General features: G+C 60.9%; 103 protein-coding genes, 2 tRNA genes and 2 riboswitches (2 of these 107 only partly in view). Of the genes, 47 read left to right on the forward strand and 58 right to left on the reverse strand.

What is annotated here, in order from left to right:
* Positions 1-617: the 5' portion of an undecaprenyl-diphosphate phosphatase gene (locus VWZ87_RS14130; RefSeq protein ID WP_416534394.1), read on the reverse strand. It extends 190 nt beyond the left edge of the window; the window shows 617 of its 807 coding nt (coding positions 1-617); it begins with the start codon at positions 615-617; its stop codon lies off the left edge, out of view.
* A gap of 238 nt (positions 618-855) precedes the next feature.
* On the opposite strand from VWZ87_RS14130, the gene VWZ87_RS14135 reads away from it, so the two are divergent.
* The 6 genes from VWZ87_RS14135 (at position 856) to VWZ87_RS14160 (ending at position 11,770) form a co-directional block, all read left to right on the forward strand.
* Complete coding sequence (locus VWZ87_RS14135; protein WP_340547033.1) at positions 856-2,301, forward strand: NAD(P)-dependent oxidoreductase; 1,446 nt, start codon at positions 856-858, stop codon at positions 2,299-2,301.
* 61 nt (positions 2,302-2,362) lie between these two features.
* Positions 2,363-6,895 carry a glutamate synthase large subunit gene (gene gltB, locus VWZ87_RS14140; RefSeq protein WP_416534395.1) on the forward strand — a complete coding sequence of 1,511 codons (4,533 nt, stop codon included), beginning with the start codon at positions 2,363-2,365 and terminating at the stop codon, positions 6,893-6,895.
* A 154-nt stretch (positions 6,896-7,049) separates the two neighbouring features.
* Positions 7,050-7,820 carry a monofunctional biosynthetic peptidoglycan transglycosylase gene (gene mtgA, locus VWZ87_RS14145; protein WP_340547031.1) on the forward strand — a complete coding sequence of 257 codons (771 nt, stop codon included), beginning with the start codon at positions 7,050-7,052 and terminating at the stop codon, positions 7,818-7,820.
* Between the two features lie 66 nt (positions 7,821-7,886).
* Positions 7,887-8,552: a glutathione S-transferase family protein gene (locus tag VWZ87_RS14150; RefSeq protein ID WP_340547030.1), complete on the forward strand. Its 666-nt coding sequence runs from the start codon at positions 7,887-7,889 to the stop codon at positions 8,550-8,552.
* Positions 8,553-8,632: 80 nt separating this feature from the next.
* Positions 8,633-9,685 (forward strand): tRNA epoxyqueuosine(34) reductase QueG, encoded by a 1,053-nt coding sequence (gene queG / locus VWZ87_RS14155; protein ID WP_416534396.1) that lies wholly within the window; start codon positions 8,633-8,635, stop codon positions 9,683-9,685.
* Positions 9,686-9,763: 78 nt separating this feature from the next.
* Positions 9,764-11,770 (forward strand): hydantoinase/oxoprolinase N-terminal domain-containing protein, encoded by a 2,007-nt coding sequence (locus VWZ87_RS14160; RefSeq protein ID WP_416534397.1) that lies wholly within the window; start codon positions 9,764-9,766, stop codon positions 11,768-11,770.
* 87 nt (positions 11,771-11,857) lie between these two features.
* Here VWZ87_RS14160 and msrA read toward each other — a convergent pair whose 3' ends face one another.
* From msrA to VWZ87_RS14195, 7 genes are all read right to left on the reverse strand, one after another.
* A complete protein-coding gene (gene msrA, locus VWZ87_RS14165; protein ID WP_416534398.1) occupies positions 11,858-12,379 on the reverse strand; it encodes a peptide-methionine (S)-S-oxide reductase MsrA in 522 nt (173 codons plus the stop codon).
* On the reverse strand, positions 12,376-12,825 hold the full coding sequence (gene msrB / locus VWZ87_RS14170; protein ID WP_340547249.1) for a peptide-methionine (R)-S-oxide reductase MsrB: 450 nt from the start codon (positions 12,823-12,825) through the stop codon (positions 12,376-12,378). Before msrB ends, msrA begins: the two co-directional genes overlap by 4 nt.
* A 116-nt stretch (positions 12,826-12,941) precedes the next feature.
* Positions 12,942-13,820, reverse strand: coding sequence for a DMT family transporter (locus VWZ87_RS14175; protein ID WP_416534399.1), 879 nt, complete (start codon positions 13,818-13,820; stop codon positions 12,942-12,944).
* Positions 13,821-14,018: 198 nt separating this feature from the next.
* The gene (locus VWZ87_RS14180) at positions 14,019-14,306 is read right to left on the reverse strand and encodes an HU family DNA-binding protein (RefSeq protein ID WP_014876311.1); all 288 of its coding nucleotides are present in this window, start codon (positions 14,304-14,306) and stop codon (positions 14,019-14,021) included.
* 141 nt (positions 14,307-14,447) lie between these two features.
* Positions 14,448-15,929, reverse strand: a complete 1,482-nt coding sequence (locus VWZ87_RS14185) for an AMP nucleosidase (protein ID WP_340547024.1) — start codon at positions 15,927-15,929, stop codon at positions 14,448-14,450.
* A 96-nt stretch (positions 15,930-16,025) separates the two neighbouring features.
* On the reverse strand, positions 16,026-17,846 hold the full coding sequence (gene ade / locus VWZ87_RS14190) for an adenine deaminase (protein ID WP_416534400.1): 1,821 nt from the start codon (positions 17,844-17,846) through the stop codon (positions 16,026-16,028).
* A gap of 108 nt (positions 17,847-17,954) precedes the next feature.
* A complete protein-coding gene (locus VWZ87_RS14195; protein ID WP_416534401.1) occupies positions 17,955-18,899 on the reverse strand; it encodes a GlxA family transcriptional regulator in 945 nt (314 codons plus the stop codon).
* A gap of 89 nt (positions 18,900-18,988) precedes the next feature.
* On the opposite strand from VWZ87_RS14195, the gene VWZ87_RS14200 reads away from it, so the two are divergent.
* The 3 genes from VWZ87_RS14200 (at position 18,989) to VWZ87_RS14210 (ending at position 23,276) form a co-directional block, all read left to right on the forward strand.
* Positions 18,989-20,152: an acyl-CoA dehydrogenase family protein gene (locus VWZ87_RS14200; RefSeq protein WP_416534402.1), complete on the forward strand. Its 1,164-nt coding sequence runs from the start codon at positions 18,989-18,991 to the stop codon at positions 20,150-20,152.
* Positions 20,153-20,437: 285 nt separating this feature from the next.
* Positions 20,438-22,498: an acetate--CoA ligase family protein gene (locus VWZ87_RS14205; protein ID WP_416534403.1), complete on the forward strand. Its 2,061-nt coding sequence runs from the start codon at positions 20,438-20,440 to the stop codon at positions 22,496-22,498.
* Positions 22,491-23,276, forward strand: coding sequence for a carnitinyl-CoA dehydratase (locus tag VWZ87_RS14210; protein WP_416534404.1), 786 nt, complete (start codon positions 22,491-22,493; stop codon positions 23,274-23,276). Before VWZ87_RS14205 ends, VWZ87_RS14210 begins: the two co-directional genes overlap by 8 nt.
* Before the next feature lie 187 nt (positions 23,277-23,463).
* On the opposite strand, the gene VWZ87_RS14215 is transcribed toward VWZ87_RS14210, so the two are convergent.
* A complete protein-coding gene (locus VWZ87_RS14215) occupies positions 23,464-24,099 on the reverse strand; it encodes a class I SAM-dependent DNA methyltransferase (protein WP_416534405.1) in 636 nt (211 codons plus the stop codon).
* Between the two features lie 73 nt (positions 24,100-24,172).
* Here VWZ87_RS14215 and VWZ87_RS14220 point away from each other — a divergent pair, with 73 nt between their 5' ends.
* A complete protein-coding gene (locus tag VWZ87_RS14220; RefSeq protein WP_416534406.1) occupies positions 24,173-25,060 on the forward strand; it encodes an SDR family oxidoreductase in 888 nt (295 codons plus the stop codon).
* On the opposite strand, the gene dxs is transcribed toward VWZ87_RS14220, so the two are convergent.
* From dxs to VWZ87_RS14250, 6 genes are all read right to left on the reverse strand, one after another.
* Positions 25,057-26,985: a 1-deoxy-D-xylulose-5-phosphate synthase gene (dxs, locus tag VWZ87_RS14225; protein WP_340547016.1), complete on the reverse strand. Its 1,929-nt coding sequence runs from the start codon at positions 26,983-26,985 to the stop codon at positions 25,057-25,059. The two genes, VWZ87_RS14220 and dxs, sit on opposite strands and share 4 nt — an antisense overlap.
* Before the next feature lie 59 nt (positions 26,986-27,044).
* Complete coding sequence (locus VWZ87_RS14230) at positions 27,045-27,929, reverse strand: polyprenyl synthetase family protein (protein WP_340547015.1); 885 nt, start codon at positions 27,927-27,929, stop codon at positions 27,045-27,047.
* A gap of 3 nt (positions 27,930-27,932) precedes the next feature.
* Positions 27,933-28,190 (reverse strand): exodeoxyribonuclease VII small subunit, encoded by a 258-nt coding sequence (locus VWZ87_RS14235; RefSeq protein ID WP_061050169.1) that lies wholly within the window; start codon positions 28,188-28,190, stop codon positions 27,933-27,935.
* Entirely contained in the window at positions 28,187-29,113 is a 927-nt protein-coding gene (locus VWZ87_RS14240; RefSeq protein WP_416534407.1) for a histone deacetylase family protein, read from the reverse strand. The genes VWZ87_RS14235 and VWZ87_RS14240 overlap by 4 nt, the downstream gene beginning before the upstream one ends.
* 79 nt (positions 29,114-29,192) lie before the next feature.
* Positions 29,193-29,894, reverse strand: coding sequence for a response regulator (locus tag VWZ87_RS14245; protein WP_260102750.1), 702 nt, complete (start codon positions 29,892-29,894; stop codon positions 29,193-29,195).
* The gene (locus VWZ87_RS14250; protein WP_260102749.1) at positions 29,891-30,403 is read right to left on the reverse strand and encodes a MarR family winged helix-turn-helix transcriptional regulator; all 513 of its coding nucleotides are present in this window, start codon (positions 30,401-30,403) and stop codon (positions 29,891-29,893) included. Before VWZ87_RS14250 ends, VWZ87_RS14245 begins: the two co-directional genes overlap by 4 nt.
* Positions 30,404-30,562: 159 nt before the next feature.
* Here VWZ87_RS14250 and VWZ87_RS14255 point away from each other — a divergent pair, with 159 nt between their 5' ends.
* Positions 30,563-31,429, forward strand: coding sequence for a branched-chain amino acid aminotransferase (locus VWZ87_RS14255; RefSeq protein ID WP_260102748.1), 867 nt, complete (start codon positions 30,563-30,565; stop codon positions 31,427-31,429).
* A gap of 107 nt (positions 31,430-31,536) precedes the next feature.
* On the opposite strand, the gene VWZ87_RS14260 is transcribed toward VWZ87_RS14255, so the two are convergent.
* Positions 31,537-31,965 (reverse strand): organic hydroperoxide resistance protein, encoded by a 429-nt coding sequence (locus VWZ87_RS14260; protein WP_340547013.1) that lies wholly within the window; start codon positions 31,963-31,965, stop codon positions 31,537-31,539.
* A 119-nt stretch (positions 31,966-32,084) separates the two neighbouring features.
* On the opposite strand from VWZ87_RS14260, the gene VWZ87_RS14265 reads away from it, so the two are divergent.
* Entirely contained in the window at positions 32,085-32,531 is a 447-nt protein-coding gene (locus VWZ87_RS14265) for a MarR family winged helix-turn-helix transcriptional regulator (RefSeq protein ID WP_416534408.1), read from the forward strand.
* Positions 32,532-32,540: 9 nt separating this feature from the next.
* Here the strand turns inward: VWZ87_RS14265 and VWZ87_RS14270 are convergent, their stop codons facing one another.
* The gene (locus VWZ87_RS14270) at positions 32,541-33,476 is read right to left on the reverse strand and encodes a DMT family transporter (protein ID WP_340547011.1); all 936 of its coding nucleotides are present in this window, start codon (positions 33,474-33,476) and stop codon (positions 32,541-32,543) included.
* A 116-nt stretch (positions 33,477-33,592) separates the two neighbouring features.
* Between VWZ87_RS14270 and VWZ87_RS14275 the strand changes: the two genes are divergently transcribed.
* Positions 33,593-35,095, forward strand: a complete 1,503-nt coding sequence (locus tag VWZ87_RS14275) for a malonate--CoA ligase (protein WP_416534409.1) — start codon at positions 33,593-33,595, stop codon at positions 35,093-35,095.
* Between the two features lie 54 nt (positions 35,096-35,149).
* Here VWZ87_RS14275 and aroC read toward each other — a convergent pair whose 3' ends face one another.
* A complete protein-coding gene (aroC, locus tag VWZ87_RS14280) occupies positions 35,150-36,256 on the reverse strand; it encodes a chorismate synthase (protein WP_416534410.1) in 1,107 nt (368 codons plus the stop codon).
* Between the two features lie 280 nt (positions 36,257-36,536).
* Positions 36,537-36,629: riboswitch (TPP riboswitch) on the forward strand.
* A gap of 43 nt (positions 36,630-36,672) precedes the next feature.
* Between aroC and thiB the strand changes: the two genes are divergently transcribed.
* The 3 genes from thiB to VWZ87_RS14295 are packed head-to-tail and all read left to right on the forward strand — an operon-like array spanning position 36,673 to position 39,861.
* Complete coding sequence (gene thiB / locus VWZ87_RS14285) at positions 36,673-37,650, forward strand: thiamine ABC transporter substrate binding subunit (RefSeq protein ID WP_416534411.1); 978 nt, start codon at positions 36,673-36,675, stop codon at positions 37,648-37,650.
* Entirely contained in the window at positions 37,626-39,182 is a 1,557-nt protein-coding gene (locus tag VWZ87_RS14290; protein ID WP_416534412.1) for a thiamine/thiamine pyrophosphate ABC transporter permease ThiP, read from the forward strand. Before thiB ends, VWZ87_RS14290 begins: the two co-directional genes overlap by 25 nt.
* Positions 39,169-39,861, forward strand: coding sequence for an ATP-binding cassette domain-containing protein (locus VWZ87_RS14295; protein ID WP_416534413.1), 693 nt, complete (start codon positions 39,169-39,171; stop codon positions 39,859-39,861). Before VWZ87_RS14290 ends, VWZ87_RS14295 begins: the two co-directional genes overlap by 14 nt.
* A gap of 50 nt (positions 39,862-39,911) precedes the next feature.
* Here the strand turns inward: VWZ87_RS14295 and VWZ87_RS14300 are convergent, their stop codons facing one another.
* The gene (locus VWZ87_RS14300) at positions 39,912-40,349 is read right to left on the reverse strand and encodes a 6,7-dimethyl-8-ribityllumazine synthase (protein ID WP_416534414.1); all 438 of its coding nucleotides are present in this window, start codon (positions 40,347-40,349) and stop codon (positions 39,912-39,914) included.
* Between the two features lie 79 nt (positions 40,350-40,428).
* Positions 40,429-40,636: riboswitch (FMN riboswitch) on the reverse strand.
* A 170-nt stretch (positions 40,637-40,806) separates the two neighbouring features.
* Here VWZ87_RS14300 and VWZ87_RS14305 point away from each other — a divergent pair.
* The 4 genes from VWZ87_RS14305 to VWZ87_RS14320 all read left to right on the forward strand — a co-directional run bounded on the left by VWZ87_RS14305 (position 40,807) and on the right by VWZ87_RS14320 (position 44,351).
* Complete coding sequence (locus tag VWZ87_RS14305) at positions 40,807-41,409, forward strand: glutathione S-transferase (RefSeq protein ID WP_416534415.1); 603 nt, start codon at positions 40,807-40,809, stop codon at positions 41,407-41,409.
* A 225-nt stretch (positions 41,410-41,634) separates the two neighbouring features.
* Positions 41,635-42,195, forward strand: coding sequence for a ubiquinol-cytochrome c reductase iron-sulfur subunit (gene petA / locus VWZ87_RS14310; RefSeq protein WP_340547003.1), 561 nt, complete (start codon positions 41,635-41,637; stop codon positions 42,193-42,195).
* Positions 42,196-42,206: 11 nt separating this feature from the next.
* Positions 42,207-43,541 (forward strand): cytochrome b, encoded by a 1,335-nt coding sequence (gene petB / locus VWZ87_RS14315; RefSeq protein ID WP_340547002.1) that lies wholly within the window; start codon positions 42,207-42,209, stop codon positions 43,539-43,541.
* An 18-nt stretch (positions 43,542-43,559) separates the two neighbouring features.
* Positions 43,560-44,351, forward strand: a complete 792-nt coding sequence (locus tag VWZ87_RS14320; protein WP_340547001.1) for a cytochrome c1 — start codon at positions 43,560-43,562, stop codon at positions 44,349-44,351.
* Positions 44,352-44,498: 147 nt separating this feature from the next.
* Here VWZ87_RS14320 and VWZ87_RS14325 read toward each other — a convergent pair whose 3' ends face one another.
* The 3 genes from VWZ87_RS14325 to dapF all read right to left on the reverse strand — a co-directional run bounded on the left by VWZ87_RS14325 (position 44,499) and on the right by dapF (position 47,234).
* Positions 44,499-45,020, reverse strand: a complete 522-nt coding sequence (locus VWZ87_RS14325) for a chloramphenicol phosphotransferase CPT family protein (protein WP_416534416.1) — start codon at positions 45,018-45,020, stop codon at positions 44,499-44,501.
* A 109-nt stretch (positions 45,021-45,129) separates the two neighbouring features.
* Complete coding sequence (mtaB, locus tag VWZ87_RS14330; RefSeq protein ID WP_416534417.1) at positions 45,130-46,392, reverse strand: tRNA (N(6)-L-threonylcarbamoyladenosine(37)-C(2))-methylthiotransferase MtaB; 1,263 nt, start codon at positions 46,390-46,392, stop codon at positions 45,130-45,132.
* Positions 46,389-47,234, reverse strand: a complete 846-nt coding sequence (gene dapF / locus VWZ87_RS14335) for a diaminopimelate epimerase (RefSeq protein ID WP_416534418.1) — start codon at positions 47,232-47,234, stop codon at positions 46,389-46,391. The genes mtaB and dapF overlap by 4 nt, the downstream gene beginning before the upstream one ends.
* A gap of 211 nt (positions 47,235-47,445) precedes the next feature.
* On the opposite strand from dapF, the gene VWZ87_RS14340 reads away from it, so the two are divergent.
* Positions 47,446-47,521, forward strand: a tRNA-Lys gene (locus VWZ87_RS14340).
* A gap of 289 nt (positions 47,522-47,810) precedes the next feature.
* Here the strand turns inward: VWZ87_RS14340 and VWZ87_RS14345 are convergent.
* From VWZ87_RS14345 to gstA, 4 genes are all read right to left on the reverse strand, one after another.
* Positions 47,811-49,841, reverse strand: coding sequence for a M10 family metallopeptidase (locus VWZ87_RS14345; protein WP_416534419.1), 2,031 nt, complete (start codon positions 49,839-49,841; stop codon positions 47,811-47,813).
* A 346-nt stretch (positions 49,842-50,187) separates the two neighbouring features.
* Positions 50,188-50,409 (reverse strand): tautomerase family protein, encoded by a 222-nt coding sequence (locus VWZ87_RS14350; protein ID WP_416534420.1) that lies wholly within the window; start codon positions 50,407-50,409, stop codon positions 50,188-50,190.
* 3 nt (positions 50,410-50,412) lie between these two features.
* Positions 50,413-50,793, reverse strand: a complete 381-nt coding sequence (locus VWZ87_RS14355) for a nuclear transport factor 2 family protein (protein WP_416534421.1) — start codon at positions 50,791-50,793, stop codon at positions 50,413-50,415.
* Positions 50,790-51,401: a glutathione transferase GstA gene (gene gstA, locus VWZ87_RS14360; RefSeq protein WP_416534422.1), complete on the reverse strand. Its 612-nt coding sequence runs from the start codon at positions 51,399-51,401 to the stop codon at positions 50,790-50,792. The genes VWZ87_RS14355 and gstA overlap by 4 nt, the downstream gene beginning before the upstream one ends.
* A 108-nt stretch (positions 51,402-51,509) precedes the next feature.
* On the opposite strand from gstA, the gene VWZ87_RS14365 reads away from it, so the two are divergent.
* Together VWZ87_RS14365 and VWZ87_RS14370 are read left to right on the forward strand one after the other, a co-directional pair.
* Positions 51,510-52,427, forward strand: coding sequence for a LysR family transcriptional regulator (locus VWZ87_RS14365; protein WP_416534423.1), 918 nt, complete (start codon positions 51,510-51,512; stop codon positions 52,425-52,427).
* 72 nt (positions 52,428-52,499) lie between these two features.
* Positions 52,500-53,102, forward strand: a complete 603-nt coding sequence (locus tag VWZ87_RS14370; protein WP_416534424.1) for an exopolysaccharide biosynthesis protein — start codon at positions 52,500-52,502, stop codon at positions 53,100-53,102.
* Between the two features lie 169 nt (positions 53,103-53,271).
* Here the strand turns inward: VWZ87_RS14370 and VWZ87_RS14375 are convergent, their stop codons facing one another.
* Genes VWZ87_RS14375 through VWZ87_RS14400 form a run of 6 tightly spaced genes read right to left on the reverse strand, consistent with a single transcriptional unit; the run spans position 53,272 to position 59,812 of the window.
* Positions 53,272-54,006 (reverse strand): ATP-binding cassette domain-containing protein, encoded by a 735-nt coding sequence (locus VWZ87_RS14375; protein ID WP_340546992.1) that lies wholly within the window; start codon positions 54,004-54,006, stop codon positions 53,272-53,274.
* Entirely contained in the window at positions 54,003-55,220 is a 1,218-nt protein-coding gene (locus tag VWZ87_RS14380) for an alanine racemase (protein WP_416534425.1), read from the reverse strand. Before VWZ87_RS14380 ends, VWZ87_RS14375 begins: the two co-directional genes overlap by 4 nt.
* Before the next feature lie 13 nt (positions 55,221-55,233).
* Positions 55,234-56,208: an ABC transporter permease gene (locus tag VWZ87_RS14385; protein ID WP_416539393.1), complete on the reverse strand. Its 975-nt coding sequence runs from the start codon at positions 56,206-56,208 to the stop codon at positions 55,234-55,236.
* Between the two features lie 42 nt (positions 56,209-56,250).
* Complete coding sequence (locus VWZ87_RS14390; protein ID WP_416534427.1) at positions 56,251-57,312, reverse strand: substrate-binding domain-containing protein; 1,062 nt, start codon at positions 57,310-57,312, stop codon at positions 56,251-56,253.
* A gap of 29 nt (positions 57,313-57,341) precedes the next feature.
* Positions 57,342-58,595 carry a M20 family metallopeptidase gene (locus VWZ87_RS14395; protein WP_416534428.1) on the reverse strand — a complete coding sequence of 418 codons (1,254 nt, stop codon included), beginning with the start codon at positions 58,593-58,595 and terminating at the stop codon, positions 57,342-57,344.
* The gene (locus tag VWZ87_RS14400; RefSeq protein WP_416534429.1) at positions 58,592-59,812 is read right to left on the reverse strand and encodes an ROK family transcriptional regulator; all 1,221 of its coding nucleotides are present in this window, start codon (positions 59,810-59,812) and stop codon (positions 58,592-58,594) included. The genes VWZ87_RS14395 and VWZ87_RS14400 overlap by 4 nt, the downstream gene beginning before the upstream one ends.
* Positions 59,813-60,093: 281 nt before the next feature.
* Between VWZ87_RS14400 and VWZ87_RS14405 the strand changes: the two genes are divergently transcribed.
* The 5 genes from VWZ87_RS14405 (at position 60,094) to VWZ87_RS14425 (ending at position 64,844) form a co-directional block, all read left to right on the forward strand.
* Positions 60,094-60,783, forward strand: coding sequence for a fumarylacetoacetate hydrolase family protein (locus tag VWZ87_RS14405; RefSeq protein WP_416534430.1), 690 nt, complete (start codon positions 60,094-60,096; stop codon positions 60,781-60,783).
* Positions 60,784-61,111: 328 nt separating this feature from the next.
* A complete protein-coding gene (locus VWZ87_RS14410) occupies positions 61,112-62,155 on the forward strand; it encodes a TRAP transporter substrate-binding protein (protein WP_340546985.1) in 1,044 nt (347 codons plus the stop codon).
* Positions 62,156-62,227: 72 nt separating this feature from the next.
* Positions 62,228-62,812: a TRAP transporter small permease gene (locus tag VWZ87_RS14415; protein WP_340546984.1), complete on the forward strand. Its 585-nt coding sequence runs from the start codon at positions 62,228-62,230 to the stop codon at positions 62,810-62,812.
* A complete protein-coding gene (locus VWZ87_RS14420; protein ID WP_416534431.1) occupies positions 62,809-64,314 on the forward strand; it encodes a TRAP transporter large permease in 1,506 nt (501 codons plus the stop codon). Before VWZ87_RS14415 ends, VWZ87_RS14420 begins: the two co-directional genes overlap by 4 nt.
* Positions 64,315-64,403: 89 nt before the next feature.
* Positions 64,404-64,844, forward strand: a complete 441-nt coding sequence (locus VWZ87_RS14425; protein WP_416534432.1) for an acyl-CoA thioesterase — start codon at positions 64,404-64,406, stop codon at positions 64,842-64,844.
* Between the two features lie 30 nt (positions 64,845-64,874).
* Here the strand turns inward: VWZ87_RS14425 and VWZ87_RS14430 are convergent, their stop codons facing one another.
* Both VWZ87_RS14430 and VWZ87_RS14435 read right to left on the reverse strand, forming a co-directional pair.
* On the reverse strand, positions 64,875-66,101 hold the full coding sequence (locus tag VWZ87_RS14430; RefSeq protein WP_416534433.1) for a winged helix-turn-helix domain-containing protein: 1,227 nt from the start codon (positions 66,099-66,101) through the stop codon (positions 64,875-64,877).
* Positions 66,101-67,126 (reverse strand): LacI family DNA-binding transcriptional regulator, encoded by a 1,026-nt coding sequence (locus tag VWZ87_RS14435; protein WP_340546980.1) that lies wholly within the window; start codon positions 67,124-67,126, stop codon positions 66,101-66,103. Before VWZ87_RS14435 ends, VWZ87_RS14430 begins: the two co-directional genes overlap by 1 nt.
* 146 nt (positions 67,127-67,272) lie before the next feature.
* On the opposite strand from VWZ87_RS14435, the gene VWZ87_RS14440 reads away from it, so the two are divergent.
* A tRNA-Arg gene (locus VWZ87_RS14440) sits at positions 67,273-67,349 on the forward strand.
* A gap of 232 nt (positions 67,350-67,581) precedes the next feature.
* Positions 67,582-68,133 carry an SGNH/GDSL hydrolase family protein gene (locus tag VWZ87_RS14445; RefSeq protein ID WP_416534434.1) on the forward strand — a complete coding sequence of 184 codons (552 nt, stop codon included), beginning with the start codon at positions 67,582-67,584 and terminating at the stop codon, positions 68,131-68,133.
* 104 nt (positions 68,134-68,237) lie between these two features.
* Here the strand turns inward: VWZ87_RS14445 and VWZ87_RS14450 are convergent, their stop codons facing one another.
* The 10 genes from VWZ87_RS14450 to VWZ87_RS14495 all read right to left on the reverse strand — a co-directional run bounded on the left by VWZ87_RS14450 (position 68,238) and on the right by VWZ87_RS14495 (position 79,573).
* Positions 68,238-68,777 carry a toxin-activating lysine-acyltransferase gene (locus tag VWZ87_RS14450; RefSeq protein WP_416534435.1) on the reverse strand — a complete coding sequence of 180 codons (540 nt, stop codon included), beginning with the start codon at positions 68,775-68,777 and terminating at the stop codon, positions 68,238-68,240.
* A 40-nt stretch (positions 68,778-68,817) separates the two neighbouring features.
* Positions 68,818-73,902 carry a hypothetical protein gene (locus VWZ87_RS14455; RefSeq protein WP_416534436.1) on the reverse strand — a complete coding sequence of 1,695 codons (5,085 nt, stop codon included), beginning with the start codon at positions 73,900-73,902 and terminating at the stop codon, positions 68,818-68,820.
* 509 nt (positions 73,903-74,411) lie between these two features.
* The gene (gene ureG / locus VWZ87_RS14460) at positions 74,412-75,026 is read right to left on the reverse strand and encodes an urease accessory protein UreG (RefSeq protein ID WP_416534437.1); all 615 of its coding nucleotides are present in this window, start codon (positions 75,024-75,026) and stop codon (positions 74,412-74,414) included.
* Positions 75,023-75,682, reverse strand: a complete 660-nt coding sequence (locus VWZ87_RS14465; protein ID WP_416534438.1) for an urease accessory protein UreF — start codon at positions 75,680-75,682, stop codon at positions 75,023-75,025. The genes ureG and VWZ87_RS14465 overlap by 4 nt, the downstream gene beginning before the upstream one ends.
* Positions 75,672-76,142: an urease accessory protein UreE gene (locus VWZ87_RS14470; protein ID WP_416534439.1), complete on the reverse strand. Its 471-nt coding sequence runs from the start codon at positions 76,140-76,142 to the stop codon at positions 75,672-75,674. The genes VWZ87_RS14465 and VWZ87_RS14470 overlap by 11 nt, the downstream gene beginning before the upstream one ends.
* Before the next feature lie 12 nt (positions 76,143-76,154).
* A complete protein-coding gene (gene ureC / locus VWZ87_RS14475) occupies positions 76,155-77,894 on the reverse strand; it encodes an urease subunit alpha (RefSeq protein WP_416534440.1) in 1,740 nt (579 codons plus the stop codon).
* Complete coding sequence (locus VWZ87_RS14480) at positions 77,894-78,199, reverse strand: urease subunit beta (RefSeq protein ID WP_260089776.1); 306 nt, start codon at positions 78,197-78,199, stop codon at positions 77,894-77,896. The genes ureC and VWZ87_RS14480 overlap by 1 nt, the downstream gene beginning before the upstream one ends.
* On the reverse strand, positions 78,196-78,363 hold the full coding sequence (locus VWZ87_RS14485; protein WP_416534441.1) for a peptidase M23: 168 nt from the start codon (positions 78,361-78,363) through the stop codon (positions 78,196-78,198). The genes VWZ87_RS14480 and VWZ87_RS14485 overlap by 4 nt, the downstream gene beginning before the upstream one ends.
* A 24-nt stretch (positions 78,364-78,387) precedes the next feature.
* The gene (locus VWZ87_RS14490; RefSeq protein ID WP_260089774.1) at positions 78,388-78,690 is read right to left on the reverse strand and encodes an urease subunit gamma; all 303 of its coding nucleotides are present in this window, start codon (positions 78,688-78,690) and stop codon (positions 78,388-78,390) included.
* A 1-nt stretch (position 78,691) separates the two neighbouring features.
* Complete coding sequence (locus VWZ87_RS14495) at positions 78,692-79,573, reverse strand: urease accessory protein UreD (RefSeq protein WP_340546971.1); 882 nt, start codon at positions 79,571-79,573, stop codon at positions 78,692-78,694.
* Positions 79,574-79,961: 388 nt separating this feature from the next.
* Between VWZ87_RS14495 and urtA the strand changes: the two genes are divergently transcribed.
* The 8 genes from urtA to VWZ87_RS14535 all read left to right on the forward strand — a co-directional run bounded on the left by urtA (position 79,962) and on the right by VWZ87_RS14535 (position 91,757).
* Positions 79,962-81,257: an urea ABC transporter substrate-binding protein gene (urtA, locus tag VWZ87_RS14500; RefSeq protein WP_340546970.1), complete on the forward strand. Its 1,296-nt coding sequence runs from the start codon at positions 79,962-79,964 to the stop codon at positions 81,255-81,257.
* A gap of 80 nt (positions 81,258-81,337) precedes the next feature.
* Positions 81,338-83,338, forward strand: a complete 2,001-nt coding sequence (gene urtB / locus VWZ87_RS14505; RefSeq protein WP_416534442.1) for an urea ABC transporter permease subunit UrtB — start codon at positions 81,338-81,340, stop codon at positions 83,336-83,338.
* 3 nt (positions 83,339-83,341) lie between these two features.
* Positions 83,342-84,544: an urea ABC transporter permease subunit UrtC gene (gene urtC / locus VWZ87_RS14510; RefSeq protein WP_416534443.1), complete on the forward strand. Its 1,203-nt coding sequence runs from the start codon at positions 83,342-83,344 to the stop codon at positions 84,542-84,544.
* Entirely contained in the window at positions 84,541-85,281 is a 741-nt protein-coding gene (gene urtD / locus VWZ87_RS14515) for an urea ABC transporter ATP-binding protein UrtD (protein WP_340546967.1), read from the forward strand. Before urtC ends, urtD begins: the two co-directional genes overlap by 4 nt.
* A gap of 3 nt (positions 85,282-85,284) precedes the next feature.
* On the forward strand, positions 85,285-85,980 hold the full coding sequence (urtE, locus tag VWZ87_RS14520; RefSeq protein ID WP_416534444.1) for an urea ABC transporter ATP-binding subunit UrtE: 696 nt from the start codon (positions 85,285-85,287) through the stop codon (positions 85,978-85,980).
* A 563-nt stretch (positions 85,981-86,543) separates the two neighbouring features.
* Positions 86,544-88,358: a BCCT family transporter gene (locus VWZ87_RS14525; protein WP_340546965.1), complete on the forward strand. Its 1,815-nt coding sequence runs from the start codon at positions 86,544-86,546 to the stop codon at positions 88,356-88,358.
* A gap of 178 nt (positions 88,359-88,536) precedes the next feature.
* Complete coding sequence (locus tag VWZ87_RS14530; RefSeq protein WP_416534445.1) at positions 88,537-90,726, forward strand: dehydrogenase E1 component subunit alpha/beta; 2,190 nt, start codon at positions 88,537-88,539, stop codon at positions 90,724-90,726.
* A complete protein-coding gene (locus VWZ87_RS14535; protein WP_416534446.1) occupies positions 90,723-91,757 on the forward strand; it encodes an ACP S-malonyltransferase in 1,035 nt (344 codons plus the stop codon). The genes VWZ87_RS14530 and VWZ87_RS14535 overlap by 4 nt, the downstream gene beginning before the upstream one ends.
* On the opposite strand, the gene VWZ87_RS14540 is transcribed toward VWZ87_RS14535, so the two are convergent.
* The 3 genes from VWZ87_RS14540 to VWZ87_RS14550 form a co-directional block, all read right to left on the reverse strand.
* Positions 91,754-93,331 (reverse strand): DUF427 domain-containing protein, encoded by a 1,578-nt coding sequence (locus tag VWZ87_RS14540; protein WP_416534447.1) that lies wholly within the window; start codon positions 93,329-93,331, stop codon positions 91,754-91,756. The two genes, VWZ87_RS14535 and VWZ87_RS14540, sit on opposite strands and share 4 nt — an antisense overlap.
* Before the next feature lie 175 nt (positions 93,332-93,506).
* Entirely contained in the window at positions 93,507-94,208 is a 702-nt protein-coding gene (locus tag VWZ87_RS14545) for a winged helix-turn-helix domain-containing protein (RefSeq protein ID WP_416534448.1), read from the reverse strand.
* Positions 94,180-94,485, reverse strand: coding sequence for a hypothetical protein (locus VWZ87_RS14550; protein WP_416534449.1), 306 nt, complete (start codon positions 94,483-94,485; stop codon positions 94,180-94,182). Before VWZ87_RS14550 ends, VWZ87_RS14545 begins: the two co-directional genes overlap by 29 nt.
* 167 nt (positions 94,486-94,652) lie before the next feature.
* Between VWZ87_RS14550 and VWZ87_RS14555 the strand changes: the two genes are divergently transcribed.
* The 4 genes from VWZ87_RS14555 (at position 94,653) to VWZ87_RS14570 (ending at position 98,648) form a co-directional block, all read left to right on the forward strand.
* Entirely contained in the window at positions 94,653-95,150 is a 498-nt protein-coding gene (locus tag VWZ87_RS14555; RefSeq protein ID WP_416534450.1) for a hypothetical protein, read from the forward strand.
* A gap of 110 nt (positions 95,151-95,260) precedes the next feature.
* Positions 95,261-95,878 carry a ribonuclease HII gene (locus tag VWZ87_RS14560; protein WP_340546958.1) on the forward strand — a complete coding sequence of 206 codons (618 nt, stop codon included), beginning with the start codon at positions 95,261-95,263 and terminating at the stop codon, positions 95,876-95,878.
* Between the two features lie 110 nt (positions 95,879-95,988).
* Entirely contained in the window at positions 95,989-97,092 is a 1,104-nt protein-coding gene (locus tag VWZ87_RS14565; protein WP_340546957.1) for a site-specific DNA-methyltransferase, read from the forward strand.
* 179 nt (positions 97,093-97,271) lie between these two features.
* Positions 97,272-98,648 (forward strand): adenylate/guanylate cyclase domain-containing protein, encoded by a 1,377-nt coding sequence (locus VWZ87_RS14570; RefSeq protein ID WP_416534451.1) that lies wholly within the window; start codon positions 97,272-97,274, stop codon positions 98,646-98,648.
* Positions 98,649-98,655: 7 nt separating this feature from the next.
* On the opposite strand, the gene VWZ87_RS14575 is transcribed toward VWZ87_RS14570, so the two are convergent.
* Both VWZ87_RS14575 and mutY read right to left on the reverse strand, forming a co-directional pair.
* Entirely contained in the window at positions 98,656-99,819 is a 1,164-nt protein-coding gene (locus tag VWZ87_RS14575; protein WP_416534452.1) for an alkane 1-monooxygenase, read from the reverse strand.
* A gap of 73 nt (positions 99,820-99,892) precedes the next feature.
* A complete protein-coding gene (mutY, locus tag VWZ87_RS14580) occupies positions 99,893-100,957 on the reverse strand; it encodes an A/G-specific adenine glycosylase (RefSeq protein ID WP_416534453.1) in 1,065 nt (354 codons plus the stop codon).
* A gap of 84 nt (positions 100,958-101,041) precedes the next feature.
* Between mutY and VWZ87_RS14585 the strand changes: the two genes are divergently transcribed.
* The gene (locus tag VWZ87_RS14585) at positions 101,042-101,569 is read left to right on the forward strand and encodes a DUF721 domain-containing protein (protein WP_416534454.1); all 528 of its coding nucleotides are present in this window, start codon (positions 101,042-101,044) and stop codon (positions 101,567-101,569) included.
* Positions 101,566-102,237: a DsbA family protein gene (locus tag VWZ87_RS14590; RefSeq protein WP_340546952.1), complete on the forward strand. Its 672-nt coding sequence runs from the start codon at positions 101,566-101,568 to the stop codon at positions 102,235-102,237. The genes VWZ87_RS14585 and VWZ87_RS14590 overlap by 4 nt, the downstream gene beginning before the upstream one ends.
* Positions 102,238-102,351: 114 nt before the next feature.
* Here VWZ87_RS14590 and lpxK read toward each other — a convergent pair whose 3' ends face one another.
* The 5 genes from lpxK to VWZ87_RS14615 form a co-directional block, all read right to left on the reverse strand.
* Entirely contained in the window at positions 102,352-103,356 is a 1,005-nt protein-coding gene (lpxK, locus tag VWZ87_RS14595; protein ID WP_416534455.1) for a tetraacyldisaccharide 4'-kinase, read from the reverse strand.
* Positions 103,343-104,539: a 3-deoxy-D-manno-octulosonic acid transferase gene (locus VWZ87_RS14600; RefSeq protein ID WP_416534456.1), complete on the reverse strand. Its 1,197-nt coding sequence runs from the start codon at positions 104,537-104,539 to the stop codon at positions 103,343-103,345. The genes lpxK and VWZ87_RS14600 overlap by 14 nt, the downstream gene beginning before the upstream one ends.
* 29 nt (positions 104,540-104,568) lie before the next feature.
* Positions 104,569-105,372, reverse strand: a complete 804-nt coding sequence (locus tag VWZ87_RS14605; RefSeq protein WP_340546949.1) for an inositol monophosphatase family protein — start codon at positions 105,370-105,372, stop codon at positions 104,569-104,571.
* Entirely contained in the window at positions 105,359-106,705 is a 1,347-nt protein-coding gene (locus tag VWZ87_RS14610) for a TldD/PmbA family protein (protein ID WP_416534457.1), read from the reverse strand. Before VWZ87_RS14610 ends, VWZ87_RS14605 begins: the two co-directional genes overlap by 14 nt.
* 123 nt (positions 106,706-106,828) lie before the next feature.
* Positions 106,829-108,352: a DUF2125 domain-containing protein gene (locus tag VWZ87_RS14615; protein WP_416534458.1), complete on the reverse strand. Its 1,524-nt coding sequence runs from the start codon at positions 108,350-108,352 to the stop codon at positions 106,829-106,831.
* 132 nt (positions 108,353-108,484) lie between these two features.
* Between VWZ87_RS14615 and VWZ87_RS14620 the strand changes: the two genes are divergently transcribed.
* Together VWZ87_RS14620 and VWZ87_RS14625 are read left to right on the forward strand one after the other, a co-directional pair.
* Entirely contained in the window at positions 108,485-109,234 is a 750-nt protein-coding gene (locus tag VWZ87_RS14620; protein ID WP_416534459.1) for an SDR family oxidoreductase, read from the forward strand.
* A complete protein-coding gene (locus VWZ87_RS14625; protein ID WP_416534460.1) occupies positions 109,231-109,848 on the forward strand; it encodes an enoyl-CoA hydratase/isomerase family protein in 618 nt (205 codons plus the stop codon). Before VWZ87_RS14620 ends, VWZ87_RS14625 begins: the two co-directional genes overlap by 4 nt.
* Before the next feature lie 11 nt (positions 109,849-109,859).
* On the opposite strand, the gene VWZ87_RS14630 is transcribed toward VWZ87_RS14625, so the two are convergent.
* On the reverse strand, positions 109,860-110,168 hold the full coding sequence (locus VWZ87_RS14630; protein WP_416534461.1) for an HNH endonuclease: 309 nt from the start codon (positions 110,166-110,168) through the stop codon (positions 109,860-109,862).
* Positions 110,169-110,258: 90 nt separating this feature from the next.
* On the opposite strand from VWZ87_RS14630, the gene VWZ87_RS14635 reads away from it, so the two are divergent.
* Entirely contained in the window at positions 110,259-111,482 is a 1,224-nt protein-coding gene (locus VWZ87_RS14635; protein WP_416534462.1) for a TIGR03862 family flavoprotein, read from the forward strand.
* Here VWZ87_RS14635 and VWZ87_RS14640 read toward each other — a convergent pair.
* The 3 genes from VWZ87_RS14640 to lptE all read right to left on the reverse strand — a co-directional run.
* Positions 111,455-112,045, reverse strand: a complete 591-nt coding sequence (locus tag VWZ87_RS14640; RefSeq protein WP_416534463.1) for a glutathione S-transferase family protein — start codon at positions 112,043-112,045, stop codon at positions 111,455-111,457. The two genes, VWZ87_RS14635 and VWZ87_RS14640, sit on opposite strands and share 28 nt — an antisense overlap.
* 119 nt (positions 112,046-112,164) lie before the next feature.
* A complete protein-coding gene (holA, locus tag VWZ87_RS14645) occupies positions 112,165-113,193 on the reverse strand; it encodes a DNA polymerase III subunit delta (protein WP_340546941.1) in 1,029 nt (342 codons plus the stop codon).
* A protein-coding gene (lptE, locus tag VWZ87_RS14650) for an LPS assembly lipoprotein LptE (protein ID WP_340546940.1) crosses the window boundary here: on the reverse strand, positions 113,190-113,439 show its final stretch. 293 nt of this gene lie beyond the right edge of the window; the window shows 250 of its 543 coding nt (coding positions 294-543); the start codon falls outside the window, past its right edge — the gene reads right to left on this strand; its stop codon occupies positions 113,190-113,192. The genes holA and lptE overlap by 4 nt, the downstream gene beginning before the upstream one ends.

A 113,439-nucleotide genomic window follows, 5' to 3' on the forward strand; every position in this document is an offset into this window, starting at 1 on the left:
GCACCCAGCAAAACACCAGAGGCCACGATTGTTGGGATCGACATCAGCATCGACAGCCGTGCTGCATCGATCCGGGCGTAGCCCAGCTGGCGGGCGCCCGTAATAGTGATGCCCGAGCGCGAAGTGCCGGGGATTAGCGCCAGCATTTGCCACAGCCCCATGATCAGCGCATCTCGCGGCCCCCAGTCCGCGCTTTCCTTGTCGGTTGGGCCAAACCGATCTGCCACATAGAGTACCAAGCCAAAACCAAGCATCGTCCAGCCGATGACTTTCATCGACCTGAGTGCGTCACTCCATCCGCTGAAATGCAGAAAGGCGCCAAACAGGATTGTAGGGATGGTCGCGATGATCAGCCCCATCGCCAGCCGTGCCCCGGGTGTATCGAGGCGTCCTGTGAAGGCGCGCGGCAGACCGATCAGCCCCACCCGCACCTCTTTCCAGAAGAACAGGACCACGGCGACCAGTGTTCCGACGTGAACGGCGACGTCGATAACCTGCCCCTGATCGTCGAGCCCGGTCAGTCCCGGCAAAAGGATCAGGTGCCCGGATGAAGAGACGGGCAGGAATTCCGTGATGCCCTGAATCAGGGCGATAAGGATCAGCTGAAAAAGCGGCATGATATAGGTCCGATTGGGGTTCCGCAGGGATGGCAAAGAACGGTCTGGGTGTAAATCCGTTGATTTCATTGGCGGGATTGCGTTAATGGTCCGTATCGGACCTAAAATGTCTGTACATTTCTGCTGGAGAAGGTATCAGGACATAACTGCTGACATATTAGGTCAGCAAAGTTGACTTTTAATTCGCTCCGCTCCGATGGATCATTTATCGCAGCCAGCCCAACATGGAGTCCGCCCCGTGGCCAAGCAACCGATGCTCAAATTCGTGCAGATCGACCGCGACATGCCCAGCAAACGGGCCGCAGAAGATCGCCGGGAAGATTTCGACGAAATCTACGCAGAATTCGCGGCCGCCAAGGCCGAGGAACAGGCCAGCCGTTGCAGTCAATGCGGTGTACCTTATTGCCAGTCGCATTGCCCCCTGCACAACAACATTCCCGATTGGCTCCGCCTGACTGCCACGGGCCGCTTGCACGAGGCCTATGAGATCAGCCAGGCGACCAATACCTTCCCCGAAATCTGTGGTCGTATCTGTCCGCAGGATCGCCTCTGCGAAGGCAATTGCGTCATTGAGCAGTCCGGCCACGGTACTGTCACCATCGGTGCCGTCGAGAAATACATTACCGATACCGCCTGGGACAAAGGTTGGGTGCAGCCCATCGCCCCGGCGCAGGAACGTGGCGAATCCGTGGGGATCATCGGGGCGGGTCCGGGCGGCCTCGCCGCAGCCGACATGCTGCGTCGCGCAGGCGTGAAGGTCACCATCTACGACCGCTATGATCGTGCCGGTGGCCTGCTGACCTATGGTATCCCGGGTTTCAAGCTGGAAAAGGACGTCGTGATGCGCCGCAACCAACTGCTTGCGGATGGCGGTGTTGAATTCGTGATGAATTGCAACGTGGGTCAGGACATCTCCTTTGACGATATCCGCGCCAAACATGATGCGGTGATTATCGCCACCGGCGTTTACAAATCCCGTGATCTGGAAATGCCGGGGTCAGGTTCTGGTGGCATCGTAAAGGCGATCGACTTCCTGACCGTGTCCAACAAAGCGTCGAATTTCGGCGACAGCATCGAGGAATTCGACAACGGCACCCTGAACGCCAAAGGTAAGCGTGTCGTTGTCATCGGCGGGGGTGATACGGCTATGGACTGCGTGCGGACCTCGATTCGTCAGGGTGCGACGTCGGTCAAATGTCTCTACCGCCGTGACCGTGCCAATATGCCCGGTTCGCAGCGCGAAACCCAGAACGCCGAGGAAGAAGGCGTGGTCTTTGAATGGCTGTCCGCGCCCAAGGGTTTCACCGATGAGGGCGGCAAGGTCGCTGGCGTGATGGTACAGAAGATGCGTCTCGGCCAGCCTGACGCCTCGGGCCGCCAGGCTCCCGAGGTCATCGAGGGCGCCGATTACATCGAGCCTGCCGAGCTGGTGATCAAGGCGCTTGGCTTTGAGCCGGAAGATCTGCCGACGCTCTGGGATCAGCCGGAACTGCCGGTCACCCGCTGGGGCACCGTAAAGGCTGCATTCCAGACCGGCGCGACCGATCTAGATGGCGTCTATGCCGTTGGTGACATCGTGCGCGGCGCGTCTCTAGTGGTCTGGGCCATCAAGGACGGGCGCGATTGCGCTGAGGCGATCCTCGACCGTTTCAACACCGCCGCCAGCAGCCTGGCCGCCGAGTAAACAGATTTCTACCGGGCAGGTGCCGCCCTTAGGGGGCCGCCCACCGGAACGGGAGCATGACATGACAAAATATGATGCAGAATGGGTTCGCGCCGAAGAGGCAAAGCGTCAATGGATGGCCGAGAACGGTCTTTATGCCGAGGAGGAAGAGCATTCCTCCTGCGGTGTTGGCCTTGTTGTCTCGGTCAACGGCAAGCGCAGCCGCAAGGTGGTTGAGGCCGGCATCAACGCGCTGAAAGCGATCTGGCACCGAGGTGCAGTTGATGCGGACGGCATGACCGGCGATGGCGCCGGTATCCACGTTCAGATCCCGGCACCGTTCTTCTATGATCAGGTGCGCCGCACCGGCCACGAGCCGCGCGAAGATCAACTGATGGCGGTAGGCCAGGTCTTCCTGCCACGCACGGACTTTGGCGCTCAGGAACGCTGCCGGACCATCGTGGAAAGCGAAGTTCTGCGGATGGGCTACTACATCTACGGCTGGCGCCATGTGCCGGTGGATGTCACCTGCCTCGGCGAGAAGGCCAACGCCACCCGCCCTGAGATTGAGCAGATCCTGATCTCCAACTCAAAGGGTGTGGACGAGGAAACATTCGAGCGCGAGCTCTATGTTATTCGCCGCCGCATCGAAAAAGCCGCTGCCGCTGCGCAGGTCGGCCAGCTCTATATCGCGTCGCTGTCCTGCCGCTCGATCATCTACAAGGGCATGATGCTGGCCGAGCAGGTTGCCGTGTTCTACCCCGACCTGATGGACGAACGGTTTGAAAGCGCCTTTGCAATCTATCATCAGCGCTATTCCACCAACACGTTCCCGCAGTGGTGGCTGGCCCAGCCCTTCCGCATGCTCGCCCATAACGGCGAGATCAACACGCTGAAAGGCAACATGAACTGGATGAAGAGCCACGAGATCCGTATGGCCTCTTCGACCTTTGGTGACTATGCCGAGGATATCAAACCCATCGTCGCCAGCGGGTCCTCCGACTCCGCGGCACTGGACTCGGTGTTTGAAGTTCTGGTCCGCGCCGGTCGTTCGGCGCCGATGGCAAAGACCATGCTGGTTCCCGAAAGCTGGTCCAAGCAGGCGGTGGAGCTGCCGCAGGCCTGGCGCGATATGTATTCCTATTGCAACTCCGTGATGGAGCCTTGGGATGGCCCGGCCGCGCTGGCGATGACCGATGGCCGCTGGGTTTGTGCCGGTCTGGACCGCAACGGCCTGCGCCCGATGCGCTACGTGGTCACCGGCGATGGTCTGGTGATCGCAGGCTCCGAGGCGGGCATGGTTCCGATTGACGAGGCCACCGTGGTTGAAAAGGGTGCGCTTGGTCCGGGTCAGATGCTGGCTGTTGATATGAAGAAGGGCAAGCTATTCCACGACACCGCGATCAAGAACAAACTGGCCTCCGCGCTGCCGTTTGGCGATTGGGTGAAGAAGATCAACGATCTGGACAGCACCCTGGCCACCGTTACCGAAAAGCCGTTGTTCAGCGGGGACGCACTGCGCCGCCGCCAGATTGCCGCTGGCTATACCATTGAGGAACTGGAACAGATTCTTGCGCCGATGGCCGAGGACGGCAAGGAAACTCTGGCCTCAATGGGGGATGATACGCCGTCGGCAGTGCTGTCGAAAATGTACCGCCCGCTGAGCCATTTCTTCCGCCAGAACTTCTCTCAGGTGACCAACCCGCCGATCGACAGCCTGCGCGAATACCGTGTGATGTCGTTGAAGACCCGGTTTGGTAACCTCAAGAACGTGCTTGATGAAGACAGCTCCCAGACCGAGATCATCGTGCTGGAAAGCCCCTTTATCGGCAATTCCCAATGGGACGAGCTGGTCAAGAACCTGAACGCGCCGCTGGCTGAAATCGACTGTAGCTTTGCCCCCGGCCAGGGGTCTCTCAATGCGGCGCTGGCCCGTGTCCGCGCCGAAGCGGAGGAGGCTGTCAGCTCCGGAGCCGGTCACATTGTCCTGACCGATCAGCATTCGGGCGAGGGCCGCGTGGCGATGCCGATGATCCTGGCGACCTCCGCCGTGCATTCGCATCTGACCCGCAAGGGCCTGCGGACCTTCTGTTCGCTGAATGTGCGCTCTGCCGAATGTATCGACCCGCATTACTTTGCGGTGCTGATCGGCTGTGGTGCCACCGTTGTAAACGCCTATCTGGCCGAGGATTCGCTGGCTGACCGTATTGAGCGTGGCCTGCTGGATGGCAGTCTGACCGAGAATGTCGCCCGTTACCGTGAAGCCATCGACCAGGGTCTTTTGAAGATCATGGCGAAAATGGGCATCTCGGTGATCTCCTCCTATCGTGGTGGTCTCAACTTCGAGGCGGTGGGCCTCAGCCGTGCGATGTGTGCGGAATATTTCCCCGGCATGGTTTCCCGGATTTCTGGCATCGGTGTCACCGGCATTCAGACCAAGCTGGAAGAAATCCACGCCAAGGCATGGTCGGGCGGTCAGGATGTCCTGCCCATCGGTGGCTTCTACAAGGCGCGCAAATCCGGCGAAATCCACGCCTGGGAAGCCACCTCGATGCATATGATGCAGATGGCCTGCAACCGGGCCTCGTTTGAGCTGTGGAAGCAATATTCGGCAAAGATGCAGTCGAACCCGCCGATTCACCTGCGCGATCTGCTGGACATCAAGCCTCTGGGCAAGACGGTGCCGATTGAAGAGGTCGAGAGCATCACCTCGATCCGCAAGCGCTTTGTCACGCCGGGGATGAGCTTGGGCGCGCTGTCGCCTGAGGCGCATAAGACTCTGAACGTCGCAATGAACCGCATCGGTGCCAAGTCCGACTCCGGCGAGGGCGGCGAAGATCCCGCACATTTCGTGCCGGAGCCGAACGGCGACAACCCGTCGGCAAAGATCAAGCAGGTGGCGTCGGGCCGCTTTGGTGTGACCGCTGAATATCTGAACCAGTGCGAAGAGCTGGAAATCAAGGTGGCCCAGGGCGCCAAGCCCGGCGAGGGCGGCCAGCTGCCGGGGATGAAGGTCACCGACCTGATTGCCCGCCTGCGCCACTCGACCAAAGGTGTGACCCTGATTTCGCCGCCGCCGCACCACGATATCTACTCGATCGAGGATCTGGCGCAGCTGATCTACGACCTGAAGCAGATCAACCCGCGCTGCAAGGTGACGGTGAAACTGGTGGCGTCCTCGGGCGTTGGCACCATCGCGGCCGGCGTGGCCAAGGCAAAGGCAGACATCATCCTGATCTCCGGCCATAACGGTGGCACCGGGGCCTCGCCTGCGACCTCGATCAAATATGCTGGTCTCCCGTGGGAGATGGGCCTGACCGAGGCGCATCAGGTGCTGAGCATGAACAACCTGCGTGACCGGGTGACGCTGCGCACCGATGGCGGTCTGCGCACCGGCCGCGACATCGTCATGGCGGCCATGCTGGGCGCCGAGGAATATGGTATCGGCACCGCTGCGCTGATCGCCATGGGCTGCATCATGGTGCGCCAGTGCCAGTCCAACACCTGCCCGGTGGGCGTGTGTACTCAGGATGAGGCCCTGCGCGGCAAGTTCACCGGCAATGCCGACAAGGTGGTAAACCTCATCACCTTCTATGCGCAGGAAGTACGGGAAATTCTGGCTTCCATTGGCGCGCGGTCGCTGGAGGATGTCATTGGCCGGGCCGATCTTCTGGCGCAGGTGTCGCGTGGCTCTGCCCATCTGGACGACCTCGACCTGAACCCGCTTCTGATCACGGTCGATGGCTCTGCCAATATCGTCTACAACCGCGATAAGGAGCGCAACCCGGTGCCGGATACGCTGGATGCGGAGATCGTACGCGATGCCGCCCGCTTCCTGCAGGACGGTGAGAAGATGCAGCTGTCCTATGCGGTGCAGAACACCCACCGGACCGTGGGCACTCGCACCTCCAGCCATATCGTCCGCAACTTCGGTATGCGCAACACGCTGCAGTCAGACCACCTGACGGTGAAGCTGCAAGGCTCCGCCGGGCAGTCGCTAGGTGCCTTTGCGGCCCCCGGTCTGAAGCTTGAGGTCTCCGGGGATGCCAATGACTATGTGGGCAAGGGTCTCTCCGGCGGAACCATCGTGGTGCGCCCGCCGATGGCATCGCCGCTGAACGCCAGCGAAAACACCATCGTCGGCAATACCGTTCTCTATGGTGCGACGGCTGGCTATCTCTTCGCAGCCGGGCGTGCCGGCGAGCGGTTCGCGGTTCGTAACTCAGGGGCGAGCGTGGTTGTCGAGGGCTGCGGTGCCTGTGGCTGTGAATACATGACCGGCGGGATCGCGGTGATCCTGGGCAAGATCGGCGCCAACTTCGGCGCGGGTATGACCGGTGGTATGGCCTACATCTACGATCCCGAAGGCAAGGCAGAAACCCTGATGAACATGGAGTCACTGGTGACCTGTCCGGTGACCGTGGCCCATTGGGAAGATCAGCTGAAAGGTCTGATCGAGCGCCATCTGGAGGAAACCGGCAGCCGCAAGGCCGCTGAGATCCTGCAGCATTGGGAAAATGAGAAGGGCAATTTCCTGCAAATCTGCCCGAAGGAAATGCTGAACAAACTGCCCCAGCCTTTGGCGATCGAGGCAGCAGCCGTTCCGGCGGAATAGGCCCCGCCACTTCCTCTGCATGTGCCTTGGATGGGCTCCGGTCGCTGCTGCGGTCGGGGCCTTTTCACCTCCGGGCGCCTGCTCTGGGCAATCTCTTGCGGGCCAAGGGATTTCGCGGTTGGAGCAGGCCCGTTCTGTGCCGTATAGAGACCCTATGGCGAAGGCAGGAAAATCAACCGGGGCATCCAAGGCTCCCCCCAAGGGCAAAGCCCGCAGCAAGGCAGCAGCCAAGGGTAAACCCCGCGCAAAGCTGTCACCGCGTCGTCTCCTGCGTCGCTGGCTGGGACGGGCTGCGCTGGTCTTTGTTGCGCTGACCCTGCTGCCGATCCTGCTGTTTTCCGTGATCAACCCGCCGATCACCCATACCATCTGGTCTGAATATCGCCGTCTTGGTGATATTGACCGCGAATGGGTTCCCATCGAACATATCGCTCCGGCCTTGGGGCGTTCGGTTGTCGCCGCCGAAGATGCCCGGTTCTGCCAGCATTGGGGCCTTGATGCGGAGGCCATCCGCGCGGCAATCGCCGAAGGCGGCCAGCGTGGAGGGTCGACCATCTCTCAGCAGGTAGTGAAGAATGTCTTTCTGTGGCAGGGGCGCAGCTGGTTCCGCAAGGCGCTGGAAACACTGATGACGCCGATGGTTGAGGCGGTCTGGAGCAAACGGCGCATTCTGGAAGTCTACCTGAATGTCGCTGAAATGGGCGAAGGTGTGTTTGGCGCCGAGGCGGCCGCGCGGCATTATTTCGGTGTCGGTCCGGATGAGCTGAGCCGCAGGCAGGCTGCCCTTCTGGCCACCGTTTTGCCCAACCCCAAAGAGCGGTCGGCAGCAAAACCCACCGCGTTCATGCGCAAGCGGGCGGCGCAGATCATGGATGGGGCGGCCACCATTCGCGCAGATGGCAGGGCGGCCTGTTTCGAGGATTGAAACTTCTGGCGCTTTTGGGCATTGCTGTCTGATCCCAGCCACCCGCAACAGGAGATCCGCTGTCCCATGGCCCGCCTCTATCATGTGCCCCTCTCCCCCTTCTGCCGCAAAGTGCGCCTGTCCCTGGCCGAAAAGCGGATCGAGGTCGAGCTGGTCGAGGAACGCTACTGGGAGCAGGAGGCCGATTTCCTGCGCCGCAATCCGGCGGCGAAGGTTCCGGTGATCCGCCTGGATGGCAAGCTGATGGCCGAAAGTGCCGCGATCTGCGAATACCTTGAGGAAACCCGCCCGGAACCCTCGTTGATGCCCAGCGATCCCGATGGTCGCTACGAGGTGCGCCGCCTGGTCAGCTGGTTCGATGATAAATTTCACCATGAGGTCACCTCAAAGCTGCTCTATGAGCGGGTGAACAAGAAGGTGACCGGGCAGGGCTACCCCGACAGTGGCAACGTCAAGGCGGGTGCGCGTGCGATCAAATATCACCTCGACTATCTGGCCTGGCTGCTGGACCATCGCCGCTGGCTGGCTGGCGATCAAATGACCCTGGCAGATTTCGCCGCCGCCGCGCATCTGTCGTCGTTGGACTATATCTCCGATGTTGATTGGAACCGGTCCGCCGTGGTGAAGGACTGGTACGCAAAGATCAAGTCACGCCCGGCGTTCCGGTCGATCCTTGCCGATCAGATCCCCGGTTTCAGCCCACCGGCCCATTACGCCGATCTGGATTTCTGATAGACACGGGCAGAAGGGGGCTGTCTGCCCCCTCTTGAGTCCCTTGGACTCAATTCACCCCCGAGGATATTTCTAGCCAGATGATAGCGACACACGGCATCAAGGACAGGTTGGTGAAACAGGCCCTTGCCGAGGGGTTTGTGGCCTGTCGGATCTGTCGTCCCTGGGATGTGCCGCAGGTGCCCGCTCGGCTTCAGGCGTTTCTTGAAGCGGGATATCACGGTCAGATGGGCTGGATGGAGGAACGCAGCCACTGGCGCGGCGATCCAGCCCAGCTCTGGCCTGAGGCGCGCTCTGTGATCATGCTTGCTGAAAGCTACACGCCAGAGGTGGATCCGATGGCCGTTGTGGGGCAGGCAGAGCGCGGCGCGATTTCCGTCTATGCGCGCAACAAGGATTATCATGATCTTGTGAAGAAGCGCTTGAAACGGCTGGCACGCTGGCTGATCGCGGAAGCCGCGCGGGCGGATGAGCCTGCCGAGGTCAAGGTATTTGTCGACACCGCGCCGGTTCCGGAGAAGCCGCTGGGCCAGGCGGCGGGCCTTGGGTGGCAGGGCAAACACACCAATCTGGTCAGCCGGGACTGGGGCAACTGGGCCTTCATAGGCTCTGTTTTCACAACATTGGACCTGCCTGCCGACGCGGCAGAGCGCGACCATTGCGGATCGTGCCGGTCCTGTCTGGCGGCCTGCCCGACAGATGCGTTCCCCGCCCCGTATCAGCTGGATGCGCGGCGTTGCATTTCTTACCTCACCATCGAGCACAAGGGCCCGGTCGATGAGGAGCTGCGCGCCAAGCTGGGCAACCGGATCTACGGCTGTGATGATTGCCTGGCGGCCTGCCCCTGGAACAAATTTGCAGTCGCCGCCAGCGATATGCGCTATGCGGCGCGACCCGAGTTCGAGGCTCCGCAGCTGGCGGAGCTGGCTCGGCTGGACGATGCCGGGTTCCGGGCGTTGTTTTCCGGTTCCCCCATCAAGCGGATCGGGCGAGATCGCTTTGTGCGCAATGTGCTTTATGCCGTCGGTAACTCCGGCCTGCCGGCCCTGCGGCCCGTGGCCGAGGCTCTGGTCGCGGATCCTGACCCGACTGTGGCGGATGCGGCCCGCTGGGCGGTTCAGCGACTGAGGTGACGCAAACAGGATGGATCGTCGCGGCAGCTTCGCTAAACCGATGACCAGGATCAAGATTAAGGCGAACGGAGGACGGGCATGGCGCTTTTGCTTGGGGTGGACACGGGCGGAACCTATACCGACGCGGTATTGATCCGGGATGATCGCGATGTGCTGGCAAAGGCCAAGGCGCTGACGACGCGGCAGGATCTGGCCATCGGAGTTGGGGAAGCCGTCGCTGCCGTACTTGCGCAGGCGCAGGTAGTGCCGTCAGAGATCGCGCTTGCAGCTTTGTCCACGACGCTTGCGACCAATGCGCTGGTCGAAGGGCAGGGGGGGCGCGTTGCGCTGATCTATATCGGGTTCGGCGAGGCGGATCTGGATCGTCACGGCCTGCGCGAGGCGCTGAAGGGCGACCCGGCGCTGGTGCTGGAGGGGGGGCACAGCCATTCCGGTAGCGAGGCGGCGCCCTTGGACCGGGAGGCACTGCGAGCGTTTCTCCAGCGCGAGGCCGTATCGGTCAGCGGTTTTGCCATTGCTGGCCAGTTTGCGACGCGCAATCCAGCGCACGAGCTGGAAGTTGCCCGGATCATCGCAGAAGAAACCGGCGTTCCGGTGACCTGTTCGCACCAGCTGTCGGCGCGGCTCAACGGGCCGAAGCGGGCGTTGACGGCTGTGCTGAACGCGCGGCTCATCGGAATGATCGACCGGTTGATCGGGCGCGCCGAATCCCGCCTGAGCGAGCTCGGCGTGACTGCTCAGATGATGGTTGTGAGGGGTGATGGCGCCTTGATGTCGTCACAGCAGGCCCGCGCCCGTCCAATTGAAACCATCTTGAGCGGACCGGCTGCATCGCTGGTCGGTGCCCGCTGGCTGACCGGCGTCGAGACTGCGCTTGTCAGTGATATCGGCGGCACCACCACCGATGTCGCATTGATCGAGAACGGCAAGCCCAAGATTGATCCGGCCGGCGCCGAGGTTGGCGGCTATCGCACCATGGTTGAGGCCGTGGCCATGCGCACCAGCGGCCTGGGCGGTGACAGTCAGGTGCATCCGATCGCTGCCGGTATGAGTGGCGGTGTGACCCTTGGCCCGCGTCGCGTGCTGCCGATTTCCCTGATCGCCAATATGTCCCCTGAGGTGGTTCATGCAACGCTCGACAGTCAGCTGCGCGCAGTGACTGTCGGCGAATATGACGGGCAGTTTGTTCGCGCGATTCCGGGACAGACACCAGTGGGGTTGAGCGACCGGGAGGCCCGGGTTCTGGACCGGATCGGGACGCAGACACATCCGCTGGGCGCCGTGCTGCACACCCGGATCGAGCAGGGCGCGCTGATGCGGCTGGTGGATCGCGGCCTGGTGCAGATCGCCGGGGTCACCCCGTCCGATGCCAGCCATGTCCTTGGACGGCTTAGCAGCTGGGATGGCGATGCAGCGCAGAAGGCGCTGACGCTTTTTGCCCGCCGCCGCGTGGGGTCGGGGGACCGGCTGGCACCGGATGCTGTGACATTGGCACGGATGATCGTAGATCAGATGACGGAACAGACGTCGCTCACCCTGTTAGAGACTGCTATTGCCGAAGATGCTCCGGCCTTTGGAACCTCGCCGGATCAGCTTGCCCGCCATGTTCTGATGCAGCGCGGGCTATCCCGACATCAGGGGCTGGTCGCTCTCAGCGCTGGCCTCAATGTCGATGTCGTCGGGCTTGGAGCCTCGGCGCCCAGCTACTATCCGGCGGTCGGGACCCGGCTTCATTGCCGTATGATCCTACCGGAACACGCAGGCGTGGCAAATGCCATTGGCGCGGTGGTGGGCCGTATCACCATGCGGCGCAGCGGCACGGTTACCGCACCTGAGGAAGGCCGGTTTCGCGTCCATCTGGAGAATGGCCCGGAGGATTTCACCGGTTCGCAGGAGGCTCTTGAGCGGTTGGAAGCCGAGCTGCGGGCCGAAGCCCGTGCCGCCGCAGAGGCCGCAGGCGCGCAGGATATTTCCATCCAGGTGGACAGGGATATCCGCATCGCCGAAGTCGAGGCGCGGGAGGTTTTTGTCGAGGCCTTTCTGACGGTGGAGGCGAGCGGTCGTCCGCGCATTGCCCACGGCTGACCGGCAGAACATGCGCAAGGCAGCAAAAGGCCCCGCCGATTGGCGGGGCCTTTTATCTAGAATGCCGGATATCGCATGGTCAGCCGATTACTCGGCGGCGGTCTCGTTCCTGCGGGGCAGAACCCAATCCGGGCGCGCAAAGTGGCAGGTGTAGCCGTTTGGCTGCCGTTCCAGGTAATCCTGATGCTCCGGTTCGGCCTCCCAGAAATCGCCAACGGGTTCGACCTCGGTCATCACCTTGCCGGGCCAGAGACCTGACGCATCGACATCCGCAATGGTGTCTTCGGCAATTTCTTTCTGGCGGTCGTCAACATAGTAGATCGCAGAGCGGTAGCTCATGCCCAGATCATTGCCCTGCTGATTGACCGTGGTTGGATCATGGATCTGAAAGAAGAACTCCAGCAGCGTGCGATAGCTGGTCTGGCTCGGGTCAAAAATCACCTCGATCGCCTCGGCATGGGTGCCGTGGTTCTTATAGGTCGCATTGGGCACATCGCCGCCGGAATATCCAACCCGGGTGCTGATGATACCGGGGCGCTTGCGGATCAGGTCCTGCATGCCCCAGAAACACCCACCGGCCAGGACGGCGCGTTCTGTTGTGCTGCTCATCTAATATCCTCCACTTGATCGATATAGTCGCCGTAGCCTTCTGCCTGCATATCGTCCAGATGGACGAACCGAAGGGAGGCCGAATTGATGCAATAGCGCAGACCGCCGCGATCTGCCGGGCCGTCCGGGAACACATGGCCCAGATGGCTGTCTCCATGGGTCGAGCGGACTTCGGTGCGGATCATCCCCAGGCTCCGGTCTTCCAGCTCCTGAACATGGGCGGTTTCGATGGGTTTGGTAAAGCTGGGCCAGCCGCAGCCGGACTCATATTTGTCTGACGAGGCAAACAATGGCTCACCGGAGACGATATCCACATAGATACCCGGCTCCTTGTTGCCCAGCAGCTTGCCGGTGCCGGGGCGTTCGGTGCCGGATTGCTGGGTGACGTAATATTCTTCTTCCGAGAGGGCCGCAATGGCGTCCGGGTCTTTGGAATAACTGCGCATCATGTCCTCCGATCTTGGCTGTTCAGCTGTAAATGGTGTCCTTCGGGGCAAAAGCAAAGCTGTATTTCATCCGCTCGCGTTTGTGTGTGACGAAAGAGGCAGGGCACATGTCATCCTCAGGGGCGCTGCTGCGCCGATTGCCGCGCCAGCTGGACCGCCAGAATGCCAAAGGTGACGATACCGACGCCGATCAGGTCCAGCAGCCCCAACTTTTCGCCCAGCAGCAGACTGGCAACAGCCACACCGAAGACTGGGTTGAGAAAATGGAAGGTGGCGGCCCGCACGGCACCGATCCTGTTCAGCAGCAGAACCCAGATGAAGGTCGCCGTCAGCCCCGGCACCAGGGTGGTGTAGAGAAAGGCCAGCGCCAGCGGCCAGCTGGGGTTCAGCCGGAAGGTTTCCACCATCGGTGCAACTGCGAACAGCACGGCAGAGCCGACCAGCATCTGCAACCCCACCACCATCATGAAGTTGCCACCCGAGGTTGCCCCCCGCAGCGCCAGGGTGGCCAGCGTCAGGGCCAGAACACCGATCCCGCAGAGCGTGACGCCAAAGAGGTCGACACCCGCGCTGATGCGGGTTCCCATGATCAGGGCAACCCCCACCACCCCGGCCAGCAGCCCGGCAACACCCAGCCGGGGCAGCCGCTCACCATAGGCCAGCCAGAGCGCGATGGCGACCAGCATCGGCATGGTCGATGCGATGATTGCGGCCAGCGAGGCTTCGATGGTTTCCATGGCGACGAAGTTGAGGCCCAGATAGAGCGCGTTCTGGCAGATGCCAAAGACGATGGTGGCGCGCAGCTGGCCGCGTGTCAGACGCCAGCTCTGGCCCATGTAGCGGGCAACAGCGACACCGATCAGGCCGGAAATAAGAAAGCGGAAGGCAAGCGAGTATAGCGGCGAAGCATCGGCGACGATGATCCGCGCCGAAGTAAAGGCAGACGACCACATGAAGGCAAAGGCCAGCCCCATCGCCAAAGCGCGCAGATCCATCGACATATCCCCCTGCCGGTCCGGTGCCGCAGCCCGTTCGGGTGTGGTCGCGATATGTTTAGCAAGGCAAGCATTCGCTGGGAACCGAATTCGGCTGGCCGGTCGGGGATCTTGATTTTTCGGGAGCTGCGCTGTTCAGGCACAAAAAAAGGGCCGCCCGAAAGGCGACCCGAAACACGGTCAACCGTGCCTTGACCCTTAGCCGTTCACGCTGTCTTTCAGCGCTTTGGCGATGGTCATCTTGACCACTTTATCGGCCTCTTTGGTGAACTTCTCACCGGTGGCCGGGTTGCGCACTTCGCGCTCGGGGCGCTCGCGGCAGTAGATCTTGCCAACGCCGGGCAGAGTCACGGCACCACCGCCGGAAACTTCGCGGGTGATCAGCGCGCAAACGGCGTCAAGCGCAGCGCCTGCCGCTTTTTTGTCGCTGTCCATCTCTTCAGCCAGTGCGGCAACAAGCTGGGTCTTGGTCATCGGTTTGGACATTCTTAGGTCTCCTTGTCACTGCCCGAGTTATGGGGCCTCATCGCGTAACTCTAGCGTTATGTTGTGGCTGAACACAACGAGTAGTGTTGTCAAAAACCCCATAAAATAGGGGTTTTTGAAGAATTAGCGGGAAAATCACCCTCAGAGAAAGGCTGTTTCGTCAAAGGAACGCAGTTTTCGGCTGTGCAAACGTTCCAATGGCATGCCACGCAACTGCTCCATCGCCTTTATCCCGATCTGCAAATGGCGGGCAACCTGGGTGTGATAAAACTCAGATGCCATCCCCGGTAGCTTCAGTTCGCCATGCAGCGGCTTGTCCGACACACAGAGCAGCGTTCCATAGGGCACCCGGAAACGATAGCCATTGGCGGCGATGGTGGCGCTTTCCATATCCAGCGCGATGGCACGGGATTGCGACAGTCTCTGCACGGGGCCGGATTGATCGCGCAGTTCCCAATTGCGGTTGTCGATGGTGGCAACGGTGCCGGTCCGCATGATCCGCTTCAGGTCGTAGCCTTCAAGCTCCGTCACCTCGGCCACCGCATCCTCAAGCGCGACCTGGATTTCCGCCAATGCCGGAATCGGGGTCCAGATCGGCAGATCGTCGTCCAGAACGTGATCCTCGCGCAGATAGCCGTGCCCCAGCACAAAATCGCCCAGCGTCTGAGTGTTGCGCAGCCCGGCACAGTGACCGACCATCAGCCAGGCGTGCGGGCGCAATACCGCGATATGGTCGGTGGCGGTCTTGGCGTTCGACGGGCCGACGCCGATATTGACCAGCGTGATGCCCGAGCCGTCCTGCCGTTTCAGATGATAGGTCGGCATCTGCGGCAGCTTCGCAATCGGCGGGATCTCCGCGTCCGCGCTGGTGATTTCATGATCGCCGGTGCTGACAAAGCTGCTGTAGCCAGAGGCCGGATCCGCCAGCTGCGCACGGGCGTAGGCTTCGAATTCGGCGACATAGAACTGGTAGTTGGTGAACAGCACGTGATTTTGAAAATGCTGCGGGTCGGTCGCCGTGTAATGCGACAGCCGGGCCAGCGAATAATCAATCCGCTGCGCGGTAAAGAGCGACAGCGGACCAATATTGTCCGGCGACTGATAGGTGCCGTTTACAATGTCGTCATTGGTGGTGGCCAGGTCCGGTACGTCAAAGACATCGCGCAGCGTGAAACCGGCAGCGCCTTCCTGTGGGACCGTCAGGCTGGGATCGGCCGCCACGGCAAAATGCACCGGGATTGGCGTATCTGAGACAGCGATGGTCACCGGCTGTCCGTGGTTGCGGATCAGCAGGCCGATTTGCTGGGTCAGGTAATGCCGGAACAGATCCGGGCGGGTCACCGTGGTTGCATAGGTGCCGGGGGCCGACACATGCCCATAGCTCAGCCGGCTGTCGACCTGTGCAAAAGACGACGTGGTAAAGCGGATCTCAGGGTAGAATGCGCGAATACGCGGGGTGGTCCCGGTGCTGCCGACGGAGGGACCATCGGTCAGGATGCGCGAAAACTCGGCGCATAGAAACTGCGTCGCCTCACGGTACAGCTGCTCCAACCGGGCAACGGCCGCCGCGGCATCTGTAAACTCTTCTGCTGCCGGAAGCTGCGGGATCTTAACTGTTGTCATGATTATGCTCGATCACTGAAAAACGGGGGCACTCTGCCATCGGATGACGGGGTGGCTCTGGAATGGACACGGGGGCCGGCCGACACGCGCCGGGGGTCAGGACGGCCCGGCGCTTGCGATGACCGGTATCTTCTCGAAGCTGCGCACATCCACCAGCCCCAGATCGGAAATTCGCAGTTCGGGGATCACCACCAGCGCCAGCAGGGAATGCTGCATATAGGCGTTGTTGAGCTTGCAGCCGCAGGTCTCCATCGCCTCGACCATCTTCTGCGCCTTGGCGGCAACCTCCGTCGCGGGGCTGTCGGACATCAGCCCGGCGATGGGCAGCTCAACCAGAGCCAGCTCCTGTCCTTCGCGGAAGATGGTGATGCCGCCGCCCACCTCGGCCAGACGATTGGCCGCCAGCGCCATCTGCGCGCGGTCGGTGCCGACCACGATCATATGGTGGCTGTCATGCGCCACGGTGGAGGCCATCGCCATCTTGCCGCTGTAGCCAAAGCCGGAGACAAAGGCGTTGGTGACGCCACCCGTCGCCCGGTGGCGTTCCACCAATGCAATCTGGCAGATGTCGCCCGCCTCGGCCAATGTGGCCTCAACCAGCCCGTCCTGCACCGGCAGCTCTGCCTGTAGCGCTTTGGTCGGGGCCTGGTTCTCAACCACACCGATGACATTGGCGGTGATCACATTTGCGCCCTCAGGCGCGGCGATCTCAAAATCCTGAGCACCCAGCTGATGGCCCAGATGCACCGTGCCACGCGCGGTTTCGGGCCAGTCCAGATGCGGGCAATCCACGGTGATCTCGCCATCCTTGGCTACGATCTCGCCACGGGCAATCACCAGCTCGATCGGCAGGGTCTTCAGATCGGAGGTCAGGATCACATCCGCGCGCCGACCCGGGGTGATAGAGCCGATGTCACGCTCCAGCCCGAAATGCGTCGCGGTGTTGATCGTGGCCATCTGCAAGGCAATCAAAGGGTCACAGCCGCAGTCAATCGCGTGGCGCACCACCCGGTTCATATGGCCGTCATTGACCAGCGTGCCGGAGTGGCAATCGTCGGTGCAGAGAATGAAATTGCGCGGATCCAGCCCCTTTTCGGTGATCGCGGTGATCTGCGCCTCAACGTCATACCAGGCCGAGCCGAGCCGCACCATCGCGCGCATCCCCTGTCGCATCCTGGCAATCGCGTCCGCCTCGCAGGTGCCTTCGTGATCATCCGCCGGACCGCCAGCCACATAGGCTGCGAAATCCGGCCCCAGATCAGGCGAGGCATAATGCCCGCCAACGGTCTTGCCCGCGCGCTGGGTTGCGGCGATCTCTGCCAGCATCTTGGGATCGCCCGCTGCCACACCGGGAAAATTCATCATCTCGCCCAGCCCGATGATGCCCGGCCAGCTCATCGCCTCGGCCACATCCTCGGGTGAAATCTCATATCCGGTGGTTTCCAGCCCAGGCGCCGAGGGCGCGCAGCTCGGCATCTGGGTAAAGATATTGACCGGCTGCATCAGCGCCTCGTCATGCATCAGGCGCACGCCCTCCAGACCCAGCACATTGGCGATCTCATGCGGGTCGGTGAACATCGAGGTGGTGCCATGTGGGATCACGGCCCGGGCGAATTCTGCGGGGGTCAGCATCCCGCTTTCGATATGCATATGCGCATCACAGAGGCCGGGGATCATATAGCGGCCGTTGGCCTCGATCACCTCGGTGTCGGGGCCGGTGCGATAGCTGGCATCGGGGCCGACATAGGCGATGCGCCCGGCCACGATGGCGATGTCATGATCGGGCAGTTGTTCGCGGGTGTGAACATTGACCCAGACCCCCTGGCGGATCACCGTGTCCGCAGGGCGGCGACCTGCCGCAACTTCAATCAATTGGGGGGCTACATCGGGCCAGCTTGGGAATGCGATATCTGTCATGGCCCAATTGTTCTGATAACCCGCGCAAGCGCAAGACCCCTTGCGCGCTAGCGCAAACAATAGCTGCTTTTTGCAAATCAAGAAAACCACCAGCCTGCGTTGCGGCTGCTATCTCCGGGTGCGGCGCAGGTCTCTTGGCGTTGTGGCAAAGACGCTGCGAAAGGCGCGGGTCAACGCGCTGGGGTTCTCATAGCCGCAGCGCAGGGCGATCTCCGAGATGCTGAAATCCGTCTCTAACACAAGCCGTCTTGCCTGTTTTAATCGCACATGCCGATATAGCGTCTGCGGCGTTGTGCCCAATTCGCCCTGCGTGCGACGTGCCAGATCCCGCAGGCTCCGCCCAACCCGTCGCGCGACTTCGCCCAGCGGGAGCGGGGTTTCCAGATTGGCCTCCATCACCGCAATTGCACGCCCGACAGAGGCGCTGCGCACGGGTCTGGATGTCCCGGTCTCCCCTGGCTCGCCGCTCAGGAATAGGGCGGCAACATCCAGTCGCAGGGCCTGCCCGTGCTGTCGCGCGATCATGTCGAGGATCCCGTCAAAGGCCGCCATCGCGCCTGAGCATGTCAGCCGGTCCCGGTCCCACAGAAACCGGTGCATCTCGGCCTGAACGGTCGGAAACGCCTCGGCAAAGGCGTTGATCTCCGCGCTGTGGATGGTGGCGCGGTAGCCATCCAGAAGCCCGGCCTCAGCCAGCAGCCAGGCACCGGTATCGAATCCCGCCAATACGCCATAGCGCCGCTGCGCCGCCCGCAACCCGCGCGATGTAGCTTCGGTTGCATGGCGCAGATAGCGGTAGCTCGGCATGGCGATCAGCATATCGCCCTCAGCTTTGCTCAGCGGCGCCTGCGCGCTGACCTCCATCGCCGCCGATGACATCGCGGTATTGCCATCAAGCGTCACGAACCGCCAGGAGTACAGCGGTCGGCCTGCAAACGTATTGGCGGCCCGCAGCGGCTCCACCGTATTGGCAAGGCAATGGCCAGAGAACTGATCGAACAGCAATAGGTCGATCTGCTGCGTTGCAGCGTGTGGTTTCTTCCAGTTTGGCACGAAAATGTCCGATGCTGCACGATACTGACCGTATCCAGCCCTAGGCTCAGGTCAACGTCAACAGGGATCCCATCACGGGGGAGCAAGACATGCAATTTGGTCTGTCTGAAGAGCAGGCGATGATCGTGGAAACCACGCGCGCCTTTGTCACCAGGGAGCTCTATCCTCACGAGCTGGAGGTCGAACGCAGTGGCCATCTGCCGATGGAACGGGTCCGCGACATCCAGGCCAAGGCGATAGAGGCCGGGCTATACGCCGCCAACATGCCCGAAGAGGTGGGGGGTGCTGGCCTCGATACACTGACCTGGCTGCTCTATGAAAAGGAGCTGGGCCGCGCCAATTACGCCCTGCACTGGACCTGCGTCGCACGCCCCTCGAATATCCTTCTGGCAGGCACGCCGGAGCAGAAAGAGAGATACCTCTACCCCTGCATTCGCGGTGAAAAATGGGACTGTCTTGCGATGACCGAACCGGGGGCTGGCTCTGACCTGCGCGGTATGACCGCGACAGCGCGCCCGGACGGCGATGACTTCGTTCTGAACGGGACCAAGCATTTCATCAGCCACGCGGATATCGCGGATTTTGCCATCGTTTTCATGGCCACGGGAGAAGACGACACAGCGCGCGGCCCGAAAAAGCGGATCACCGCCTTTTTCGTCGACAAGGGCACGCCGGGGTTCACTGTCCGTGACGGCTATCGCAACGTAAGCCACCGCGGCTATACCAATGCGGTGCTGGAGTTTGACGACTGTCGCCTGCCAAAAACCGCAGTGCTGGGCGAGGTCGACAAGGGTTTTGATCTTGCCAACACCTGGCTTGGCGCCACCCGTCTTCAGGTGGCTGCGACCTGTCTGGGCCGGGCCGAGCGCGCCTTTGATCACGCGGTGTCCTACGCCGCAGAGCGTCGCCAGTTCGGCCAGCAGATTGGCAAGTTTCAGGGCATTTCCTTCAAACTTGCGGATATGGCAACAGAGCTGAAGGCCGCCAACCTGCTGACCTGGGAAGCCGCTTGGAAATTCGACCAGGGCAGCGTGACCGAGGCCGACATGTCGATGGCTAAGCTGAAAGCAACAGAAATGCTGGCGGTGGTCGCGGATGAGGCGATCCAGATCCATGGCGGTATGGGGCTGATGGATGAACTGCCGCTGGAGCGCATCTGGCGGGATGCTCGGGTGGAGCGCATCTGGGAAGGCACCAGCGAAATCCAGCGTCACATTATCAGCCGGGAGCTGTTGCGTCCGCATGGTGGTTGAAAGCATGGCGGCGAACGGTCTCAGGCTCTACCCGGACGCGTCGGGCGGGCGGGTCAGATTTCGCCTTCGGCGAGGATATTTAAGGCCAGAAGATGCAGAAAGGATCAAGCCCCCGGAAGGGCGCTGCCGCAACCGGGGGCCATCTCCTGGCGCGGTCATCGGCGTCCCCGCCTGTACCGCCTGTCGAGGCTCGTCGAGTCTGGTTAATGAAACCCTACCCATCTTCTGGCTCCAAATATCCTCGCCGAAGGCATCGGGGCCTCTGTTCAGGCGGGAGCCGTGGCAATGATACATGACTTCAGCACTTTGTTTCGGCCCTCTTCCATCGCGGTGATCGGTGGCGGTGCCTGGTGCCGTCAGGTGATCGAACAATTGCAGAAGATCGGGTTTTCCGGTCAGATCTGGCCGGTGCATCCGAAGGCTGCGGAGGTCTGCGGCTTGACGGCGTTTGCATCGGTGGATGATCTGCCCGCCGCGCCCGATGCCAGCTTTATCGGCGTCAACAGACACGCCACCGTCGAAGCGGTGGCGGCGCTCTCTCGCCGGGGGGCTGGGGGGGCGGTCTGTTTTGCCTCCGGTTTTCGCGAGGCCCAGAGGGAGGCCGGTGATGGGGCCGACCTGCAGAACCATCTTTTGCAAGCGGCGGGAGAGATGCCCATCCTCGGCCCTAACTGCTATGGGTTCATCAACTATCTGGATCAGGTATTGCTATGGCCGGATCAGCACGGTGGCGTGCCGGTGGAGCGCGGCGTGGCAATCCTCACCCAGAGCTCCAATATCGCGATCAATCTGACCATGCAGGCGCGTGGGCTGCCGATTGCTTATGTGGTTACCGTTGGCAATCAGGCGCAATGCGATATCGCACAGATCGCGCGCGGCCTGCTGGAGGATCCGCGCGTAACCGCCATTGGCCTGCATATCGAAGGTGTCCGCGACTTGCGTGCCTTTGAATTGCTGGCGCATCAGACGGCCGCCTGTGGAAAACCGATCGTGGCGCTGAAGGTCGGACGCTCGGATCAGGCGCAGGCGGCGACGCTGTCCCATACGGCGTCGCTTGCCGGTCAGGAGGCCGGTGCCGATGCGCTGTTGCGGCGCTGTGGTGTGGCACGGGTGGATGATTTGCCGGTATTTCTGGAAACGCTGAAGGTTCTGCATGTGCTTGGCCCGCGTGCCGGATGCCGGGTTGCGACGATCAGCTGCTCCGGGGGGGAAGCGAGCCTTGCTGCCGATCTCGGGCAGGCGCAGTCTGTGGTCTTTCCGCCGTTGTCCGACGGCCAGCATCAGGCGCTGCGCGCAGCCCTAGGCCCGATGGTCGCGCTGGCCAATCCTCTGGACTACCATACCTATATCTGGCGCGATGTGCCTGCGATGACACGTGCGTTCAGCGCCATGGTGCATCCTGATCTGGATATGGTGATGCTCATCGTGGATTTCCCACGAGCAGACCGGTGTTCGGCCGAAGACTGGGCCTGCACGGTTGAGGCCGCAATAGCAACGCGGGCGCAAACCGGTGCGCCAATGGCCATGGTCGCCAGTTTGCCGGAACTGATGCCCGAAGAGACCGCGCAGCGGCTTCTGGCGGCGGGCGTGGTGCCACTCTGCGGCCTGCGAGAGGCCATGGGCGCGGCGGCGGCGGCCAGTCGTATCGCGGTGCCATCTGATTTGCCCCTGGCCCTTCCAGGTCCGGACTCAGGGGATGGCGACGCCAGTTTGATCCCCGAAGGCCTCGCGAAACAGCGTCTTGCGGCGGCCGGTCTGCGGGTTCCCCGAAGCCACAGGCTAAGCCGTGATGCGCTGGCAGAGAGCCTGCATGACATCGTGTCTGGGGTGGGGTTTCCGCTGGTGCTGAAGGGAGAAGGTTTCGCGCATAAGAGCGAGGCCGGGGCAGTGCGGTTGAACCTCCACTCGCCTGAGGCGGTCATGGAGGCGGCGCAGGAGATTGGCGCGGAACAATTGCTGCTGGAGGAGATGATCACCGGGACCGTGGCCGAGCTGCTGGTGGGCGTCATCAGGGATCCCGCCCATGGGTTCGTGCTGACGCTGGGTGCCGGTGGGGTGCTGAGCGAAGTGTTGCAGGACAGCCTGTCGCTGTTGCTGCCGGTGCATGAGGACATGCTGGAAGAGGCGCTGGATCAGCTGCGCATTGCCCCGCTGCTTAACGGGTATCGCGGCGGCCCTGCGGCGGATCGTGCCGCAATTCTGCGCGCGATCCGCGCGGTTGAAGGCTATGTGCTTGCCCATCTGGACAGGCTGGAAGAACTTGAAATCAATCCGCTGATCTGTACGACCAGCGATGCCATAGCAGCGGATGCACTGCTGCGAGAGAGGGAAACCACCGATGACTGACACCCCCATTCGGACCCGCCGCGATGGCGCCATTCTTGAGATCACGCTGGACCGTCCAAAGGCCAACGCCATTGATCTGAAAACCAGCGTGGCCATGGGCGAGGTGTTTCGGGATTTTCGCGATGACCCCGACCTGCGCGTGGCAATTGTGACCGGGGGAGGCGAGAAATTCTTCTGCCCCGGCTGGGATCTGAAGGCCGCCGCCGACGGAGATGCGGTGGATGGCGACTATGGTGTCGGCGGCTTTGGAGGCCTGCAGGAGCTGCGCGATATGAACAAGCCGGTGATTGCGGCGGTCAATGGCATCGCCTGTGGCGGTGGTCTGGAATTGGCGCTGTCGGCGGATATGATTCTGGCCGCAGATCACGCGACATTTGCCCTGCCAGAGATCCGGTCGGGCACGGTGGCCGATGCCGCATCAATCAAATTGCCTAAGCGCATTCCCTATCACATTGCCATGGAACTCCTGCTGACCGGACGCTGGTTTGACGCCGAGGAGGCGCACCGCTGGGGGCTGGTGAACGAAATCCTGACTTCAGATCAGCTGATGGATCGGGCCTGGGAGCTGGCGCGGCTGCTCGCCTCCGGCCCGCCATTGGTCTATGCCGCGATCAAGGAGATTGTCCGCGACGCCGAGGATGCGAAGTTTCAGGATGCGATGAACCGGATCACCAAACGCCAGCTGCGCAGCGTTGATATTCTCTATGACAGCGAGGACCAGATGGAGGGCGCGCGCGCCTTTTCTGAGAAACGCGATCCGGTGTGGAAGGGCAGATAAGGCGCCGATGCGGCAGATGACCCCGCTGTTGTCCTGCGATTAACCTTAGCGCAGCCTAGACCCGGTGGGCGCTATTAAGTGTGGCCCCCGGCCCACAGCGAACGTCAGCATAGCTGTGTCGCATCGGAGCCTGCATAGCCTCAGCGCTGCGCTTTGAGAGAGATGCGCTGCACAATGCAGGCTGCTCCTAGACCTTGGTAAACACCGCAATCAGCGCCTTGTCCGTGCTGTGGGCGCCGGTGGCTTTGGGACCGTAAATGGCCACCTCCGGCAGGGTCAGCCCACGGATCCAGCCGCCCTTCTCAAGACGTTCGAGAGCCGCAGCAAAGCCGCAGCGGGCGGAAAATCGGGCATTGATGGCAAGCGCAAACACCGACCTCGGTCGAGCAAGGCGCAGGATACCCGGCAGAACCTCTGGTCCGACATGGCCGTGGGTGAAGGTTCCAGAGGAGACGACACCGGCATATGTGCCGCGTGGCACCGGGACGCCGGTGGTCAGATCCGCTTCGATGATATCGCGGTAGACATCCTTGCGCAGTGCCTGTGCCAGCATTTCAGGGCTGATATCGGTCGCATCTATCGGAGCAATGCCCTGCCGCTCCAGCGCGACGCCGCAGAGCCCGGTTCCTGCGCCGACATCCAGAACAGGGCCGCGCCCGTCGGCCGCAGCGAACAGGCGGGCCACCTGATCCGGCAGGATGTAATCCGATCCTGCGGCAAAGCTGCTGTCGTAGCTCTCGGCCCAATCGGCATAGAGCTGCCGGGAGTGCTGCGGCGTCTCCAGCCCGTAGGCGGCGGCCAGCGTGATCTGTTTTTGCGCCATGGCCACAGGAAATGCGGTTTTGACGCTTGAATCAAGTCTTGCACCCGCACAGGCTCGCGCGCATCTATGGCACATGACAAAAACGCTTCTCTGTCTTGGCCTTGGCTATTCCGCCCGCGCATTGGTCCCGCAGCTGCTTCGGGCCGGTTGGCGGGTCATAGGCACCACCCGATCCGCCGAGGATGCGGAACCTCTTGCAGGCGTTGAACTGATCACCTGGCCCGGTGCCCCCCTCTCGCTGGATGGGGTGACGCATATCCTGTCGTCCATCGGGCCGACCACTGACGGCGATCCTGTGCTGAACGAACTGGCCGGTGCTCTGGCAGAGGCGGCGCAGGGCGATACCCTGGAATGGGTGGGGTATCTCTCCACCACTGCTGTCTATGGCGACCATGATGGCGCCTGGGTGGATGAGGACACAGCCGTCACCCCTTCCAGCCAGCGTGGCCGCTGGCGTGCCGCGGCTGAGACAGGCTGGCAGGCCATCCCCGATCTGCCGCTTCATATCTTTCGCCTCGCTGGGATCTACGGCCCCGGACGCGGCCCCTTTGCCAAGCTGATGGCCGGAAAGGCACGCCGTATCGTGAAACCCGGTCAGGTGTTCTCGCGCATCCATGTGGACGATATCGCACAGGTTATCGCCGCTTCCATCGCACAGCCTGATCCCGGTGCGATCTACAACCTCTGTGATGATGATCCGGCCCCGCCACAGGATGTGCTGGGCTTTGCCGCCGAGTTGCTGGGCCTGCCGATCCCTGCCGAAGTCCCCTTCGATGAGGCCGGTATGACCCCGATGGCGCGCAGTTTCTATGGCGAGAACAAGCGCGTCAGAAACCAGCGTATCAAGGATGATCTGGGGGTGGAGCTGCTTTACCCCACCTATCGAGAGGGCCTGCGCGCGGTCCGCGCCGCCGAGGACCTCGAGACCTTCGTCCCGCCGCAGGAAACGACGGGGGTTTAGGCCCGCTTCTCGCCGATCGTTGCCACACCCAGAACCTCCAGCACCTTGGCCTCGATCTGCGGTGCGTTCATCGCCGCCACCTCATACATATCCGCGGGGCTGGCCTGGTCGATGAAGGTGTCGGGCAACACCATGGAACGGAACTTCAGCCCGCTGTCAAAGACGCCTTCCTCGGCCAGAAGCTGCGCCACATGGGAGCCGAAACCGCCCACTGCGCCTTCTTCGATGGTGATCAGCGCCTCGTGATCAGCGGCCAGCTGCAGGATCATGTCGCGGTCCAGCGGCTTGGCAAAACGTGCATCCGCAATTGTCGGGGTGATGCCTCTGGCGGCAAGCGCCTCGGCGGCCTTTTTCACCTCACCCAGCCGGGTGCCAAAGGACAGGATCGCCACGCGTTTGCCCGCTTGGATCATCCGGCCCTTGCCGATCTCCAGCACCTCCGGCACCTCGGGCATATCAACACCTTCGCCCTCACCGCGGGGGTAGCGGAAGGCAATCGGGCCGTCATCATAGGCGGCAGCGGTGGCTGTCATATGGGCCAGCTCGGCCTCATCAGCGGCGGCCATCACCACCATGCCCGGCAGGTTGGCCATATAGGCAATGTCGAAACTGCCCGCATGGGTCGCCCCGTCCGCACCGACCAGACCGGCGCGGTCGATGGCAAAGCGTACGGGCAGGCGCTGGATCGCCACGTCATGCACCACCTGATCATAACCGCGCTGCAAAAACGTGGAATACATCGCGCAGAAGGGCTTCATCCCGCCGGCGGCCAGCGCGGCGGCAAAGGTCACGCCGTGCTGCTCGGCTATGCCGACGTCAAAGCAGCGCGAAGGGTAGCGTTCGGCCATCAGGCTCAATCCGGTGCCATCGGGCATCGCCGCCGTGACGGCGCAGATCTTGTCATCCTCAGCCGCCAGCCGCACCAGCTCCTTGCCAAAGACCGAGGTATAGGAGGGCGCGTTGGAGGGCGCTTTCTTCTGTTCGCCGGTCACCATGTCGAATTTTGCGGTGGCGTGGCCCTTGTCGCGGGCGCGTTCCGCCGGGGCATAACCTTTGCCCTTCTTCGTCAGCACATGGATCAGGATCGGACCGGTGGCGCGCGCCTTCACGGTGCGCAGGACCGGCAACAGCTGGTCCATATCGTGACCATCAATCGGCCCAAGGTAAGAAAAGCCCAGGCTTTCAAACAAGGTGCCGCCCACCGCCATGCCCTTCAGCATATCCTTGGCGCGCTTGGCGCCCTCGCGGAAGGGTTCGGGCAGCAGGGATGCGGCCCCCTTTGCCACCGCTTTCAGTTCCTGAAAGGGTTCTTCGGCATATAGGCGCGACAGATAGGACGACAGCGCGCCAACCGGCGGCGCAATCGACATTTCATTGTCGTTCAGAATGACAATCAGCCGCTTGCCCAGATGGCCTGCGTTGTTCATCGCCTCAAACGCCATGCCGGCCGACATCGACCCATCGCCGATGACGGCAATTGCATCGCCGCTGCCTTCGGGAATGACACCGCCCAGATCCCGTGCCACGGCAAAACCAAGCGCGGCGCTGATCGAGGTGGAGCTATGGGCCGCGCCAAAGGGATCAAAGGGCGATTCCGAACGTTTGGTGAAACCGCTCAGCCCGTCCTTCATCCGCAATGTGCGAATGCGGTCGCGGCGACCAGTCAGGATTTTATGCGGATAGCACTGGTGCGAGACGTCCCAGATGATCTTGTCGCGGGGCGTGTCAAACACCGCATGAAGCGCGGTGGTCAGCTCGACAACACCCAGACCTGCGCCCAGATGGCCACCGGTGACGGAAACGGCGGAAATGGTTTCCTGTCGCAGTTCCTGTGCGACCTGCGTCAGCTGTGCATCGCTCAAGGATTTCAGATCCGCCGGGCGGGTGATCTGATCCAGAAGAGGGGTCTGGGGCCGGTCTGACATGGCAGCTCCTTGAGCGTTTGGCGGGCGTTTGGCTCTGACGAGGCGCGGTCTCTTGCGGCTCAGCTATCGCGCGAGATAACGAAGCGCGCGGTTTCCTTCAAGGTTTCGGCGGCATGACCATAGGGGGTCAGCGCCTCACAGGCCTGTTCCATCAGGGTTCTGGCGCGATCCTTCGCCGCGTCCAGCCCCAGAAGAGACACAAACGTGGCCTTGCCCGCTTCCGCATCCTTGCGCACGGCCTTGCCCACCTTGGCAGCATCGCCTTCCACATCCAAAATGTCATCGGCAATCTGAAAAGCAAGGCCAAGCGCATCGGCATAGCGTCGCAGCGGGCTGTCATCCGCCCCGGCCATGACCGCGCCAGCGGTCGCGGACCAGGCAATCAGGCAGCCGGTCTTGCGGTTCTGCAACTGGGTGATCTGATCCAGATCCAGCGGCCGCGCAGCGGTTTCAGCAGCGATATCCAGCATCTGACCGGAGACCATACCATCCTTGCCGGAGGATTGCGCCAGCCCGCGGATCAGGGTCAGCGCATGGGGTCCGATCTTGGGATCGGCAAGCAGCTCAAACGCAAATGTCTGTAAACTGTCCCCGGCCAGAACCGCCATCGCCTCATCCCATTTCCTGTGAACGGTGGGCTGGCCCCGGCGCAGATCATCGTCATCCATGCAGGGCAGATCGTCATGCACCAGCGAATAGGCGTGAATACATTCGATCGCCAGCGCCGCTTCAAGCGCGGCCTGTTCGGCAACCCCATGCAGGCGCGCGCTTTCCAGAACCAGAAACCCGCGCAGCATCTTGCCGCCGGTGATGGCATAGCGCATGGCCGCATGCAGCGGATCATTGCCGCCCAGCCGGGCCTCCATATGGGCGGTGATCCGGGTCTGGGCTTCTTTCAGCGCCTGAGCAAAGGGCCGGCTCTGCGTGTCTGCGGCGGCGCTCATGACTCAGCCGGCATCCAGCGGCTGGGTCCCGGTCGGCGTGCCTGCGGCATCTAGCGTGATTGCCGCCACCTTTTCCTCGGCCCGCTTCAGCTCGTCCTCGCAGCGCTTCTTCAGCGCGGCACCGCGCTCATAAAGCGCAATGGACGCATCCAGCGCCACATCGCCGCGCTCCAGCTGATCCACCACGGTTTCAAGCGCGCGCATCGCCTGCTCAAAACTCAGCTCGTCAACGGGTGTTTCTGGACTGGTGGTGTCGGTCATCTGCCTGCCTCTATCAATTCTTCCACATGGGCTTTGGCCGCTGCGGCCAGCGCGTTCAGATCATATCCACCTTCCAAAGTCGAGACGATACGCCCCACGCAGATCTCCGCCGCCAGCGTGCAGAGTTCGCGGCTGAGCCAGCGGAAATCCTCGGTGCTCCAATTGAGTTCGGCCAGCGGATCATCCTGATGCGCGTCAAAGCCGGCGGAGATGACGATCAGCTCCGGCTTGAAGGTCCGCAGCCGCGGAAACACCTGATCGACATAGGCCGACCTCATGTGCACGCCCCCTGATCCGGGTGGCAGCGGCAGGTTCAGGATCTGGCCGTGCGCGCCGTCTTCCTCGGGGCGACCGGATCCCGGCCAGAGCGGCATCTGCTGGCTTGAGATGAACAGCGCCCGCGGCTCGTCCCACAACAAATCCTGCGTGCCATTGCCGTGATGCACGTCGAAATCCACCACCGCCACACGCGCCAGCCCATGGTGATCCAGCGCATGTTTGGCCGCCAGTGCGGCATTGCCAAAGAAGCAGAACCCCATCGCGGTCTCTGTCTCGGCATGGTGGCCGGGCGGGCGCACCGCGGCAAAGGCGTTCTGAACCTCGCCCGTCAGGACCATATCGACCGCGCGTACAGCTGCCCCCGCCGCGCGAAACGCCGCATCCAGCGATCCGGGCGACAGGAATGTATCGCCATCAATGCGACCAAACCCCTCCTGCGGCAGGCTGCGGCGCAGCTCCTCCAGATAGCTCTTTGGGTGAATGCGCAGGATATCGTCTTCCGCCGCCATTGGCGCGGTGACCCTGTGCAGGTCCAGCCCCGCCAGCGCATGCAGCACATGCTCCAGCCTCGCCACCCTCTCGGGATGGCCCTCGGGCGTCACATGCAGCAGGCAATCTGCGTGGGTTAACAAAGCGGTCGCCATGGCGCGTCCTTTTCTTCTGGCCGGAAATATCCCCGCCGGAGGCATGAAATCGCCGCGCAGCGGCTCCGGAACTCTGGGCCTAATCCGGTGCCAGCATATATCCTGCGCCGCGCACCGTCTGCAGATATTGCGGCTGCTTCGGGTTGGGCTCGATCTTGCGCCGCAGCCGGGTGATCTGCACATCCACGGCGCGTTCCTGCGCCTGACCACGGTCGCGGCCCAGATCCTCGACCAGTTTGGTGCGGCTCACCGGCTCGCCCGGACAGGCGGAGAAGATCTTCATCAGCTGGTTTTCGGTGCCGGTCAGTCGGATCAACTCCTCACCCTGCCACATCTCGCCGCGCTCAATATCATAGCGGATCGGTCCCAGATGCAGCACTTTGGGCGCGGCATCCTGGGCCGTGGGCTCAGGCATCCGCCGCAGGATTGCATTGATCCGCAACAACAGTTCTTTTGGCTCGAACGGTTTGGACAGATAGTCATCCGCGCCAGCTTCCAGCCCCTCGATCCGGTCATCCGTTTCGCCCTTGGCGGTCAGCAGCAGGATCGGGGTGCTCAGGGTTTCGCGCAGCGACCGGGTGAGCGAGACCCCATCCTCACCCGGCATCATCACATCCAAGACGATCAGGTCGAAATCCAGCCCCGACAATACCCGCCGCGCATGAGCGGCATCGCGGGCGGCGGTGACCAGAAACCCGGCGCGCATCAGGAACTTCTTCAGCAGGCCGCGAATGCGCTCATCATCATCGACAATCAGCAGATGGGAATCGAACCGGGTCATGTGCCACTCTCCCGCAGCTTGGCATAGGCGCGCCGCATGTCGGCGTCCATCATCGCTTCCAGCACGCGCTTGAAGCCCTGCACCGCTTCCGGGCCGGCATCCTTGTAGGCGGTGCGCATCCGGGCGCGCTGCGCATCCGAAAGCTTGGCCTCCAGCGCACGCCCCTTGTCGGTCAGAAACAGATGCCGCTCGCGCTTGTCGGTGACCCCGACCCGGCTTTCCACCAGACCATCACCGATCAGGGCCCGCAGCACCCGGTTCAGCGACTGTTTGGTCACCCCCAGAATGCTCAGCAGATTATTGACCGTCGTGCCCGGTGCTCGATTGATAAAATGGATCGCCCGGTGATGTGCCCGACCATAGGCCATCTCAGCCAGAATACGATCCGGGTCTGCGGTAAATCCGCGATAGGCAAAGAACATCGCCTCAATGCCCTGCCGCAACTGCTCATCCGTCAGAAACAGCAGGCTTTCGCCGCCAAATCCCTGCCCCGGTCGCCCTTCTGCCATGGGTCTCTCCCCTGTTGTGTTGAGGCCATTTTAAGTCAGCGTTGTTGACATTCCAAGTCTGAAGATGTATCGAATCGCAGGTTTAGCGCAACATTATGTCCGAACCGGTCATATAATGCGCAACTTCTGGAAATTGGGCGAGGCATTAGGAGGTGCGCCATGGCGGGTTATGATGATCGGGACGGTTTGATCTGGATGGACGGGGAAATGGTCGACTGGCGCGATGCCAAGGTCCATATCCTCAGCCACGCGATGCATTATGCCTCCTCCGTCTTCGAGGGTGAGCGCGCCTATAATGGCAAGATCTTCAAGAGCCGCGAGCATTCGGAGCGTCTGGTCGCCAGCGCAGAAGCGCTGGATATGCCGATGCCCTATACCGTGGATCAGATCGAAGCCGCGAAGCAGGAAACCCTGAAAGCCAGCGGATTGCAGGATGCCTATGTGCGGGCCGTTGTCTGGCGCGGCTCGGGCGAAGACATGGGTGTCGCTTCGGCGAAGAACCCGGTGCGCATGGCCATCGCGGTCTGGGGCTGGGGCGCCTATTATGGCGATGCCAAGATGCAGGGCGCCAAACTGGATATCGCGGAATGGAAACGACCAAGCCCGGAAACCATCCCGGTCCACGCCAAGGCGGCAGGTCTCTACATGATCTGCACCATCTCCAAGCACAAGGCCGAGGCCAAGGGCTGCTCGGATGCGTTGTTCATGGATTACCGTGGCTATGTGGCGGAGGCGACCGGCGCCAATATCTTCTTCGTGAAGGATGGCGAAGTGCATACGCCGAAACCTGACTGTTTCCTGAACGGCATCACCCGACAGACCGTAATCGGTATGCTGAAGGATCGCGGTATCACCGTGCATGAGCGCCACATCATGCCGGAGGAACTGGACGGGTTCGAACAGTGCTGGCTGACCGGCACCGCCGCCGAAGTCACCCCGGTTGGCCAGATCGGTCCGCACAGCTTCGAGGTGGGCGAGATGACACGTGAGATCGCCAAAGCCTATGAGGAGCTGGTGCGCAGCTGACCCTGCGCCCGGAACGCCAGATCGCTGTTAAAATGCAAAAGCGCGGGGAAAACCCCGCGCTTTTTCCGTATCAGCCCCCTTTGGGGGCCGTGGGCATGGTGCCGGGATCAGACCAGCTCGGTGGTGACGGTTACATTGCCGCGCACCGCGTTGGAGTAGGGGCAGATCTTGTGGCCTGCCTCGGTCACCGCCTTTGCCTCCTCGGGGGAGAGGCCGGGCAGAGCCACCTTCAGTGCGACGGTGAGACCAAAGCCGCCTTCGTCGCGCGGGCCAATGCCGACCTCGGCGTGGACCGACACGTCATTCGGTACCTTGGCGAGGCTGTCGTCCTGAGTGGTCGCGAATTTCATCGCGCCGATGTAGCAGGCCGCATAGCCGGCAGCGAACAGCTGCTCGGGGTTGCTGCCCTTGCCGCCGCCACCCATTTCCTTGGGCGGATCCAGATCAAAGCTGAGGTCGCTGTCGTGGATGCTGGCTTTGCCATCGCGGCCACCGGTTGCGGTTGCTGCGGCTGTGTAGACGGGAGAAACACTCATGATGGGATCCTTTCCTGTATCACTGTCGAAGTAAATTACATCGTGTGCGATATAAATGGGTCCTCCGGCGCAAAGGTCAAGTCCTTGAAGAAGGATCGTGCACGATTTAAATTGTACCCATGACCGATACGCCAACATCACCCATACCAGATACGCCGGATCTCCTGTGCTTTGCGATTTATTCGGCAAACCACGCGCTGACCCGGCTCTATCGCCCGTTGCTGGCGCCGCTGGGGCTGACCTATCCTCAGTATCTGGTGTTGATCTCGCTTTATCACACCGATGGGCAGACCGTCGGCGCGTTGGGCCAGCAGCTGGACCTGGAAACCAACACGCTGACACCACTGTTGAAGAGGATGGAGGCTGCGGGGCTGCTGGCACGTGTGGCCAACCCCGAGGATGATCGCAGCCGTCTGGTGCAGCTTACAGCGCGGGGGCGGGATCTGGCGGAGAACGCAGGCGAGATCACCTCCTGTATCCTGAAGGAACTGGGGGGCGACCTGCAGGATCTGCTGGACCTGCGGGACCGCATCAACGGGTTGCGCGCCCGTCTGGAGGCGGACTAGCCGCCAGCCTCAACCCTTGGGATCGGTAACCGACCGCGCCTTGCCGCGTTCCAAGCCCAGCCGGCTCTCGCGCCAGATCACCAGCACATTGCCCGCGATCACCAGCCCGGCACCGATCAGCATCACCAGCGTCGGCAGCTCATTGAACCAGATATAGCCCAGCAGAATGGCAAACAGCATCGAGGAATAATCGTAGGGCGCCAGCATCGACGCCGGGGCAAACCGATACGAGGAGGTGACCAGAATCTGCGCCACCCCGCCAACCAGCCCGGCGCCGATCAGCAGCGCCAGCGTAACGGGGTCAGGCCAGACCCAGCCAAAGGGCAACGTGCATAGCGACAGGATCGAGGCGGTCAGCGAGAAGTAGAACACGATGGCGGCCGTATGTTCCGTCATCACCATACGGCGGATATGGATCTGTACCAGCCCGCGCGCCACCGTCGCGATCAGGATCAGGATGGCCCCCAGGGTCGCGGTATCGCCCAGATCTCCGCCCCCCAGTCGCGGCCAGAGCATCACCAGAACACCGATCAGACCGATGATCACCGCGCTGATCCGGATCAGCCGGATCCGCTCCCCAAGCAGAAGTGCGGCCAGAATCAGCGTGAAGATCGGCGTTGCATAACCAATCGCGGTGACTTCGGGCAGTGGCAGCATCCCCAGCCCCATGAAGGTCATCCCCATCGCCGTCGTTCCCAGGATGCCACGCAGGAAATGCCCTCCGGGCCGCGATGTTTTCAAACCACGCGGCAGCTGGCCGCGCAGGGTCAGCCAGATCAGGATCACCGGAATGGCAAAAAACGATCGGAAGAACACCGCCTCACCCGCGGGCACCACATCCGATGTCGCCTTGATGATCGCCGACAGCCCGGTGAACAGGGCAATGGCCGCCAGTTTCAGCGCAATGGCACGGCCCGGTTGATGCGATGTTAAGGATGTCACCATGCGCAGACCCTGCGCCTGCGGATCAAAAAGTGCAACGGGTTGATTTTACCACCCGGCTTTGTCCAAGGTCGCGCAGGGTCATGAAACCCAACCGCACCGCCGCAAGGAGCCCCTGAATGTATGACGCAAATCCCCTGATCCACCATCTGCGCGCCGCCTCTCTTGGTCGCGAGGATGCCGTATTCGCCACCCGTCCCGGTGCCGATCCGCTGCGCTATGGGGATCTCTTCGCCGGGGCTGAGCGTATGGCGGCGGCGCTTGTTTCACGTGGAGTCCAGCCGGGGGATCGTGTCGCGGCGCAGGTGGAGAAATCCCTTGCCGCGATTGAGCTGTATCTGGGCACGGTGATGGCCGGGGCGGTGTTTCTGCCGCTTAACCCTGCCTATACCGATGCGGAGGTGGCCTATTTCATCGGTGATGCAACGCCGCGCGTCTTTGTCTGCGATCCGGCGCGGCGTGAGAGTTTGCGCGCGGTCGCGGGAGAGGCAGCCGTGCTGACGCTGGATGGCGAGGGGCAGGGCAGCCTTGTGGAGCTGGCAGCGGGGCAGGCCGGGTTCGATCCGGTGGCGCGGACCCCATCGGATCTGGCGGCGATCCTCTACACATCCGGCACCACGGGCCGGTCAAAGGGGGCGATGCTCAGCCATGAAAACCTCTATTCCAATTCACTGACCCTGCGGGATCACTGGCGCTTCACCGCTGAGGATGTGCTGATTCATGCGCTGCCGATATTCCACACGCACGGGCTGTTCGTGGCGACCAATGTGGCGCTTCTGGCGGGGGCGCAGGTGGTGTTTCTGCCCCGGTTCGATGCCGAGTCCATTCTTGCAGCTCTGCCGACATCGACCGCGCTGATGGGGGTGCCGACCTTCTATACGCGGCTGTTGGCGCAGGCGCAGCTGACCCCGGATCTGGCGGCCAATATGCGCCTGTTCATTTCCGGCTCGGCGCCGCTCCTGGTGGAGACCCACGAACAGTGGGAGGCGCGCACAGGTCATCGCATTCTGGAACGCTATGGGATGACGGAAACCAATATGAGCACCTCAAACCCCTATGATGGCGCACGCATCGCAGGCACTGTCGGCCAACCGCTGCCGGGGGTGGAGGCGCGGGTGATGCTGGAGGGACAGGAGCTGCCGCAGGGCGAAATCGGCGTGCTGGAAGTGCGCGGTCCGAATGTGTTCCAGGGTTACTGGCAGATGCCGGAGAAAACCGCCGAGGAACTGCGCCCGGATGGCTGGTTCATCACCGGCGATCTCGCGAAGATTGACGACAGCGGCTATGTCACCATCGTCGGCCGGGAAAAGGATCTGGTGATCTCCGGTGGCTTCAACGTCTACCCAAAGGAGGTTGAGACCCTGATCGACGATCTGCCGGGGGTGTTGGAAAGTGCGGTGATCGGCGTGCCGCATCCCGATTTCGGCGAGGCAGTGGTGGCGGTGGTGGTTCCGACAGAGGAAGGCACCGATGCTGCGGCCATTCAGGCGGCTTTGTCCGGGCAGCTGGCAAAGTTCAAACAGCCCAAACATGTCGCGCTGATGCAGGAGCTGCCGCGCAACACGATGGGCAAGGTACAGAAGAAAGCGCTGCGCGAGCGCTTTGCCGGGCTTTTCACCTGATTTGGCCGTCACCCCCGTCTCGCGTCTGATCTTGGCGGCGAGACGGAGACAGGATCAGCCACCGATGTGGCCCTGGTTTTCCCCCACCTGACCGCGATGCAGCAGCAGGTGATCGAGGATCACACAGGCCATCATCGCCTCCGCCACCGGCACCGCACGGATGCCGACGCAGGGGTCATGGCGGCCCTTGGTGATGACCTCGGCGGCGCTGCCATCCTTGCGGATCGACTGGCGCGGCGTCAGGATTGATGACGTGGGTTTCACCGCAAACCGGACGACAACATCCTGCCCGGTGGAAATCCCGCCCAGAATGCCGCCGGAATGGTTCGACGAATAGATCGGCTGACCATCATTGCCGAGGAAGATCTCATCGGCGTTTTCCGAGCCCTTCAGACGCGCGGCGTTCATGCCTTCGCCGATCTCGACGGCTTTGACAGCGTTGATCGACATCATTGCGGCGGCCAGATCGGTGTCCAGCTTGCCATAGATCGGCGCGCCAATGCCTGCGGGTACGCCACGGGCGACAACCTCAATCACCGCGCCAACTGAATCGTGTTCCTTGCGCAGCCCCTGAAGGTAGTCTTCCCAGTCCTGCACTGCGCCCGCATCTGGGATCCAGAAGTCATTCTGGTCGATGGCGTCCCAGTCGAACCGGCTGCGGTCGATCTCCATCTCGCCCATGCGGGTCATGTAGCCTTTGATCTCCAGCCCTTGCACCAGAGATTTGATCGCCTCCCGAGCAACACCGCCAGCGGCCACGCGGGCCGCCGTTTCGCGGGCTGAAGACCGGCCACCGCCGCGATAGTCGCGGTTGCCGTATTTCTGAAAATAGGTGATGTCGGCATGGCCCGGGCGGAAGGTCTGGGCGATATCGCCATAGTCCTTGGAGCGCTGATCGGTGTTTTCGATCATCAGCTGGATCGGTGTGCCTGTCGATTTGCCCTCGAACACACCGGAGAGGATTTTCACCGCATCGGGTTCGTTGCGCTGGGTCATGTTCTTGTTCTGACCGGGGCGGCGTTTGTCGAGCCACTGCTGCAGCATCCCGGCGTCGACCGGGACATTGGGGGGGCAGCCGTCAACCGTCGCACCCAGAGCGGGTCCGTGGCTTTCGCCCCAGGTGGTGACGCGGAACAGATGGCCAAAGCTGTTGATCGACATGGGCGCGGTCTCCTTTGCGAAAGTGCTTAGCGGGGGTGGGCGGCACCCTCAAGGGGTTTCCTGTTTCGCAGCGCAGGGCGGGGGCGCTGCCCCCGCCGTCCATAGGGCGGCTCCCCCGGGATATTTCCGGCCAGAAGATGGGGTGGGTTAACCTTGCAGAAAGGACAGCCAGACTCCCCCAATGTTTCGCGTGCGAAACAATTGGTCAGCCTTGCTGTCATTCTAGTGAGGGGTGCGGGCCCGCTATCGCTTGTCTTTCAGCTGTCCGGCCCCTAGGGTGCGCGCCACCTCGGGGTGCGTCATCGACGCTGAGATCACACCCGTAGAACCTGAACCGGCTAGAACCGGCGGAGGGAAGGTATGGAATGGCTCCACCCTTGCCCCACGTCGCATTGGAGGCCGCATTGGAGGATGCCATGAAACATCTTGTACTTGCAGCGGGACTGCTGGGCGCAACGGCAGCCTATGCCGAAACGCCTGAACTTATTGTCTACACCTACGACAGCTTTGTCTCTGACTGGGGTCCCGGGCCTGCGGTGGAGAAAGCCTTTGAGGCGACCTGCGGCTGTGACCTGAAACTGGTCGGCGCAGGTGACGGCGCGGCGCTGCTCGCACGGGTGAAGCTGGAAGGGGCGCGGTCCGATGCGGATGTGGTGCTGGGGCTCGACACCAATCTGACCGCAGCGGCGAAGGCGACCGGTCTTTTTGCCGAGCACAGCATCAGCGCCGATTATGCACTGCCGTTCGAGTGGGAAGACACCACCTTTGCGCCCTATGACTGGGGGTATTTTGCCTTTGTGCATAATGCGGATGCCACGGCACCGAAGAGTTTTACCGAGCTGGCTGAGAGCGATCTGAAGATCGTGATTCAGGATCCGCGTTCCTCCACCCCCGGCCTTGGCCTCTTGATGTGGGTGAAGGCTGCCTATGGCGACAAGGCCCCCGAGGTCTGGGAGGGGCTGGCCGACAATGTGCTGACCGTGACCAAGGGCTGGTCGGAGGCCTATGGGCTGTTCCTGGAGGGCGAGGCGGATATGGTGCTCTCCTATACCACCTCGCCTGCCTATCACCTGATCGCCGAGGATGACGCCAGCAAGGCGGCGGCGGTCTTCGATGAAGGTCACTACATGCAGGTTGAGGTTGCCGGCAAGCTGGCGGCCAGCGACCAGCCGGAACTGGCGGATCAGTTCCTGGCCTTCATGGTCAGCGATGCGTTCCAGTCAATCATTCCGACCACCAACTGGATGTATCCGGCGGTGACGCCGACAGCTGGCCTGCCGCAGGGGTTTGAGACCCTCGTTGCGCCGGAGAAATCGCTGTTGCTGGGTGCAGAGGAAGCGGCGGCGCTGCGTGATGCGGCGCTGGAAGAATGGCTGACCGCGCTCAGCCGCTGAGATCCCGCTGGGGTCTGGGCGTCGCGGCCCTGGTCGCGACGTTCATCCTTGGGGCCTTGGCAGCTGTTATCCTGCGGGCCGAGGTCGGGCGCGGTCTTGGGGTCGCCGATTGGGCCGCGATCCGCTTTACCATCTGGCAGGCGGTTCTGTCGGCGGTTGTGAGCGTGACGCTGGCGGTGCCGGTGGCGCGCGCGCTGGCGCGGCGACGGTTTCGCGGGCGGCGGCTGCTGATCGCCCTGATGGGGGCGCCGTTCATCCTGCCGGTGATTGTTGCGATCCTTGGCATTCTGGCGGTGTTTGGCCGGTCGGGCTGGTTGAGCGATCTGCTGGGGGTTTTCGGGCTTGGACCGCTGCAGATCTATGGTTTGCACGGCGTTGTGCTGGCTCATGTGTTTTTCAATCTGCCGCTGGCGACACGGCTGATCCTGCAAGGCTGGCAGGAAATCCCGGCGGAGCGCTTTCGCCTTGCGGCGCAGCTCAATGCCGGACCATTGGCAATGTGGCGGCTGCTGGAGGCACCGATGCTGCGGCAGGTGGTGCCCGGTGCGCTGGCGGTGGTCTTTGCGATCTGCCTGTCCAGCTTTGCGGTGGCGCTGACGCTGGGAGGCGGACCACGTGCCACCACCATCGAACTGGCGATTTATCAGGCGTTCCGCTTCGACTTCGATCTGGGGCGGGCGGCGATGCTGTCGGGTGTTCAGCTGTTGCTGACCGGGGCGGCGGCGCTGGTGGCGCTTCGCGTTGCCAGCGGCGAAGGATTCGGAGCCGGGCTGGACCGGCCCGTGCGGCGCTGGGATGGCGAGGGGCGCTGGGCGCGGGGGCTGGATGCGATCTATCTGTCGGGGGCGGCGCTGTTCCTGGTGTTGCCGCTGAGCGCCATCGTCATCGCGGGGCTGCCGGGGCTTCTGTCGATGGGGGCGTCGGTCTGGATGGCGGCGGCGACGTCGGCGTTGATTGCCGGGCTGAGTACGCTGGTTCTGCTGCTGATCGCCCTGCCGATGGCAATTGCCGTGGCGCTGGGCCGGGGGGCGGTGGTGGAGGTTGCCGGGCTGCTTGGTCTGGCGGTGTCACCGCTTGTGATCGGCACCGGGCTGTTTATTCTGATCTACCCGGTTGCCGATCCCTTTGCGCTGGCGCTGCCGGTCACGGCATTGGTCAATGCGCTGATGGCGCTGCCGTTTGCGCTGCGCATTCTGATCCCCAGAGTGCGCGAGATCCTGGCGCGCTATGGCCGTTTGTCGCTCTCTTTGGACATGCGCGGCGGGGTGTTCCTGCGCCGGGTGCTGTTGCCACGGCTGCGTCCTCAGCTTGGCTTTGCCGCGGGACTGGCGGCTGCGCTGTCGATGGGCGATCTCGGAGTCATTGCGCTGTTTGCCGATTCTGAAACCGCAACGCTACCCTTGCAGGTCTATCGCCTGATGGGAGCTTACCGGATGGAGGCAGCCTCGGGCGGGGCGCTGTTGCTGCTATGCCTGTCGATGGGGGCGTTTTACATATGCGACCGGGGAGGTCGACGTCATGCTGAAACTTGATCACTGCAAAATGGATAACGGCGGCTTTATCGTGCGTGCGGATCTGTCGGTTGCGGCGGGTGAGCGGGTGGCGGTGATCGGTCCCTCCGGCGCGGGCAAGACAACGCTGATCGAGGCGATTGCCGGTTTTGTGCCGATCATCTCAGGGGGGCTATCGTGGCAGGGGCGTGCTTTGACGGATGTGAGACCGGGTGCACGGCCGATTGCGATGTTGTTTCAGGACGGCAATCTGTTTCCGCATCTGAGCGTGGCGCAGAATGTCGCGCTGGGCATTCGCCCGAACCTGCGGCTGAGCCGCGAAGAGCAGGACAGGGTGCGCGCAGCGATTGCCCGGGTCGGACTGGCCGGAATGGAAGAGCGCAAGCCCGCCGCCCTGTCCGGTGGCCAGCAAAGCCGGGTGGCGCTGGGACGGGTGCTGGTGCAGGGTCGCGATCTGCTGCTGCTGGACGAGCCGTTTGCGGCGCTGGGGCCCGCGCTGAAGGCCGAGATGCTGGATCTGGTGGCGGAGCTGGCTCAGGAGACCGGGGCAACGGTTCTGATGGTCAGCCATGACCCGGCGGATGCGCGGCGGATTGCGGATCAGGTGATACTGGTGGCGGATGGCGTGGCGCATCCGCCGATGGCGACGGCGGAGCTACTGGACAATCCGCCGCCGGCGCTGAAGGCCTATCTGGGGTGATCGCTTGGCCGGGCCTGTAGCGGCCCGACCCGCGCTGCGTCGTACCCCGTTTAGGCGCCAAGCGCCTCCTGCCGGGTTCTGACGATCATCAGCGCAGCATTGGCGGCCTCGCGTCCTTTGTCGACAAAATGGGCGCGGTAGATGGCGTTGTGGTGATCGGTTTCCTGATAGTGGTGCGGCGTCAGCGAGACGGACAGGACGGGCACGCCAGTCTCCATGCCTGCCTGCATCAGGCCATCCACCACAGCCGGTGCCACGAAGTCATGGCGGTAGATGCCGCCATCCACCACAAAGGCGGCGCAGGCGATGGCGTCGTATTTTCCGGTCTTGGCGAGATCCTTGGCCAGCAGCGGCATTTCAAAGGCGCCGGGCACATCAAACACGTCGATCTGCTCCGCCGGGATCAGCTGCTGAAAGCCCTCCAATGCGCGATCAACGATGTCGGAATGCCAATGTGCCTTGATGAAGGCAAAGCGGGTGTGTGTCATTGTGGTATCTCCTATAGGTTTGACACGTCACCCAAGGCGATCACGAGTGATGAGGGCACACGTCCCCCGTGGCCCTGTCACACGTTCTCTTTCATCCGGACTATGACCGTCGGCTCTGGAGTTACACCAGATCTGCTGGACATCATTTCCAGTGCGTTCACAGCCCGAAAAGGGGGAACCGGTTGTCGGTTCAAGCTGTGACGGCACTCAAAATGACCGCTCGCGGGCTTACGGGGACATGCCCGCTTACCGCCGGTGGGGAATTTCGCCCCGCCCTGAGAACAGCGCGAACATGGCCGCTCGATATGGCAAAGGCAAGAGGAAGCGTGACCGAAGATGCCGAAGGGGGTGGTCCTGCCGTGAGGCCAGGCTAGAGTGTGCGCAGCCGCGCCCCATGTAAGACATGGTATCATCGTCGTGGATCTGTCTCCAAACCCCGTTCAGAAGGATTTCCGCAATGAAACTCTATCACGCGCCCACCTCCCCCTATGTGCGTAAGGTCATGGTGGTGCTGCATGAAACGGATCAGCTGGCGGATGTCGAGCTGATCCCGGTGGCCACCACGCCGATTGCCCCGGCGAGCGACCTGAAGGCCGCCAACCCGCTGGCCAAGATCCCGGCGCTGGAACGCGCGGAGGGCGCGACGCTGTATGACAGCCGGGTGATCTGCGCCTATCTGGCAGAGCGTGCGGGTGGGGCGCTTTATGAGGGCGGCTGGGACACGCGGGTGCTGGAGGCCACGGCGGATGGCATCATGGAGGCGGCAGTGCTGCTGTCCTATGAAAAGCGCCTGCGCCCCGCGGACAAGCAATGGCCAGAGTGGATCGAAGGGCAGAGCGGCAAGGTGCTGGGCGGCTGCGCGGCGCTGAACGCGCGCTGGATGGCGCATCTGAAAGGATCGCTGCGGATCGGGCAGATCGCTGTGGCCTGTGCATTGTCCTATGTGGATTTCCGGCACCCGGACATGGGCTGGCGCAAGGCGAACGAGGCGCTGGCGGATTGGTTCGCCGAATTCGATTCGCGCCCGTCGATGCAGGCGACGCGACCACCGGAAAGCTGAGATCTGGCGCGGGCGCTCCCCTTGAAATACGGCGTGCCCGCGCAAATATGTGAGGCTGTTTGCAACAGTTGCGCATAATTACTTGCGTGTGCGTCCATCTGCGCGCCTATGACCGCTGGACGAAAGCCCTTCTCCCCGCTAGATACCCGCGATGAGTCACTGCGTTCATTGCGCGGTGTATGCGCATGTTTGCCCTAAACGGGCGCTGGAATTGGAGAAAACCTCGTGTCCCACGCAGAAGACAACGAAGGAACCCGGAGAGATTTCCTCTACTACGCCACTGCCGGCGCCGGGGCAGTGACTGCGGGCGCCGCTATTTGGCCCCTGGTCAACCAGATGAACCCCTCGGCTGACGTTCAGGCTCTGTCCTCGATTATCGTTGACGTGGCAGGTGTGGAAGTCGGGACCCAGATCTCGGTTATGTTCCTTGGCAAGCCGGTGTTCATCCGCCGCCGCACCCAGGAAGAGATCGAAGCGGCACGTGCTGTTGATCTGGCCGACCTGCCCGATCCGGTTGCCCGGAACGTCAACGCCGGCGATGTGCCGGCCACCGACGAAAACCGCACCATGGACGAAGCTGGCGAATGGCTGGTCATGATGGGTGTCTGTACCCACCTCGGCTGTGTGCCGCTGGGTGATGGCGCTGGCGAGTTCAATGGCTGGTTCTGCCCCTGCCACGGGTCGCACTACGACACTGCCGGTCGTATCCGCAAAGGTCCCGCGCCCGAGAACCTGCCGGTTCCGACGGCCGTGTTCCTTGATGAAACTACGATCCAACTGGGATAAGGGAGACATTCATGTCCGGCATTCCGCACGATCATTATGAGCCGAAAACCGGTGGCGAGAAGTGGCTGCACAGCCGCCTGCCCATCGTTGGCCTGATCTATGACACCATTATGATCCCCACGCCCAAGAACCTGAACTGGTTGTGGATTTGGGGTATCGTCCTGGCATTCTGCCTGGTCCTGCAAATCGTCACCGGTATCATCCTGGTGATGCATTACACACCGCATGTCGATCTGGCGTTTGCCTCCGTTGAGCACATCATGCGCAACGTGAACGGCGGCCATATGATCCGCTATCTGCATATGAACGGCGCATCGCTGTTCTTTGTCGCGGTCTACATCCACATTTTCCGGGGTCTCTACTACGGGTCCTACAAGGCACCGCGCGAGATCACATGGATCATCGGCATGCTGATCTACCTGATGATGATGGGCACCGCCTTCATGGGCTATGTTCTGCCCTGGGGTCAGATGTCCTTCTGGGGGGCGACCGTGATCACCGGCCTGTTCGGCGCCATTCCCTTTGTTGGTGAAGCGCTGCAGACATGGCTGCTGGGCGGGCCTGCCGTGGACAACGCCACGCTGAACCGCTTCTTCTCGCTGCACTATCTGCTGCCTTTCGTGATCGCGGCGCTGGTCATCGTGCACATCTGGGCCTTCCACACCACCGGCAACAACAACCCGACCGGTGTTGAAGTGCGTCGTGGCTCCAAGGAAGAAGCCAAGAAAGACACGCTGCCGTTCTGGCCCTATTTCGTGATCAAGGATTTCGTAGGTCTGGCGGTTGTGCTGGTTGTGTTCTGGGCGATCGTCGGCTTCATGCCGAACTACCTGGGCCACCCCGATAACTACATCGAAGCTAACCCGCTGGTGACCCCTGCACACATCGTTCCCGAATGGTACTTCCTGCCGTTCTACGCGATCCTGCGGGCCTTCACCTCGGAAGTCTGGGTTGTGCAGATTGCCTCCTTTGTGACCGGTGGCATCATCGACGCCAAGTTCTTTGGCGTGCTGGCGATGTTTGGTGCGATTGCCGTCATGGCGCTGGCGCCCTGGCTGGACACCAGCCGCGTGCGCTCGGGCCGGTACCGCCCGCAGTTCAAGTGGTGGTTCCTGCTGCTGGTCATCGACTTCTTTGCCCTGATGTGGCTGGGTGCGATGCCTGCGGAAGAACCCTATGCGTCGTTCTCCCTGATCGCTTCGGCCTATTGGTTCGCCTACTTCCTGGTGATCCTGCCGCTGCTGGGCGTCATCGAGAAGCCGCTGGCGATTCCCGAGACCATCGAAGCGGATTTTGATGCCCATTACGGCAAGAAGTCTGGCGCTGACGCCACGCCGGCCGAGTAATTGAGAAGGACAGCAACCATGTTGAAAAAACTAGCCATTGGTGCCGCCTTCGCACTGTCCCTGGCGCCTGCCGCATCCTTTGCGGCGGGAGGCTCGGGCCATGTCGAGGACTATGACTTCTCGTTCGAAGGCCCGTTTGGCACCTACGACACCAACCAGCTGCAGCGCGGTCTGCAGATCTACACCGAAGTCTGCGCAGCCTGTCACGGGCTGAAGCTGGTGCCGCTGCGCACCCTGGCCGATGAAGGTGGCCCGAACCTGCCAGAAGAGCAGGTCCGCGCCTATGCGGCCGAGAACTTCTCGGTTTACGATCCGGTGGAGGATGAAGATCGTCCGGCCAAGCCGACCGATAACTTCCCGGAAAACAACAACGCAGGCGCGCCTGACCTCAGCATGATGGCCAAGGCACGTGCGGGTTTCCACGGCCCCTACGGTCTGGGTCTGAACCAGCTGTTCAAAGGCATGGGCGGTGCGGAATATATTGCGTCACTGCTGGCGGGTTACACCGGTGAGACCAAGGAAGAAGCAGGCACCACCTTCTATGGCAACACTGCCTTCCCTGGTGGCTGGATCTCCATGGCGCCGCCGCTGTCGGATGAGCAGGTTGAGTTCGTCGATGGCCACGCCAACGATGTGGAAGCCATGTCGCAGGACGTCGCGGCCTTCCTGATGTGGACGGCGGAGCCGAAAATGATGGCGCGCAAGCAGGCCGGTTTTGTCGGCGTGCTGTTCCTGACGCTGCTGTCGGTGCTGCTGTATCTCACCAACAAGCGTCTGTGGGCGCCGCACAAAGGCAAGAAAACCAGCTAAGCCGGTTTTCCTGAGCAATTACGAACCCCCGCATGGTGTGACCCTGCGGGGGTTTTTCGTATTGGGGCGCTGCCCCTTTGCCCCGCGGGCATTCACCCCGGAGTATTTCGGGAAAGATGACAGTGGGCGGTGCGTCCTGATGTGCGGCTAGCGGAAAAACCCGGAGGCGGGTAGCGGCTGGTTGATGCGGGTGAGGATGTCGCGCGCAAGCTGTTCGGTGTCGCGGGTGCCGTCGCAGTCCAGATCATACCGCATCCCGGCATGGACATGGGCGGCATCCTGCACGGCGCTGCCCCGCGGCCTGTCACCCCGGCGCTGCTCGCGCTGGTGCAGCGCGGCGAGAGAGGGGCGCAATCCGACGAACAGCATTTGGTGGCCTGCCAGCAGGTCCTGCAATTGGCTGTGCCAGCCGGGTGTGTCGAGGATATGTTCGATGATCAGATCATTACCGGCGTCGGCGAAGCCTGCAACTGCGCGATGGAACCCGTCAAAGAAGGCGGGGCGGGCCGCTTGCCAGTCGGGATAATCGACCTGGCGCCATGCGCCGCTGCCGCGCAGGTGATCAATGGAGAGGTGCAGGAAGGGGCGGGGTGACTGGCGGCGCAGTTCTGCTGCCAGCGTGGATTTGCCGCTGCTGGAGGGGCCGTGAAGGAAGAGGATGAGGCTCATGATCCTGCCATCCTCCGGCATCGGTGCGGGAGGGGCAAGACTGTCTTCGCACTAGGAGTGGCACCCAGAGTGCTGCCTGTGTGCGGATCCAATGCGTCGACGCGCGGCCTCAGGCAGTGAGCTGGGTTCCCCTGATGCCGGTGGTGGTGGTGGTGACGATCTCGCCCTCCACCTGCGGGGTTGCAAAGCTGACCTCGGTGAATTGCTCGGTGCGGCCCATGTGCGGGTTTTCCATCAGGATGCGATGCCTGCGGCCGATCTGCGCGGTGAGATGGGCCTGTACCTGCACGTCACCGGCGGCGCGCAGACGGGCGGCTCGCTCCTTGATCACCGTGCCATTCACCTGATTGGGGATCTTGGCGGCCGGGGTGCCCTCGCGCTTGGAATAGGGGAAGACGTGCAGCCAGGTGAGATCGCAGTCGGTAACCAGTTTCAGCGAGTTCTCGAAATGGGCGTCCGACTCGGTCGGAAAGCCTGCAATGATATCGGCACCAAAGGTCATCTCCGGGCGCAGGCGGCGGGCGTCTTCGCAGAATTTGATCGCGTCATCGCGCAGGTGGCGGCGGGCCATCCGTTTCAGGATCAGATCATCGCCGTGTTGCAGCGACAGGTGCAGGTGCGGCATCAGGCGGGATTCGGTAGCGATGGCCTGCATCAGGTTCTCGTCCACCTCGATCGAATCGATGGAGGATATGCGCAGGCGCGGCAGGTCCGGCACCAGTTTCAGGATCCGCATCACCAGATCGCCCAGACGGGGCGTGGCGGGCAGGTCGGCGCCCCAGGAGGTGAGATCGACGCCGGTCAGGACAACCTCATTATAGCCCCGGTCCACCAGCCGCTTGATCTGATCGACCACCACACCGGCAGGGACGGAGCGGGAATTGCCGCGACCATAGGGGATGATGCAGAAAGTGCAGCGGTGGTCACAGCCGTTCTGGACCTGCACATAGGCGCGGCTGCGGGTGCCGAAACCATCAATGAGATGGCCTGCGGTCTCGGTCACCGACATGATATCGTCGACCTGCACCTTTTCCGTGGTGCCGATGAAATCCGGTCCCTTGGCGATCTGCTGCCAGGTTTTGGCCTGCATCTTTTCGGTGTTGCCGATGACGCGGGTGACCTCTTCCATTGCGGCAAAGGTCTCCGGTTCGGTCTGGGCGGCGCACCCGGTGACGATGATCGGCGCCTCCGGGTTTTCACGGCGCAGGCGGCGGATCTCCTGCCGTGCCTTGCGCACGGCCTCGGCGGTGACGGCACAGGTGTTGACCACCACGGCGTTGCTGAGCCCTGCCTGCTGGCTGAGCTCTTTCATCGCTTCGGTTTCATAGGCGTTCAGGCGGCAGCCGAGCGTGGTGAATTTGGGCGCGCTCATGTTGAGAGGCTTTCCAGAAAGTCGCGGGTGAAGCTGCCGTCGAACACGTGGCAGGTCGGGCCGGTCATCCAGACGCCATCGTCGCGCCAGTCAATCCAGAGCGTGCCGCCATCCAGATCTATCTGCACATGGCGACCGGTCAGCCCGCGTCGCGCTGCGGCCACTGCGGTGGCGCAGGACGAGGAGCCCGAGGCCAGGGTGATGCCGACGCCGCGTTCCCAGACGCGCATGCGGATGTGATCTGTGCCGACCAGATGGGCGACCTGCACATTGGTGCGTTCAGGGTAGAGCGGATGATGCTCGTAGCGCGCGCCAAATTCGGCGAGAGGGATCAGCTCGGCGTTTTCGACAAAAAAGGTGCAATGCGGATTGCCCATGCCGGTGGCGGTTGGCGCCCCCTCAATCGGCAGCTCCAGCGTGTCCATCTGCTCTGCCAGCGGGATATCCTGCCAGTCCAGCTGTGGCTGGCCCATGTTGACGGCGGTCAGCCCGTTTCCTGCGTCTCTTGCATGAAGCAGGCCGCGATCGGTGGTCAGACGCAGGGCCTCGCGTCCGGTCTGCTGCATCAGGTAGCGGGCCACGCAGCGGGTGGCGTTGCCGCAGGCGGCCGAGGTGGATCCATCGGCGTTGTAGAAGGTCAGATGTGCGTCTTCCTCGCCGTGGGTGATGACGGTGAGCTGGTCGAATCCCACGCCCATCTGCCTGTGCGCGATTCCGGCGGCCATGGCCGGTGTGATGGGCCACGACATGTCACGGGCATCCACAACAACGAAGTCGTTGCCGAGGCCGTGCATCTTCATGAAGGGCAAGCGGGTGTCTGATCCTGTGGTCATTTCGCGCATATAGACCTCCGTCGAAGATGAATCCAGCCTTGTGGCAAGAAAGTTGAAAAAAGGGGTTGACCGTCTCAGCCCTTACCCCTAGATACGCCGCCTATCGGGACAGCATGACTGACACGGTCGCGCCGCTCCGAAGCAAATTAAGTGCTTGATCCTTTTGGATTATGTCCTTAAAGAGCGACTAGGGAACAACACGATGTTCCGAAGAAGAAGTGGGCCGTTAGCTCAGTTGGTAGAGCAACTGACTTTTAATCAGTGGGTCGCAGGTTCGAATCCTGCACGGCTCACCACTTCCTCCAATAAGATCAATCCACTGAACATTCGTATTTGTACTATGCCGGTAGATCTCGGCCAGAGTGCCGAGTGAATATTGGATTGGAGATACGCCTCCTTTGATTGCTCGGAAGCAGCACGTTTCCCATACTGCTATAGTTACATTGCCTGTCCTCAGACGGGACGCCAGCCGCCTTAGCACAGTCGAGCCCTCCTTGGCTGTGACATCTAGTCCGAAAGCCTGGAAGCAGAGGGCGGGCTATGCGGTTGCCCGCGCAGCCCGCCTGCGGTCGATCAGTGAACCTACTAGGTGAAGACGATATTGCTATGTAGGTCCTGTAGCTGCAGATTCAACAGGGTTATGCTGTCACCATCACCGAAGTCGAAAATCACGCTCCCTGACACGTCATTTGCATAGCCAAGCGCATCCTGCTCAGTAGAGAAACCGAACCCGCTCAGCAAAAGCGTGTCATTGCCGAGGCCAAAATCGGTGATCCGGTCGGCGTCTTCTCCCTTCGTGAATACAAATGTGTCGGCACCGTTGCCGCCGGTCAGAGTATCGTCGCCGGAACCGCCGTAAAGCGTGTCCCGGCCGCTCTTGCCATTCAGCACGTCGTCGTCCTGATTTCCCAGCAACTTGTCGTTGCCAGTGCCACCAAAGACTGTGTCGTTGCCCTTGCCACCCAGCACTCGGTCATCACCATCTTGACCGCTGATATGGTCATTTCCGGTATTGCCATAGACAGTGTCATTTCCGTCACCACCTGTCATGACGTCATTGCCGCCCTCACCACGCAGAATATTGGCGCCAGTGTTGCCGGAAATCGAGTTGTCCGCCTCATTGCCAGTGCCATTGATGTTGGCACTTCCGGTGAGGGTCAGGTCTTCGATATGTGCGCTGTGAGCAGTCAGATCGAAAGTTACTGAGCTATTGACCCGGTCCTGACCTGCGCCCGCATTTTCGGCCACCTGGTCTGCGGCATCGTCCACCCAGTAGGTATCGTTGCCTGTGCCTCCTGACATACTGTCGGCGCCGGTACCTCCATTCAGAGTGTCGCTGCCGGAACCGCCGTAAAGCGTGTCCGCACCTTCTTTGCCATTCAGCACGTCGTCGTCCTGATTTCCCAGCAACTCGTCGTTGCCAGTGCCGCCAAAGACTGTGTCGTTGCCCTTGCCACCCAGCATCCGGTCATCACCATCTTGACCGCTGATATGGTCATTTCCGGTATTGCCAAAGACGGTATCATTACCTGCACCGCCTGTGATGGTGTCGTTGCCACCCTCACCACGCAGTAAATTGGAGCCGATGTTGCCCGCGATTACGTCGTTGCCAGTGCCACCTATGGCATTTTCGATCAGCGAACGCCTGTCACCATTATGGAGAAGTGCATTGTAGATATTGCCGCTAGCGTTATATCCATATCCCAGATGGGCCGTCTGTTCAGCGCTGAAGCGTGAGGATTCGCCGGGGTTCAGATCAATGTTTAGATTCTCGGCGTAGGCTGAAAGATCATAGGTGTCGACGCCGCCCCCATCCCAGATGGTGGCGAAAATCCGGTTGCCGACCGCATCGATTGCAATTTCACCATTGACCAAAGTGTCGCCTGAATTGGGGGACCACTTGTAGACTGTATCGTTGCTGTTGGTGGTGTAATCGGCACCATACATATGCTGCAGGGCCGCGATATCCAGCATCATGTAGGTTTGTGCAAAGCTCGAGGGTTCATTTCTATATCCACCTAGCGGGCTATTTTCGTAGCTCAGATAGCTCATGATCGTGTATTCCATGTGGTCGTACTCAGATGGAACAACACCGAATCCGTTAATGTTTTCATGTGAATGCGTCAGTCCCAGAGCATGTCCGGTTTCATGCAGCACAGTATGCCAGGCGTAGTTGCCCGCTGCCGGGGATCGGTAAACCGTGTTTCCAAACCAGACGTCCCCTGCGGTTGGACTGTTTTGCGGGTAATATCCATGAGCACCGAGAACATCGGGTGAGGACGTGTTGCCGTACCGAATAGCCTCCGGGCTGGTCGTATCCGGTGTTGCGTCATGCTCAATATTCAGCTTTGTAATACCTTCAACAGAAAAGCCCCTTGCTGCGGCGGGGCCGAGATCAGAGTCCAAAGCGAATTTGATCGCAGATTTCTGCAGATCGGAAACCTCTGAAAACGCAGCTGCCTCATTATAAGAAGCTGAATAATTATAGACACCGGGCTCAGACGGGTAGGCATAGTGAATAGTATCATCGCTCCATTTTTGCCCAAAAAACAAGCCGTCGACTCTTTGATCTCCGATCTGGAGAAATGATGAGACAGAGTTCAAACCTTTAGCCATGAAATTTTCCTTCAAGGGGAATTGCGTCAGTAAATGAGTTGTCGCGTCGGAAAACGGGTCAGCCTTCCCGTGACTATGTCGATGAATGCATAAATATAGATAGACATGTCGTGACATTAAAATTCACAGATGAAAGCAACCAGAAGGAGACAGCGTGCCCGGCGGCTCAGCTCTACTATCGTCAGGCGTTAGGGCGCGCAATACAAACAACGCCCAGCCATGAGCCCGGTTCTGCAACGCCTGGCGGCAATTGAGACAGCGCTGGCCGGTACGCCCTCCACCGCAAAAGTCATCGGCGCCCGGGGCAGCGGACAGGTCGCCCTCAGCGCTTCTGTCCGCTGCGTCTCTATTGCGCCTGCTTGCGGTACTGTTGCACCGGCAGGCCGCCGACGCCCCAGTCTTCCAGCGGAACCTCGTCGATCACCACAAATGTGGTTGCCGGGGTCTTGCCCAGAATATCCTGCAGCAGCCCCGTCACCCCGGCGATCAGCTGCGCCTTCTGGTCTGCGCTGGGGCCGGTGCCATCGGGGCCGCCCTCGCGGGTCACTTTGATATTCACATAAGGCATTGTTCAGTCCTTTCGCGGAACATAGGAAAACACTTTGGCCACGATACGCCATTCGGCACCGTAGCGGACAAGGGTCAGCAGGTCGTGGAAATCCCGCCCCATCATGGTCATCCGGGCGCTGACACGGGCCAGCCGGTCGCTGGCAAAGGCGATCTCCAGAATCTCCTCCTCGCGCGCCTCACCGCGTTTGGTCGGCGGCTCGCGGCTATCGACGCGGGTCATGTAGGTCTCAAGATCCAGAAAAAGTTCATCGCCTTCGGTGGCGCAGACATAGGCCAGCTGCGGGTGAAAAACCTTGCGCAGCAGGGCGCTGTCGGCTTGATGGAGGCCCTCGAAATAAGCCTCAATCAGTGCACCGACCTCATTGTGGGCGGCAGGCGTCATTGGATCAGCCCCTCTGCGCGCATTGCCGCCTGGGCCGACGGGCGGGCAGCACTGCGGCTGACAAAGGCGGCCAGATTGGGCCAGCGGCCCAGATCGATGCCGGTGAAGTTCGCCCAGTTCGAGACCACGAACAGATAGGCATCGGCCACCGAGAACCGGTTTTCGACCAGCCACTCCCGGCCATCAGCCAGCTGGACCTCTATGAAATCGAACTTGCCCGCAACCGCGCTGCGCGCGTCGTCCTTGCCGGCTTCGGACGTGGCCTCGCGGAACAGCGGGCTAAAGGCCTTGTGCAGCTCGGTCCCGATCCAGTTGAGCTGTTCCTGCATCCGGGCCCGGCCCAAGGTGCCCGCCGCCGGCGCCAGACCTGCCTCCGGATGGCTGTCCGCGATATACTGCAAAACCGCTGCCCCTTCAGTGAGGACGCTGCCATCGTCCAGACCCAGGGCCGGAACATAGCCTTTGGGGTTGATCGCACGGTAATCCGTGCCGCTTTCGGTCTGCCCCGTCGCGGTGTCGACCGCTTCGATGTCAAACGGGCGGCCGGTTTCATAGAGGGCGATATGGCTGGCCAGCGGGCAGGCGCCGGGTTTGTAGTAGAGTTTCATGACAGTCTCCTGTGGTGGTGATGCCCTCTTTCTACCTTCTGATATGATTGATTGATAATATTGTGTTTTCAGCATAACGATAAGGCAATCTAATCATGTTGGAAGCCGATGAAACACGACCAGCTCCTTGCCCTCGAGGCCATTGTCGCAACCGGCACCTTCCGCGGCGCGGCGGAGCGTCTGAATAAATCCCAGTCGGCCATCAGCCAGGCAATCCGCCTGCTGGAAGAGGAATTGGAGCTGGAGCTGTTCAGCCGCGAAGCCTACCGGCCGTCTCTGACCCCGGCGGGCGAAATCTTCTACCGTGAGGCGTCGCGGGTGCTGCGGCAGATGCAGGGGCTTCGATCTACCGCCGCCCGGCTGCGCGCCCGCGAAGAACCGGAACTGACGCTTGCCGTCAGTGCCACCATGGATCTGGACCCTTTGCTGCCGGCGCTTGCGGAGACCGGGCGGCGCCACCCTGCGACCCACCTCCGGCTGCGCATGGAAATGATGGGCGGCCCGATTGCCCGGCTGATGGAGGGCAAGGCGGATATCGCGCTTGCGTCGCTTGATGGGGTGCCGCTGGACGACGTGGAGGCAGAGCCGGTTGCCGAGGTCACGATCCGGCCGGTGGCCAGCCCCGCCTTGAACCTGCCCGTCGGCCCCCACGCCTTGTCGGCATCCGAAATGCAAAGTCATGTGCAGGTGGTCGCCGCCGGCACCGGCGGCGCGGCGCATGACCAAAGCCGCGATCTCTTGTCCGGGAGCCTGAAATGGACGGTGTCTGATCTCGCGGCCAAGAAAAAGGTGATCCTCGCCGGGCTTGGCTGGGGCGGTCTGCCAGATCACATGACAGAGGAGGAGCGGCGTTCCGGGGCTTTGCTGTCCCTGAACCTGGACGGGTTCCCGCTGCGACGGACAGTGATATTCAAGATGCGGCGCAGGGACCAGCCCATTGGGGTTGTTGCCGAGGAACTCTGGAACAGGGTCGGTGCGGCTGTCTCAGCTGCGAAGCCGGTTGCCGCAGACACAGCAAGGCGCTAAGCAGGAGGCAGGCACGGTCCGAGTTGCGAGGCGAATGTGAAAGCTGTTTCTGGATGTCCCGGTGCTATAGGCTTGATCAGGAAGCGCTCTCTCTCCTTCACACTGCTGCGCGTGATCCGCTACCATCAAAACTCCGATCATATCGCGCTTGGCACCTTTCTGGAGCAGCTTGGCGACAGGTCCTTCGGATGGGCAATCTTGCTGTCGTGCCTGATCAATCTTCTTCCTTTGCCTCCAGGGTCAACCCTTGTCACCGCTCTGCCGCTCTTGTTTTTCTGCGCGCAGATGGGACTGGGATTTTCCAGCGTCCGGCTGCCGCGACGCATCGCGCGGATCCGGTTTTCCGGCACAGGCATGCGCCGTATCGTGCTGCGCTTGCGCCCCGTGTCGCGGCGGCTGGAGCGGGTTGCCCGACCGCGCCTGCGGGCGGTGTTTCAGCCACGAAGAGAACAGCTGACCGGAGGCCTGCTGTTTCTGGTTTCCCTGGCGCTGTTCGTGCCGCTGCCGCTCAGCGGTTGGTTTCCAGCAATTGCCCTGTTTGTTGCCAGCATCGGGCTGCTGGAACGGGATGGGATCATCGTGCTGGCGGGTGTCTGCGCCGGGATGTTGTCGATTGCCTTGACGGTGTTTGTGGGCGCTTCGATCCTGATCGGGGCGAACAGTCTGATACACTAACGTTTTTCTGATGAACAATCGAATGCTGTTGCGCTGATAGGTGCGATCGCAGCGGTAGCGCAACGCCTTCCGTATTCACGACATTTGCAAGACCTGCCTCAAGGGAATGATCTTTGGTCGCCCGATCCTTAGGCGCGCTGTCTTTGGCGAGTGCGACCGCCAGCCTGTTTCATTTTGAGACGCCGGTGATCATCGAGACGATTTCATTCTTGTCCGTCTTGTCTGTCTCGCGGATCCCGATCTGCTCGCCGCGGCGCAGGACACAGATACGGTCCGACAGGCGGAAGACCTGATCGAGACTATGGGAGACGATGAAGATTGCGAGGTTGCGTGCTTTCAGTGATTCAACTGTTGCTTCGACCCGGGCGGTTTCAGCGACGCCAAGCGCGGCAGTGGGTTCGTCGAGCAGGATTAGTTTCCTTGCCCAATGCGTTGCGCGTGCGATTGCGACACCCTGGCGTTGTCCCCCTGAAAGGTCGCGAATCGTAGCGGATGCGGACGGGATGCGCACATCCAGTTCACGAACAAGCGCGTCCGTTTCGGCGATCATCCTCTTGCGATCAAGCAGCCGCAGCGGCCCCTTCACGGGTTCACGACCAAGAAAGAGGTTCATGTAGACAGTCTGTTGATCGGCCAGTGCCAGATCCTGATAGACAACCTCTACCCCCCGTTCCCGAGCAACTGAAGCGTCAGGAAAGTTTGCTGGCTTTCCATCCAGAAGCATCTCGCCTGAACTGGGTGTGTAGACACCTGAGATCATCTTGATGAGAGTTGATTTGCCGGCGCCGTTGTCGCCGACAAGGGCCACGACTTCACCTGCGAGCATGTCGAGCGAGAAATCCTGGATCGCCGTGACTCCGCCAAAGGATTTGCGGATATTTCTGAGTTGAAGAACCGGGGTCATCTTGTCGCATTCCGGATTCTGAGCCAGGGTTCTGCCTGCCCGTAGCTGTTTTCGATCGACACCACGCGCGGCTTGCCCTTCGATACGCCCTCGATGCCGACCGAGTGGGCGCGGGTGACGAAGGCCTGGCCGCGGAAGCCGAAAACGACCGTGTCACCGGGTGCGGGAGCGTTGGCGCCTGTGGCGTCGATCATCCCGTAATAGTCAATCGCAGATGGCGGCGGGATCTCGACGCATCTCAAATCAGTAGTGTCTACGCTGGGGGATGTGGTGACCAATGCCTTGATGTGATATTCGGGAAAGACCGGATCGACATATAGACCTCCGCCGAAGCAATAGGCGCGGCCGCCATGAAGGTGGCTGACCTCGCTGAGGTAGAGAACAGCTGGCATCTCGGGCAGATCCTCGACGGCATGGAGAGGTGTCGTGCCGTGCAGCCCGTTGCCGGGTTCGACCTGGGTTGCTCCGGCTTCAGCAAGCGCCTCAAGTGTGACAAGAGATGTCGTGCCGGGTGCGTTGATTTCGATCTTGTCAAAGCCCGCGCGCTGCAGAGCATCAGCGGTCCGCTTCAGGGTGCCAAGGTTTGGTGTATGTCTAATCTTGCCTGTGGTGTGGTCATAGAGCTGCGCAGGAAACGTGGTGATGCCAGCGAAACGCGCGCCGCTCAGCTGGGACATCCAGCCTGCGGCTGCGACCGCATCCTCCGCGGGAAACCCACCTTCATGACCGCGATAGAATGTATCTCCGGCGGTCTGCACACGGGCAAGCAGTGGTTGTTCGCGTCCGGCTGCCAGTGCGGCCTCTGCCGCCTCTGCCGCCTTGGCCTGCGAAAACACGGTCCAGTAATCGGGCGTAAGTTGTCGCGCTGCCATCGCGGCTTCTGCGCGCGGTACCTGCACGAGATGGCCGAGGTGCCCGATTTTCAACCCGGCGTTATGGCAAGCGATGGCGCAAGCCATATCGACAGCAACCGCGCGATCAATGCCGCCAGCCATCACGGCGCGGCAAAACCCCGAGTTGCGGCTCACCTGCTTGGTCATCGCGAAGACCTTGAGGTCAAACTTATCGGCTTCCGCACGGATCAGGCGTGCGTTTTCTGCAACCGCGTCCAGATCAAGAACGTAAGAGTTCGCGGGGATTTCGCCCGTCCTGTGCAGCATCTGCGCGGCGAGGACGAAATCGGGATTTCGACGGCGAAGGACATCGAGGAACATGTCTGTTTTCCTTTCAGCGGTTCGGTTCGCGTAGTGAAACGGCGACGGCGGCCAGAACGATCAGGCCCTTGATGATCATCTGCCAAGAAACAGATAGCCCCATCAGGATCAGCCCGTTGGACAGCATGCCCATCATCAGGCTTCCAACGAGCGCGCCAGGAACGCTGCCTCGTCCGCCGTTCAGGGCGGTGCCGCCCACGATGACGGCGGCGATGACAGTCATCAGATCGCTTTCGCCCAAGGTGTAGCGGGCTGACTGGAGACGTCCGGCATAAAGCAGACCAGCCAAGCCGGCGCAGGCCCCGGATACCATAAGCACCGACAACCGCAGGCGAGCGACGCGGATGCCCGAGACAAGGGCCGCGCGTGGATTGTCGCCGGTTGCCAATACATGGGCCCCATAGCGCGTTTCACGAAAAACTAGATGTCCGATCAACAGCGCTAGAATGGTCCAGATCACAAGCGAGGGGATGCCGAACAGTTTTCCGCCGCCAAAAATGCCGATGAAAGCATCGGCGGTGACCGGGATGGATTGCAAATTGGACAATTCACGCGCGATGCCCGCTGCGACACCCATCGTGGCCAATGTAACAAGGAAGGAGGGAAGCCGGGCATAGGCGACGATGGCCCCGTTGACAAAGCCCACCGCCATGCCTGTTGCCAGCCCTGCGGCGACGCCAATAGGCCAGGGCGCGACCCGCATGACCATCGCGGCGACGATCGCCGAAAGTGCGACCGCGGCACCGAACGAAAGGTCGATCTCGCCCGCTGCCAAGACAAAGACCAGTCCAATCGCGAGCACCGTTGCCGGAGCTGTCTGTAAGACGATGTTCGTCAGGTTCTGGGGGGAAAGGAAGCCACGGTCCCAAAGCATCGCGGCAAAGAAGAGGAAAATGAGCACGAAACCCGCATAGACGATCAGCCCTTGCAGAACGGCCCGGTTAGGAAATTTTGGCGACATGGTCTCCGTCCAATTGCGGGAATTCATCTGGGCCTGCGCCCGGATCGCTCCGGGCGCAGCGGGGGTAGATTATTGCTGCGCGTCGAGAACCGATTGCGGCGCATCCAGATTCAGCGATTGGTTCCAACCTTCGTTGACATTTTTGGCGGTAACCGAGACGGCCGGTGCAACGACAAAGGGCGGGTTGTCGAGGTCGAGAACCCCGCGCGCCCCGGCAGCGGCCATGGCGCGCCCGAGCTCATAGGCCTCATCGGCAACGATGCCGACGACATTGCCGCCCTTGACCATATCGAGAGCAATCGGCTCAGACAGGTCGAGCGTCACGATACGGGTTGAGCTGTTGCCGTTTGCGCGCAGCGCGGCGAGCACACCTTCGGCCGGACCTGCCCATGTCACGTAGATCCCACCGATGTTGGGGTTCTGCAACAGCATGGCATTCGCGATTTCCTCTGCCCTTGCGGGATCGCTGATACCGGCCTCGGCGACAATCTCCATCCCGGGATGGTGGGTTTCGATCGTCGTCTTGAAGGCATTGTCGCGCTGGTTCGTCACGTAGTAAGCGGCGTCGTGAAAGATCCAGCCCACGTCGCCTGTGCCGCCCATCGCGCCCGCCAGAATGTCGGCTGCCTGCTTGCCCATCTGGAACAGATCGTCGGTCACGATGGCGGCATAGTCGGCAGGATGCTCGTAGCCGGACGGGAGGTTGGAAAGGAAAACCAACTCGACACCGGCGTCGCGTGCTTTCTTGAAGGCCGACGCAGATGCCACGGGGTCGAGCGGCAGGGACAAGATGATATCGGGGTTGAGCGCGAGCGCGGTTTCGATGTCAGCAAGTTGACGCGCACTGTCAAAGCCGGCTGATGTCGTGGCAACCACCTCGATACCAAGCCGGGTGAATTCATCGGTTGCGCCTGCGGTAACCGCGTTCACAAAGTCGGATTGATCGTGCCAGAGCAGCGCCGCCCTAAGGCCCCGGGATTGCAGCTGGCTCGCCTGCGCATCATCAACGATCACAGCCGAGGAGGGGGTTGCCGCCTCGCCCGAGGGTCCGACGGTCTGGGCCGATGCAGGCATTGCCATGAAGGCAAGTACCGACAACGATGCAAGAAGATTTCTGGAAGTGCAATTCATAGTCTCTCTCCCTGTTGTGGCCCCTGTATTCAGTCGGACCGAATTCCACATGTGAGTGCGATGAAGGCTGCGAAGGCGACAATCCCGTCGTGGTAATCCTGCAGGGGAACGCGTTCGTGGTTCGTATGGCAGATGCTGATATCGCCAGGTGCGCAATAGACAGTCGGCACGCCGAGCTTTGCTGTCAGAAAGGGCATTTCCGACCAGAAGGGCGCACCTTCAACTGCACCGCGATCGGGCCGTACGGCCGCGATGGAAGCAGAGAGCTGCCGGACCATCTCATGATCGGCTTCGATCCCGGCCGGGGAGCCGCCTAGCGGATGGTCGCGACCGGCGGTGAAATCTATTTTGACGCGGATGTCCTCAGCAATTGCGGCGCGGATCACGGCTTCCAGTTCCGAGGTGGCGGCATCAAGGTCGTCACCGGGCAGAAGCTTGCCAATCAGCGAAAAGCGGCATGCTCCGGGAACAGCAATCAGCCCCCCGGCTTCAAGCCCCGTTACAAGGATGTTGCTGCGCCCCAGAAGCGGATGGCTGCCAGCGGCCGAAATTCGATCCGAGTGATCCCAAATCGCCTGAAGGACCTTGTGCGCGGCCTTCAGGGCGTCGCGGCCGAGCTCCGGTCGGCCAAAATAGGCGGATTGGCCCGTCAGCACGATCTCCGCGATATAAAATCCGATCTGCACCGGCAGGATCTGCAGGCGGGTAGGTTCGACATAGACCGCCAGATCCGGACGCGGCAGTCCGCCCGCCAGCACGCTTTCTGTCCAATGGCGAACGCCTGCGCTTTTTCCGCTGCCGAGTTCGCCGCTTTCCTCATCTCCGACAAATGCGAAAGACACCGTTCCCAGAAGGCGGATACCCGCCCGGTCCAGAAGATCGAGAGCGGCGAGCGATGTGCAAATGCCAGCCTTGAGATCGGCAGCGCCGCGCCCCCACAGTTCGCCGTCGATGATTGTCGCGCCAAAGGGGTCCTGTTGTGGTTTGCCAGCCCAATGATCGCTCCAGTTGCCCGGATGAACAACGTCCGTATGTCCGATGAAAAGAAGGTCAGGACCATCGCCACCCTCGCGCCGTCCTGTGATGTTCGGCCTCCCTGGACTGAAGTCTTCGACCGAGGGCGACAGCGATAGACGCTCCATTTCGGGACGCAGCATGTCAACCATCGCGACCTCGTCCCCAGTCACGGAAGCGGCGCGAACAGCCCGGGCCAGCAGATCGTTGACCACCGCCCGGTCAAGATGTTGGCTCAGGAGCGTGATCAGGGGGCCATGCGCCGTCATTCTGCGGAACCCGCAAGTTTGCCCTGTTTCGGGGTCGGCAGGGTAATGACCGCGCCGGGCGCAGATTTGGCGAACAACTCGGTATGCAATTCGGTCAGTCCAACAGCGACGGCTCCGCTCAGCGCGGCGTGATGGCCGAGTTGGGCAGGTTCGATCCTGATCGGGAAAGGAAAGCAGCGCTTCAGCTCATCGCGGGTCGCGGTCAGGATTTCGGGACGGGACCCAATTGCTCCGCCGAGGATGACCACCTCGGGCGCCACCACGGCGCCAATTGCCGCAACTGCCCGCGCCATTTGAGTTGCGACTTTATCGAGGACTTCCCGAGCCGCGACCTCACCAGACGCGGCGGCATCAAATATCGCCGGTACGTCGACATCTTTACCAGTTGTGGCGAGATATGCCGCGCGAATGCCATGCGTGGCCGACACTCGTTCGAACGCCCCGACCCGCAGGGATTCTTCCTCGAAAGGATCAGCGCCGAACGGTAGATAGCCAAGTTCCCCGGCGGCTCCTGATGCGCCTCTTACAAGCGCTCCGTTTACGATCAGCCCTGCGCCAACCCCGGTCCCGAACGCGATCAGGGCAACGTTGTCGATGCCATGGCCTGCGCCAAGCCAGTGTTCGCCGAGTACTGCGAGGTTAACGTCGTTCTCAAGCAGCGTCTTTGTGCCCGTTGCCTCTGATACCGCGGCCCGAAAATCGATCTGATCGATTCCGGCAATATTGGGGGCGAAGTTTACCTTTCCGGATAGGACGTCCGGCACACCGGGGCAGCCGACCACTGTCTGTCTGACAGTGTTGGCGGCCACATTTCCCTCGCCGATGGCGCGGCTGACCAGGTCTCCTATTTGATCGGCCACATGACGCCCGCCATCTGGATGAGTGGGGGCTACGACCTCGGCGACAATAGTACCAGCGAGATCGACGATCGCGACGCGCACCTTGGTGCCGCCAAGATCGACCGCCGCCATAAAGGCGCTTTCCGGTATCAGTTCATAGGTGGTCGCCGTGCGGCCGACATGACCAGAGGTCCGGCCCGTCTCGCGAATCCAGCCTTCGCCTTCAAGGATACGAACCAACTCGGAAACTGTCTGCTTCGATAATCCTGTCTGCTTGGAGATTGAGGCGCGAGAGATCGGACCGCAATGGATGATGTCCTGCATGACCGAGTACAGCGCCACCTGCCTGGAAAATGAGGTTTGCTGGGTCGATTCCATACATCACCTATTAGTTCGTTCTGCATATGAACTAATAGGTGGCTGGTTTGAGTGTCAAGCGACAATTGCCGTTGTGCTGGTGCTCACGAGGTGGTCCGGGCGATGACTCGATCGCCGGTAAGCTGCGTCCCGCGATCGGGGGGTGGATCATCCGGTTGGGGGTCGCGCTGTTATGGTGAGGTTGCTAGGGTGCGGCGTCTGAGTTTGGTGGCCGGTGGTGACCTGCGGGAATCGCGAGGGTCTGGCCGGTTCGATTTCCCCCAATCCGAAGGGTCTCTACCATGTCTAAGCCGTTGTTCGATCTGCCGCCGGTGCCTGCCATTCCGCTGGAGGGGCGCGAGGAGGTCTGGCCGGTTGGCCGCATTTTCTGTGTCGGGCGAAATTACGCGGCCCATGCTGCGGAGATGGGGGTGGCGGTCGACCGGGAGCAGCCGTTCTATTTCACCAAGTCGGCCTGCCACGCGGTATTGAGTGGCGCGGAGCTGCGCTATCCGCAGGGGACGGAGAATTTTCACCACGAAATGGAACTGGTCGTCGCGATTGCAGCGCCGCTCAGGGATGCGACGGCCGCAGAGGCGCGGGCGGCGATCTGGGGATATGGCTGCGCGCTGGACATGACGCGCCGGGATCTGCAATTGCGCGAACGCCAGAAGCAGCGCCCCTGGAGCCTGGGCAAGGATCTGGAGGGCGGCAGTGTCTTTGCGCCGCTGCGTGCGGCATCGGAATGGGGGGAGCCTCAGACGCAGCGAATCTGGTTGCGGGTGAACGGAGAGATCCGTCAGGACGCCTCTCTCGCGGAGCTGATCTGGTCGGTCGAGGAGATTCTATGCCATCTTTCTGGGTATTATCATCTGCGGCCGGGGGATCTGGTGATGACGGGCACGCCGGCGGGGGTTGGTCCTGTTGTCGCAGGGGATCATATCGAAGGCGGTATTGATGGGCTGACATCTGTGCGATTGTCGCTGCGATAGGCGAAAATAGCGCGTCATGTGATCAGCGCGGCGAATTTAGCGATCAGATGCAACCATGCCGTGATTTATGTAACTTGAATACTTCTTGTTTGAAGATTTCTGTAACGTATTTTTGTTTCATCGACCCAGCAGGCTGAAGCATTTTCGCGAAATCATGCAGTGCAGATACATAATCATCTGTTGATGGTTACAAATGCACCTAATAGCTGAGGGTGTCAGGGGACGTTTACGGCCGGATGGCTGGATAGGCTGTGCGTTGGGTTTGTTGCATCAGGGGCATCTGATCGCGATAGTTACGAAAAGACATAAGGTCAGAGGGAGGAAACATATGACCACTCGGAGACAACTACTTGGCGCGGCAGGGGCCGTTGCACTCATGGTGATGGGCGCGACCTCGGCGATGGCGCAGGAGGTGACGCTGAAGCTGCACCAGTTCCTGCCGGCGCAGGCAAATGTGCCCAAGCTGATTCTGGATGTCTGGGCCGACAAGGTCGAGGCGTCTTCGCAGGGGCGTATCAAGATCGACCGCTATCCGTCCATGCAGCTGGGTGGCAAGCCACCAGAACTGATGGATCAGGCCATTGATGGCGTGGCAGATATCGTCTGGACCGTTGTGGGCTATACCCCCGGCCGCTACCCTTCGACCGAAGTGTTCGAACTGCCGTTCATGATGACCAATGCGCGTGCGGCATCGCACGCCTATTGGGAAATGTTCGAGGAGCATATGAAGGATGGTGAATTCAAGGACGTGAAGATCCTTGGCACCTGGGTTCACGGCCCCGGCATCATCCATACCACGGATCCGGTGGAACAACCGGATGATCTGCGTGGGATGAAGATCCGCGGCGGTGGCCGTTCGGTGAACGCGCTGCTGACGGAACTGGGCGCAACCCCGGTGGGTATGCCGGTTCCGGCTATCCCGGAAGCCCTGTCCAAGGGCGTGATTGACGGCACCACCATTCCGTGGGAAGTCACCACCGCGCTGAAGGTGCCGGAGCTGGTCGAGAACCACACGGAATTCACCGGCCGCGCGCTCTATACGCTGACCTTTGTTCTGGCGATGAACAAAGAGAAATATGAGAGCCTGCCCGATGATCTGAAAAAGGCCGTGGATGAGAACTCCGGTCTGGAATTCTCGGTCTTTGCCGGTGGCACCATGGCTGATGCCGATGATCCGGCGCGGGAGTTCGCACTGGATGAGGGCAATAATGTCATCACGCTGGATGAAGAGCAGACCGCGATCTGGCGCGAAGCCGCGAAGCCGATCTACCAGCAGTGGCTCGACGACATGAAGGCAAAAGGCATTGATGGCGACGCGCTGCTGGAGCAGGCGACCTATCTGATCGACAAATACACCGCTCAGCATAACTAACTGAGCGCAAGACTGGTGGACCTGTGCCTGCATCTGTCGCAGGTCCACCCCACCTGAAAGGGTAGGCTTTCCATGCACAAGCTGATGATGGGACTGGCCAGAACAATGGCCATGGCGGGCGGTATTGTCTTATCGCTTCTGATCCTGCTGACCTGTCTGTCGATTGCCGGGCGGTTGCTGAACGGGGGGCTGCATGGCGCCCTGATGCAGAGCATCGCGCCGGATCTGGCCGAGTGGTTGATCGCCATCGGTGTCGGGCCGATCAATGGTGATTTCGAAATTGTCGAGGCAGGCGTCGCCTTTGCGATCTTTGCCTTTTTGCCGCTGTGCCAGATCACGGCGGGCCATGCGTCGGTGGATATTGTCACCAACAGTTTCCCGCGGGGGGCCAAACGGTTCCTGCGGATGGCGACTGAGATCGTCTTTGCGGCTGTGCTGGTGCTGATTGCGGTGCGGCTTGGCGCGGGGATGCTGAGCAAGTTCGAGAACGGCGAGACCTCCTTTCTGCTCGAGTTTCCGGTCTGGTGGGCCTATGCCGCCAGTCTGGTCGCGGCCAGCGTGGCCGCCTTGGTGGGCCTCTATATGGCCGCCGTCCGTACGATTGAATTCATGACTGGCCGCATCCTTGTCTGGGACGGCGTGGAGGGCGAACAGTGACTGCGCTTGAAATCGGGATTGCCTCATTTCCCGTCCTGATGATGCTGATTTTCCTGCGGGTTCCGATTGGCCTTTCGATGTTTCTGGTTGGGCTGGTCGGGCTGATCATCGTGACAGATGGCACTCAGGTGGCCTTTGGCCGGATGAAGAGCGAGACCTATTCCACCTTCTCCTCATATTCGCTGACCATCGTGCCGATGTTCCTCTTGATGGGCCATTTTGCGACGCTGGGTGGCATGTCCACGGCTTTGTTCAAGGCGGCTGAAGGCTTCCTGGGGCATAGGAAGGGCGGTGTTGCCATGGCAGCAATCGGGGCCTGTGCGGGCTTTGGCGCGATCTGTGGCTCCTCGCTGGCCACGGCGGCAACCATGGGACGTGTCGCGCTGCCTGAACTGCGCAACTACGGCTATGCTGGCGGCTTCTCCACGGCGACGCTGGCGGCAGGCGGTACGCTTGGCATTCTGATCCCGCCCTCTGTGGTGCTGGTGATCTATGCCATCCTGACAGAGCAGAACATCGCAAAGCTGTTTCTTGCCGCCTTTATCCCCGGTATTCTGGCCGCCATTGGTTATGTGATTGCGATTTCTGTCTATGTCCGGGTTTTCCCCGGCAGCGCGGGGACGCGCCCCCCGGTTCCCTGGGGCGAGCGGTTTGCGGCGCTGTTCCACGTCTGGCCGGTTCTTCTGGTTTTTGGACTGGTCGTGGGCGGGATTTATCTGGGCTGGTTCACCCCGACCGAAGGCGCTGCGGTTGGTGCCTTGGGGACCGGGCTGATTGCCTGGCTGAACGGTGGACTCAACCGTGAGACCCTGACCGATAGTTTCATGGTGACGGCGCGCTCGACCGCGATGATCTTTTTCATCGTGCTGGGTGCGGGGTTCTACAACGGGTTTCTGGCCCTGACCAAAGTCCCGCAGGAGCTGGCTGATTTCGTGGTCTCCCAGGGTCTCAGCCCCTGGGTGGTGCTGATGCTGATCCTTGCCTTCTATCTGGTCTTTGGTTGCCTGATGGACAGCCTGTCGATGATCCTTCTGACTATCCCGATCTTTTACCCGGTTATTTCCGCGATGGATTTTGGTCTGGTGAATCTGCCCGCGATGCAGGCCGATGCGGCGATGGAGGTGCTGAGGGCTGGCGTGCCACAGGGGATGGGGGCGGACATGCTCGCCTCGATCCAGGAGGCGATTGCCACTGGCACCGAACTGACCCGCGACCAGATGAAGGAGCTGGGCATTCGTGTGACCAAGGGCATGGCGAACCGGCTGGAGACAGAATACGTCGCCATCTGGTTTGGAATTCTGGTTCTGATCGTGGTCGAGGTTGGCCTGATCACCCCGCCGGTGGGCATGAACCTGTTCGTCATCAACGCGATGGATCGCACTACCCGGATGGTCGACACCTATAAGGCGGTGATGTTCTTTGTCGCCTCTGACCTGATCCGGGTTGTGATATTGGTGGCCTTTCCAATCATCACGCTGTTGCCGTTGATGTTGATGCGCTGAAAGTTGATGATCCTGCAAGGTGGCCATCCGTCCCGGCGGGTGGCCGTTACCATTGTGAACACCGTGACACCCCAGAGCCGAGGCCCAGAATGACCGACAGCCAGACCCCTGACTTTGTGCATGAAATCCGCGTCGGCTGGGGTGATTGTGACCCGGCGCGTATTGCCTATACCGGTCATCTGCCGGGGTTTGCGTTGCAGGCGATCGATGCCTGGTGGGAGCAGCAGCTGGATGGTGACGGCTGGTATCAGATGGAACTGGATCGCGGTACTGGCACGCCCTTTGTGCATATGAGCATTGATTTCCGCTCTCCCGTCACGCCGCGCCACAGGTTGGCCTGTGCTGTCTGGCCGGTTGCGCTGGGGCAGAAATCCGTGACCTTCCGGGTGGAAGCGCGGCAGGACGGTGTTTTGTGTTTTGAGGGCAATTTCGTCTGCGTCTTTATCGAGCCGAGCGATTTCAGCGCCAGGCCCGCGCCCGCAGATTACCGTGCGGTGATTGAGCCGTTGCTGCGCCCCGACCTCGCCTAGGGCGCGTTTTGCCCGGTGTTAGAGACGAACTCATAGTGGATCGCGTTGCCAGCCATCCGCAAATGTCACCCGCTCCATCTCTGTGAACCGGCGAATTCGTTCCAGTTCGGCCTCCAACCGGTTCTGCCGTGCCGGAGACCATTTGATGCCCCGTTCGGGCCAGAGCGCGGTGATATGTAGACAGCCCGTCAGATCACCCGCCTGCCGGTGTGCTTTCATGTCGATGCGGCCGACCAGACGGTCCCCCTCCATCAGCGGAAAGACGTAGTAGCCGTAGCGTCGTTTCTCGGCGGGGGTGAACACCTCGATCCGGTAGTGAAAGCCAAACAGCCCTTCCGCGCGTTTGCGGTCGCGCAGAGCAGGATCAAACGGGCTGAGGAGGCGTATTCGGCCCGGTGGTGGCGGCAGGGCGGCGGCCTGCCCGACGGCGCCGGGGCGGGCAAAGACACGGCGGCTGCGCCCGTCCGAAAGCGTGATATCCAGAGGTTCGATCTGCCCGTCCGCCAGCGCCAGTTTGCACCATGCGGCGCATTCCGCCGGTGAGGCCGTCGCCCAGAAGGCAGCCAGTTCACCCGAGGTGGAAAAGCCGAGCCGGTCCAGCGCCGCATTGCACAGCCAGTCCAGCGTTTTCTCCGGGTCGGGCGACCCTTGGGCGGGGAGGTGACGGGTGTCGATAACCCGTTCGCTCAGGTCGTAGCGTTTCTGAAAGCCACTGCGTCCGACCACGGCCAGCGCGCCGGAGCGCCAGAGGTATTCCAGCGCGGTTTTTGATGGATGCCAGTCCCACCAGCCGCCGGATCCCTTGGCTTCATCCTTGCCCACGTCGGAGGAGCTAACCGCGCCGTGGTCGCGAATGTGGTCCAGAACATGCTGGAACTTCGCCTCATAGCCGTCGCGGCGCCAGTTGCGGTATCTCTTGCGCAGAACCTCTGCGTCGCGCCGAAACCGCAAGTGCCAATGCGGGTAGAACTCCATAGGCAGAACGGCAGCGTCATGGGTCCAATGTTCGAACAGGCGGCGTTCCTGTTCATAGAGCCGTTTCAGCGCCGAAGGGCGATAGCTGGGCCTGCGGGAGAACAGGATCATGTCATGGGCGCGGGCCACCGTGTTGATGCTGTCCAGCTGAACAAAGCCAAGCCGGGTGATCAGTTCCAGCAGCGCATCACCCTTGGCAGGCCCGCTGGGTTGCTCCAGCAGGCCGTGCCGATCCATGAACAGGCGCCGCGCGGCCCGATTGTCCAGCCGCGCAACCGCCATCAGCGCCGCTTGAGCGTATCGCCGAAGGTGATGGTAGGGGTCAGGGTCACGTGTTTTTCGATCTCCTGATCCGGGTTATCCAGCTGCGCGGCGATGATCTCTGCCGCCTTGCGTCCGATTTCCAGACGGCAGGCGTCCATCGTGGCCAGCTGCCGTGGCAGCCCCTGCAACAGCTCCACTCCGTTGAACCCGGCAAGACCGATCTGACCGGGGATGTCGATCTTCTGATCCATCAGGTAGAGCATGCCACCCGCGCCAATCATGTCGTTTGAATAATAAAGGAAATCCAACTCAGGCGAGCGTTCCAGCATCTCCTGCGTCATCTCGCGGCCCTTTGCGAGGGCGGAACCGCCGGAGTAGAAGGCGCGGTCTTCGATCTCGACCCCTTCTTTGGCGAGCGCCTCGGTGAAGCCTTCAAACCGTTTGCGGGCGCGATGGTCCAGCGGCATCTTGGTGCCCATGAAACCGATGTGGCGATAGCCGGCTTTCAGTATGGCCTTGGCCATCTCACGTCCAGCGCGGCGATGGGAAATCCCCACCATCGCATCCACCGGCTTGCCATCGGTATCCATGATTTCCACCACCGGAATACCAGAGGCATTGAGCATGGCGCGCGCCGCCTCCGTGTGCTCCAACCCGGCAATGATGACGCCAGAAGGTCGCCAGGACAGCATCTCATAGAGGACTTTCTCCTCTTTCTCCGGCTGGTAATCGGTCACGCCGACCACAGGCTGTAGATCCGTGTTTTCCAGCACTGAGTTGATGCCGGTCAGCACCTCCGGGAAGACCATATTGGACAGCGACGGGATGATCACGGCCACCAGGTTGACCCGGTTCGAGGCAAGCGCACCGGCGATCTTGTTCGGGACGTAGCCAAGTTCCTTTGCGGCGCTCAGAACTTTTTGTCGGGTTTTTTCCGACACATCGCCCCGGTTCCGCAACACGCGACTGACGGTCATTTCTGAAACCCCGGTGGCTTCGGATACGTCACGAAGGGTGAGCGGGCGCTTGTTGTCCGTTGTCACGTCGATGGCCTCACATTGTTGTTGTTGTTACGTTAGCGCAGACAGAGCGCGCTGCACAATGGGGCGCAGCCGTTGCAAAATCCAATTCCACAGGATTGTCTTGCCATGGTGGGTTTGCTATCGCGTAAACAGGCTGGCCCTGATCAGGCCCCGTGGCTCAACTGGATAGAGCAGCCCCCTCCTAAGGGGCAGGTTGCAGGTTCGAATCCTGCCGGGGTCACCAAAATTGCACGGCTGCCTGTCTCAATCATGACATTCGGCAGGTGCGGGGGCGCCGTGCCTTGTTCTGACGCGATGTCGATCCCGTTGACAGGGCGCTGTCGGATTGACCTCTGCGCGATGCGAGTTAGCTCAGGCAGATGAAGTACTGGTTGATAATCGGCCTGGTTTTTCTGGGGGCCTGCGGGCGCGGGGTTCCGGAGAATGCGCGCATTGTTGTGGCGGGCGACTCCGTAATGGCCTGGAACCGAAATGACAGTGGATCCGTTGCGGATCGGCTGGAAAGTCGGCTTGGCGAACCGGTTGGCGATGTCTCGCTGTCGCTTGCGCGGGTGACCGGCGGGCGCGGGGCGTTGCACATACCCACGCAGCTGAAACCAGTGTCGGCGGAGTGGGTTTTGCTGAATGGCGGTGCCAATGACCTTCGCAGCCGCGATTGTGGCTGCAAGGTTTGCGATGTCGAACTTGACCGGCTGATTTCCGCGAGCGGAACGCAGGGTGCCATCCCAGAACTGGTCTCAGATCTGCGCCGTCGCGGATCGCGGATCATCTGGCTCGATTATTACACCTCTCCGCGATACGCGGGTACGGTCTGTGTTGCGCCCTACCAAATTCTGGAGGAACGGCTGGCGCGTATGGCGGCAGCGGATGCGGGCGTGACGCTCCTCGATATGGATGCGGTGTTTCGCCCCGACGACCTGTCGCTTTTTGCGCCTGACCGGATTCACCCGTCGCTGCGGGGGTCGGATCTGATCGCAGGACAGGTTGCGCCGCTGCTGAGGCGGTGACAGGCGAAGATCCTGTGGACCCCAGGTGTTGCCACCCCGACGCCCCGGCCGGGAGCGGCCGGGATTTGATATCGGGGCGGCGGGGGACAGCTATCGACGGGTGATCAATCCTCGGTGCTGAGACCGGAGAGGAAGAAGTCCTGACCGAGTTTGGGATTGCTGGCCAGACCTTCGACCATGTCTTCGTAGTATTTTCGTTTGATGGCGCGGCTTGCCTGCTTTTCCAGGCCATGACCTGTGAAGGAGGCTATGCGTGCGGTTTGATTGTCTTTCTTGACCCGCAGCGCCCGTGCCACTTTGTCCGGGTAGCGCTTCACCAGGGCGCTGCGCAGCGCCCAAGAGTATTTCGGCGAGAACGGAGAAATCCAGTCGATGAACCAGAGCCGGTCACCGCTGTTCCAGCGATCCGGGTCGAGGTGGTTTGGATCGAGGATATACGCCGCCTCCGTCTCTTCGTCGAGCAGCGCCCAGCTGCAATACGCAACCGGGAAACCGTCTCTTTCGACTATGTAATATTGCTGGCTGGCGATCGCAGGCAGGATAAACCCTGCCTGCTGGCTGACCCTCCAGTCCCGGTGCAGGACGGAATTGGACCACAGCCAGGCGATCTTGCCATAAGTCTGGAAGTTCTGTTGAGAATCCATGGTCGTTCTTTCCTGCTTCCGGTCAGCTGTGGTCACGGCGTTAGACAAAGACAAAGGAGTTTGCCCCCAGCTCGTCGATTTCCACGCCATGAAGGTCGATCAGGTCGCCATCCGAGGTCTGGATACGGGTGTGGGTCTCCTGACCATTTGCACTTGCGACGACCGAGATGTCAAAATCAGCCACGGAGCCGCCAAAGTCAAACATCAGCTTGTCCTCACCAACGGTGAAATCGGTGATCCGGTCCGTGCCGTGACCTGCGCGGAACACAAAGGTATCGAAGCCTTCGCCCCCAGCAAGCCGATCATTGCCAGCACCCCCCTCCAGCAGGTTTCGCCCTGCGGTGCCGATCAGATCATCATCGAAGTCGGAACCGATGACGCCTTCGAACCCGGAAATCTGATCGCCGACGATATAGTTGGTTGGCGACGGGATCAGCTCGGAGGTTTGTTGGGCCAGGTTGATACGAACGGCAGTCGAATGGCCCTCATAGCTCAGAACATCGAAGCCTTCGCCACCATTCATTGTATCGGTGCCTTCGCCGCCGATAATGGTGTCGTCGCCTTCCCTGCCGTCGATCAGGTCGGCCCCGGCGCCGCCATCAAAATAGTTGCCGCCGGCATTGCCTTTCAGAATATCCGACTGGCTGGTTCCGACAACACCTTCGAAGTTGCTGACCGTGTCGCCTGCAAGCCATTGGCTGCCATTCCAGTATTGCGCAAACTGTTGATGCCCAGGTTGGGTCGAGGCGAGGTCGAACTGGATAGCAGATGCTTCCCCTTTGTAGCTCGCGACATCAAAGCCGGCGCCGCCGTCCAATACATCCAATCCGGCGCCGCCGACGATGACGTCATTGCCCGCCTTGCCGGAAATCGTGTCTGCCCCGGCGCCACCTTCCAGGTAATTGGCATCGTTGTTGCCGATTAGCTTGTCATCCAGAGAGGTTGCAATCACACCTTCGAAATTGCTGTAGACGCCGGCAGTCGTCAGAAGCACCTCTTCTCCGGTGTGGGCGTCATTGTAACGTACGTGCTCTGAGTGCTGGCCGATACCCAGCTCAAATTTGATACCGATTCCATAGCCTTCGCGGCTGTAGAGATCAAAGCCGGTGCCGCCGTCGATTGTGTCATCCGACAAGCCGCCATCAATGATGTCATCGCCGCCCTTGCCGTCGATATTGTCCTTACCTGACGAGCCAATGATGATATCATCGCCCTCAGTCCCGTTGATGCCGGTCAGAGAGTTTCGATCGACATCGCGAATATTCAGGAGTTTGTTCAGGTCGAACAGGCCGTCGTAGCTGAGCAGTGCACCGCCGCTCTCTGCGTCCGTTAGTTTACCCAGCTCATCGCCGAAACTGCTGGTTTCATCTCCGTTTTGAGGCGTCTTCCAGACGTCGTCCGAGTTGCGGAAGGCGTGGTAATTGGCCCGCAGCGTGGTGAAATAGCTGCTCGGTGACGCAGCTGACGTGCTGTCAAAGCTCCCCAGCGCACCATGGCGGAAGTCGACGTTTGCGCCGTTCGAGTAGACGACGTTGACCCCGAACGAGTCTGCACTGCCCGCTTGTTGAAGGATTGCATTCAGATCAGCTTTTGCCAATCCATCCAGAGTGGTCCAGCTATCTGTGTTGGTGCTCAATGCCTGGCTGCTGGTCCTCAATCCCTGCGGTGCGAGGAAGTAGTCCTCGACCGTAAAGGAGAAGTCTTCACTAAGCGAGATGACCAAATCGTCGCCATAGGAATTGAACCAGATCTCACGGTCGTCGCGAACGTGGATGTTGAGGAGGTCGCCGGCGATATCTTCGGCCTCTGGCCCGGTGATCAGATGATGGCCCCGGCTGCCGCCCCCGAAGTTGGCCGGGAAATAATTGACGTTGTAGATGTCCCGCCCTTCTCCGCCGACGATAATATCGTTGCCGGTAATGAAGTCGTCATAGGTGAAGTGATCATCGCCCGCGTCACCATACAGGTAGTCGTCCTTCGATGATCCCTCAATCGTATCGTTGTGTTCCGTCCCGAGGAGCGCAACCGACCCGGAATCCCAGGCGACATCGACGCTGATATCCAGCTCGGATGTGGTGCCATCTGCGTTGACATTGGTGATGCCGTTATTGATCGCAGCCCGGTATTCGGACAGGGAATGGACGATGGTATCGCCCTCAGCGCCCTCGGTGTCCAAAACGATATGCGCGGCTTCTGTATTCCAGACATTGAGCCTTTTCAGTGCAGTATCATCCGTGCTTCTCAGGATATTCGTGAGCGACGCCGCGGTTTTTGCAACCTCCTCATCCCGGTTTTCGGTCACCAGAGGAATCAGGGCTTCTGCCATTTCGGTCGCGGTCTGTTCGCGGATCTGGTCGACCTCAAGCTCATCGACAAAGCGCTGCAATGTCTGGCTGCTGAGCCCGATGGTATCTCCATCGTCTTCGCCGCCATCAATATAGAGCTCGTCTTTCTGGCCGTTCCAGTAGCTTTCCAGAAGTGCGTGTTTGAGGTTGATCAGATCGTCGCCCTCGCCGCCACCAACAACCTGAATTGAGGCGCCGACATCAATGCGGTCATCGCCGCCGAAGCCAAAGACCTGTTCAAGCTGTGTGGAGGTGTCGAGAAACATGAAGTCGCCCAGCGAGGAGCCATGCAGGATTTCGATATTGCTGAGGGTGTCGGAGACTGAGTGGATGCCACTGCGCTCGGCAAGCTCAACTTTGCGGAATTGTACAACCTCGGTGCGTTTGCCGTGGTTGGCAGTCTGCGAGTCGATGGATTCCTGATAGTATTTCGAACCTGCCGTGAGGTTCTTCGAGACATAGGTGCTGTCGCCGGATGCGCCAATGGAAAGCCCTCTCGAAAGTTCGCCACCTGACAGCCGCGCGTAGGAGGCGGTATCCTGCCCGGTGCCACCGTCGAAGGTGACCTGGCTTTCATAGGCGAACAGCGTGTCATCACCACCACCCGCGTTGATTTCGATCCCGACCTCCATCTTGTTGCCCATACGGTCTTCGGCGCTCGACACAACCTTCGACATGTTAAAGGTGGTCTGATTGTCGCCGTAGTCGCGGATATCCCAGCCGGACAGGTCGGTAATCTTGAGCGTTGTCTGATACTCGTTCTTGCCGGTCTCTTCGCGGCTGGTTTCCTCGGTGCCGGCGGAGAACAGCGGTGTTGTGAAGGTCAGGTAGGATTTGGCGCCATTGGCATTCGGCAGGTTGATAACATTGATATCGCTGCCCTCGGTCGGGGTGAGGCTGCGGTTGCCAGTCTGCCAGCCATTGGTCGTGAAGGTTTCGACGTAGTTCTTGGCGGTCTTGTTCAGCTCGCCACTGGTTTTGCTGATGGCCGACAATTCGATATCGGTTACATCCAGACCCTGGCCGCCAAGCGCAATCACCTGGTCGACATCGTCGTCCGCGATCAACTCGCCGAAGAACTCGGTGTAGTGGGCCTTGGTCTTTTCCTGTTTCTGATCAAAGCTGCCGTCGAAGAACTCTTCGACAGTCTGCGGATTGCCGTTCTCGTCAGTTCGGATCTTGGCGGCATATTTGTCGGCAATTCCTTCAAGCGCAACCTGTTCAAAGGCACCAACAATTGCCGAAATCGCACCACCAATCAGACCCACCGCAGCGGCGATCGGGGCGCCCACGCCGGTTGCCGCAAGTACGCCCGATGTGACGCCGGTGATGACGTCGAGCCCGGTGGTCACGCCATAGAATGCGGCTTCTGCGTCTTTGGATTCCTGGAGAAGGTCGCTCAGCAGGCCGGAGCTGTAGGTGTCGGCCTTCTGAATCGCGTCGATCCGATCCTGTTTCTGGTCAAATTCCGCCCATTTTGCCGGGTTGATCGCACCTACTACAGACCCGATGGCGCCGATAACCGGTACCGCCTTGCCAAGCACGTTAGCAGCCTTGCTGCCTGCCTTGACCGCAAGCTCTGCGATTCCGAGCACGTTCTCGACGGCCGCAAAGGCGAGCGCGGTTCCCTGCAGGCCGACCTCTGCCTGTACGACTTTGCGGGTTTCATCCGGCAGGTTCGGGTCGGCAAGAAGCTTAGCTGTGGGCACAAAGCTGGCTGCTGCGCCGCCAACCAGTGACAGTGCCGCAAAGCCCTTTGCGCCCTTAGCAAATTTCAGATGGCCGGCAGCGTCCAGGATGTCGCCGCCAGCGCTGAACACGGCTTCACCCAGGAAGCCTGCGTTAGCAGCATGGCCTTCGGGCGTGTTGTCGGGTTTGACGGCGAAAGCGGAGATCGCCTGACTGCTGCTCAGTAGATTGACTCCGGCCTTCAGCGAGGCGGTGCGGACGGTGCTGCTGTATTCCTGGAAGCCTTCTGTCTTCTCTCGGAGGCTGATCAGCTCAAGGGATTCACTGGAAATGGCTTCCAGCTCGGCCTTTGCATCTGCGGCAAGCACATCGCTGCCGGTGTAGGTCTCCGCCGCGTATTTCTTGTATTCTTCCAGCTTATCTTGCCGGGCGATTTCGAGGGCATCAATGCGCGCTTGCAGATAGTTCGCGTGGCTTTCGCTGTGGTCGGCGATATCGCCGCCCTTTTCAAATGCAGCAAGGTCGGTTTGCAGTTTTTCGGCTGCATCAAGAACGGTGCTGGTCCGGTAGATCTCTTTGCTGACCTTGTCGGCCGCTTCGGCGTCGAAATCCGCATGGTTCGGATCACTTAGGCGGTCGTGCTGCGCCCGGAGCACGTCCAGGTCGACCTGAAGCTTTGATATGTCGTCGGTGACATTACCCTTGATCGAATTGATGAACTGTTCGTTGGTATTCGCCAGTTCGCCAGCAGCATATTGTTGTTCGATGGCGGCGACGATCTTGCCGACGATTTTCAGATCTTTTGCGATGAACTCAGCCCATTGGGCTTCAAGATTGTTGTCCTCATCGTCGTTCACCAAATCCTTACCGGCGATCTTCCCTTTCAGGCTTTTGACCAGATTGTAGTTCCAGTTCGAGTAGTTGGTCGCCTTGCTGATGGCTTTGACTTCGGGAATGCCCAGCCCGGTTTCCAAGAAGGTCTGAACGGTGTCGCGGAACGACTCCCGTGCCTCCGGTCCCAGGTCCGAAAAGATCGCATCATAGGCGATGACAGAGGTTTCCAGAATTGCGGTTTGTTCTTCGTTCAGCATGTATCGCGACCTTTCTGACGGAAGCAGCCTGTAATCCAGTTTCGCTACGGTTGTGCCGTGCTTGGACACGCATAGGGATATTCACGCGCGCGGCTATATGGCCAAATCCTTGGACTGGATAAGGCCAGTTTGCGCTTGGTTCGAATAACGCGCTTATGTTCAGGGGGTTACCGGCATCTATTCGATCAGAATTATCTACAGCGTGAAGAGGGAAAAACGCGGAGGACCTATCGGTCGCTACAGGCCTCTGTCGCAGTTCTCAACTGAAGTGACGCATTTTGGTTTTCTGTAACATGTTCAGTGATTTGGCGAATCAAATTCGCCCATGACGGGAATCATCTGCGCGTTGTTGTCACCATCACACCGGCAGAGTTTGCTGCCGCTCTCCGTCTCTGATCAGCCTGCTGGGGCCGCCCAAAGACCGGCCGCCCACCAGGAGCCCAGCCCATGGCTTCAATATAGTTTGACACCCTAATAAGGTGAGTTGAGATTTGTAAATCGCGAGACGGCTAGCCGAGTCCGCCAAGGGTTTGGATCATCTCGCGGATCACTCCGACACCGTCGCGGGCCTTCAGATTGGCAAACAAAAATGGGCGATCCCGGCGCATTCGTTTTGCATCGCGCTCCATCACCGATAGATCCGCACCGACATGCGGGGCAAGGTCGGTCTTGTTGATGATCAACAGATCCGAGCGGGTGATCGCCGGCCCGCCTTTGCGGGGGATTTCCTCGCCTGCGGCGACGTCGATCACATAGATGGTCAGATCTGCGAGCTCGGGGCTGAAGGTGGCAGAGAGGTTGTCTCCGCCGCTCTCAATCAGGACAATCTCGAGATCCGGGTGGCGCTCCCGCATCTCCGCGACCGCGCCGAGGTTGATCGACGCATCCTCGCGGATGGCTGTATGAGGGCAGCCGCCGGTTTCAACACCCAGGATCCGGTCCTGCGGCAGGATCTGCAACCGCATCAGGGCCTCGGCGTCCTCCTGCGTGTAGATGTCATTGGTTATCACCGCAATGGAGTGGCTGTCGCGAAACACCTCGCTCAGGGCTGCGGTCAGGGTGGTTTTGCCCGCGCCAACCGGGCCGCCAATTCCAATGCGCAGGGGGCCGTTCAATGTGCTCATGTGCGAAAGATCCTTGAATGCTGTGTTTCGTGTTTCATCGCGGCAATGTCCGCAAGAAAGCAGGTGGAGGACAGGCGCTGGAGGTCACCATCCCCGGTTTGCTCTGCGATCTGCTGGCAGAGCGGCGCAAGGGCGTGGAGGATAGCCTGTGCGTCGCTTTGCCCGATGGGGGCAAGGCGCTGAGCCGCCGCGACGAGGTTTGCGGTGAATGCGTGCAGGTAAAGCGCCGTTGTGGCCTGCAAGGGCATCGAACAGCAATTTGCCGCAAAGCCGACAGCTACGGGATAGGTGAGCCTTGCGGCAACGTCTCGGTCGGTTCCGGGCCAGATGCTGCGGGTGATCTGGCAAAAGGCTGCGCCCTGAAGATCGGTTTCGCGGAGGCGTTCCAGGGATGGTGCATAGGCGCGGCATTGGGTGTCGATCCGCTGCACGGTATCGGCGTCCGGGGCGTGATAGGCCGCAGCGAGGAACAGCGCATCCGACCAGCCGCCGCCGTCGCGCAGAACCGTTGCGATCCAGTCCTGCACGTCGGCAGCCGAGCTGACCGCGGCGGAGGTCATCGCCCATTCCAATCCGTGGGAATAGCTGAACGCCCCCACCGGGTAGCCGGGAGAAAACCACTGCATCAGGGTCAGCAACTGTGCCTCAGTGGGCATGGGGCTGCCCCTGAGCGTCGCCATGGGAATGGCTGTGGGTGCGGCCATGACCATAGGCGCCGCCCTCGGGGGTGAAGGGTTCGACCACATCGCGCAATGTCGCGCCGAGTTTTTGCAGCATGTCGCGGATCACATGGTCGCGCTGGATCAGCAGACGGTCCGCGTCGATCTGGCAGGGCATATGGCGGTTGCCGATATGCCAGGCTAGGCGCAGCAGGTGATCGCCGGTGACCTCCAGCAGCGGTTCGTTTGCCGGGTGCACGCCGATTTTGCGGCCATCGTCCAAGACAAAAGCATCGCCCATGTCGAGCGACAGCGTGGAGGGGAAATCGACCAGAAACCGCAGGCCACTATCAGAGGTCAGCACCCTGCGCCGCAGGAAACGATCCTGGTAGCTGAGGGTGATCTGGTCATCTGCATCATGCGCGTGGATCTTATGTTGGCTGAGGGGGAATGACATGGGAAGGCTCCGTCAGAAAAGAAAATAGCGCTGGGCCATGGGCAGATCATCGGCCGGGACGCAGGTCAGAAGCTCGCCATCTGCACGGACCTCATAGGTTTCGGGATGGACCTCGATCTTGGGCAGGGCGGTGTTGAGTTTCAGGTCCGATTTGCCAATGTCGCGGGTGTTTCTGACCGCGCAGGTCTGTTTGGCGAGACCAAGGTGCTGGGCAATCCCGCCTGCCTGTGCCGCTTCGGAGACAAAGGTGACGGAGGAGTTTTCCACCGATCGGCCAAAGGCTGCGAACATCTGCCGGGAATAGACCGGCTGTGGTGTGGGGATAGACGCATTGGGGTCACCCATCTGCGCCATTGCAATGGACCCGCCGAGCAGAACCATTTCAGGCTTTACCCCAAAGAAGGCAGGATTCCACAACACCAGATCACCGCGTTTGCCGACCTCGATACTGCCGATTTCATGGGCGATACCATGGGCGATGGCCGGGTTGATCGTGTATTTGGCAATATAGCGGCGGACGCGGAAATTATCGTTTTCTCCTGTCTCCTCGGGCAGGCGTCCGCGTTGCTTTTTCATCTTGTCGGCAGTCTGCCAGGTGCGGATCAGAACCTCGCCCACCCGACCCATCGCCTGACTGTCCGAAGCGATGATCGAGAAGGCGCCCATGTCATGGAGGATATCCTCTGCCGCAATGGTTTCGCGACGGATGCGGCTTTCGGCAAAGGCGACGTCTTCGGGGATGGACTTGTCGAGGTGATGACAGACCATCAGCATATCGAGATGCTCTTCGATGGTGTTGACGGTAAAGGGGCGGGTCGGATTGGTAGAGGAGGGCAGGACATGCGCTTCGCCGCAGATCTTGATGATGTCCGGGGCATGGCCGCCACCCGCGCCTTCGGTGTGGAAGGCATGGATGGTGCGCCCCTTCAGCGCTGCGACCGTATGTTCAACAAAGCCTGACTCATTCAGTGTGTCGGTGTGGATCATCACCTGCACGTCCATCGCGTCCGCTACTGACAGGCAGCAGTCAATGGCGGCGGGGGTGGTGCCCCAGTCCTCGTGCAGCTTCATCGCGCAGGCCCCGGCAATGATCTGTTCCTCAAGCGCGCGGGGCTGTGAGGCGTTGCCTTTGCCCGCAAAGGCCATGTTCATCGGAAAGGCGTCGGCGGCCTGCAACATGCGCCCGATGTGCCATGGCCCCGGCGTACAGGTGGTGGCGAGGGTTCCATGTGCGGGGCCGGTGCCGCCGCCGAGCATGGTCGTCAGCCCGGAGTGCAGCGCCTCCTCGATCTGCTGCGGGCAGATGAAATGGATGTGGCTGTCAAAACCGCCAGCGGTCAGGATGCGCCCCTCGCCCGCGATGATCTCGGTTCCCGGCCCGATGACAATCGTGACACCGGGTTGAGTGTCCGGGTTGCCTGCCTTGCCGATGGCGGCGATGCGCCCGTCTTTCAGACCCACATCCGCCTTGTAGATGCCGCTATGGTCCACGATCAGCGCATTGGTGATGACCGTGTCGACTGCCCCCTCGGCGCGGCTCGCCTGAGACTGGCCCATGCCGTCGCGGATGACCTTGCCCCCGCCGAATTTCACCTCTTCGCCGTAGCTGAGCACGTTGCCGACACCGCTGGCTTCGGTGATCAAATCGCGCTCCACCTCGATAGTCAGATCGGTGTCCGCCAGACGCAGACGGTCTCCCACCGTGGGGCCGAACATGGCCGCGTAATCGGCGCGTGAAATCTGGGATGGCATCAGAGATCCCCCATGATGGCGGCGTTGAAGCCGAAGATCCGTCGCGCGCCGGATATCGGGATCAGCTGTACCTCGCGGCGCTGGCCCGGTTCAAAGCGCACGGCTGTGCCGGCAGCGATATCAAGACGCAGGCCCCGAGCGGCCTCCCGGTCAAAGTCGAGAGCTGGGTTCGCCTCGGCAAAATGGTAGTGCGAGCCGATCTGTACCGGGCGGTCACCGGTGTTAGAGACCATCAGGACGGTGACCGGACGATCCGGGTTGAGGTCCAGACTGCCCGCGGCGGGGATCAGTTCTCCCGGGATCATTTGCGCCGCCACAGAAGGCTGGCGCAGCCGATAACGACAGTCGCGACCAGAGCCACGAGAAGCCAGGTGTCCGCACCGTGCGGGTGAACATGCGCGCCGCCATGGGCGAGCGCGGGGCCGCCAGCCAGCAGCAACAATGAGAGGAGCGTGGGTCGCAATGTCATGGGTCTGGGTCTCCTGAATGTGAATCAGCGAATGGGGTTGTGAACGGTGACGAGTTTTGTGCCATCGCGGAATGTTGCCTCGACCTGAATGTCGTGGATCATCTCGGGCACGCCTTCCATGCAGTCGTCGCGGGTGATGACCTGCGCGCCGGCTTCCATCATGTCGGCGACTGATCGGCCGTCTCGTGCACCTTCGACAACGGCGTCGGTGATCAGGGCAATTGCTTCGGGATGGTTCAGCTTGACGCCGCGAGAGAGGCGTCGTCGGGCAACCTCTGCGGCCATGGAAATCAGCAGTTTGTCTTTTTCACGCGGGGTCAGGTTCATGTCAGATCATCCAAGGTCGGGGAAGAGGGGCGCCGCGCAGATCACGGAGGATCGGCAGCAGGAGCTGGCGCAGGACATAGCTGTCCGCTGCGAGGGCACGCATGACCAGCAGGTCTGAGCCGATCAGGCTGGCCCCGGCGGTCGGGCCAAGCTGCGCGCGCAACGGGCCAAGCCGCCCGGCAGCGTCCGGTGCAACATAAATGAGCGTTGCGATGGCTCCGGCGCCGTTTGCGGTTGCGGGCCTCGCCAGATGGGCCGCGATGTCACCATCGAGGCTTACGTTATCCAGAAACAGCGGTGCGCCTGCGCGGCGGATGTCGATGCAATCACGCAGGCTCGCCTTGGTAAGGGTCTCGCCCATTGCCGCCCGCCCGAAGATCAGCGTCTCGCATAGCAGCAGCCGGGCGTCTTCGTGCAGATCGACCGTCAGCGTCCGATCAAGGTTGCACCCTTGAAACAGGATGGTTTCCTGGGGCAGCCAGGCAAGGCTGGCGCGAGGCTCGACACTGAGCGAGTTGCGAATTGTGCCCGTCTCTCCGGGTTGCGCCCGATAGGCCCGCTCCGCCGCCTGGGTGGTGAGCGTAAGAGAGGTTCCGACGCGCGCGGTGGCGCTGAGTTCAAATTGATCTCCGCCAGTCACACCGCCCGCTGTATTGACCAGAACCCCCTGAAGATCCGCGTCATGGGTGCGCGGGAACAGCAGCTTCAGAGAGCCCGCCTGACGGAGTCCGGCGAGGACCGATGTGTTGCCGCGCCGCTTGGAGGATACCGAGACCGTGCCGATGGCGCGCGGCGGGGTCGGCTGGCTCGGCCATGGTTGCGTCTCGGCCGTAGGAAGGCGCGACGCCCTGGAATCACCGGAACAGGCGGTTTGCCAAGGCATCAATTGGCGCTGGGATGAAGGTCTAGGCGTCATGCTGTCGATTTCATCACAGTGCGGATCTGCCGCCAGTTCAAAGCGAACAGTTGGCTGTTCCGCGGCAAGCCCTGCGCAAAATAGAGGCCAATTGTGGGTTTGGTGATCAAAAAACAGGCTGTTGCGCGGTTGTCGGCGGGCGTTTTTCGCGCGTCGTTTGCGAAACTTGCTGCGATGCAGAATGCTCAGCCTATCCACGAGAGCGAGGCTCAAACATCGTGGATGTGTGACGACCGGAGGAATTTGCGATCTCGCCAGCCGCCACACGGATGCAACACGAAGCTGCCCGCCACAGGTAGGAAATCCGGCGCCCCGGCGCAAGGGATACACCTCTGTCCGGGCGAGGAGAGACTGAATGATCACCTATAAATCTGTTCTGGCGACGACAGCCACCTGCACTGCGCTGGGTTTGGCGACCATGGGAACTGCGGTTGCGGCGGCTGATTGCCCAATAAAGGTGGGTGTCCTGCATTCGCTGTCTGGAACGATGGCGATTTCCGAAACAACGCTCAAAGATACCATGCTGATGCTCCTTGAGGATCAGAACGCCAAAGGCGGCGTCCTCGGTTGTGAACTGGAACCGGTTGTGGTGGATCCTGCGTCCAACTGGCCCCTGTTCGCCGAGAAAGCCCGCGAATTGCTGAGTGTGCATGAGGTCGATGTGATCTTTGGCAATTGGACCTCGGTGAGCCGCAAATCGGTGCTGCCGGTGATCGAAGAGCTGAACGGCCTGTTGTTCTATCCGGTGCAATATGAGGGCGAAGAAAGCTCGCGCAACGTGTTCTACACCGGTGCTGCGCCGAACCAGCAGGCAATTCCGGCAACGGATTACTTTCTGGACGAGCTGGGTGTGGAGAAATTCGCGCTGCTGGGCACCGATTATGTATATCCGCGCACCACGAACAATATCCTCGCCAGCTATCTGAAGCAGAAGGGAATCGCCGAGAGTGATATCTTTGTGAACTACACTCCGTTTGGTCATTCGGACTGGTCCAAGATCGTTGCCGATGTCGTGGCGCTGGGCGCAGATGGCAAGAAGGTGGGGGTGATCTCCACCATCAACGGCGATGCGAATATCGGGTTTTACAAAGAGTTGGCGGCAGCCGGTATCAGCGCTGACGATATCCCGGTTGTGGCGTTTTCTGTCGGGGAGGAGGAACTCTCGGGTCTGGATACTTCCAATCTGGTCGGGCATCTGGCGGCCTGGAACTACTTTCAATCCGCCGAGGATGACGCCAACAGCGCCTTTGTCGCGAAGTGGAAGGAGCGGATGGGCGAGGACCGGGTAACCAACGATCCGATGGAAGCCCACTACATCGGTTTCAACATGTGGGTGAATGCGGTGACAGAGGCGGGCACCACAGATGTCGATGCTGTCCGCGCGGCGATGTACGGGCAGGAGTTTCCGAACCTGACCGGTGGCACGGCGGTCATGCTGCCTAACCACCATCTGGCCAAACCGGTACTGATCGGTGAGATTCTGGACAACGGGCAGTTTGATATCATCAGCCAGACTGAGGAAGTGCCCGGCGATGCCTGGACAGATTTCCTTCCCGAGTCGGCTGTTCTGACTTCGGATTGGAAAGACCTCGGCTGCGGTATGTACAACACCGAGACCAAGAGCTGCGTGCAGACCCTGTCCAACTACTGACCTGGCAGGATCGTAACGGAAGGGGGGATTTCCTCCCTTCCAACCCTCTCTTCCCTCCTCGAACGGAAATGACGCCTATCATGACACGGTTTTTTGCCGCTGGTCTGTTTGTGCTTTGGGGCTGCTTGGCTGCCACGGCGCAGACAGCGCCTCAACTGGCCTCGCCTTCGCCTGTTGCATCTGCACCATCGAATACAGGGGTTCAGGACCTCCTTCAGTCGCAGTCCGCCTTGATTGTCGCCAGTTCGCGGCAGACGATCGAACCCGCGATTGATGCCATCGCCGAAAGTGGCCTCGCGCAGGTTCAGGCTGTCTTGCAGCTCTGGCAGGACAAGAAACTGGTCCTGCGGGCATCCGACCACGTGTTCTTCAGGGCCGAGAAAAACGCTGATGGGCGCTATGATCTGATTGACCTCGACAGTGGCGCAATGGTCGGGGTGGCGGATAAGGGCGATCTCAAGCTGATCAAGCCCAACTCCGGCGTGCGGGCGATGATCGGAACGGCGCTGGTTCGGTTCCAACTGGAAGACCCGGATCTGTCGATACGACAGGCGGCAGTTACCTCCATCGGGCGGGACCCGTCAGCCGCGGCGCTCATGCCGTTGCGGGCCTCAATTGCCAGTGAGACCGATGAGGATCTGCTGGCCTTGAAGCGGCGTGCGGAGCGCCTGTTGACCATTCTCTTTGATACCGATCCAAAGGCACGTGTTGACGCAATTGAGGAGATGTCCGCCGATCTGGGGGTTGATGTCCGCGCGACATTGAACCCTCTGTTGCAGACGGAGTTGCAAATCCATTCCTCGGGTGCGCCGACGGGTGCAAATGTCGCGGCCGAGCGGCGTATCGGGCGCGGGATCGGCGCGGAGGATGCCTATGCCGCACTGGTTGCCCGCGATCTGGCACCTGCGGCGCTGGGGGCCGACGAGATCAGATCAGCGTTGGAGGCCAATATCGCCGATGGTCGTGTGGCCGGTATTCCATTGGCGCAATTGTCTGACCCTGCAATGCGGCAACAGGCCTATGACGGTCTGGTGGCTGCCGGTCTGGCCCGCCCGGCCCCAACCCGGGAAGAGATGGCTGAAGCAGTCGCAGGCTACCGGTACTTTGACATCTATGAGGAGTCCTCCTTGGCGGTGACGGATGCCGCAGAGACGGCACTGGCGCGCATCAACAGGCAGGTCGGTTTCAATCAGGCGGCGGATCTCACTCTGGATGCCATGTCTCTGGCGTCGATCTATTTTCTGGCGGCCATCGGTCTTGCGATCACCTTTGGCGTTATGGGGGTCATCAACATGGCCCACGGCGAATTCATCATGATGGGGGCTTATACCGGCTATGTGGTGCAGCTGTTCATCTCCGACCATACGCTGTCCATTCTGGTGGCGATTCCAGCGGCCTTTGCGGTGACCTTCGGAGCGGGGATTGCGATGGAGCGTCTGGTGATCCGCTGGCTCTACAATCGGCCGTTAGAGACGCTTCTTGCGACATTTGGTATTTCCATCGCATTGCAGCAGCTGGCCAAGAACATATTCGGGACGCAGGCGCGCCCGCTGACCGCACCGGGATGGCTGGACGGCGCGTGGATCATCAACGACGTCGTGTCCATCAGCTATATCCGTATCGCGATCTTCGTGCTGGCGTTGGGTTTTCTTGGGCTGTTGCTGTTCATTATCCGGCGCACACGCCTGGGGCTGGAAACCCGTGCCGTCACCCAAAACCGAGGCATGGCGGCATCCATGGGGATCAATCCGGACCGGGTGAATATGCTGACCTTTGGCCTGGGGTCCGGCATCGCGGGCATCGCGGGCGTTGCAATCGGGCTCTTTGCGAAGGTGACCTCCGAGCTGGGCAACGACTACATCGTCCAGAGCTTCATGACCGTTGTAGTCGGCGGCGTCGGCAGTATCTGGGGCACCCTGGCCGGGGCGGTGATGATCGGTTTCTCCCAGAAGGGCATCGAATGGCTGAACCCGTCCAACACGCTGGCGGCACAGACCTATATGATTGTGCTGATCATCATCTTCATCCAATTCAGACCGCGCGGAATTGTTGCCCTGCGTGGCCGCGCGGCGGGGGACTGATCCATGCAGCGTTCGTTTATTGCCCGCAATCCATCGGTGCTGGTTTTCATTGTCGTTCTGGCGCTGTTCACGCTGGGAATTACCCTGCTGTCCGAAGGGTTGGGGGCCGGGTTTGTTTCCACCTCCATGATCAAGACACTGGGCAAGACTCTCTGCCTATGTCTGGTAGCGATCGCGATGGATCTGATCTGGGGCTATGTCGGGATCCTCAGCCTGGGGCATTTCGCGTTTTTCGGGCTGGGCGGCTACATGATCGGCATGTGGCTTATGTATGAGCGTACGCGGGATGCGGTGCTCGGCTCCCTGTCGGATGCGGTGCTACCGCCAACCCAAGGCGAGATACATGATGCGATCGCACATCAGATCTTTGGTGTCGTCGGGGGGGACAGCTTTCCGCTGGTCTGGGCCTTTGCCGACAGTCTGGCAGTGCAGCTCTTACTTGTCGTGGCGGTTCCCGGGCTGCTGGCGCTGGTCTTTGGCTGGCTGGCCTTTCGCAGCCGGGTCACGGGTGTCTACCTGTCGATCCTGACGCAGGCGATGACATTGGCGCTGGCGCTATATCTGTTCCAGAACGACAGCGGATTGCGTGGCAACAACGGGCTGAGCGGGCTGCAAAACCTGCCCGGTCTGACTGATGTGCCGCAGTCGCTGGTTTCGATCTGGTTTTTCTGGGGCTCGGCCCTCGCATTAGGGCTGGGCTATGTGACGGCTACCTGGGTGGTTGGCGGAAAGTTTGGATCCGTGCTGCGGGCGATCCGCGACAATGAGACCCGGGTCCGGTTTCTGGGCTATTCCGTTGAGGGCTACAAGCTGGTGGTATTCACCGGAACCGCCTGTGTCGCGGGCATTGCAGGTGCGCTTTATTACCCGCAGGCCGGCATCATCAACCCTGCTGAGATGGCGCCAATCGCGTCTATCTACCTCGCGGTTTGGGTCGCCATCGGTGGACGTGGCCGACTTTACGGCGCGGTGATTGGCGCCGCACTCGTCTCGCTGCTGTCCAGCTGGTTTACTGGCGGTCAGGCCCCGGATGTTGACCTCGGGATTTTCACTATTCGCTGGGTCGACTGGTGGCAGGTTGTTCTGGGGCTCGGGTTCGTTCTGGTGACGCTGTTTGCGCCCAAGGGGATCGGTGGATTGCTTGACCTGATCCAGCAACGCAGAACGATTGAAACTGAACCCGGTGAGCAGGAGGTCCAGCGATGAATCCGCTTCTGGAAGTTTCAGGTATTTCGGTCAGCTTTGACGGGTTTCGCGCGATCAACAACCTGTCGTTCAGGATTGGTCCGGCGGAGCTGCGCGCGATTATCGGACCAAACGGTGCGGGCAAGACCACCTTCATGGATATTGTCACCGGAAAAACTGCGCCCGATAGCGGCAGCATCATCTGGGATGGTCGTCGAAGATCGGTGTTTGCCGGTTCCGAAGCGCGCATTGCGCGGGACGGCATTGGCCGCAAGTTCCAGAAACCGACGGTCTTCGAGGAACAGACAGTGCAGGAAAACCTGCTGCTGGCATTGAAGGCGGACCGCGGCCCGTTTGCCGTGTTACGTTATCGCCCCAGCTCGCCGCATCTTGGCCGCGTTCAGGAACTGGCTGCGGAGGTTGGTCTGGCCGATGCCTTGCACCGTTCCGCCGGGGAGCTGAGCCATGGGCAGAAACAGTGGTTGGAGATCGGCATGTTGCTGGCGCAGGAACCACGGTTGCTGCTGGTGGATGAACCGGCGGCAGGTATGAGCCCGGAAGAACGTGAACAGACCACGGCTATCCTGGTCGCAGCGGCCAAGACGCGTGCGGTTGTCGTCGTGGAGCACGATATGGACTTTGTGCGGCGCCTCAACTGCAAGGTGACGGTTCTGCACGAAGGCGCGGTCCTCGCCGAAGGATCGCTGGATCATGTGACCGCCGATCAAGCTGTCATTGATGTTTATCTGGGGCGCTAAAATATGCTGAAGCTGGAAAATATATCGCTGCACTATGGGCATTCGCAGATCCTGCATGGGATTTCGATGGAGGTGAAACGTGGCGAGGTGGCCTGCGTGATGGGGACGAATGGCGTGGGAAAGACCAGCCTGATGAAGGCGATTTCCGGTCGCCATCCTCGATCGGGTGGAGAAATTCTGCTGGACGGCGACCCATTGCGGGCTGCCTCATCCTATCAACTGGCGCAAAAAGGCATCGCTTATGTGCCGCAGGGGCGGGAGATCTTTCCGTTGCTGACGGTGCTTGAGAATCTCGAAACCGGGTTTGGCTGCCTGCCGCGAAGCGATCATCAGGTGCCGGATCGGATCTACCAGCTGTTCCCCGTTCTACACGATATGCGTCATCGCCGTGGAGGCGATCTGTCAGGGGGGCAACAACAACAGCTTGCCATTGCACGCGCATTGATCACGCGTCCGAAGCTGCTGCTGCTTGATGAACCGACCGAGGGGATCCAGCCAAATATCATTCAGCAGATCGGAGATGTAATCCGGTATCTGCGCGACGAGGGCGAGATGGCGATTGTTCTGGTCGAGCAATATTTCGATTTTGCCTATGAGCTTGCAGATAGATTTGTCGTTCTGCGACGGGGGCGCATCACAATGTCCGGGGAGCGTGCCGACATCAGCCGGTCCGACCTGCTGGCAGGTGTTTCCGTCTGAACCTTACCGGTTCTCTGCTGTCGCGGATTGGTCCGAGGCCGGTCTGTCTGGTTAACTTCCGCAAAAATTTGGCACGGTCATCAGGGATTTTGAGCGTGTTGATCTCTGTATCCGAGATGTTTTTCCGGTCGATATAAGCCGTTGGAACAGGCGTTGACAGGCTGCAAGCATTTGAAATGTTTGAACCCTAATTCATCTTTGCGGTGGATTTAGATTTTCTGAAATCCGCTACATTTTATTCGAAGTGCCTGAAGCACTGTAATTGAGTAGTCTTGACCAAATGCGCGACGCCGACATGGGGACGAGGGGGCTTGGATGCACCTTCGAGACGGCGTCGGCGTGGGACAGGAGATAGGGGAGCAGAACTGAAACCGAACGGCTGCGCGTGCAGCAGAGCCTAGGTTGCGCCGAAGGGCCAACATGGGATCTGCCGATCTGCCCGCGTGACCGCATATCGAGCCTTGCGCAGCACCTCTGCGTGCGCTGCGCACAACCCGCCACCCGAGCGCCAGGTGATACGGGGAACGACAACAACGGCGCGCGACACGGAACAGGGAACGATTATGTCAATCAAGCCACCATTTACCGAGTTGGAGATCGAAACAGCTCCATCCGGCTTCTACGAGGGCCACAGCCTTCCTATCGCGTTGATCAGTAAGATCATCATGACGACGCTGGTCCTCTGGGCCTTGGTCTGGCCAAGCAAAGCCAGCGGAACCCTGTCCTGGGTGAACAGCGAGTTGCTGAACGGATTCAACGCCTTCTACATCATCTCCGTGGGACTGTTTGCCTTCTTCCTGTTTGTTCTGGCCATTCTGCCTGCAACCGGCAACAAGAAGCTGGGGGCGGCTGATGCGACGCCGGAATTCTCCAATTTCTCGTGGTTCTCGATGATGTTTGGTGCCGGGCTGGGTGTTGGGCTAATGGTCTTTGCAACGGCGGAGCCGCTGGGCCTCTGGGGTTCCAACCCATTGGTTCTGTCCGGCGAGGTCGCAGCAAATACCGAAGAGGCGGTCCAGTCCGCCTATCGCTACACCTTCCTGCACTATGGGTTTCACGCCTGGGCGATCTACGTTCTGACCGGCCTGTCGCTGGCTTATTATGCCTATACGCGCGATATGCCGCTGACGATCCGGTCGGCCCTGACGCCGTTGCTTGGCAAGGCTGCAAATGGCTTTATCGGCCATCTGGTTGATGTTCTGGGTGTTGTGGCCACCATTCTTGGCGTGTCCGTCACCATCGGTTTTGGTGTCAGCCAGTTCGTTGATGGCGTCTATGCGGTTTCAGGGATGGAATGGCTGATGAACGGAGATGCCGAAGCGCCGAAACCGAGCACCGTTGGCCTGCTGTCGGCGCTTTTCGTGATCATGGGGCTGTCGATTCTTTCTGCAGTTTCCGGGGTTGGTCGCGGCATCAAATATCTCTCCAACCTCAATCTCGTACTGTCGGTTATCCTGCTGCTGACCTTTGTGTTCTTTGGGTCGTTCTTCTTTGCGATGACTAAATTCGGCAGCGGTCTGGTCGATTACATCCTGCATTTCACTCAGATGTCCTTTGGTGCCTATGGGCCGCAATCGGCGGATGCCTTTGCGACGGCTCTGCCGGAGGCCGCACAGGCGCTTCCTGCGGAAGATATGAGCTCGGTCTACGGTTCGGCAACATCCCCCTGGGGGTCGCTGGGCGGCTTCACCGAAGGGCTGCCGGCGTCGGCGGCAGCGCTGGATGCCGATGCGATCTATGCAGCCGGGGAACCCGGTCGCCAGTTCGGCTGGCAGGCAGGCTGGACCACATTCTACTGGGCCTGGTGGATTGCCTTCTCGCCCTTCGTCGGTTTGTTCCTGGCACGTATTTCCAAAGGGCGCACCGTGCGTGAGTTCATTCTGGGCTGCGTGATCGCACCTGCCATCGTCTGCTTCCTGTGGATGACCATTCTGGGCGGCACCGCGATTGATCTGGAACTGAACGGTACCGCCGCAGGGTCGATCATCGGTGCGACCAATACCGCCAAGCTGTTTGTGACGCTGGAGCAGATGATTTCGGGCGGCTTCCTGTCTGCCATCACCGTGATGTGTGTTGTGCTGATCATGACCTTCCTCGTGACCTCAGCGGATTCGGGTATTCTGGTGATGAACACCATCATGTCCGGTGGCGAAGAGGAAACCGGGATCAAGCACCGTATCATCTGGGGCTTGATTCTGACCTCGGTCATCGGCGCGCTGATCATCGCTGGCAACAGTGGCGCGGCTTCCAATCCATTCGGAGCCTTGCAAAACGCTATGATCATTGGCGCACTGCCCTTCACGATTGTCATGGTTTTCATGATGATTTCACTGGCCAAGGCGCTGTATCGCGACAGTTTGCGGGCAAAGGCAGACTGATCCCGACCCTCATTGATTGCTTGTTAGAAAAGGTCGCGCCTCGGCGCGGCCTTTGTCATTCCGCGGAGCGGTCTTTGACCTGAGCAGTATGAGTTTTGCTCATGAGTGCCTGCTGTAATCTCATTGGTAAGACTGGCGCATATCGGCGATAAAGCCCCTGAGCAATAAGGGGTAGGCCATGGATCGCGCCGAGATCGTACATCAAAATTTCCTTGATCGAGTGGTCGCAGGCCGCCTGCCCTCGGGGCCGTCGCCGGTGGGGGACCTTTGCAGCAGTGATGCGGTCGCGATCTTTCGCGCGCAGGTCCTGAGCCGTGCCCTGGACCGCACCAGCCGGGCTATGCAAAAGGCTGGGCAGGGTTTCTACACGATCGGCTCGTCCGGTCATGAAGGAATGGCGGCGGTTGCGCGGGCCTTGCGCGCTGATGACATGGCCTTCCTGCACTACCGCGACGCCGCATTTCAGATCGCCCGGGCAGATCAGGTGCCGGGTCAGAGCATTGCCTGGGATATGCTGCTGTCCTTTGCCTGTTCTGCCGAGGATCCGACATCGGGAGGGCGGCACAAGGTGCTGGGATCCAAGGCGCTGATGATCCCGCCACAGACCTCGACCATTGCCAGCCATCTGCCCAAGGCGGTCGGCGCGGCCTATTCTATCGGTGCCGCGCGACGGCATGATCCAGAGCACCGGGTTCTGCCTGACGATGGGCTTGTGATGTGTTCCTTCGGCGATGCCTCGGCCAATCATTCGACGGCACAAGGAGCGATCAATACCGCCTGTTGGGCGTCTGTGCAGTCGACGCCTTTGCCGCTGCTGTTTGTCTGTGAGGACAACGGGATTGGCATTTCGGTCAAGACTCCGAAGGGGTGGATCGAAGCGTCGATGTCGTATCGGCCGGGTATGCGCTATTTTCAGGCCGACGGGCTGAATATCCACGACACCTATGCGGTGGCCGGGGCAGCTGCCGACTACGTTCGTCGCTGCCGCAAGCCTGCTTTCCTGCATCTGCGCACCGTGCGGCTCTACGGTCATGCAGGTGCAGACGTGCCGACCACTTACCTCAGCAAGGCAGAGGTTGAGGCGGATGAGGCCAATGATCCGCTGCTGCACTCCGTGCGGTTGCTGTCGCAATCCGGAGCTTTGTCACGGGAAGCGGCACTGGAGATTTACACTGAGACCTGCGCGCGGGTTGAACGGATCCGCACAGAGGTCGTCACCCGTCCGCATCTGAGAACGGCAGGGGATGTCAGTGCCAGCCTGATCCCACCAAAGCGGGTCTGTCGCAAGACGAACGGGCCAAGCGGTGAGGTGCGGGCAGAAATTCTGGGCAGCGATCTGCGTGCTCAGACAGACCCCCAGCCGATGAGCCGGTTGATCAACTGGGCCTTGACCGACCTGATGCTGGAGCATCCTGAGCTGGTCACTATGGGCGAAGATGTCGGCCGGAAGGGTGGCGTCTATGGCGTCACCCAGAAGCTGCAACAGCGGTTTGGCCCGGACCGGGTGATTGATACCTTGCTGGACGAGCAGTCGATCCTTGGGCTGGCCATCGGCATGGGACACAACGGATTTGTCCCGATCCCGGAGATCCAGTTCCTGGCCTATCTACACAACGCCGAGGATCAGATCCGTGGCGAGGCCGCGACACTGCCGTTTTTCTCCAACGGCCAGTTCAGTAATCCGATGGTGCTGCGGATTGCCGGTCTGGGCTATCAGAAAGGCTTCGGTGGCCATTTCCACAATGACAATTCGCTGGCGGTCCTGCGCGACATTCCGGGCATCGTGATTGCCTGTCCCTCGGACGGGGCCGAGGCCGCGATGATGCTGCGCGAGGCCGTGCGTCTGGCGCGAGAGGAGCAGCGCGTCGTGGTCTTTGTCGAGCCGATAGCGCTTTATCCGATGCGTGATTTGCATGAGCCGAAGGACGGCGGCTGGATGCGTCTCTATCCCGCACCTGACCAGCGGATTGCGTTGGGAGAGGTCGGGGTGCATGGCGATGGCCAAGACCTTGCGATCGTGACCTATGGAAATGGCCGTTACTTGGCGACACAGGCCCAGACCGAGCTGAAGGCCAAGGGCGTTTCCACCCGGGTCGTCGATCTGCGCTGGCTCGCGCCGTTGCCAAAGGAAGCGCTGCTTGCGGCCACGGCAGGATGCGACAACATCCTGATCGTCGACGAATGCCGCAGCACAGGAAGTCAGTCGGAGGCGCTGATGGCGCTGTTCTATGAGACGGATGGCGCGCCGATGGCACGTGTCGTGGCGGAGGATTGCTTTATCCCGACCGGTCCCGCCTATGCTGCAACATTGCCGTCAAAGGAGAGTATCGTCGCAGCGGCGCTGCGGCTGACAGGAGCTGACACATGACCCGCACCGCTGTTCTGATCTGTCCCGGACGTGGCACATACAACAAAACTGAACTTGGGTATCTGGCGCGTCACCACGCCGACGAGCAGGCTCTAATCAGATCATTTGACGGAATGCGCGAGGCCGCGGGCCAAGAGAGTGTCACCGCGCTGGATGGTGCTGAGAGATACGCGATGTCCAAATACACCCGCGGCGATGTGGCCTCTCCGCTGATCTATGCCAGCGCGATTGCGGATGCGCAGTCACTCGCCGAAGACATTGATGTCGTGGCGGTCACGGGCAATTCGATGGGCTGGTACATCGCGCTGGCCGCCGCCGGTGCGCTCAGCCCTCAAACAGGGTTTGAGGTGGTCAACACCATGGGTCAGCTGATGCAGCAGCATCTCATTGGCGGGCAGCTGGTTTACCCCTGTCAGAGCGACGACTGGCAGTTGGATCGGCAGCGCAAGACAGAGCTGCTTCAGCTGGTGCGTGACATAGACAGCAGGCCTGATCATCACCTGTCGCTGTCAATCAATCTGGGCGGCATGCTGGTGCTGGCGGGCAATGCCGACGGTCTGGATGCGTTTGAACAGGCTGTGCCGCAGGTGCAGGATCGCTTCCCCATGCGATTGCCCAACCATGCCGCGTTCCATACCGACCTACAGGCCCCGGTCGCTGCTGAAGGCCGGTCGCGACTGCCGGTGGACCTGTTCTCTGCGGCAAAGAAGCCATTGGTCGACGGGCGAGGGCAGGTTTGGTGGCCTGGCGGATATTCACTGACGAGCCTCAGGGACTACACGCTGAATGCGCAGGTCGTTGAGCCTTATGATTTCACTCGCGCGGTGCAGGTCGCGGCGCAGGAGTTCGCGCCGGATCTGTTTATCATCACCGGACCGGGGGCAACGCTGGGCGGCGCTGTTGCGCAGTCGCTGGTGCAGATCAACTGGCAGGGGCTCGGTGGCAAGGCTGCGTTCAAGGCGCGGCAGGCGCAGGAGCCGCTGGTTGTAACAATGGGGGACGAGGCGCAGCGCCTGCTGGTCAGCCGTTAGGACGCGGCGAGCTGGTCGGCATCCATCGCCACGGAAACGGCGAAGGCCTCAACCGGGCGGGAGACATTGTGCAGCGATACCGAGCCAAGCGGCGTCGCCTGTTCCGGGGTTTCCAACAGGTCGCGGCTGACCACGATCGTATGGCCGCAGGATTTGCCATAGTCGCCAAGCCGTGCGGCGATATTGGCGGCCTGACCGATGACGGTGAAATCCAACCGCTCACGGGATCCGACGTTGCCGTAGGTGACACGACCGTAGGCGAGACCGATGGCCGATTCACAGCGCCGCTTGCCCTCTTCGTCGCCCATTGCGTCCAGTCCGGCAACAATTGCCCGCGCCGATTGCAGGGCCTGCGCGCGTGCCTCATCGGGCGCGTCGCCGGCGGGGAACACCGCAAGGACCGCATCGCCGATGAATTTCAGCACCTCGCCGCCGTGTTCATGCACGATCGTCGATACCGTTTCAAAGAAGCTGTTGAGTAGCTCGATATAGGCGCTGCGGCCCAGGTCCTCCTCAAGCCGAGTGGATCCACGCAGGTCGCAGAACATAATGGCGGCATCAATGTCATCGCCATCACCACGCCGGATTTCCCCACCCAGAACCCGCGCGCCGGTTCGCTTGCCTACATAGGTTTCCAGCAGGGACTGTGCGTTCTCCCGCTGCATGAACACTTCATAGTACCGGGCAATAACCGCAGAACATTCGAATATCAGCCCCAGGTTTTCGGTCGAGAACCCTTTCGGATGATGGCTGGCAACCGTCAGCACGTTTATCCTCCCATCGGAGAAGGGCAGCGGCATCGCCACGTAATCGGTTGCGCCCTCTTCCCTCAGATCGCTGAGGATCGGAAAGGCATCGCTGGGCTGATCCAGATCCAACCGCTGCCGGATGCCGCCAAGCCCGTTGGAAACATGGCGCAGGGGACTGTTCTGAAATGCCGGGTGATCGTGGATTTCATAGCTCGGGGCGTAGGTCGTGACCTTGCCGGAGGCGCGGCTCCAGATGAAGTTCTTGCCCGCGATCATCGGGTGCAGGGACCAGGCCATCACCGAGAGGCGCGACAGGTGAACGCCATGTTCGACCAGTTTCTCCGACAGGCTTTGGGTGAATTCCTCAGGTGTAGGCAGATATGCAGCTTCGCGCAGCAGCCAGTCGATCAGCGGTCCTGAAATATTACCGTATTCCGGGACCTCCAGCTGATTGCTGCCAAGGTCGATCTCAACGCGCGCTTCCGGCATAAAACTGACATGGCCTGCGATGCCGGAAGCCTCAGGCAGAGCATCGTCATAGGACCAGGCGGCATTGCAGATGCTCTGTTCGCCAAGTTCCAGATCCTGATAGCCTGCAGTTCCCTTAAACGGGCAGAAGGTCTGGTGCCCGTTGGCAGGCGTCAGGCAGGTGTGGATATCGTCACGGGGAAAATAGATGGCAGCAGGTCGGCGGGTCTCATACATCACCTTGGCACGGGTGCTCTGGGCGATGATCCTGCCACCGAGCCGCGCCGTAACCGGGCCGCGCAGCTCCTCTACCATAATTCCATATGCAGGTCTTGCGGTGCTGGCGCGCATGTTCATGAGGGCTGTTCCCGGGTGGACTGACAACAAGGGATCCATGTTGCCTGGTTTTCTACTATGTGGTGGTTTCCCGGCAAAATGCCAGAGCTGCACAGGGAATTGATCCATTGGATAAGAGCAGAAGGCCCTGTCAGTATGCGGTGGCGGGATTGGTGACCTCCCTGCGCACGGGGGGTCACACCATGCGGATCACATCCTTGCTGATCGATAGGACATAGCCGCGCTTGGCGATATTCTTGACCAGAAGTTCGCTGACCATCTGATTGCCCAATGTATCGCGCAGCCGCTTGATCCGGGTCGCGCCTGCGGCCTCTTCGCAGTCAATGGAGGGGCGGCCAGATATCATCGCCTCGATCTCCGCACCGGAGAGGACATCGTCATCAAGCCGGGCCTCGGCCAGAACTGCGAGCGTTTCCATCGCTGCGGCGGTCAGTTTGAAGCCCATGGTATTGAGGTAGACGGTGTTTTCTTCGCGGCTGATCAGCAGTTCAGTCACTTGGATGCCTGCGCGTTCGATCTGGACCATGCGCCGGTTCAGCATGACCAGCATGGCCAGAACCACCAGCGCAGCCACCATCATCATGGTGGCAAAGACCATCAGCACAAAAATTACCATCCGATAGCTGGTCAGCGTATCGGCAAAGGCCGTGCCGGACTGGGCGAGGATCTCCAGCAGCTTGATCTCGGCCTGCGTGGTAAGGTCGTTTTCCACAAAGACCCGCTCGACCCTTGCGTTGAAAGCGTTGGCATCGGGAAGCGTCAGCAGCAGCACGGTACCGGCAATCGCCAGCAAGGCAACGATGGCAGTGATCCCCAATGCGATGACGCGGCTTCCCGCCGCGCGCACCTCAGAAACGGAGAAAATAGGGTCCGGCATCTGTTTTCCTTTGTTCCAGCCCGTCGGGACCAAAAATGGACAGAACATTGAGCAAGGTCCAGCCCGCGGCCAACAACCGGTCGGAGATTTCGGCCTTGGCGGCCGGCTTGCTGCAGCCGCCGCCAAGCTGGATCACGCCGTAATGCAGCCGCAGGGGGGCATCCTGTTTCGCCTTGTAATCGGCGTAACACTCGGCCGCAGCGGCCGGGCCCGTATCGCTGAGCATACCAATGGCAAGACCGGCAATCAGAGCTGTGGAGATAAGGAGGTTTTTCATACCCTCACACTGCGCATTTGTCGCGGGATATTCAATAACAACAGGCGATTGCGGGTGGTGATATTCGATAACAAGGCGCCGTTATTGCCTGTCCGCACGGTTCCGAACCAGGCTGATTGCATTGGTCATTTGGCCTCATGTTTTCAGAACTTCAGGAAGGACATCCCATGTTTCGCAGCAGTCGCATTGATGTAAATGCCAAACCGCATCGCAAATTCATCACGCTGATCGTTGCCGCAGCGGTCGCGGTGACCGGGTTTTCCGCAGCGCCTGCACGGGCGGATGAGGATGTTGCCAAGGTGCTGGCGGGTCTCGCCGTGCTTGGCATTATCGGTGCAATCGTGAAGAACAATCGCGATGATGATCAGCCACAGGTCACCCGTCCGCATCGTCCGTCACATGGCAAGCTGTATCGGCCTCATCATCCCAGACCGCTTCCGCCGCATGTGGCGCGCTATGATCTGCCGGCACAATGCGTGCGCTATTTCCCGCGCTACAGCCAAAGCCGGACTTTGATGGGGCAGGGCTGTCTACGCAAACAGTACGGATTTGAGCACACCTTGCCGCGCGCCTGCCAGGTGACCTTCTGGAATGGCAAACGCAATCGTGTCGGCTATCGCCCGGATTGCCTCAAGGACCGCGGCTATCGCATTACCCGTCGCTGAGGTCGGCGGGACCTGGGTTCGAGCAGACTTGGGGGCTTCGGCCCCCTCTTTTTTGCGCGGTATCTGCGGTCGGACTTGAAACCCGGCTTAAAACCCGGTCAGACCAAGGGATGGATTATCCCGATTACACATTGGAAGCGGCCGCCCGTGCGCGTGGCCATATACGTATTGCAGGCGTGGATGAGGTTGGGCGTGGCCCGCTCGCCGGACCGGTGACCGCCGCTGCGGTCATCCTGGACGCCGACAATATTCCCGAGGGGCTGAACGATTCAAAGAAGCTAAGCGCCAAGCGGCGCGAGGCGGTCGAAGCGTCGATCTTTGCGCAGGCCGAGGTTGCGATTGCTCATGCCAGCGTCGAAGAGATTGATTCCCTGAACATTCTGCGCGCCTCGCATCTGGCAATGGAGCGGGCCGTTGCAGCCCTGGATCCGGCGCCGGATTATTTGCTGATCGATGGCAATCTGATCCCCAAGGGTCTGCTCCAGACGTCGGAGTTCGTGATCAAGGGAGACAGCAAATCAGTCTCCATCGCGGCGGCATCCATCGTGGCAAAACTGGCCCGTGACCGGATCATGGTGGATTTGGCGCAACAGTTTCCCGGCTATGGCTGGGAGAAAAACGCAGGCTACCCGTCCAAACAGCACCGCGACGCGCTGGTGAACCTGGGCGTGACCCCACATCATCGGCGTTCCTTCAAGCCTGTCCACAACATATTGTATCAAGAGTGAACCTCATCACCTTGTTCTAAAAAACAAATTGACCTCGAATCCACGATGACTCATCCTGTGGACAACCAAAATGAGCGCAAAAATGCGCCGTGGTTATCGAGGCAGAGCAAATGAACAAAACACTTACACGGGGCGCCGCGGCGCTCCCGCTAAACGCGATCCTTGACGGTGACTGTATCGACGTGATGTCCGGTCTGCCGTCAAATTCGATTGATCTGATTTTTGCGGATCCCCCCTATAACCTTCAGCTGAAGGGGCAATTGCATCGTCCTGACAACAGCAAGGTCGATGCGGTCGATGACCACTGGGATCAGTTTTCCAGCTTTGGCGTCTATGACGAGTTTACCCGTGCCTGGCTTAAACAGGCGCGCCGTATCCTGAAGCCAAACGGCTCCATCTGGGTGATCGGATCGTACCACAACATCTTCCGAGTCGGCACAGCGGTGCAGGACGAAGGCTTCTGGATCCTCAACGATGTGATCTGGCGCAAGTCGAACCCAATGCCGAATTTCCGGGGCAAGCGTTACACCAACGCGCATGAGACGATGATATGGGCCTCAAAATCCGAAGGCGCAAAATATACCTTCAACTATGAGGCGCTGAAAGCGCTGAACGAAGGTTTGCAGATGCGTTCGGATTGGGTCATGCCGATCTGTACCGGCCATGAGCGGCTGAAGGATGAGGCCGGCAATAAGGCGCATCCGACGCAGAAACCCGAGGCGCTGCTGCACCGCATTCTCGTTGGCTCGACGAATCCGGGTGATGTGGTGTTGGACCCGTTCTTTGGCACCGGCACTACGGGCGCCGTGGCAAAGATGCTGGGCCGTGAATTTATCGGAATCGAGCGCGAAGCCGCCTACCGTGAAGTTGCCGAAAAGCGCATCAAATCCGTACGCAAGTTCGACCGCGAAGCGCTGCAGGTCTCTGCCAGCAAACGTGCCGAACCGCGCGTCCCCTTTGGTCAGCTGGTCGAGCGCGGCATGTTGCGCCCGGGCGACGAGCTTTATTCGATGAACCGTCGGCACAAGGCAAAAGTGCGCGCAGACGGCACGCTGATCGGCGACAATATCAAGGGATCAATCCATCAGGTCGGAGCGCATCTGGAAAACGCGCCCTCCTGCAATGGCTGGACCTACTGGTGTTTCAAGCGGGACGGAAAGACCGTGCCCATCGACGTGCTGCGCCAGCAGATTCGGGCAGAATTGCAAAACTGACCCCACCCTTTCACAACCTGTGTGAAACCGCAGGCGCTGTCGCATTGTCGACGGCGCCAACCTTGCCCCGCCGTCATGGCGGGGTCTTTTCGTTTCAGCGCTGTCGGTTCAAGGGGTGCATCCGTTGGCAGCTGCCGTTAGTTTGACGCAAGACCGGCGCCAATGGATGGATACATATCATGGCAGTAACCGCCTCCGCCCCCGCTCCTGCCTTGGATAGCGACGAAGCCATTTTCAGACAGGAGAGCCCCTATGCGCTGGATGCGCTAACAGAGCACAAACGCAATGGGCTGGAGCTTGCGGTGCGGGCGCGCTGGATCGCCATGGCCGTAACGGCGGTTTTTCTGATCTATGTGAACCCCAAATGGGATGTGCTGTATTATCACTTTATCCTTGCGTTGCTGTGTCTGAACGGCTGGCTGATCCGCCGGGTTGGACGGGTTGGGCAATCACGGCTTGAGATGCTGCTGATTTTTGCCGATCTGTCGATCATGACCATCGGAATGGTTCTGCCAAATCCGCTGAGTGTCGACGATACGCCGCTGCCTATTCAGTATCGGTTTGGAAATTTCATCTATTTTTTCATCATACTTGCCGCGGGGACTCTGGCCTATTCCTGGCGCACGGTGGTAGCCATCGGCATCTGGACCGCAGTCATCTGGCTATTTGCGGCGGTCATGGTCTGGTGGCTGACGGATCCGGTGCCCGGCCTGACCGAACGGGTGCTTGAGGTTGTGGGCTATGATCCGACCATGGCTGAATTTCTCGATCCGAACAGCTTTCTCCTGCATCAGCGCCTGCAGGAGGTTATCGTGTTCTTTCTGGTGGCAGTGACGCTGGGTATATCCTCAAAACGGCTCTACGCGCTGATCCAGAATAATGCTGGTCTTGAGCGTGAACGGGCCAATCTGTCACGGTATTTCTCGCCCAATGTGGTGCAACAGCTGTCGCAAAATGATGAACCGCTGAAGCAGACCCGCCGTCAGGACGTGGCCATTCTGTTCATTGACATTGTCGGGTTCACCCGCCTGGCGGCCGAGCGTGACGCCTATCAGGTGATTGACCTCTTGCGCGATTTTCATGGCCGCATGGAAAAGGAGGTGTTCCGTCATCACGGCACGCTGGACAAGTATCTGGGCGATGGTTTGATGGCGACCTTTGGTACACCGCTGGCTGGTCCGAGGGACGCAAGTAACGCCCTGGCTTGCGGGCGGGCCATGCTGGCGTCGGTAGCGGAATGGAATGCCGAGCGACGCCGCTACGGCGAGGCAGAAATCCGCGTTGGCATCGGTGTTCACTATGGTGAGACGGTGATTGGCAATATCGGCGCAAACCGGTTGGAATATGCGGTGATCGGTAACGCGGTGAATATTGCAGCCCGACTGGAGGAGCGCACCCGCGAGATGAACGCTCAGATGGTGATCAGCGAGACCCTGCGGCAGCGTGTGCAGGACGAAGGCGGCGCCAGAGATCTGCAAGCAGGTTTCGTGCAGCACGGCGCATCTGAACTGCGTGGGCTGACCCGACCGATGACACTATGGGCGCTGCCCCGCTAGGTGTCCGCTAGGCGCGCGGGCCTGCCGGTGTCGGGTCGGGGCGGTCTTCGGGGCAACGGGCCGCATTGTAGGCGCTCCAATCGGTGATGTCAGGATAATACATCTGCCGCCAGCGCCGCACTCGCGGGTTCATGATCCGCCGCCACAGCGGTGGTATCATCGCCGCAACTGTCATGACCGGATAGCCGTAGGGTAGCTGGGGAGCATCGGTTGATGTGTGGTTCTGAAGCAGGGGAAAGCGACGATCGGGTTTGTAGTGGTGGTCGGAATGGCGTTGCAGGTTGATCAACAGCCAGTTTGACGCCTTATGGGCTGCATTCCACGAATGGCGCGGCATCACAGGCTCAAATTTGCCCCCGCCCAGATATTTGCGCGTAAGACCGTAGTGTTCAACGTAGTTCACCAGTTCCAGCTGCCAGATCGCGACACCCGCCTGGACCAGGAACAACCCAACGCCGAGCATCCCGCCCAGCACAAGGGCCATCAGCAGAAACGCGGCTTGCAGCGCCCAATAGCGAAAGAACGGGTTGCGCCGGTCAGTCCAAGGTAGGTTGCGGCGCGCCAGTTGTGCTCTCTCAGCCCGAAACGCAGACCGCCAGCATTGCCACAGAACACGCGGATAGAAACGATGGAAGCCCTCGTTGTAGCGCGCTGTGACCGGATCGCGGGGTGTGCCGACATGGCGATGATGCACGAGCAGATGCTCGGATCTGAAGTGAGAATAGAGCACCATTGCCAGCAGGATATCCGCCAGCCAACGCTCCAGTCTGCTCTTCTGGTGCATCAATTCGTGGCTGTAGTTGATCCCTATTGTGCCGCTGAGGACGCCAACACCGAAGAATACCCCGAATTTCTCCGCACCCGAGAGATGATCGGCGCCAGGCACGTAGATTAGCATGGCAATCAGGAGCAGGACCTGCACCGGAACCCAGGCAATGGTCAGTGAGGAATACCAATGAAGATCTTCTTCGGGTGTGAGCGGATCCGCGTTTTCAAGATTAAGCCCGAAGACCCCGTCCAATGCCGCAAAGAGATACCAGGTGACGAAGGGCGGCAGCAGGATGAGCCAGCCACCATAAAGAGCGGCGAGCCCCACCAGCGGCACCAGCAGAAAGGACAACCAAAAGGGCAGGGCGGCCTGCCAGCTGCGCAGAGTCTCGGCGGATATCATTCCAGTACAGCCTCATTCAGGTCGGGCGCGTTCGTGGTCGACTATGCGCCCTGCCCGAATAAAAGAGAAGGCATCAGCGCCCCTTCCAGAGATCGAAGGCCTTGCGCATCACCGTCGGCAGGTCGGTGGGTTTGAAGTCATGTCGTTTTATCACGCGCTGACTGTCCTGGGGTGTGAAACCGGGTGGCAGCTCCGCCAGCATGACCTGCAGGACCAGGTGAAAATGGGTGAAGGTGTGACGCACCTCCGCCCCCAGATCCTGCCAATCGGCCTCAAACGGTGGGGCTGGGGCCGGATCGTCGTTCCAATCGCTGCCCGGCCAGCCCAGCATACCGCCCAGCAACCCCTTGTCCGGGCGCTGCTCCAGCAACCAGTCGCCATCGCAGCTGCGTGCCAGATAGACGATGCCAAGGCGGGTTGGCTTGGGTTTCTTAGGGGTTTTCTTTGGCAGTTCCAGAGCTGTGCCAGCCGCACGGGAAGCGCAGGGGCTGCGCCATGGGCAGATGCCACAGGCCGGATTGCGCGGTGTGCAGATCGTCGCGCCGAGATCCATCACCGCCTGTGCGTGGTCGCCCGGGCGCATCGCTGGGGTCAAGGCTGCAGCTTTCTCTTTCAGCTGGGGTTTGGCCGCTGGCAGGGGGGTATGGATATCGTAAAGCCGCGCCATCACCCGCTCGACATTGCCGTCCAGCACGGTTTCCGGGCGGTCAAATGCGATCGCCGAAATGGCGGCGGCGGTATAGGGGCCGATGCCGGGTAGGGCGATCAGCCCGTCATAGGTATTCGGAAAGGTGCCACCGTGTTCCTCCGCCACCACGCGCGCGCATTTCAGCAGATTGCGTGCCCGTGCGTAATACCCAAGACCTGCCCATTCCCCCATGACATCTGCATCCGTCGCCGCCGCGAGATCCGCCACCGTCGGCCAGCGGCTGGTGAACCGGTGGAAGTAGTCCTTGACGGCAGCCACAGTGGTTTGTTGCAACATGACCTCGCTCAGCCAGATGCGGTAGGGATCGGGCCAGATACCGGCGGCGCGATCCGACGGGCTGACACGCCAGGGCAGGCTGCGCGCGTGCTGGTCGTACCAGTCCAGCAAATCACGGCTCTGCGGATGGCTCTCGCTGTTGAGGTCACGCATTCTTTATCCTTTATGGCCCGGTTTCGCTGGTTCTCGCATGGCAGCCCTTTACAATAGGGCGAGCAGTCTAGCAAAACCACGGTCATGGCAGTGCAACGGACAAAATCTCGCGGGTTCAAGCGAACATCGCAGCTTCTGAACGATCAGATTCGCAAAGCCGGCGAAAGCCGGGGCTTTGCGGTGTCGCGCCTGCTCACCCATTGGGAAGAAATTGCCGGTCCCGACATCTCCTCTATCGCGCGCCCGGTCAATGTGCACTACGGGCGCGGTGGATTTGGAGCGACGTTGACGTTGTTGACCACCGGTGCCCATGCGCCGATGCTGGAAATGCAGAAAGAGCCTCTGCGCTGCAAGGTGAACGCGGTTTACGGCTATAACGCAATTTCCAAGGTCCGGATTACCCAGACCGCGCCCACTGGCTTTGCCGAGGGGCAGGTTTCCTTTAAATACGCTCCGAAGGTCCGCAAACCCCAGGCGCCTGATCCGCAGGACGTAGCGGCGGCAGCCGAGGCTGCGACCGGGGTCGAAAGTGATGAATTGCGCGCAGCGCTTGAACGGCTTGGGCGCAACGTGCTGACGAAACAGAAAACTCTTAGAAAGGGGTATGAATGACCCGTTTGATGTCCGGCATCTTTGCCTCCGCTGTCGTTGCGGCGGGTGTCTATGGTTATGCCGCATTGCAAGGCGGCACCTCTCTGCCCGGCAACCCGCTGGTTGGGGCGGCCTACGCGCAAGATGCAGAGGTTGATACCTCCACCATCGTCGAGATGGTGCAAGGTGCCGAAGATGCTCCGGTGACGCTGATTGAATATGCGTCCTATACCTGTCCGCATTGCGCGAATTTCCACCAGGGTGCGTACAAGCAGCTGAAGCAGGATTACATCGACACCGGAAAGGTGAAGTTCATCTACCGCGAGGTCTATTTCGATCGCTATGGCCTTTGGGCGTCGATGATTGCACGCTGTGGAGGACCTGAGAAGTTCTTCGGGATCAGCGACCTGATCTACAAGGGGCAATCTGATTGGGCCCGAGCGGGTGGCGCGACTGAAATCGTTGATGCGCTGCGCAAGATCGGGCGGCTCGCAGGTCTGGAAGAGGAACAGCTGGAGGCCTGTCTTCAGGATGGGACCAAGGCCCAGACCCTCGTCAACTGGTATCAGGAAAATGCGACAGAGCATGGCATCGAGTCCACGCCGTCGTTCATCCTGAACGGCAAGAAAGTGGAAAATCAGTCTTATGAGGCGTTCAAAGCGCTGATCGACGCCGAACTCGACGGCTGATACCCCTTCCTTTGGGAAAATGCAGATAGGAAAACCCGCCCGGTGACCGTGGCGGGTTTTTTGCAATCTGCTGCCAGACTGGATGAGAGTGCACCGCGTCTTCTTGCCCGAGTGTTATGGAGGCGGTGGAGCGACCTTGCGGATTTGGGCCAGAAGCGCGTCATCCTTGTCGATCTGCAGGCGCACCGGTAGCGTGATCACCTTGTTGCGAAAACTCTCCGGCAGCCGGACCGCGTCTTTTTCGGTGGTGACCATCTGGGCACCGATCAGCTTGGCTTCGGTTTCCAGCCGGGACATCAGGGCAGTGGACAGGGGTTGGTGATCGTCCAACGCTTCACTACGGCGCAGATCCGCGCCAAGGTCACGCAGCGTCTCGAAGAATTTCCGTGGATGGCCAATTCCTGCGAATGCCAGCACCGGCGTCCCCTGCCAGGGCATTCCGGTTTTCAAAGGCTCCAGTGCGCCGGAGTAATGTGGGCATGTCGTCAGGGCATCGCTCCAGGCTGACTGGAACCGTGCCTGCGCCTCGGTTCGGCCCAGCGACAATACCAGATCGGCGCGCGCAAGGCCCGTAGCCACCGGCTCACGCAGTGGACCGGCGGGCAGGCAATGGCCATTGCCAAACCCACGCTCCGCGTCGACGACGACCACGGAAAGATCCTTGTGAACACTCGGGTTCTGAAAGCCGTCATCGAGCAGTATGACGGTCGCACCAGCCGCGGCAGCCGCCTGCGCACCAGCGGCGCGATCCTCAGCTTTCCAGACCTCTCCAAAGGCCGCCAGGAGCAGGGGTTCGTCGCCAACCTGACTGGCGCGATGACGGCCCGGATCGACCTGCACAGGACCGGACAGAGAGCCGCCATAGCCACGGGTCACCACATGTGGCTCATGCCCCATATCCCTGAGCCGTTCGAGAAACCAAATGACCGTTGGCGTCTTGCCGGTGCCACCGGCGTTGATGTTGCCGACACAGATCACCGGAACAGCCACCCGTAGCGCGGCGCCCTGCGCCAGGCGTCTGGCGGTGGCATATGCGTAGATCCGGCCAAGCGGCGCCAGCAAGGTCTTGCGAATATCGAAGTCTCCGGCGGGCTTGTGCCAGAAGTCAGGAGCTTTCATATCGGTCCTCTCGCTTGTCCAGCAACTCCTGGACGCGATCCATAAGGTGGTCGGTCATATCGGCGCCTTCTGTGACGATCTGCCAGCCGGCAAGCGCCATCTCCGCCGCCCGATCAGGGGCCGACAGGCTGAGCACGCCCTGCGCGAGATCTTCGGCATCGTTGATTTTCAGCGCGGCACCAACCTCTGTCAGCCGCTCATATAACGCGGCATATGTGCCAAGACCCGGCCCATGCAGGATCGCCGACCCGAGTGCTGCGGCATCCAGCGGGTTCTGTCCGCTTGCGTGGCGGGGCAGACTGCCGGCCAGCAGACACAGCGGCGAAAGCCGGTACCAGAGACCGGTGTCTTCGGAAGAGCTGAGCAGGACTTGGGTGTATTCATCAGGCTCTTCGCCGCTGTCCCAATCGGCCAGCTGTAGGCCGCTGGCGATGATCGCATCGCGGGCCTCTGCGAGGTCCTGTTCATCGCGGATCGCGATTACCAGAAGCAACCGATGCAAAAGCCGCAGTACGCTGCGATGTGCCGTCAGGATGGTTGGTAGATCACCCAGCTCGGTCTGCGTAGAGAACCAGACCGGACGGCTCCCCAGCTGGGCCTGCATATGGGTAAGCTCATCGCTGTTGCAGCCAGGGGGCGTGGCCGACAACCGCAGGGGATTGGTCTGTTGGATCCGATCTGCAGCGACACCGAGCCGGAGCATCTGCGCTCGGGCCTCATCCGACGGGGTCATGATTTCGCTGAAGCGGTCGAAAAGCCGACGGCGCTGGTCCGGCAACCAACGACTGGTGCGATCGGGCAATTCTCTCGCTTCGATATCAACCAGTAGGCTGTCGATCTGACGTTCGCTCATCTGGCGCATCAGTCCACGACGGAGGTCTCCCCCCGACCAGATAAGCAGATCGGGGCGCCAGTGATCGAGAAACATCCGCACGTCGGCCGGGGTGTCATCTGGCGGTGGTCCCGCAGCGAGGTCGCAGCCCTCGACCAGTGGCCTGTTCGTGATGTCGCGGCTCCACGTCACCAAAACAGACAGATCGGGTCGAAGCGATTTCATACGGTTCCCGACATCGCCGAGAGCCATGTAGCGCTCTGTCGTGGAAGCGTGGATCCACAGCACTTCGCCTGCGGGACGGGCAGGCCAGCGGAGGCTGCGGTCGGATGCGGCAGAAGGTCTCGACATGGCTACGGTTTTCCTGCTGCGCGCGGCTGTCAGAGCGGGCGAAGGCCGGGACCCTTCGGATCGAGCGCGGCAATCAGTTGTTCGTGCAGTCGCGGCGGCGCAGCGACAACGCCGTTGAGCGTAGGGTGAGGGTTGTTGAACCGCAAGCCGACGCCGAACCTGTCGCTGCACAGCCCTCCGGCCTCGCGCAGGATCAGGTCACCCGCTGCGATGTCCCATTCCCAACTGGGGCGGAGGGTCAGCATGGCATCAAAGCCCGCATCCGCGACCCGCGCCATTCGGTAGGCAAGCGAAGGGCGATGACTGCGATTGAACGCGGGTACAATGCCATTGTGCCAGTGTTCGGGGTCCTGCAGCGGTCTTGCCGCCAGAACATTTGCGGCGTTGAGGTCATCCTGTCGGGAAACCTCGACTGCTGTGCCATTGCAGGTCGCGCCTTGTCCAAGTGCTGCGCAATACATCAGCTCGCGCTGGGGCAGGTAGATGACTGCCGCCGTGATCGTCCTGTTATGCGCAACCGCCAGCGAATGGGCCCAGGTCCGAGATCCTTCGGCGAAACTGCGGGTGCCGTCGATAGGATCGACGATAAAGATCTTTTCACGGTTCAGACGTGTGCTGGTGTCTTCGCTTTCTTCAGACAGCCAGCCATAATCCGGGCGGGCGCCGGGCAGCACGTCGGCAAGCAGCTCGTTGACGGCGATATCAGCTTCCGTCACTGGCCCGCCACCGTCTGGTTTCTCCCATTTCTGCGCTTCGGGCCCAGAGTAGCGACAGGCGATATCGCCTGCCTGCTCTGCTGCGCGGATCAGCAGGGAAAGATCAGTTTCCGGCAAGGGTCATCCCCTCGACCAGCAATGAGGGTACAATGCGGGACAGATGGGTTCGCGCGTCATTGGCTGGAACAATACCGCGCAGCATGTCGCGCAGATTGCCTGCAATCGTGCATTCATTGACGGGATAGGCAATCTCACCGTTTTCCACCCAGAAACCGGCGGCCCCGCGAGAATAATCGCCGGTATTCGGGTTGATGGTGGATCCAATCATCGACGTGACCAGAAGGCCGGTGCCCATATTGGCAATCAGATCGGCGCGGCTATCGGGACCTGGGGTCAGCGCGATATTCCACTGCGATGGTGATGGCACCGAGCCGACACCGCGTGCCGCGTTGCCAGTGCTTTGCATTTCCAGCTTGCGGGCCGATGCGAGATCGAGCGTCCAGCCGGTCAGCATCCCGTTGTCGATAATGGCGCGGCGCTGCGTCGGCAGGCCTTCGCCATCGAAAGGACGCGATCCGGCAATCCGGGGGCGAAAGGGGTCTTCCGTGACGCTCAGATGCGTCGGCAGAATCTGATCTCCCAGAGCGTCCTTCAGCCAGGAGGACCCGCGGGCGATGCTCGCACCGTTCACCGCAGCCAAAAGATGGCCGATCAGAGAGGACGAGACGCGTTCGTCGAACAAAACCGGGTAGCTGCCGGTTTCCGGTTTGCGAGCGCCCAGCCGTTCGACTGCGCGCTCACCAGCCTGTCGTCCGATGTCATCAGCCGACCGCAGATCTGCCTGGAAGGTTCGGGAGTCGCCGTCATAGTCACGTTCCATGCCGGTTCCGCTTCCTGCGATGGCGGTACAGGAGATCGAGCGGCTGCTGCGTTGGTAGCCACCGGAAAACCCGTTGGTCGCGGCCATATGGACCTTATGGCTGCCGTATCCGGCCGCCGCAGATTGTACCTGGGTTACCCCCGAAACGCCGAGGCCAGCCGCCTCAGCCGCCAGTGCATCCTCTTGCAAGGTGGCGGGGGCCGGTTCGTCGCTGGGATCAAAGAGCTCCAGCGCGGCGAGATCCCAATTCTGCGCAAGCTGGTGCGGTTCGGCCAGACCGGCATAGGGGTCCTCGGGGGCCTCGCGTGCCATGGCGACAGCGCGTTCCGCCATGGCCGTCAGGGTTTCGTCCCGCATGTCCGAGGCCGAAACGCAGGCCTGACGTTGCCCGACAAAGACCCGCAGGCCCAGATCCACCCCTTCGGACCGCTCGGCATGTTCCAGCGTGCCCTGACGCACTTCGATGGAGAGAGAGCTGCCTTCTGCCACCATCGCGTCGGCGGCATCGGCCCCCGCCTTGCGGGCGGCATCAAGAAGAGCGTGGCTTAGGCTTTCGGGGGTCTGGGTCATGGGCACCTACATGGGTTGAACATCACCTAGAGCTAGCCAGCGCAGCGAGAGGCTGCAAGGGCGCAGACAAAAAAAGGGGCCGCAATTTGCGGCCCCGATCATCCAGTCAGTCAGGTGCTGTGGTTACTTGATGCGCTGGCCGTTGGCCTTGATCTGACCATCCTCTGACACTTCGATCTTGGAGGTCAGCGTGTCCTCGCCATCGCCGGGAACCGCCAGCATGCCCATCATCATGCGCGCGCCCATGGCGTCGCTGTCCGAAACCAGACCCATTCCGATCAGCTTGTCCAGCAGCGTGTTGGCGCCCGTCAGCGTCAGGTTTGCCTCACCAGAAGGTGCCGGCATGCCGTCGAAGCTTTCCAGATCGTCATTGTTGAAGGCAAAATCCCCGGTGCCGGTCAGTTTTGCGCCTGCTACGGAGACTTCGAGCGCATTGACGGTCAGCGCGTGCAGCTCACCCGGCGCCTGTTCGCCGTTTTCCACCTCAGCCATGGCTTTCGGGTCAAAGAAATCGAAGGCCAGTTTTGCCTTGCCTGCCAGATCCAGTGCAACGGTTGCGGGATCGTGAGGCAGGGCACCGGTGGGATCCACCATACCCCAGAGCATTTCCGGCACGTCAAAGTCGCGCAGCAACACACCGAGGGCGAAATCCTGCTCTTCGTCGGATTGAGCAATCGGCATGGTCAGTTTGAAGGCGGCTTCGGCCATGGACAGCGCCAGCGGGAACGGCAGGTCCGAGCTGGTGATATTGGTTTCGGTGCGGTTCTGTTTGACGTCATAGGTCAATCCGTCGAGACCCATGCTGAAGCCAATTGCTCCGCCTTCGGAGTTGCTATCCAGCGCAAAGGTATCGGTACCATCCTGGCCGCTGATTGCGCTGTTGCCACTTACAAAGTCAAATCTACCTTCAGCGTTGAAGCCACCGCGCAGCAGTGCCGCCATATCGTTGGTTTCCAGCCCTTCGGGAACAATTGTCGTGCCCGCGAAGCGCACACCCTGCATCGTCCCTTTGAAAGAGCCGCCATCGTTGGTTTCAGGCACCTTGATCGTCGCGTCAAAGTTCAGCGATTCACTGGTCATTGTCTGGTTGTAGGCGCGGACGTCAGAGTTGGTCATGACCGTTTTTGTCACAACATCCGCCAGCGTCATGGTCAGCTGTACGGTTTCGGCAGCGATGTCTTCGTCCGGGATCTTCAGATCCGTCAGCGAGATTTTCATCAAGCTGCTGGCATAATCATAGGTCATCTCATCCGTGTCGCCGGAAACCAGCATCGGGCTGCCGTCGTGGGTGTAAACAATGGTCCCGCTGGCGACACCCTCTGGGCCGTCCATTTTGAACATCATCGGCATGTCTGCGGGCAGCATGATATTGACTGTGCCATCACCGTTTTCGACGAACTTGATGTCGGGGAGGGTCAGCGTGCCGCTGGTGTTTTCCTCCATGATTGGCATGGCCATCGAGATGTCAGAGACGGTCAGCGTATCGCCGGACATAGTCTCGGTGCCATTCACCGTATAACCGGTGGCCGTCATGTAGGACTTCCAGTCCGACCAGACATCTTTTGCCGTTACATCTGCCAGGGCCGCCTGCGCAGAAAACGCCATAACAATCGCAACACCGCTGCTGCGGGCGAGGAAAACGGACATAAGTATACCTTTCGTGGTCTATTTTGCGCCATGGTTGGCCGGAGGAGGTGCCGGGTCAAGGGGGCATCCCACTGGACCGTTCCCCCTAACCAGTCTACCACATTTCAAAACAGGGATTTGGAGATTAATAGTATGGAGATCAAGGGCAAGACAGTTGTGATAACCGGCGCGAGCCGGGGTATCGGTGCCGATACGGCCCGTGTGTTTGCCGCTGCCGGGGCCAATGTGGCCTTGCTGGCAAGGAGTGAAGACAGCCTCGCCGAGCTGGCAAAAGAGATCGGCGGAAAGGTGCTGACCTTCGCCTGTGACGTGGCCGACTACCAGGCTGTAGCGGCCGCTGTCGCGCAAACCGAGGCGCAGTTTGGGCGGATTGATATACTGATCAACAATGCCGGTGTGGTCGATCCGATTGCCCGTCTTGAAGCGGCCGATCCTGGCGGCTGGGCCCGGCTGATCGACATCAATGTGAATGGCGTATTCAACGGAATGCGTGCGGTCCTGCCGGGGATGAAAGCAGCGGGTGGTGGAACAGTCCTGACCGTCAGCTCGGGTGCTGCGCATAACCCGGTGGAAGGCTGGAGTGCCTATTGCGCCTCCAAGGCGGCTGCCGCGATGCTGACCCGGTCCCTGCATCATGAAGAAGCGGCAAATGGCATTCGCGCCATGGGGCTGTCTCCGGGCACCGTAGCAACGGAAATGCAGCGGGTGATCAAGGCCAGCGGCGTCAATCCAGTCAGCCGGTTGGATTGGTCAGATCATATTCCGGCCGAGTGGCCGGCACGGGCTCTGCTGTGGATGTGCAGCGCGGCGGCGGACGATCTGGTCGGAACCGAAATCTCGTTGCGTGATGAGGGCATCCGCAAGCAGGTCGGCCTGATATGATCGACCTCGACATCGGAGAGGACGGTCTTTGGACGGTCACCTTGAACCGGCCGGACAAGGCCAACGCATTGACCGTTCAAATGCTGGAGCAGCTCTGCGATATCGCGGCCCGCGCGCAGGGCGCGCGTGGGCTGATCATCACGGGGGCTGGCCGTGTTTTCAGCGCCGGTGCGGATCTGGATGCGGCGCGGGCCGGTCTCGCCACATCGCCATTGTGGGAGCAGCTGTCGGGAGCCATTGCCGACCTTCCCTGTCTTACCATTACGGCGTTGAACGGCACTTTGGCGGGCGGGGCAAATGGGATGGCACTGGCCTGCGATCTGCGAATCGCCGTGCCAACTGCGAAGGTGTTTTACCCGGTCATGAAGCTTGGCTACCGCCCGCAACCCTCTGACGCGCGGCGCATGTCGGCGTTGATCGGTCCGGCGCGCACGAAGCTGATCCTGGCCGCTGGACAGAAGATCTCCGCCGAGGAGGCGCAGCAGTTTGGGTTGATAGACCGGATCGTGCAGCCTGAGGACTTGATGGAGACAGCCCGTGACCTGATGGCGGATAGCCTCGCCGCCGAGATGGATATGGCGCAGGCGATCCTGTCCGATTGCACACGGGTCTAAACGCCGCCTTGTCAGCGTTTCCGCCGTCCTTCCGGTACCCGCGACTGAAAGGACGGCGGGCGTTTTTGCACCCAGGCGATGAATTTTGCCAGCCGGGGATGTTGGCGCAGGGCTTCGACCGTATGGAAGGACCGCGCCAGTTCCGCTTCGCTGAGTGCCGAATGGATTTCCTTGTGGCAGATGTGATGCAGCAAAACCGTTGGTCCGCCCTTACCGCCCTTCAGCTTCGGGATCAGGTGATGCAGGCTTTGTGCGACCTCTCTTGGGATCGGGCGGTGGCACAGCGGGCATATTGGATCGGCGTCGGCAGACGGTGACATTGGCGCAGTCTCTGAGTATGGCTGGTTCAACCGTAGGACATGCGCCTGTGTCGGTCATCGGCAAGGGCAAGCGCGCAAGGAACCGTCTATTTGGGACAGGAACTGGAAAACTGGGACGCCGTGATCATCGGTGCTGGACCTGCGGGTTTGCGGGCTGCCGAAGAGCTCGGGGCAGCTGGTCACCGGACGCTTATAGTCGATGCCAAACCCTCGGTTGCCCGAAAATTCCTGATGGCCGGAAAATCGGGCCTCAACCTGACGAAAGACGAACCACGTTCGATGCTGCTCAGCCACTATGGCGCGGGGGCGGACTGGCTGGCGCCGATGATCGCGGAATGTGATGCGGCAGAGGTGATGGATTGGGCGACGGGGTTGGGCACCACCTTGTTCACGGGCACCACAGGACGGGTTTTCCCCAGCGAAATGAAAGCCTCTCCGCTGCTGCGGGCGTGGCTGGCCCGGTTGGACGGATACGGGGTGGAGCGCCGCACCCGCTGGCGCTGGCTGGGGTGGCAAGGTGACGCTCTGCAGTTCGACACACCGGACGGCCTGCGGCAGGTCACGGCCGGGGCGACAGTTCTGGCCATGGGGGGCGCCAGCTGGGCACGACTGGGATCCGACGGCCGCTGGGCAGAGACACTGGCCGCCGACGCTGTGCCGCTTGCACCCTTCCAGCCCGCCAATGCCGGGCTCTTGATCCCTTGGTCAGATCACATGGCCCAGCATTTTGGCGCACCACTAAAGGGTATCGCATTATGCGCCGGTGCGGTTCGCACCCGTGGTGAGGCGGTGATCTCCCGGCAAGGGCTCGAAGGGGGAGGGGTCTATACGGTCTGCGCCGCTGTGCGCGAGGGCGCAGCGCTGCATATGGATCTGCTGCCCGATCTGTCGCTGGATCAGGTCATCGCACGTCTGACCCGCCCGCGCGGCAAATCCAGTTTGTCGACCCATCTGCGCAAGGTACTGAAACTGACACCGCCGCGTCTGGCGGTGATGCAGGAATTCGCGCGGCCATTACCAGCGGAGCCCGAGACGCTGGCCCGGCTGGTGAAGGCTGTGCCGATCCGCCATGCCGGGCTGAGGCCGATGGATGAGGCGATTTCCACCGCTGGCGGTGTTCAGGCCCGGGCTGTTGATTCAGGATTGATGTTGCATGCGCGTTCCGGCGTGTTCTGCGCCGGGGAAATGCTCGACTGGGAAGCCCCAACGGGAGGGTATCTGCTGACCGCCTGCCTGGCGACAGGGCGTTGGGCGGGGCGGTCAGCCGTTGACTATCTGGCCGGTAGTTACGCTACCGATGCTGCTACCGCCTGAAAGGCGGGACGTGCGCGCATGCGCTTGCTATAGGCCAGAAGGAGTTCGCTCTCGATTGGGAACTTGGCGCTATAGGCCCAGTTCAGGCAATGGGTGCAGATGATGTCAGGTATGGTGAACTCCTCGCCCATCAGAAATGGACCAGCCATCATGTTTTCAAGCCGCGCGAGATTGCGGGAAAATTCCCACTTCAGACTGTCTTTGACCTCGGGCACTCGTTTGTCTTCGGGCAGAATGAAACTGTGGCGCGCCCCGGTCCACAGCAAAGCGTCCAGCTCGTCCAGAAGAAGATGTGTCATTGCATCCTGCTTTGCCCGCGCAATCGTGCCGGCAGGGGCGGTCAATTGCCCGTGCTTGTCCGCCAGATAGGTAATGATCGCTGTCGAATCGGTGATCACATCGTCTCCGTCCTTGAACACAGGGACCTTGCCGGAGGCGTTGAGGGCCAGAACCTCCTCGCTTTGCGGAGAGGACGGGTTCAGCTCATAGGGCTGGCCCATTTCCTCAAGCGCCCAAAGCACGCGGTAACTGCGGGTCAGCTGTTTGCCGATAACGGTGTACATTTCGAGATCTCCCTGCGGTTTCTGTCCGAAACGGAACCGGGTTCCGGCTGTGGGGTCAAGCCATTCTCAAGCAGCCGTGATCTGGACGCAGCGTCTGGACCCGCCCGACAGCCAAGGGCTCACCCGACGCGGCTGAGACGCGCCAGTTGGATCAAGGCGCGTTCCATCAACGCAAGAGCCGGTGCGGTCTGTCCGGCTGAGCGCAGCTGTAGATCGGTATCGGTCAGCAGGGTCAGCGCAGTTTCAAGTTTGAAAGCGCCCCAGCTCTGGGCCTGTCGCAGAAGCCGGTCGCGACGTTTTCCGTAGGCCGGCGGCCGCAAGCGCCCGATGCCCTGTGCTGGACCTCCGGGATCGGAGGCAATTGTGTAGAGGGTCCGAAAATGCCGGGTCGCGCCAATGCAAAGCGTTACGGCGTTGGTGCCCTGTGCCTGCAGACGACCCATGAGCGGGCCAATTTCGGCACCGCGCCCCTCTGCCACGATATTGAGCATATCATCGACTGCAGCTTCGGTGGATTGCGGCGCGATCGCCTGAATGTCTTCGAGCGTCAGCTGCGTGCTGTCCTCGTATTTGTAGAGTGCAAGTTTCTCAACCATGCGGGAGAAATCACCGGGTCCAATATCATTCGCGATATCGACCAGCGCAGACATACTGTCCACAGGGACGTCACGGATCCGGGCTTCGATCAGGATACGTTCGATTTCGCTGCGTGATGGCGGATCATCATAGATCCCCGTGGCATAGGCGTTCCGGTGATTTTCAAAAGCCTTGCGCAGCTTGGACGTTGCCTTCAATTGTCCGGCCGTCACCACAATCTGCGCGTCGCCCGGCTGCCAGGCCTCAAGCGCTGCGATAATAGCTGGTGCTGCGGTGTCATTGGCTTCTTCGACAAATACCGCGCGGATGCCGGGAAAGAACCCTACGGCCTTGACCGCATCCATCAACAGGGCTGCGTCCTTGCGCAGATCCGCAGCCGACATCCGCGTCAGACGCATCTCTTCTTCTGCGGTTGGTCCCAGGAGTGCCGCCAGCATCTGCTGTCGCTTCAACGACACCCGCATGGCGTCGGGGCCGTAGATCAACAGGCCTGTCTTCGCCGGATCCGGTTTGGCGAAATATCCGTCCGCCTCGCGCGGGCTCAGTTTCATTTGGAAGCAGCCGGGGTCTGGCTCCCGCCGGTCTGGCCGAGATCAGCCGTGCTCAGCAGATCAGTCGTGATCTGATCCGCGAGGATCATCATGAGCCGCCGGTGAGCATCACGCTCACCGGCAAGAGTTTCAACAGTGGTTCCGGTTGCGGAATAGCCGGTGAAATTCTCCACGTCACCACTTGCGACGATGGTGCCGTCGGACTGCCGGGTCAGCACATAGGCTGCCTGCCCGACGATGGAATAG

Source organism: Phaeobacter sp. JH20_37 (genome assembly GCF_048056015.1).
GTDB lineage: Bacteria > Pseudomonadota > Alphaproteobacteria > Rhodobacterales > Rhodobacteraceae > Phaeobacter > Phaeobacter bryozoorum.

Excerpts from the sequence above, each read along its gene's own strand:
- gltB (WP_416534395.1), top strand. The coding sequence starts at position 2,363 with ATGACAAAATATGATGCAGAATGGGTTCGCGCCGAAGAGGCAAAGCGT.
- mtgA (WP_340547031.1), top strand. The coding sequence starts at position 7,050 with ATGGCGAAGGCAGGAAAATCAACCGGGGCATCCAAGGCTCCCCCCAAG.
- VWZ87_RS14150 (WP_340547030.1), top strand. The coding sequence starts at position 7,887 with ATGGCCCGCCTCTATCATGTGCCCCTCTCCCCCTTCTGCCGCAAAGTG.
- queG (WP_416534396.1), top strand. The coding sequence starts at position 8,633 with ATGATAGCGACACACGGCATCAAGGACAGGTTGGTGAAACAGGCCCTT.
- VWZ87_RS14160 (WP_416534397.1), top strand. The coding sequence starts at position 9,764 with ATGGCGCTTTTGCTTGGGGTGGACACGGGCGGAACCTATACCGACGCG.
- msrA (WP_416534398.1), bottom strand. The coding sequence starts at position 12,379 with ATGAGCAGCACAACAGAACGCGCCGTCCTGGCCGGTGGGTGTTTCTGG.
- msrB (WP_340547249.1), bottom strand. The coding sequence starts at position 12,825 with ATGCGCAGTTATTCCAAAGACCCGGACGCCATTGCGGCCCTCTCGGAA.
- VWZ87_RS14175 (WP_416534399.1), bottom strand. The coding sequence starts at position 13,820 with ATGGATCTGCGCGCTTTGGCGATGGGGCTGGCCTTTGCCTTCATGTGG.
- VWZ87_RS14180 (WP_014876311.1), bottom strand. The coding sequence starts at position 14,306 with ATGTCCAAACCGATGACCAAGACCCAGCTTGTTGCCGCACTGGCTGAA.
- VWZ87_RS14185 (WP_340547024.1), bottom strand. The coding sequence starts at position 15,929 with ATGACAACAGTTAAGATCCCGCAGCTTCCGGCAGCAGAAGAGTTTACA.
- ade (WP_416534400.1), bottom strand. The coding sequence starts at position 17,846 with ATGACAGATATCGCATTCCCAAGCTGGCCCGATGTAGCCCCCCAATTG.
- VWZ87_RS14200 (WP_416534402.1), top strand. The coding sequence starts at position 18,989 with ATGCAATTTGGTCTGTCTGAAGAGCAGGCGATGATCGTGGAAACCACG.
- VWZ87_RS14205 (WP_416534403.1), top strand. The coding sequence starts at position 20,438 with ATGATACATGACTTCAGCACTTTGTTTCGGCCCTCTTCCATCGCGGTG.
- VWZ87_RS14210 (WP_416534404.1), top strand. The coding sequence starts at position 22,491 with ATGACTGACACCCCCATTCGGACCCGCCGCGATGGCGCCATTCTTGAG.
- VWZ87_RS14215 (WP_416534405.1), bottom strand. The coding sequence starts at position 24,099 with ATGGCGCAAAAACAGATCACGCTGGCCGCCGCCTACGGGCTGGAGACG.
- VWZ87_RS14220 (WP_416534406.1), top strand. The coding sequence starts at position 24,173 with ATGACAAAAACGCTTCTCTGTCTTGGCCTTGGCTATTCCGCCCGCGCA.
- dxs (WP_340547016.1), bottom strand. The coding sequence starts at position 26,985 with ATGTCAGACCGGCCCCAGACCCCTCTTCTGGATCAGATCACCCGCCCG.
- VWZ87_RS14230 (WP_340547015.1), bottom strand. The coding sequence starts at position 27,929 with ATGAGCGCCGCCGCAGACACGCAGAGCCGGCCCTTTGCTCAGGCGCTG.
- VWZ87_RS14235 (WP_061050169.1), bottom strand. The coding sequence starts at position 28,190 with ATGACCGACACCACCAGTCCAGAAACACCCGTTGACGAGCTGAGTTTT.
- VWZ87_RS14240 (WP_416534407.1), bottom strand. The coding sequence starts at position 29,113 with ATGGCGACCGCTTTGTTAACCCACGCAGATTGCCTGCTGCATGTGACG.
- VWZ87_RS14245 (WP_260102750.1), bottom strand. The coding sequence starts at position 29,894 with ATGACCCGGTTCGATTCCCATCTGCTGATTGTCGATGATGATGAGCGC.
- VWZ87_RS14250 (WP_260102749.1), bottom strand. The coding sequence starts at position 30,403 with ATGGCAGAAGGGCGACCGGGGCAGGGATTTGGCGGCGAAAGCCTGCTG.
- VWZ87_RS14255 (WP_260102748.1), top strand. The coding sequence starts at position 30,563 with ATGGCGGGTTATGATGATCGGGACGGTTTGATCTGGATGGACGGGGAA.
- VWZ87_RS14260 (WP_340547013.1), bottom strand. The coding sequence starts at position 31,965 with ATGAGTGTTTCTCCCGTCTACACAGCCGCAGCAACCGCAACCGGTGGC.
- VWZ87_RS14265 (WP_416534408.1), top strand. The coding sequence starts at position 32,085 with ATGACCGATACGCCAACATCACCCATACCAGATACGCCGGATCTCCTG.
- VWZ87_RS14270 (WP_340547011.1), bottom strand. The coding sequence starts at position 33,476 with ATGGTGACATCCTTAACATCGCATCAACCGGGCCGTGCCATTGCGCTG.
- VWZ87_RS14275 (WP_416534409.1), top strand. The coding sequence starts at position 33,593 with ATGTATGACGCAAATCCCCTGATCCACCATCTGCGCGCCGCCTCTCTT.
- aroC (WP_416534410.1), bottom strand. The coding sequence starts at position 36,256 with ATGTCGATCAACAGCTTTGGCCATCTGTTCCGCGTCACCACCTGGGGC.
- thiB (WP_416534411.1), top strand. The coding sequence starts at position 36,673 with ATGAAACATCTTGTACTTGCAGCGGGACTGCTGGGCGCAACGGCAGCC.
- VWZ87_RS14290 (WP_416534412.1), top strand. The coding sequence starts at position 37,626 with ATGGCTGACCGCGCTCAGCCGCTGAGATCCCGCTGGGGTCTGGGCGTC.
- VWZ87_RS14295 (WP_416534413.1), top strand. The coding sequence starts at position 39,169 with ATGCTGAAACTTGATCACTGCAAAATGGATAACGGCGGCTTTATCGTG.
- VWZ87_RS14300 (WP_416534414.1), bottom strand. The coding sequence starts at position 40,349 with ATGACACACACCCGCTTTGCCTTCATCAAGGCACATTGGCATTCCGAC.
- VWZ87_RS14305 (WP_416534415.1), top strand. The coding sequence starts at position 40,807 with ATGAAACTCTATCACGCGCCCACCTCCCCCTATGTGCGTAAGGTCATG.
- petB (WP_340547002.1), top strand. The coding sequence starts at position 42,207 with ATGTCCGGCATTCCGCACGATCATTATGAGCCGAAAACCGGTGGCGAG.
- VWZ87_RS14320 (WP_340547001.1), top strand. The coding sequence starts at position 43,560 with ATGTTGAAAAAACTAGCCATTGGTGCCGCCTTCGCACTGTCCCTGGCG.
- VWZ87_RS14325 (WP_416534416.1), bottom strand. The coding sequence starts at position 45,020 with ATGAGCCTCATCCTCTTCCTTCACGGCCCCTCCAGCAGCGGCAAATCC.
- mtaB (WP_416534417.1), bottom strand. The coding sequence starts at position 46,392 with ATGAGCGCGCCCAAATTCACCACGCTCGGCTGCCGCCTGAACGCCTAT.
- dapF (WP_416534418.1), bottom strand. The coding sequence starts at position 47,234 with ATGCGCGAAATGACCACAGGATCAGACACCCGCTTGCCCTTCATGAAG.
- VWZ87_RS14345 (WP_416534419.1), bottom strand. The coding sequence starts at position 49,841 with ATGGCTAAAGGTTTGAACTCTGTCTCATCATTTCTCCAGATCGGAGAT.
- VWZ87_RS14350 (WP_416534420.1), bottom strand. The coding sequence starts at position 50,409 with ATGCCTTATGTGAATATCAAAGTGACCCGCGAGGGCGGCCCCGATGGC.
- VWZ87_RS14355 (WP_416534421.1), bottom strand. The coding sequence starts at position 50,793 with ATGACGCCTGCCGCCCACAATGAGGTCGGTGCACTGATTGAGGCTTAT.
- gstA (WP_416534422.1), bottom strand. The coding sequence starts at position 51,401 with ATGAAACTCTACTACAAACCCGGCGCCTGCCCGCTGGCCAGCCATATC.
- VWZ87_RS14365 (WP_416534423.1), top strand. The coding sequence starts at position 51,510 with ATGAAACACGACCAGCTCCTTGCCCTCGAGGCCATTGTCGCAACCGGC.
- VWZ87_RS14375 (WP_340546992.1), bottom strand. The coding sequence starts at position 54,006 with ATGACCCCGGTTCTTCAACTCAGAAATATCCGCAAATCCTTTGGCGGA.
- VWZ87_RS14380 (WP_416534425.1), bottom strand. The coding sequence starts at position 55,220 with ATGTTCCTCGATGTCCTTCGCCGTCGAAATCCCGATTTCGTCCTCGCC.
- VWZ87_RS14385 (WP_416539393.1), bottom strand. The coding sequence starts at position 56,208 with ATGAATTCCCGCAATTGGACGGAGACCATGTCGCCAAAATTTCCTAAC.
- VWZ87_RS14390 (WP_416534427.1), bottom strand. The coding sequence starts at position 57,312 with ATGAATTGCACTTCCAGAAATCTTCTTGCATCGTTGTCGGTACTTGCC.
- VWZ87_RS14395 (WP_416534428.1), bottom strand. The coding sequence starts at position 58,595 with ATGACGGCGCATGGCCCCCTGATCACGCTCCTGAGCCAACATCTTGAC.
- VWZ87_RS14400 (WP_416534429.1), bottom strand. The coding sequence starts at position 59,812 with ATGGAATCGACCCAGCAAACCTCATTTTCCAGGCAGGTGGCGCTGTAC.
- VWZ87_RS14405 (WP_416534430.1), top strand. The coding sequence starts at position 60,094 with ATGTCTAAGCCGTTGTTCGATCTGCCGCCGGTGCCTGCCATTCCGCTG.
- VWZ87_RS14410 (WP_340546985.1), top strand. The coding sequence starts at position 61,112 with ATGACCACTCGGAGACAACTACTTGGCGCGGCAGGGGCCGTTGCACTC.
- VWZ87_RS14415 (WP_340546984.1), top strand. The coding sequence starts at position 62,228 with ATGCACAAGCTGATGATGGGACTGGCCAGAACAATGGCCATGGCGGGC.
- VWZ87_RS14425 (WP_416534432.1), top strand. The coding sequence starts at position 64,404 with ATGACCGACAGCCAGACCCCTGACTTTGTGCATGAAATCCGCGTCGGC.
- VWZ87_RS14430 (WP_416534433.1), bottom strand. The coding sequence starts at position 66,101 with ATGGCGGTTGCGCGGCTGGACAATCGGGCCGCGCGGCGCCTGTTCATG.
- VWZ87_RS14445 (WP_416534434.1), top strand. The coding sequence starts at position 67,582 with ATGGCCTGGAACCGAAATGACAGTGGATCCGTTGCGGATCGGCTGGAA.
- VWZ87_RS14450 (WP_416534435.1), bottom strand. The coding sequence starts at position 68,777 with ATGGATTCTCAACAGAACTTCCAGACTTATGGCAAGATCGCCTGGCTG.
- VWZ87_RS14455 (WP_416534436.1), bottom strand. The coding sequence starts at position 73,902 with ATGCTGAACGAAGAACAAACCGCAATTCTGGAAACCTCTGTCATCGCC.
- ureG (WP_416534437.1), bottom strand. The coding sequence starts at position 75,026 with ATGAGCACATTGAACGGCCCCCTGCGCATTGGAATTGGCGGCCCGGTT.
- VWZ87_RS14465 (WP_416534438.1), bottom strand. The coding sequence starts at position 75,682 with ATGCCCACTGAGGCACAGTTGCTGACCCTGATGCAGTGGTTTTCTCCC.
- VWZ87_RS14470 (WP_416534439.1), bottom strand. The coding sequence starts at position 76,142 with ATGTCATTCCCCCTCAGCCAACATAAGATCCACGCGCATGATGCAGAT.
- ureC (WP_416534440.1), bottom strand. The coding sequence starts at position 77,894 with ATGCCATCCCAGATTTCACGCGCCGATTACGCGGCCATGTTCGGCCCC.
- VWZ87_RS14480 (WP_260089776.1), bottom strand. The coding sequence starts at position 78,199 with ATGATCCCGGGAGAACTGATCCCCGCCGCGGGCAGTCTGGACCTCAAC.
- VWZ87_RS14485 (WP_416534441.1), bottom strand. The coding sequence starts at position 78,363 with ATGACATTGCGACCCACGCTCCTCTCATTGTTGCTGCTGGCTGGCGGC.
- VWZ87_RS14490 (WP_260089774.1), bottom strand. The coding sequence starts at position 78,690 with ATGAACCTGACCCCGCGTGAAAAAGACAAACTGCTGATTTCCATGGCC.
- VWZ87_RS14495 (WP_340546971.1), bottom strand. The coding sequence starts at position 79,573 with ATGCCTTGGCAAACCGCCTGTTCCGGTGATTCCAGGGCGTCGCGCCTT.
- urtA (WP_340546970.1), top strand. The coding sequence starts at position 79,962 with ATGATCACCTATAAATCTGTTCTGGCGACGACAGCCACCTGCACTGCG.
- urtB (WP_416534442.1), top strand. The coding sequence starts at position 81,338 with ATGACACGGTTTTTTGCCGCTGGTCTGTTTGTGCTTTGGGGCTGCTTG.
- urtC (WP_416534443.1), top strand. The coding sequence starts at position 83,342 with ATGCAGCGTTCGTTTATTGCCCGCAATCCATCGGTGCTGGTTTTCATT.
- urtD (WP_340546967.1), top strand. The coding sequence starts at position 84,541 with ATGAATCCGCTTCTGGAAGTTTCAGGTATTTCGGTCAGCTTTGACGGG.
- urtE (WP_416534444.1), top strand. The coding sequence starts at position 85,285 with ATGCTGAAGCTGGAAAATATATCGCTGCACTATGGGCATTCGCAGATC.
- VWZ87_RS14525 (WP_340546965.1), top strand. The coding sequence starts at position 86,544 with ATGTCAATCAAGCCACCATTTACCGAGTTGGAGATCGAAACAGCTCCA.
- VWZ87_RS14530 (WP_416534445.1), top strand. The coding sequence starts at position 88,537 with ATGGATCGCGCCGAGATCGTACATCAAAATTTCCTTGATCGAGTGGTC.
- VWZ87_RS14535 (WP_416534446.1), top strand. The coding sequence starts at position 90,723 with ATGACCCGCACCGCTGTTCTGATCTGTCCCGGACGTGGCACATACAAC.
- VWZ87_RS14540 (WP_416534447.1), bottom strand. The coding sequence starts at position 93,331 with ATGAACATGCGCGCCAGCACCGCAAGACCTGCATATGGAATTATGGTA.
- VWZ87_RS14545 (WP_416534448.1), bottom strand. The coding sequence starts at position 94,208 with ATGCCGGACCCTATTTTCTCCGTTTCTGAGGTGCGCGCGGCGGGAAGC.
- VWZ87_RS14550 (WP_416534449.1), bottom strand. The coding sequence starts at position 94,485 with ATGAAAAACCTCCTTATCTCCACAGCTCTGATTGCCGGTCTTGCCATT.
- VWZ87_RS14555 (WP_416534450.1), top strand. The coding sequence starts at position 94,653 with ATGTTTCGCAGCAGTCGCATTGATGTAAATGCCAAACCGCATCGCAAA.
- VWZ87_RS14560 (WP_340546958.1), top strand. The coding sequence starts at position 95,261 with ATGGATTATCCCGATTACACATTGGAAGCGGCCGCCCGTGCGCGTGGC.
- VWZ87_RS14565 (WP_340546957.1), top strand. The coding sequence starts at position 95,989 with ATGAACAAAACACTTACACGGGGCGCCGCGGCGCTCCCGCTAAACGCG.
- VWZ87_RS14570 (WP_416534451.1), top strand. The coding sequence starts at position 97,272 with ATGGCAGTAACCGCCTCCGCCCCCGCTCCTGCCTTGGATAGCGACGAA.
- VWZ87_RS14575 (WP_416534452.1), bottom strand. The coding sequence starts at position 99,819 with ATGATATCCGCCGAGACTCTGCGCAGCTGGCAGGCCGCCCTGCCCTTT.
- mutY (WP_416534453.1), bottom strand. The coding sequence starts at position 100,957 with ATGCGTGACCTCAACAGCGAGAGCCATCCGCAGAGCCGTGATTTGCTG.
- VWZ87_RS14585 (WP_416534454.1), top strand. The coding sequence starts at position 101,042 with ATGGCAGTGCAACGGACAAAATCTCGCGGGTTCAAGCGAACATCGCAG.
- VWZ87_RS14590 (WP_340546952.1), top strand. The coding sequence starts at position 101,566 with ATGACCCGTTTGATGTCCGGCATCTTTGCCTCCGCTGTCGTTGCGGCG.
- lpxK (WP_416534455.1), bottom strand. The coding sequence starts at position 103,356 with ATGAAAGCTCCTGACTTCTGGCACAAGCCCGCCGGAGACTTCGATATT.
- VWZ87_RS14600 (WP_416534456.1), bottom strand. The coding sequence starts at position 104,539 with ATGTCGAGACCTTCTGCCGCATCCGACCGCAGCCTCCGCTGGCCTGCC.
- VWZ87_RS14610 (WP_416534457.1), bottom strand. The coding sequence starts at position 106,705 with ATGACCCAGACCCCCGAAAGCCTAAGCCACGCTCTTCTTGATGCCGCC.
- VWZ87_RS14615 (WP_416534458.1), bottom strand. The coding sequence starts at position 108,352 with ATGTCCGTTTTCCTCGCCCGCAGCAGCGGTGTTGCGATTGTTATGGCG.
- VWZ87_RS14620 (WP_416534459.1), top strand. The coding sequence starts at position 108,485 with ATGGAGATCAAGGGCAAGACAGTTGTGATAACCGGCGCGAGCCGGGGT.
- VWZ87_RS14625 (WP_416534460.1), top strand. The coding sequence starts at position 109,231 with ATGATCGACCTCGACATCGGAGAGGACGGTCTTTGGACGGTCACCTTG.
- VWZ87_RS14630 (WP_416534461.1), bottom strand. The coding sequence starts at position 110,168 with ATGTCACCGTCTGCCGACGCCGATCCAATATGCCCGCTGTGCCACCGC.
- VWZ87_RS14640 (WP_416534463.1), bottom strand. The coding sequence starts at position 112,045 with ATGTACACCGTTATCGGCAAACAGCTGACCCGCAGTTACCGCGTGCTT.
- holA (WP_340546941.1), bottom strand. The coding sequence starts at position 113,193 with ATGAAACTGAGCCCGCGCGAGGCGGACGGATATTTCGCCAAACCGGAT.